Below are 115,343 nucleotides of genomic sequence, written 5' to 3' on the forward strand. Positions count from 1 at the left end.
AAAATTGCCGAGCATTTCAAAGAACGTATGATGGCGGGCTGTTTTACCTACGTTTTCGATATCATTTGTCCGAATGGACTTTTGCGCATTGACAATCCGCGGATTTTCAGGGATCACACGGCCGTCAAAATATTTTTTCAGTGTCGCCACGCCGCTGTTGATCCACAGCAGACTCGGGTCATCATGCGGCACGAGCGGAGCGCTCGGCTCCACACGGTGGTTTTTTTCCTGAAAGAACTCTAAAAACATCTGACGAATTTGAGCACCAGTCAACGTTTTCATCTGTGATTCCTCCTGTTAAGTAATGAATTAAGCATATTATTTTGAGACAACAAAAAAAGCTCCGTTCCCCGGACAGGGACGAAGCTTTTTCGCGGTACCACCCTGATTATGAACCGGACAGACACCTGCCGATTCATCTCTCAAAGGCCTTAACGCGGCAAACGGCAGGGATTAGCTGCTCTCCGGACTAGCTTTCCGTTATCCTTCACCCGAAGCTTCTTCCAGCCAAGGAAGCTTCTCTCTGATGTGCCCTGCACTTAGGTGGACTATAACATACTTGATCCATCATTGATTTAGATTTGTTAAGATATAACGAAATTATAAAAAACTTTAAATGTGTTTGTCAATGCGGAGCTTTTTGTAAACGGACTTTTACCCGCCGCTCTGCCATGAAAGCTGCTTTAAAAACAATAAGAACCGGAACAGCGACAATTAAGCCGACCACGCCCCCTGCTTCCCCGCCTAGCAGCAATGCCCCGATAATAAAAAGCGGATGAAGGTGCACACTCTTGCCGACAATCCACGGCGATAATACATTGCCTTCAATGAATTGCAAAGCAAGCATAATAATAGCCGTGTACAACGCCATTTTTCCGGACATCGTCAATGCGACGAAAACAGCGGGGACCGCACCGATAATCGGACCAAAATAAGGGATCACGTTGGTAATGCCGATAATCAATCCGAGCAGAATCGCATATTTAAGCCCGATAAATGTAAACAGCAAAGCCGCTGCCGTTCCAATAGCTAAACATACAAGCAGCTGCCCCCTTATATAGCCCCCCAATGAGCTATCCAGCTCCCTGACGAATCGAAGCGCTCTTGTCCGCCACTTTCTCGGTGTAAATGTCCACGCTGCTTTTTTTACGCGATGAATGTCTTTAAGCAGGTAAAAAGAGATAAAGGGCACCACGGCCAGCACCAGCAAAAAGTTAACCATTTTCATAAGAATATTCATGAATGCTTCCACAAGACCAGAAAGCCAATGCTCAAAGCCGATAATGCGGTTATGAATTTTTTCCTGTACGCCGTCCGGCCACGTCAGCGTTTCTGCCTCAAGGGCAACAACCTTTTCTTCATACATTTTGGAAAGCTCGGGGGCACTTTGCGACAATTCTCTCAGCTGCTCAATAAATAGGGGAATGCCTCTAACTAAGCCGATGCCCATGATGCCAAAAAACAATATATAAATAAGCAGAATCGCCATCGTTCTCGAAACGCCCTGCTCGGTCATCTTCTCTACGAGCGGGTGCAGCAAATAAGCAATGAAGCCCCCGAGCAAAAAAGGCATCAGGCTTACTGCAATTCCCCGAAGCACTGGACTGAGCACTGGGCTTAATAAATACAGAACGTACACTGCCAGCAACGTGAGAAGAACAGCACACGCTAAATACAGCCATTTTAGTTTCAACTTATTTTCCATCGGATCCGACACCCTTTAATCAAACTGTTTTATATAGTTTGCTGCTAGATGCCGCTGGTTTATTCATTCTGCTGAAAACAATGAAAAAACCGGCAAGAGGGGGTCAGAATAAAGCCATTCCGAACCTCCTTTTGCCGGCTAACTGAGAGTGCAAAGAAATGAGTTCTCCGCAAGCCGATTCTCTTTTGGAAAAACAGCCGTCCCTGCTTTTTAATCAGCCCATTCTTCTTTTTTCTTCTTCAAAAAGATCGTTAAGAGAGCTTAGAGAGCCGTCTTCTTCGACCTGATGAACAGAAATCACATTTTTCTCAATGGAAAGTTCAATGAAGCAGCCCCAGCAATAGTATTGGTTTGTTCCGATCTTCCCCAGCTCTTTACTTTGACAGTTTGGACATGTAATCATGGGCGTCACCTCGCACGCTTTTTGCAAACAGCGTGCCCGGTGCTCCTCATTTTTATACCTATAAGCTTATAAAAAGTCGTAAGGTGTGATCTCTTCCATCCCAATCATCGGATCGATGGCTGTAATTGTTTCTTCAGTCAATGCCACGGAGCGAAACGCCTCCCCTTCTGATGCTTCCTCCGCTAGCGCCTTCATTAACTTTTCTTTTAACGCCGTTTTACGCATAAGGTCATCATTACGTTCAATGCCGATCCGAAAAGCTTCTTCTTCCCCGCACAAAATCAAAAACTGCTTGCTGCGCGTGATAGCTGTGTAAAGCAGATTACGCCGCAGCATCCGGTAGTAGCTCTTTACAACCGGGAGAATGACAATCGGAAACTCGCTTCCCTGTGATTTATGGATGGAGCAGCAGAAGGCATGAGTGATTTGATTTAAGTCCTGTCTTGTATAGGTGACTTCATTTCCTTCGTAAGAGACGATAACCATATCTTGCTTTTCTGTATTTTCTTTTGCAAAAAAGATGGACACTACTTCTCCGATGTCACCGTTAAAAATATTTTGCTCCGGCTGGTTCACAAGCTGAAGCACCTTGTCGCCAATACGGTAGTGAACGCCTCCAAAATCAATTTGCTTACGGGAGCCGTCCGGGTTGGCATTAAGAATCTCCTGCAAAATTTCATTTAGACGATCAATTCCCGCAGGCCCTTTATACATGGGGGCAAGCACTTGGATGTCTTTCGCCGTAAATCCCTTTCTAATTGCACTTTTCACCACTTGCTCCACTGCTTCAGGGATTTGCTGAACATGGCAAGCGATAAAAGAACGATCCTTTTGCTGCTTTGTTAAGTTGGACGGCATCTGGCCGCTTTTGATTTCATGAGCCATTTCAATAATGGAGGACCCTTCCTCCTGCCGGTAAATATCCGTTAGCTTAACAGTCGGAAGCACACCGGATGCAAGCAAGTCCTTCAGCACCTGTCCGGGTCCCACAGATGGAAGCTGATCCTCATCACCGACAAGCACAACCTGCATATCATCCGGCAATGCTTTAAATAACTGGTGAGCGAGCCAGATGTCAACCATTGATACTTCATCCACAATGAGCAGCCGCCCCTGCACCTCCCGGCTGTCTTCGTCTTCATGTGTTTCCTGGCCGCTGAATCCAAGCAAGCGGTGGATAGTGACCGCTGGAAGCCCTGTCGACTCTGCCATTCGTTTGGCCGCCCGTCCGGTTGGCGCTGCCAGCTTCACTGGAAATGGCTCATCTTTTCCATAGGCCTTGGGATCAAGCGAACAGCCATGCAGTTCGGAATAAAGCTCCACAATGCCTTTAATGACCGTTGTCTTTCCTGTGCCCGGTCCCCCTGTCAGAATCATCATTGGTGACATAAGTGCTTTTTGGATCGCCTCTTTTTGAGAAGGGGCATATTGGACGCCGGTTCGCTCTTCTAAATCGCCGAGCGCCAGCAGAAACTCTGATTCAGGAAATTGATCTTCATACTCTGTTTGCTTGAGCAAACGTTCAATGTTGGCGACAAGACCTTTTTCCGAAAAATATAAAGAGGGCAAAAACACCCGGCTCTCTTCCCCGACTACTTTTCCCTCTTTCTCTAAAACGATCAGCTGCTCGGCAATTGCTTCAAAAGACACTTGCTCTTTGCCGCTCTTGTCCAGCAAAGCCTTGACTTCCTGCAACAGCTGTTCCGATTCTAAATAACAATGCCCCTCTTGCATGCATTGTTGCTCAATGGTAAATAAGATACCGGCCTTCACACGATCAGGATGTTCTCCATCAATGCCGATCTGTGCGCCAAGCTCATCGGCTCGTCCAAAGCCAATCCCTTCAATATCTTCAACAAGCTGATAAGGATTTTTTTGAATGATTTCAATAGCCTGCTGCTGATACGCCTGGTAAATCTTCATTGAGAGCTGCGGACCGAATCCGTATTGATTAAGCGCCACCATCACCTGCTCCAGCCCCTGGTGTTCAAGAAGGGTTTCATACAGGCTTTTCGCTTTATCCGCAGAAAGGCGCGGCACCTCATCAAGCACAGACGGATGATCAAGGATTTTGGAGATCGCTCCTTCTCCTAACGTTTCAACCACCATTTCTGCTGTTTTTCTTCCAATCCCTTTAAATAAGTCACTGGATAAGTAAGTAATGATGCCTTGCTTTGTCTGCGGCACTTCTTTTTGGGCATGACGGGCTTGAAACTGGCGCCCGAACTTCGGATGGTCTTTGAAAGCGCCATAAAAAACATACACTTCCTGTTCATGAATTTGCGGAAAGTAACCGGTAACGACTACCTCCTTGTCTTCACAGGCCTCATTTGTTTCCAGCACACGAACACGCAGAACAGAGTAAAAATTCTCTTCATTATGAAAGATCGTAACAAGGTGCCGGCCTTTAACGTACTTTTCCCCATTGGCAAACAAATCCATTGACCCTTGTTCCATCAGCGGCACTCCTTATCGTTCTTCGGCTTTTTCAAGCATTTTCTTTCCATAGCCGGCGAGCATATGATCCGGCTGAATAGCAAGCGCCCGGTCAAACATAGCTGCGGCTTTCTCCGCGTCCTCTAAGTGGCCGGCATAGGCAACACCAAGATTGTAATAAGCATCGGCATGGCTGGCATCAGCTGCCACCACCTGCTCAAGCTGACGAATTGCTTCATCATATGCCGACACCTTTGCCAATGCAAGCCCGAGCTGAAAGCGTGCTTCTGTGTCCGTTTCGTTCAGCTCAACCGCGCGCTGCAAATACGGCAATGCCAATACAGACTGATCAAGCTGGCTAAGCGCCATGCCCAGCATGAAAAACACATCGCTCTCCTCAAGACCCAGCTTGATCGCCTGTTCAAATTCACGGCAGGCTTCTTCCAGCTGCTCTTGCTCATAATAAAAGGTGCCAAGCGCATAATGGGCGGCTCCGGCTGCCGGATCTACCTCGATCGCTTTTTTATAAAAACGCTCAGCCCGTTCCTGCTCACCGACGGTCGACAGTACATGGCCAAAGTTAATATAGGCGGTCGGATCTTCCGGAGCTTCTTCGATCCGTTCTGAAAATAACCTTAAAGCCTCTTCGACTTTTCCTTGCTGCAAATATTCTATACCTTGTAAATTTTTATCCATGAGCCACCTCTATACTTATTTTCATCAAGATTATACCACAGCGGGCGGACACTGCAGAAAATTAACAAAGAAGACATCCTAAAAAGTCTGGTTTTCAGGATGCCTTCTTTTTCTTTATCATTTCGGTAGTATTCATTAAAAAGATTGATTCTCATCTTTGCAGACCACTTACGCCAACAGCTCTCTGTTCATTTAAAGCAGTTGGCTTAACCGTTCGTTACCCAACGTAGGTCAGTCTCTTTTCATCTTTAAACACCTGATCGATCGTTGCTCCGCCGAGACATTCTTCTCCGTCATAAAACACAGCTGCTTGTCCTGGCGTAATCGCTCGAATCGGTTCATGGAAGTCCACTTTCACTTTTCCATCTTCAAGCAAATGAACCGTTACTTTATTGTCTGGCTGACGGTAACGGAATTTAGCCGTGCACTCAAAAGATTGCGGCTTTGGCTTGTTCGATACCCAGCTTGCTTGATCGGCAATTAACGAAGTAGAGTACAACAAATCATTATGGAAGCCTTGATCTACATAAAGAACGTTCTTTTCTAAATCTTTGCCCACAACAAACCATGGCTCGCCTGATCCGCCGATGCCAAGACCATGCCGCTGGCCGATCGTGTAATACATTAAGCCGTCGTGATGGCCCTTTACTTCGCCGTCCATTGTTGTCATCAAACCAGGCTGTGCCGGCAAATAGCCGCTTAAAAACTCTTTAAAGTTGCGTTCGCCAATAAAGCAAATGCCTGTGCTGTCTTTTTTGGCTGCTGTAGCGAGCCCCGCTTCTGCAGCAATCGCCCGCACCTGCTTTTTATCAATGCCGCCGATTGGAAACAGCACTTTTTCCAGTTGTTCTTGCTGAAGCTGGTTCAAAAAGTATGTTTGATCCTTATTTTCATCAAGGCCGCGAAGCATTTTTACTTCTTCGCCGCTATGATCGACCCGCGCATAATGCCCGGTTGCCAAGTAATCAGCTCCAAGACTCATGGCATGCTCCAAAAAGGCTTTAAATTTAATTTCCTTGTTGCACATTACATCCGGGTTCGGTGTGCGCCCGGCTTTATACTCCTCAAGGAAATAGGTAAAGACTTTATCCCAATATTGCTTCTCAAAATTTACTGCGTAATAAGGGATGCCGATTTGATTGCATACACGGATGACATCATTATAATCCTCTGTTGCTGTGCAGACGCCGGATTCATCTGTGTCATCCCAGTTTTTCATAAAAATACCGATGACGTCGTAGCCCTGCTCCTTCAATAAAAGGGCGGCAACCGAAGAGTCCACGCCGCCGGACATGCCGACAACCACACGGGTGTCTTTCGGTGCTTTCTTCATTTTGTCCACTCTCTTTCCCTGCAGGAGCCGGCGTTTATTTATTCGTTAAACGGGCGATAATATTCGCCGTTGCTTCTCCTGCTTGATCTATTTGTTCTTCCGTATTTGTCATGCCAAAACTGAAACGAATGGAGTTGCGCAGACGGTCGGACTCCTTGCCAAACATCGCTACAAGCACATGAGACGGCTCAATTGACCCGGCTGTGCAGGCTGAACCGCTAGATGCGGCAACACCGGCAAGATCCAAATTCACTAACAGCGATTCCACATCTGTTCCAGGGAAGCTTAAGTTTAGCACGTGCGGCAATGATCGTTCAAGCGATCCGTTCACAGAAAAAGCCACTTGCTTTTCTGTGAGCAAGTGCATCAGCCGTTCTTTAAATGACGAATAACGCTTACTCTTCTCAGCCATGGAAGCCATAGCAAGTTCAATCGCTTTTCCAAATCCGGCAATCGCCGGCACATTTTCCGTTCCAGCCCGCCGTTTTCTCTCCTGTTCGCCCCCAAAAAGGCCGGGCGTAAGCAGCAGCCCTTCCCTTGCATACAAAAAGCCAACCCCTTTAGGTCCGTTAATTTTATGGCTCGATACCGACAGCAGATCAATATGATCCGCTTTCACATCAATGGCAACAGCGCCATAGGCCTGGACGGCATCGGTATGAAAGACGGCCGGGTGTCCTTGCAACAGCTCCCCGATTTCCGCAATCGGCTGAATAGTGCCGACTTCATTATTGCCGTACATAATTGTTACCAGAATGGTATCCTCCCGCAAAGCAGCAGCTAAATCGGCTACACGAACCAGTCCTTCTTCGTTCACCGGCAAGTAAGTGACTTCATAGCCTTCTTTTTCAAGATAGGCGCATGTGTGCAGGACGGCGTGGTGCTCTACCGCTGATGTAATAATATGACGGCCGCGGTGCTTCATCGCCTGGGCTGTGCCGACAATCGCCAGATTATCGGCCTCTGTGCCTCCGCTCGTAAAAATAATTTCATTGAAGTCAGCTCCAATGCTGGCAGCTGCAGTAGTTCGCGCTCTGTCTACTGCCTGGCGGGAGGACCGGCCAAACGAGTGAATGCTGGACGGATTGCCAAACGTATCATTCATCTGGGCAGTCACTGTTTCGATCACTTCCGGATGCATAGGAGTTGTTGCCGCATGATCTAAATAAATGCGTTCCATTCTCTCATCTCCCCTTAAATATAAAACATGTAAGCATCGGATTGACCATGCTCGTCTGTATGCTTCGCCAAGTCTTCCAGCGTTGTATTTTCAAGCACGCCTTTAATCGCATCACTAATTCTAATCCACAGCTCGCGCTTTGCCGGCTCTTCATCTTCAATTCCTTCAACGAGGCTGATGGGCCCTTCGAGTACACGGATAATGTCTCCAGCGGTGATCGTCTCCGGTTCTCTTCCCAGCACATATCCGCCGTAAGCTCCGCGGATACTGCGGACAAGCCCGGAATTGCGAAGCGGAGCAATTAATTGTTCGAGATAATGCTCTGATAAATTATGAGCGCCGGCAATAACACGCAGGGAAGTCGGCCCCTCCCCGTGCCTTTTTGCTAATTCAATCATAATTGTTAATCCATATCTTCCTTTAGTTGAAATTCTCATATATTTACCCCCTGGTTATGGTCTTTTTTCCATTCATTTACTTTGTTTATTAGTATATCGGAAAACTGTTGACATTGCGGCAACGAAATACCGACCGCCGTTCCCATTAACAAGCTAAACAGAAACGTGCCTAAATGAACTGGTCCTCCAATGAGCCAGGCAATGACCAGCACAAAAAATTCCATTCCCCGCCGAATACTTGACACTTTCCAGCCGGTTTTTTTCATGACAGCCAGCATAAAGCTATCTCGCGGGCCTGCACCAAGCTGAGCAGAAAGATAAAATGACATGCCGTACGCCATAACAAACACACCTGCGATAAACATGATCAGCTTGCCGCTGAAATGATCCGGCGTAGCAATCGTCGGCAGCCATAAAAAGAAATCAATAAAGATACCCACAAGCAGCATGTTTAAATAGGCTCCAAATTGCGGCCATTCCCGCAAATAAAAAGAGGCCAAACCTAAAATCAAAAAACCGATGAGCACCGACCAAGTACCGACCGTCAGCCCTAATTGTTCATACAACCCTACATGAAGAGCATCCCACGGCGTGGCACCAAGGTCTGCTCGAATCAGCAGCACAATGCCAAGAGACATAAATAAAAGGCCAATCGTAAAAATCGTCAGCCGAATCACAATATTCCCCTGTTTCCTTACCTTCTCTTTTTTCATCCATCTTACCCCTTATCAAGTGGGCCTGTATAGTCAGCCCCCGCTATTATATCACAGAAAACAGATCAAAAAACATGCCCCGCCCTCATTTCCTATGATACAGTGAAGGAAAAGAATTGAAATGAGAAATGAGGAATTAGGCATGAAACCGTTAGCTTTTCGAATGCGGCCACGGACAATTGATGAAATCGTTGGCCAGGAGCATTTGGTCAGACCTGGAAAAATTATCGAGCGCATGGTGGCAGCCAAGCAACTGTCTTCCATGATCCTATACGGTCCTCCCGGTATTGGCAAAACATCGATTGCCAGCGCTATCGCCGGCAGCACAAAATACGCCTTCCGAACACTTAATGCTGTCACCAGCAATAAAAAAGATATGGAAATCGTCGCCGCTGAGGCTAAGATGTCCGGCAAAGTTATCTTGCTTTTAGATGAAGTCCACAGACTGGATAAAGGCAAACAGGATTTTTTGCTGCCATTTTTAGAGAACGGGATGATTACCTTGATCGGAGCCACAACAAGCAATCCTTATCACGCCATCAATCCAGCGATTCGCAGCCGATGCCAGATTTTCGAATTAAAGCCGCTGACTCCCGACGAAATTGCGAAAACACTAGAAAGGGCTCTTCATGATGAAGAACGGGGGCTTGGCCGGTATCCAACAGAAGTAGCAGAAGAGGCTCTTCAGCATTTTTCCCAGGCAAGCGGGGGCGACGTGCGCAGCTCGTTAAACGCTTTGGAACTCGCTGTGCTATCCACTCCCCCAAATGAAGAGAACGTTATTGTTATCAGCCGCACAATCGCCGAAGAATGCCTGCAAAAGAAAAGTTTTTCACACGACAGGGACGGGGATGCCCACTATGATGTAATCAGCGCGTTTCAGAAGTCGATCCGCGGCAGCGATGTCAATGCAGCTCTTCATTACTTGGCGCGGCTGATTGAGGCCGGCGACCTGCCGAGTATAGCAAGAAGGCTGCTTGTTATCGCGTATGAGGATATCGGTCTTGCCAGCCCGCAGGCCGGCCAGCGCACGCTCGCTGCTATTCAGACCGCAGAAAAAATCGGCTTTCCAGAGGCTCGCATTCCGCTGGCAGCGGCTGTAATCGAGCTGTGCCTGTCACCTAAATCAAATACAGCTATCTCCGCCATTGATGCGGCTTTAGCAGACATCCGGGCTGGCAAAAGCGGGGATGTGCCTGCCCACTTAAAAGACACCCATTATCCGGGCGCCAAAGAGCTCGGACGCGGGCTTGAATACAAATATCCACATGATTATGACAGTGGATGGGTGAAACAACAGTACCTTCCAGACAAATTAAAAAATAAACGTTATTACGAGCCAAAACAAACAGGAAAATTTGAACAAGCCTTGGCCGGAATCTACGACAAGATTGAAAGAGGAAAATAACTAGTTCGCGAAATTGAAAAACGATCTGTCGATTCGGGTGCTCTCTCTCCCTGAAACTTGTCATACAGACTCCTTTCCTTCGATAAAATGATAGGAATATAGATAAAAGGAGAGACTGTATGATCAAAACATATGAGGAAACAGCTAAGTTTGAGCATGAATTTTGGCTGCAAATCTTAGGCGATCACTCCCGCTTTATTTACGAAGCACTTGCGCCCAATGAACAGCAGGATGTTGAACGGTCCCGCCGTTTCATCCAAGCCTTTGACCGTCTGCTGGAACAGGCACGAAAAGGAACAACCAATTGGCTAGCGCTTAGCAGACTGGCAAATGAAGAAACTGAAAAGCTGAGAATGTTTAAACTCGACTTGATACGCAGGCACCTTACCGGGAAAGTGTCCATTCAGCTTGGTCCAACCTTTATTAGTCATATGGTGAATGAGCTGGATGAATATAGGCGGCTATTAAAACATTTACAGGCAGAGGAGGTTCCTCCTGTCTATCACGCTCTTCATCATCACCTGCTTTGGCTTTTAGACGCGGCAGGCCATGCCGGCGCCATATCGGATCGCATGGACCGGATTGAAAAAAGACTGAAGCAAAAAAGTGACCGCTTTACAAAGGATTTTGAAGCTTTTTATTTAAAAGCAGTAGAAATGACCGGATTTTTACGGGCCAATCTTTCCACTTTTCCTGCGCTAGAGCGCTTTAATCAAGATACTTCTCTTGAAATGAAGCTGTTTATGAATTTTCTTCAGGAGATTGAGGAATTAGAGCTCAGCAAGGAGGCGCTCGGAACATTTGCTCCGCTCATGGCTGACCATATGATGAGGGAAGAATGCTACTATTTAATAAAGCTCGCTGAATCCACCGGGCTTCAAAAGCCAAGCTGCGATCCGACAAAGCCGAGAATAGATGAATAGCAAACTGTCAGATCGCCCTAATCCTGCAGAACCTGTTGATAGAAACAAAAGCAGCAGGCTCTACCGGTAAACAAAATAAGAAAGCTGCTGAGTTCTTTTCATTCAGCAGCTTTTTTCTTATCGTCTCTATTATCGTTCATATCACTTTTCTAATCATTCAGTGAAAAGAGCCTTATCATGCAGCCTCTCGCCTTTAAGCAGCGACATCCCTTTTGGTAAATGTAAAAAAGGCAAGGAGTTGAAACACGAGATAGTAGATAACAAGAACAGTGATGGAGAATCCAATCGTCATCCCATCAACTAATGTTTGCCCTTCTTCGTATTGCATTAGATTCGTATTTGCGAACAGCAAATATTTCGCCCAATCATATTTCATGGCAATGAGCATTGTGACATTGGAACCGACAAACAGCAGGAATAATGAAATGCCGATCGCAAGGGAGCTGCTCCGGAAAACGGCTGAAATCATAAATGCCATCGTTGCCAGCATAAATACGTCTATTGATTTTAGCAAATACACTTTAGACAAATAAACAATCATGTTCTGTTCTACAACTTTTCCGCCTTCATATACAAGATGAACGGCAGAATGGCTGGAAGAGCCGAACAAGACAGCCCCCATTAAGGCAGATACTGCAAATAAGATAGCAATCATAAACAATCCGAACAGTACGACGGCCGCATACTTAGAAAGAAGAATCTTTGGACGGCTGATCGGACGAATCAACAACATTTTTATAGTGCCCCATGAATATTCTCCGGCAACAATCCCGCCAGCGATGATAATCATAAATAATCCGGCAAAGCTCAGCAGCGAGCTGTTTTCCTCGATAAAGGACAATGTAGATGTTTTAGTATCAATCGGCACATTGTTTGCCAAACGGTATTCGTTCACCTTGATCTGTCCTTCTAAATAAGCTTTGTGGTCTTTCGATATCTCTGTCGCTTCTTTTAATGTGTTTTCATACTGCGCGTTTTCAGCTTGAACGACTTGACGCCAATTTGGCGTGTCTTTCTGTCTGCTTTCATCATACTTCGTAAACCCGGCAAATACACCCGTCATCAGGATAAGCAATCCAATCATGACATAAGTACCCGGCCGTTTAAATATTTTGATCCATTCATTTCTAATTAAACGTCCCATTAGCTCACCGCCTCTTGCTTTTCTGTTATTTCCAGAAACTTTTCTTCGAGTGTTTTAGATAGCTGCTTCACTTCATAAACTCTCATATTCTTGGACACAAGCAAACTGATTATATCCGGAATCTGCTCTTTACCCGCTTCAACAGACAAGCTGCTTCCGGCAATTTTTACACGGATATCAGGAAAAGAGGCAGTCATTAATTTCGCTGCCGTATCCACGTGATCCACCTCTATGGAATACACCTCACGCCCGTCATCTACCCAATCACGCACAGACTGAACATGAATCAGCCGGCCTTTTTGAATGATTCCGATCCGGTCGCACATCATTTCCATTTCCGAGAGCAAATGGCTGGATACAATAACCGCCATCTTTTCTTTTTCCGCTAAATCACGGATGTATTGGCGGATTTCTTTAATACCTGCAGGATCCAGCCCATTTGTCGGCTCATCAAGAATTAATACTTTCGGGCTGTGCAGAAGCGATTGAGCGATTCCCAGCCGTTGGCGCATACCAAGAGAGTAGGTCTTCACCTTATCGTGAATTCGGTCTCCCAAGCCTACAAGCTGAACAACTTCGGCAATTCGTTCTTTTGTTATTCCTTTTTGCATACGGGCATACTGCTGTAAATTTTGATAACCTGTTAAAAATTTATACATTTCCGGATTTTCTACAATCGCTCCGATATTGCTGACGGCTTTCTCAAAGTTTTTTTGGATGCTGTGTCCGCAAATAACAATGTCCCCTTCTGACAGCTTCATCAGTCCGACGATCATCCGGATCGTTGTTGTTTTACCGGCTCCATTGGGTCCAAGAAAACCAAAAACTTCCCCGGCTTGAATCGTGAAACTTAATGAATCAATAATGCGCTTCCCTTTGATGACCTTTGAAACATTTTTCAATTCCACTAATGTTGTCATTCGTTAACCTCCTATTGATAATTCCTTTTCAGCCATTGCAGAACAGATAAGCCCTCTTCTTCGCGAAGCGCTTCTACATGGCAACGGGCGCGGACCATGCCCTCATCTAAAATGACTGCCTCCTCCAAAACAGGCTCAATCTCCGTGATTTCATGGGTAGTAATAATGACCGTCTGTTCACCGAAATCAATGAAAGAAACCAGCCCTTTTACAATCGTGTCCCTTACCATCGGATCAAGACCTAAGAAGGGTTCATCCAACAAGAGCACTGGAGCCTTGCGGGACAAAACCAGCAGGAGTTTCAGCCGTCCTTGCTGCCCTTTAGACATCTTCGCCACTTTTTGATGACGCTCCAGACTCATAAACTGAATTAATTCTTCCGCTTTCTCCAGCGAAAAATCTTTGTGCTGTGCAGCGAAAAACTCGATCATCTGCTGAACGGTCAGCCCTGGGTAAACCATACCTTCACTGGATAGATAAGCAACATCGCGGGCAATAGAACGGTCTGCCGGCTGTCCGTTAACGATCACTTCACCTTTGGACGGAAAGACGAGCCCTGCGGCCATTTTCATCATCGTGGATTTTCCGCTCCCGTTAGGCCCAAGAATGCCATATATCTTCCCTTTTTCAAATTGCAAACTGACATCTTGGAGCGCTTTTCTTTTTCCGTACTCTTTCGTAACGTTTCGCAACTCAATCATTTTCAGACGGCTCCTTTCCCGCTAAAAATTGTTCGACCGCTTCCGTTATTTCTTTGTCCTCCACACCGATGCCCCGCATATTTTGTATAAATGTCTCAATCATCTCCCGCTGAATTTCAATGCGAAGCTGTTTTTTTCTATCTATTTGTTCCGTCATAAACGTTCCCTGACCTCTTCTCGTTTCTACTACGTCCATGCGTTCTAGTTCTCCATATGTTCGCTGTATCGTATTCGGATTGACCCCCGACTGAATGGCCATCTCCCTGACCGATGGCAATTTTTCGCCGGGGGCGATCTTTCCGCGCACAAATTGCTGAATAATGCGGTCAGCAATTTGCCGGTAGATCGGTTTGGATGTTTTAAATTCTTCAGTCATGTTTCATTACACCTCTACTTTTCGATTGAGCAGCCAGGCAGCAGCTAAAAACAAACCGACATGAAAAAGAACAGAGACAATGATCGGCCATATTTGAATAGCGCCGTTTTCAACAGAAAAACTCATTGCGCCTATTCCCCATGCTTGCGTACCAGGTTCGCTAACACGGACCGTCCAGCTGGCAAACCATTTTTCAATAAGCGGAATTTCCAGCATCTTTGCCGCTAGCCATTGAAAGGCGACATAAATGGCAATTACAACGCCCCACCGGATTTTCTTAAGCAGCGGGTACGCATTTAACGAATGATACACCGTCCACAGAAACAGCCCCCAGACAGTGAAATATAAAGCTCCTGCCGTAAGTGCCCCATTTAATAAAAATCCTTCCCTGTATGGCACGCTCCTTCCAGGTATATGAATATACTCCTGCACATTAGCGATATTTAGCGTAATCAGCGCCAATACATCCGTGAGAACTAAGGAAGCGAGAAAAACAGCCAGTGCAACCACAAGTTTGGACAACAGCAGCCGCATTCCCCCTGCCGTACTATGCAGCCAGTACTGTCCTTTCTCCTCCGCTTTCAGCAGCACCATTTCTGTCATCGGCAAAAGAACGAGGTGAAAAAGATAAATCATAAAAATAAATGGAAAGACGAGGGCAAATGCATCATAGTACGTCGCAAACATCAGCCCTGCCCCATAAATCGCCAATACAGCAATCAGCCATAACCAAAAATAATTTTTAATGAGTAAAAAATCTTTCTTTAGCAGTCCTTGAAACATTTTGTCCCCTCCGTGTATCAGTGTTCTATTTAGATAGTACACTAGAACACCATGACAGTCAACACTCATTTCCATTTTTTTCACTAAACCGTTTTTTCCGTCTCACTTTTCTTTCTTCTCCTCTAGCGGAAAAGACAAAAGAAAAAAGCCGCCCTGAACAGGACAGCTTTTTTCTCCTTTATTTTTCATCATTTACGCGGGTAATCTTAATGTCTTTTAATAATTCTCTTACGACATAACTTGCCATAATCAATCCGCAAACAGAAGGAACGAAGGCGTTAGAAGCAGGCGGCATCTTCGCCTTGCGAATCTCTGCTTGGTCATTGCCGACTACTTTGCGAACATCCTCACGAATAACGATCGGGCTTTCATCAGAAAACACAACCGGAATGCCTTTGCGGATTCCTTCTTTTCTCAAGCGGGTCCGAATCACTTTGGCAATCGGATCTGTATGAGTTTTTGAAATATCAGTAATTTGAAAACGGGTCGGATCTAATTTATTGGCCGCTCCCATGCTCGAAATGATTGGAATGTTGCGTTTCAGGCATTCTTTCATCAAATGGATTTTATAAGAAATCGTATCGGAGGCATCGACGACGAAATCCAAGTCATACTTAAAAAATTCTTCATATGTTTCTTCTGTATAAAACATATTCAGCGTGATAACCTCGCACTCCGGATTAATATCGGCAATACGCTCCTTCATTACCTCTGCTTTTGGCTGGCCAACCGTTGACAGTAATGCAGGAAGCTGGCGATTGACGTTCGTAATATCGATGGTGTCTTTATCTACAAGCACCAGGCGCCCCACACCTGAACGAGCGAGTGCTTCTACAGAAAAGGAGCCAACGCCGCCGATACCGAGAATAGCAACGGTGCTGTTTTGTAAAATATCCAGCCCTTCTTGTCCGAAGGCGAGTTCATTGCGTGAAAATTGATGCAGCATGAATAGGATCACTCCATAACATTAATAATATATTCTTATCTTTTCAGATAGGATTAATCTTACTTGAAAACATTCATTCATTCAATGTTTTCCCCTATTTCTGCAACAAAAAAACAGCCCCTGTCAAAAAGAGGCTGTGAGTGGCAATAGATATAAAGGGGAATCCCGATCGTGCCGTTCGATGAATCTATATGTTTTGAACCCGCTCTAGGCAGGTGGGTGCCCTGAAGTAAAATTTGTACGTCCTCCGTTAAAGAGGCGTGTACGCCATTTACATACCCGAGCTCCCGTAACATACATTGTTCGGTCAAAACAGATAGTGAAAATAAACGGACACATCAGGACTTCCCTTCGTTGAAAATAATCATAACACACGTGTATAACGATTTCAACTTTCAATTATCTAAATATTTAAAAATCACTTTTTCGCTGTCGCGCGAATCGCTAAATGCAATTCCTCCAGCTGGCCAGAGCTTACTTCGCTCGGAGCATCCATTAAAAGATCGCTTGCGCTAGCTGTTTTCGGGAAAGCAATCGTATCGCGCAGGTTTGTACGCCCTGCAAGCAGCATAACCATCCGGTCCAGTCCAAGTGCAATCCCGCCATGAGGAGGTGTACCGTATTCAAACGCATCCAGCAAGAAGCTAAATTGCTCTTTCGCTTCTTCCTTCGTAAAACCTAACACCTCAAACATCTTTTCTTGAATATCGCGCTCGAAAATCCGAATAGAACCGCCGCCGAGCTCATATCCATTTAAGACAATATCGTAAGCCTGCGCCCGTACTTTTCCTGGTTCATCGTTCAAAAGCGGCAGATCCTCACGAACCGGCATTGTAAATGGATGATGGGCAGCAAAATAGCGCTTAGCATCCTCATCATATTCAAGAAGCGGCCAATCCGTCACCCAGAGGAAATTAAATTTGTTTTCATCAATCAAGCCAAGGTCTTTTCCGAGCTTTAGACGAAGAGCTCCAAGGGCATCAGCTACAACGGATTTTTTATCCGCTACAAATAGCAATAAGTCGCCTGCAGCGGCTGCTGAGGAAGAGATTAAACCATTTTGTTCTTCCTCAGAGAAGAATTTAGCGATCGGACCTTTTAAGCCATCCTCCTCTACCTTCATCCAAGCAAGCCCTTTGGCTCCGTATATAGCAGCAAACTCTGTCAATGCATCAATATCTTTGCGGGAGTAAATCGTTCCGCCGTTTTTGACGTTGATGAGCTTTACTTGTCCACCGCCGGCAACAGCACCAGCAAATACTTTAAAGCCTGAATCCTTTACTTGTTCAGATACGTCCACTAACTCCATGCCAAAGCGTGTATCTGGTTTGTCAGAGCCAAAACGGCTCATCGCCTCATCGTATGTCATCCGCGGGAACGCCTCAGTGATTTCGATGCCTTTTACCCGTTTCATGACGCGCTTCAGCATTTCTTCGGCCATAGCCATGATATCTTCCTGGCTCATAAAGCTTGCTTCAATGTCGATTTGCGTAAATTCCGGCTGACGGTCTGCACGCAAATCTTCATCACGGAAACAGCGGGCAATTTGATAATAGCGATCAAAGCCGGATACCATGAGCAGCTGCTTGAAAAGCTGAGGCGATTGCGGCAGCGCATAGAATTCGCCTCCATGCACACGGCTCGGGACTAAATAGTCACGGGCTCCTTCTGGCGTGCTTTTGGTTAAAATCGGTGTTTCTACATCAAGAAAGCCTTCTTCATCAAGGTAATCGCGCACTGCTTTTGTCACATCGCTGCGCATTTTAAACGTTTCGTACATCACTGGACGGCGTAAATCCAGGTAGCGGTACTTCAAGCGAATGTCCTCAGATACTTCAGCCGCATCTTCAATCGGAAATGGAGGAGTTTTTGCCTCACTTAAAATAGTGATTTCATTTACTTTGATTTCGATTTTCCCGGTAGCAATACTCTCATTAATTGTGCTTTCGTCACGGGCAATCACTGTTCCTTGAATATCCAGCACATACTCATTTCGGACTTTTTCAGCTATTGCTAATGCCTCTGCAGATGTTTCTGAATCAAATACAATTTGCACGATGCCTGTACGATCGCGAAGGTCGATGAAAATTACTCCGCCTAAATCTCTGCGGCGCTGCACCCATCCTTTTAAAGTGACGCTTTCGCCAATTTGCTGCTCTGAAATTTTTCCACACTCATAAGATCTGCCAAACATTTACTTTTCCTCCATCTTCTTTCTTAATGTCTCAACGAATTGATCAAGCGCTATTTCCTGCTGCTCGCCTGTTTCCATATCTTTTATATTAATTTTATTTTCCTTTAGCTCATCTTCGCCCAAGATCGCAACGAACCGTGCTTGTAAGCGGTCGGCCGCCTTGAACTGAGCCTTCATCTTGCGATTTTGGTAATCGCGCTCCGCTTTTATTCCTGCTGTTCGCAAATCATGAACGAGCTTGACCGTGTAATCTTTCGCCTCTTCTCCGAGAGAAACGACATAGCAATCGAGCCGGTTATCATCTTCCCACGCGATCCCTTCTGCCTCCATCGCGGCAAGAAAGCGTTCCATACTAAAGGCAAAACCGATCCCCGGAACGTCCGGGCCGCCCATTTGGCTGACAAGTCCGTTATAGCGTCCGCCGCCGCACAGTGTCGTAATCGCCCCAAACCCGTCGGCCCGGCTCATAACTTCAAATGCCGTGTGGTTGTAGTAGTCAAGACCGCGGACAAGCGTCGGGTCAATTGTAAAGTCAATGCCAAGTGCAGTTAAATAGCTTTGGACCTTTTCAAAGTATGTACGGGAATACTCATTTAAATAGTCTAAAATAGACGGAGCAGATTTCATTAATTCGTGTTCTCGGTCTTTTTTACAGTCCAAGATGCGCATTGGATTTTTTTCCAGGCGGCTTTGGCAATCCTCGCAAAACTCGCCAATTCGCGGCTGAAAGTGATCGATGAGCGCATTTCTATAAGCGACGCGGCTGTCCTTGTCACCGAGCGAATTTAAGACGAGCTCCACTTTTTGCAGGCCGGCCGTCTTGTAAATATCCATAACGAGCGCCATGACTTCAGCATCAATAGCCGGATCTTCGCTGCCGATCGCTTCAACGCCAAATTGGACAAACTGGCGATACCGTCCTGATTGCGGACGCTCGTAGCGAAACATCGGCCCATTGTAATATAATTTGACCGGCTGGTTCGGATCTCCAAACATTTTATTTTCCACAAACGACCGAACAACAGCTGCTGTTCCTTCCGGGCGCAGTGTCAGACTGCGGTCTCCGCGGTCTGTGAAGGTATACATTTCCTTCTGCACGATATCTGTTGTATCGCCGACTCCACGCTGGAACAATTCCGTGTGTTCAAAGATCGGCGTCCGGATTTCTTTATATTGATAATTGCGGCAAATCTCTGTAGCAATTTTCTCAATGTGCTGCCATTTTTCCACCGTTCCCGGTAAAATGTCCTGCGTGCCGCGCGGAATATTGATACTCATATTTCTTCCTCCTTCAATAGATTTTCAGGTGTTTTTTTCCAAATAAAAAAACCCTTCATCCCTCCAATAAGGGACGAGAGTTTAATTCCCGTGGTACCACCCTGGTTAAAGCGGACTAGCCGCTTTCACTTTTCCATTAACGCCTGGTTGCGTTTTCCTCTACTTGAATGCTTCGTTCAAGGAAAAACCTCCGGAGTGTTCCTTCATTACGGTGCGGACGGGAATAGCTTACAGCCACGGCTCTTCCTCTCTGAACGTGCAATCCTTAACTACTTTTCTCCATCATTGGTCGAATTATTTGGTTGTCAGCAAAAGTCAGGAAGACGGCTCTGCTGTTCGTTATCAATGTTCCTATTATAAAAAACTTTCTTGGTGCATTCAAGCTTCTTTTTCACAACTTTCCGCATATATGCCGCTTTCAGAGACAGATGATTACAAAAAGACAGACCTTTTTCTTAATTTAAGAAAAATAGCGGAAAGAAACGCCAAAACGTGAAAGAGATGCTAAAATAATACGTGAATTTATTTATCTTCTTGAAGGCGGTGAATTATGGATAGGAAAAAAATTAGTTTAATAGCAGCCTTTGTTTTATTGCTTAGTCTTTTACCGGTAGCCATCCCTTCTGCAAATGCGGCCCAGCAGCAGGTGGAGATCGCCGTAAACAAGGCAAATGTCCGCAGTGAACCGAACATGTCGGCAAGCTTAGTTGGACAAGCCAACCGCGGCAAGCGGTATATTGTGTTGAAGGAACGGTATGACTGGTATCAAATCCAGCTTGATAATGGCGTAAAAGGCTGGGTCGCCGGTTATATTGTTAACAAAACAGATGCTTCCTCCGAAAGAAGCCGAGCAGGAAATGAAGAACCAGCACAAAGCGCGGGCACAGGCAAATCAGCCACTATTTTGGCTGACGGCCTAAACGTACGAAATGAACCGTCTTTGTCTGCGGGTGTCATCGGAAAACTTCACATTGGCGACCAAGTTCCTGTAAAAAAAGTAAGAAATGATTGGGTGAATATTCGCTACAAAGGACAAAACGCCTGGGTGAGCCGGCAGTTCGTCCGCCTATCAAGCGAATCAGAGCAGACAACCAGCCACAGCGAAACAGCAGCAGACGGCTTTGCTGTTATTCTATATAATGGAACAAATCTCCGTTCCAGCGCCAGCACATCGGCTTCTGTGGCAGCAAGAGGCTCTCAAGGAGAGCGCTATCCTATTCAAGCCCGGGTTGGAGATTGGTATAAAATCGGCCTTGCAAGCGGCCAGCAAGCGTTTGTAGCAAGTTGGGTAGTATCTGTAAACGGAGAATCCCCTTCTGAAAACTCTTCCTCGGAGCCAGCTGCCGACCGCACACCGGGGCTGCAGGGAAAAACCATTATTTTAGACCCGGGACATGGGGGGATGGATGCTGGCACGACCGGCATGAATGGCACGTTTGAAAAGTTCATTACATTAAAAACTGCTGACCGCTTATACAATAAGCTTCGACAGGCAGGAGCTAATGTAATATTGACCCGTTCCGGCGACCAATATATTTCGCTTCCTTCCCGAGTTGCTACGGCTAAATACCATCATGCCGATGCATTTATCAGCCTTCATTACGATAGCACTTATCACTCGGGAGCAAACGGATTCACTACTTATTATTACCATAACCGTCACAAACAACTCGCAAAAGATGTCAATCGCAACCTTGAACAAAATCTGCCAATCAAGAATCGCGGTGTCCGCCGCGGCGATTACTATGTTTTGCGTGAAAACAGCCGGCCATCCATTTTGCTCGAGCTTGGGTACTTAAGCAATCCGAAAGAAGCCTCGGCGGTTGTGACAAGCCCTTATCAGGAATTGATCACTAACGGCGTTTATAACGGACTAAGCTCTTATTTTAATAATTAAGGCACAGCTACAGGGCCAACCTAAAGGATCATGACACATGACTTTTGGGTTGGCCCTTTTTCTTCTTTTAAAAAACAGGCGGTGCGTCTCCTGGTCACAAACACTCCTCCCACTTCAATGAACAGGGAGGACAAAGTTTAAGGCGGCCCGTTTTAAGCTTAGATGCCGAATGGATCTAGCTAGCGGCCCTGGAGATGTCTATCTTTCTTCCAAATGTTTAAATCAATGAAAAATCAAAAAGGGTTCGGAATAAGACCTTCCGAACCCTTTTGCCGACACACTCAAGCAGATGAAACCATCGTCTGCTTGAGTGTGTCTATCAATTGCTCTCCAGTATAAACGTCACAGGACCGTCATTCACCAAGCAGACATCCATCATAGCACCAAATTCTCCGGTTTCCACATGGACACCTTTCTCCTTGAGCAGCTCGTTAAAGCGGTCATAAACCCGCTCAGCCTGCTCTCCTTTAGCAGCCCCCATAAAATTCGGGCGGCGCCCTTTGCGGCAATCACCGTACAAAGTAAATTGAGAAACAGATAAAATGGCTCCTCCCACATCAAGAAGCGAGCGGTTCATCTTGCCTTCTTCATCTTCAAAAATCCGCAGATGAACAATTTTTTCAGCTAAGTAGGCGGCTTCCTCTTCTCCGTCTTCATGCGTAACACCGACAAGAAGAACAAGGCCGCTATCAATACGGCCTACTACCTTTTCTGCTACAGTAACAGACGCTTCTTTGCTTCTTTGCAAAACAACCTTCATCTCTAAAACACCCTTAATTTAAAATTCTGTGCACAGAATAAATATCTGGAATTTGCTTAATCCGTTCCACCACTTTATGAAGGTGGCTAATATTATGAATATAGATGGCCATGTCAATTTTCGCGACTTTATTGCGGTCAGACCTGCCGGAAACAGTAGAAATATTCGTTTTCGTTTCGCTGACTGCCTGCAGCACTTCATTCAGCAAGCCTTGACGGTCATAGCCTGAAATCTCAATTTCCACGGTATATTCCTTTTGATCAGCTGTTCCGCCTTCCCATTCTACTTCAATTAAACGGTCGGTCGACTCCTCGTCGTTTACGTTCGGACAATCGGCGCGGTGAACAGAAACTCCGCGGCCTTTCGTAATATAACCGACGATATCATCGCCTGGAACCGGGTTGCAGCAGCGGGACAAACGGATGAGCAAATTGTCAATTCCCTTAACAGTAACACCGGAATTTTTTTTCGACTGGGACTGTGGAGAAACAGGCTTCAGGTCTTTTAATGATTCTTCAACGAAAGCTTCCTGATCCCTCATTTTCCGAAGCTTTTCTGTCAGGCGGTTAACGACTTGCAACGCCGTGATCCCATTATAGCCAACAGCAGCATACATATCTTCTTCATTGGCAAAATTGAATTTTTCAGCTACTCGCTTCACATTCTCAAGCGTAATTACTTCCTTCACATCAAAATCCATGTTTTTAATTTCTCTTTCTACTTGTTCCCGGCCTTTAATAACGTTTTCTTCCCGATTTTGCTTTTTGAAAAATTGCTTAATTTTATTTTTAGCCTGAGACGTCTGCGCCATTTTCAGCCAATCCTTGCTCGGCCCATATGAGTGCTTGGACGTTAAGATCTCAACAATATCGCCCGTCTGAAGCTTGTAATCGAGAGTCACCATTTTTCCATTCACTTTTGCCCCGATCGTTTTATTGCCGATCTCCGAATGGATACGGTAGGCGAAGTCAAGCGGCACTGAGCCTTTTGGGAGTTCAATTACGTCTCCTTTTGGCGTAAAGATAAATACCATATCGGAGAAAAAGTCGATCTTTAATGACTCCATAAACTCTTCTGCATCAGCGGAATCATTCTGGTATTCCATAATCTCACGGAACCAGGTCATCTTTTTATCGAATGAAGCTTGCTCATCAACCGTTTTGCCTTCCTTGTAAGCCCAATGGGCAGCCACCCCATATTCAGCGATATGATGCATATCCTTTGTCCGGATTTGCACTTCAAGCGGGTCTCCTTTTGGACCGATGACTGTCGTGTGAAGCGACTGATACATATTCGTTTTCGGCATGGCGATATAATCTTTAAATCGGCCAGGCATCGGCTTCCAGCAAGTATGAATGACTCCCAGCACCGCATAACAGTCCTTAATGCTGTCCACAATGACGCGAACGGCAAGCAAGTCGTAAATTTCGTTGAATTGCTTATGCTGCAGAGCCATTTTGCGATAAATGCTGTAAATATGCTTCGGCCGTCCGGATAACTCGGCCTTAATAGCAATTTCATTGAGGCGCATTTTCACATCTGTAATGACTTCCTCTAAATATTGCTCGCGTTCCGCCCGTTTTCTCTTCATTAAATTGACAATTCGATAATATTGCTGTGGATTTAAATAACGCAGAGCAATATCTTCCAGTTCCCATTTAATCTTTGAAATTCCCAGACGGTGAGCAAGAGGGGCAAAAATCTCCAATGTTTCATTGGCAATGCGCCGCTGTTTTTCGTGCGGCAAATGCTTTAACGTCCGCATATTGTGCAGGCGGTCTGCCAGTTTGATTAAGATGACGCGAATATCCTGTGCCATTGCGACAAACATTTTTCGGTGATTTTCTGCCTGCTGTTCTTCTTTGGATTTATATTTAATTTTTCCGAGCTTTGTTACGCCATCTACAAGCATGGCTACTTCTTCTCCAAAAGCTTCTTTCATATCTGCGAGTGTTATGTCCGTATCTTCGACAACATCATGCAAAAAACCGGCTGCTACAGTGGCCGGATCCATTTCTAAATCTGCCAGTATTCCCGCCACTTGAATGGGATGAATAATGTAAGGCTCCCCTGACTTCCGATACTGGTCCTTATGCGCTTCTTGAGCGTATTGATAAGCCTTTTCTACGAGCTTGACGTGTTCTGCGTTTAAATATTCACTCACCTTCTCAATCACTTCGTCGGCAGTCAACACCCGATCTTTTGCCATATATTTACTCACCTTTGCCATCTATTAAATATTTTTGTTCACTCTTCAAAAAAAATTCTAATAGTTCTTATTATCGAAAAAAAGTCGGCAGATGTAAAGGCATCTTGTTCATTTTCTAAAGAAAATGCAAAAAGAATGTCGAAAATATTCACTTTATTTTCAGACTTTTGCTAAAATGCCCCTCTTTTCGCAAAACAAGTATAAAAAACAGACACTGCTGGCAGTGCCTGTTTTCGGTTTTATTCATAAGGTATTAGAGTTAGTACATCGTAGCCATCTAGTTTGCTGCGACCGTTCAAGTAGGAAAGCTCTACTAAGAAGGCAATGCCTGCTACAATGCCGCCAAGCTGCTCTACAAGCTTGATTGTCGCTTCGATCGTGCCTCCTGTCGCCAATAAATCGTCCGTAATCAGCACACGCTGGCCCGGCTTCACGGCGTCTTTATGAATAGTCAGCAAGTCTTCGCCGTACTCTTTTCCATAAGCGACTTTTACTGTTTCACGCGGGAGTTTGCCGTCTTTGCGCACAGGAGCAAATCCAACCCCAAGCGCATAAGCCACCGGACAGCCGACAATAAAGCCGCGAGCTTCAGGACCGACGATTAAATCAATTTCTTTTTCTTTAGCGAATTCTACGATTTGATCTGTCGCATAACGAAAGGCGTCGCCATTATCCATTAATGGAGTAATATCTTTAAATTTAATGCCCGGCTTCGGCCAGTCCGGTACAATTTTAATATACGGTTTTAAATCCATGATTTAACTTCCTCCTCATTCTTAACAGGGGCATTCACGTGCTTATCCAGCCAGAGCTTTAATTCCTGGCATGAGGAATAGAGCAGCTGATTCTCCAGTTCAAATTGCATTTTCTTATTTTGATACGTTTGGGATTCATTCAGGTCCCGTTTAGGGGCTTGTGTGTTTAAGTGAATGATTCCCTCACTTATTGTAACAAAGTCAAGTTCAAAAAACACTTTTGACATAAAATCAATGGTTTCCCGCGACCATCCTCGATACTTGGCCAACTGATCCCCGTTTTTGATTAAGTCTAAGCTTTTGCGTTTCAATAAAAAAGCATAGAACCATTTAAAATGGTCTCTTGTCGGCATGGTGCTGAAAAAGTGGCTTTCCTTTTGATAAAAATGGGCATAGATACGTGCCGGACAGCCCTGTTGCAATACATCCTCGATGACCTCCACCTCCTGCGGCAGATCGACAAGTACAATATTCTTGTCATCAATGGATAGCTGCGAAGCTTCTTCACGGCTGCGAATCCACACCGTTTCTGCCTGAAGCTTCTCCAAGTTCAAGTCAGAAGCTGTTTCTTCTCTAAAGGTAATGAACAAGCGGTCCTTTGGAACCTGGCTGATCCACTTTTCAAACTGCCGATGTCCTCTGACGTCAAACAACTGCCATTGGTCGACCCGCAAATCTCTTAGAAACAGCTGCGGCTTGCGAATATTGTTCCATTCATTGATAGACAGCTCTCCAATGGCGGACACTTTTGAAAAAGGCGCCACATGATCCGCGTAATCCCCAAGTCCAAAGCCAATCGTATCAAGTGATCCGCTGCTTCCTTCCAGCTGAAGCTTTAAATGGGTCTTATCCGAACCAATTTTGCGAATCGTTGAGAAATCTGCTTTCTCGATAAGCACCTGCGGCTTCGGATTGCCCATTCCATAAGGCGCCAGCATGTTTAATTCCTCAATAACCGCCAGGCTCACCTCTTCCAGCGGCACAACGGCATCCAGCTCAGTCACAGGAATTAGATCTTCCGCAGATAACTGTTCATCAGCAAGTAAACAAAGCCTCTCTCTTAATTCATCCACGTCAGACAGCGCCAACGTCATGCCTGCCGCCATTGGGTGTCCGCCAAAATGGGGGAGCAGCTCCCGGCATGTGGAAAGATTCTTAAATAGATCAAAGCCGGCAATGCTCCTTGCAGACCCTTTTGCCTTATTCGCTTCCTTGTCAAAGCTAAGCACAATAGCCGGACGGTAAAACGTTTCTACTAATTTCGATGCAACAATACCAATCACGCCGGCGTTCCAGTTTTCTTTTCCAATTACAATAACCGGATATTTCTCAGGCGGGTAATGAGACTGCACCATCTCCATTGCCTCCTTGGCAATCTCGGAAACAATGGTTTGCCGTTCTTTGTTCATCATGTCAATTTCCTGAGCCAGCTCTTTTGCTTCTGTCCGGTCTTTTGTAAGCAGCAAATCAACAGCCGGATCAGCATCAGCGAGACGGCCTACTGCATTAATGCGGGGAGCGATCATAAATCCTACTGTTTCCTCATCAACCGACTCCGGCTTTGTAGACGTTAACTGCAACAACGCCTCGATGCCTGGCCGCGCCGCCTGCCGGAGCTTGTTTATCCCTGCCTTCGCAATGGTTCGATTTTCCCCTTTTAAAGGCACAAGATCTGCAATCGTTCCGACGGCTGCTAAATCCAGCAGGTGTTCCGGCAGATAGCCATACAAAGCGTGAGCAACCTTAAAAGCCACCCCTACACCGGCTAAGTAAGGAAACGGATAGTTCCCTTCCGGAAGTTTAGGATGGATAATAGCCAATGCCTGCGGCAGCTCCGGTCCTGGTTCATGGTGATCCGTGATGATCAAGTCCATGCCAAGCTCAGCAGCCACAGAGGCTTCCTTCACTGCAGCAATTCCTGTGTCTACCGTAACGATTAGCTGATATCCCTGTTCTTTGGCCAAGCGGAAAGCCGCTTCATTCGGACCGTACCCTTCTGTAAAACGATTTGGAATGTAAAAGTCTACCTTTGCTCCTAAATCGGTTAAGGCGGTCATCATTACAGATGTGCTGCTGACTCCATCCGCATCGTAATCCCCGAAAATTAAAATAGGCTCTTCATCGGCAATTGCCTGATGAATCCGGTCAACTGCCGCTTTCATGCCGTCCAGCAAAAACGGATCATGAAATTCATTTCCTTTATCAAATAAAAAACTCCGCGCTGCATCCGTTTCAGTTATGCCGCGATTGATCAACAAAGAAGCTAACAGCGGGCTAATTCCCAATCTGTCTGTTAGTTGATCGCGCATTTTCTCGTCTGTCTCCCGGACAATCCAGCGGGTTCGTGATTTTAACATACCTTCACCCCTCAGCCTTACTATTATACAAGAGTGAAAATCGTGATTCAACGCAAGCGTTCATTTTCCTCGCCGACCAACAACAGAGTGTGGCTTTTTTGACTGATTTGCTTTTTTAAAAAAAGGATGCCTTCACGCCGAAAAACGGCTTTGGAGACATCCTTTCAAATTCTTATCATTTTTGTCTATTTATTGTCCATCAGGGGCTATTCGCTTTACTTGATCTGCAGGGGTGTTTCCCCTTCTTTCTGCCTTTAAATCGTGCAGCTCTTCCTTAAGCTTTTCGATTTGATGAATGAGGACATTGTTTTGCCGCTTTAAGCCAAGCGTGCGAAATAAGCTCAGCAATCCGGAAATCAAACCTCCCATTAATACTGAAACAATGATGACAAGAATAAGCGGCCATTCTGATTGGCCAAACACATAGTTTACCTTCACCGGGTCCACATTGATCACGGCAAATACAGCAACAACCAGGGCAAAAAGAATAACGAGCAGCAAAGCGGATTGTGTTTTCATCTCTCCCCCTCCTTTTCTGTTATTTCTTTCCTTCCGTACTTGGCCGGTCTGGGTTAATATGAATAAACGCATCTTGGACATCAGGAAGCGAGAGCAGCTTGTTCTTTACCTTCTTTCCGATACTGTGTCCCTCTTCTACTGTTATCAAAGGATCTACCGCTATTTTCAAATCTACTACCACATAATGGCCGTGCTCCCTCGCATAAAGGGAATTAATTTGTCTGACATCCGGAACAGATAAGACGGCTTCCCTTAACTCCTTCGTATGCTCATCATGAAGAACATGGTCCATCGTGCTGTGAATAGATTCTCTCCCAACTTTCCAGGCAATCTTCAGAACAAGCAGTGAAACAAGAAGGCCAGCCACAGGATCTCCATAGACAAGCCACTCTATCCCAAGCTTTCCGCCCAGCAGCGCCGCCCCAATTCCAATCAGTGCCGCTACGGAAGAATAGACATCTGAACGATGCTCATATGCATTAGCGATTAATGCATCGCTCTTTAACCTTTTTCCCAATCTATACTTATATTGAAACATTCCTTCTTTAATCACGATAGATAAAAGGACTGCATACACCGCAATCGCTTTCGGCGGTTCAATCGTTTGAAAAAAAGCTTTAATGGAAGAAATTCCGATTTCTATCCCGACAATAACGAGCAAAATTGCTACAATAATAGCCGCGATCGACTCTGCTTTGCCGTGTCCATACGGGTGATCCTCATCCGGCGGACGCTTGGCAGCCCGTAAACCAATCCACACAGCAAGCGAACCGGCTATATCAGAAGCAGAATGGGCTGCGTCCGCAATCAGCGCCCGGCTGTTGCCAATATAGCCGCATATTCCTTTAAATACCGTTAAAAAAATATTCCCGACAATCCCGATGATAGCTGCAAACTCTGCTTTTTTAAATCTTTCCTCTGTCTCCATCTAACGGCCTCCTCCATTTTCTCTGTTATCTATTATGAACAATCTGCAGGAAATTCATGAAAAGTCCTTTGATCAAAAAGAAGTGTTGGCCCATACGTCTCTAAAATAAAAACTGTGAAGAAAATGGTTTGATTTTTCGCGGCTGATTGGAAGGAAGGAGGAGGCTCCTGCGGGAACAGCACGAACGGAAGCTAATAAAGCACGTTTTAGAGAAGAAAAGGGACCGGCCCAAAAAGTCATGTTTTATGACCTTTTGGGACAGTCCCTGAAAGTTCAATGGAAAGCAGCAAGAATAGACGAGATGCTTCCGCTTTTTGGATTACACTTGCGGTTCGTCGCTCCATTGCTTTTTCTCTTTGTAGGTGATAATTGTTCCTTTTTTCTTCAGCTCTTTTTTCTTCCATACGAGCCATAATTGGGCCGCAATAAAGAGGGAAGAATACGTGCCTGAAACCAAGCCGACAAGCAGAGCAATAGAGAAATTGCGGATTGATTCACTGCCGAATAGGAGCAGAGCAATCACTGCGATAACAACCGTTAGAACGGTGTTAACCGAGCGCGTTAACGTTTGGCGCAAGCTCCCGTTCACAATGTCCTCCAGCTCTTTTTCTGTCTTGATTTTGCGCTTTTTCGCCATATTTTCACGCATACGGTCAAACGTAACGATCGTGTCATTAATAGAATAACCGATGATCGTCAGTACAGCCGCAATAAAAGTGATATCGACTTCAAGACGCGTCAAGCTGAAAAAGGCGACAATTAAGAAAGCATCATGAAGCAAGGAAATAATGGCTCCAAGCGCCATATAAATCTCGAAACGAATCGTTACGTATAAAACGATCCCGATAGAAGCAATAATCAGAGCGTACATGGCGTTTTTGGCCAGTTCTTTTCCGATCACCGGTGAAACGGTATTGATATTCGGCTCACTGCCGTATGTTTTAGCGAAGTGCTCTTTGACCTCAGCTATCTTATCTTGAGAAAACGATTCTTTAAAACGGGCCACGCCGATTTCTTTTTTCTCGCCCGAAAGAACGATATCATCAGTAGAAAGCCCGACTTCTTTTAATTCATCTTTGATGACGGCTTCCGTCAGCGGCTCTTTAGCCATGATTTCCAAGCGCGTTCCGCTTGAGAAATCAATTCCTAAATTTAACCTGAATATGCCCAGCACGATCATGCCGGCAATAATGATAACGGCCGAAAAAGCAAAGAACTTGCGGTGATGCTTCACAAAGTCAAAGCGGTCAAAGCGCGTTGGCAAGTCCAGCGTATCATAATTTTCGCTAATATCTTTAATGTCTTGGCGGCGGACTCCAAACCAGCCTGGCTTATCCTTAAGCCAATTACTGTTAACAAACAGTCCGAGCAACAGACGCGATCCCCAAATAGCGGTAATAAAACTGATGAGGATACTGATCATTAGTGTGGTTGCAAAGCCTCTGACCGAGCTTGTCCCGAAATAAAACAGAACAGCGCCGGCTAAAATGGTTGTCAAGTTCGCATCGAGGATCGTCAAGAAAGAGTTCTTATTCCCTTCTTTAAAAGCAGCCCTGATTGAACGGCCGACTTTAATTTCCTCCCGGATCCTCTCATACGTAATGATGTTGGCGTCCACTGCCATGCCGACCCCGAGAATTAACGCGGCGATGCCCGGCAGCGTCAAGACCACATTCATTAAGTCAAACACTAGCAAAATTAAATAAATGTAAACCGACAGAGTGACTGTCGCAATAAGCCCCGGAAGCCGGTAGTATAGCAGCATGAACAAAAAGATGATCGAAATTCCGATGACTCCCGCAAAAATCATCTGATCAAGCGCCTTTTCACCGAATTGTGCACCGACAGAGGTAGAGTACACTTCCTTTAATTTGACCGGAAGCGCGCCGGCTTTTAACAAGGAAGCAAGGTTTTGCGCTTCCTCCACTGTGAAGTTTCCTTCGATTGTCACCTCATTAGTGTTGAACACTTCTCTGACATTCGGAGCGGATAGAAACTTCGGATCTTTTTGCTGTATTTCTTTTTGGAAAGAATCTTTCCCTTCTTCAAAATCCAGCCAGATCACGAGCTGATTGTTTGGCGCCATATTGAGTACATGCTCAGTGACTTCCTTGAATTTCTTGCTGCTTTTCAGCTTCAATGCAACATTCGGCGCCCCTTCTTGGGTGAAAGACTGCTCTGCCCCTCCTGGTGCAAGATCACTTCCATCCATCATGAGCTTATCATTCGCATCACGGAAAGATAAATTCGCTTGCGTTGAAAGCATCTTTCGCGCTTCATTCTGGTCTTCTACACCAGCCAGCTGGACACGAATGCGATTCCCTTCTTCAATCTGAATGCTCGGTTCGCTGACACCGAGAGCATTCACCCGTTTGTCGAGTGCTTTTGCCGTGTCGGCGACAACTTGTTCTGTAATCTTCTGTCCTTCCTTCGCCGGCTTTACTTCATATAAAACTTCAAAGCCGCCTTGAAGGTCGAGCCCGAGTTTTATATTGTTGACAATATCCTTCGTCGTAAGCCCGATTGCGCTTGCGAGCAGCAGCACAATAAGAAAAAAGGCTACGATCCGGCTGCGTTTTACCATTGTACAACTTCCCCCTTAATCCAAATCATCCGCAAACAATGAATACAATGATTTCCAAAATGATGAAAAAAATTCTGGTAAAAGGATACCAGAATTCCTTAACAAAACTATTATGAAGTAGAAAATAATTGCTGTCAATTTTACTTGCCTTTTTTCGTTCCAAGCAACTCCTTCAGCTCTTCCTCGTTCACTTCCTCAAACCAGTTCGTCGATCGGTACGCTTCAATGGTTGCATAATTCATGTACTCTCCCGGCATCATCGACAAAATATCGGCAACCAGTTCATGTACATGTATATCTTCTTCCGGCTTGCGCCATTTTTTTGCCGTTAAATATTTCCACAAAGAAGGAATATCAATGGTTCCGTAATTCAACAGCCGAAACTCCTCAACCTTGCTTTTTAATGCCGGAAGCAAATCTTGAAAATACTTATTGTATGGATGTATTTCCCCCATTTTCCCTTCCCCCTTTTATTTGGATCGCCGAGGCTTTCTCATGATTCTCCCTTTTTCCATTCACTTCTGCACGTGAATAAACTAGAAAGAATAGACATTAGGCTGCTGATGCAACAAAGCGTTTTATATCTAGAAGAATAAATGAACTTGTCATGCTTGCCCGACTAGATAGCATATATATCATTGTAAAGCAATTCATCTATTTTGAGAAGGCAGGGAGACAGATGTCAAAGTTTTTAAAAGGGACACTCGTTTTAATGGCAGCTACACTTATCGTAAAAATACTCGGCTTTGTCAACCGCATTGTAATCGCCCGGCTGATCGGCGAGGAAGGTGTCGGCTTGTACATGATGGTGTTCCCGTCATTCATCCTAGTTGTCACTCTCACACAGATGGGGCTCCCTGTGGCTATATCAAGAAGTGTTGCCGCTGCTGAAGCACGGGGCGACATTGCCAAAATGAAACGAATTTTAGCCGTATCGCTTTCTATTACTCTCTCATTGTCCTTGCTATTTACACCGGCGCTGCTGCTGATGGCTCCTTACCTGTCAAAAACGCTGTTTACCGATCCGCGCACCTATTATCCGCTAATTGCGATTACACCGGCCATTCCGGTTATTGCTGTTTCATCCGTACTGCGCGGTTATTTTCAAGGCCGGCAGAACATGAAACCGGCGGCCTATTCCCAGGTGCTAGAGCAGGTCGTGCGCATTGGCTTAATCGCCTTATTTACCAAGCAAATGCTGCCGCACGGCATTGAGTACGCAGCAGCTGGAGCTATGGCAGCCGCTACTTGCGGGGAACTCATCTCTTTGCTTTATTTGCTGCTGATGTTCCGGTTTAATAAAACGTTTCTGCTTCGCCGCCGCTTTTTCCGGGCGATCCGCACCGGGAAAGAAACAGCTAAAGAACTATTCGAAGTCGCACTTCCGACAACCGGCAGCCGGCTGATCGGTTCGCTCGGATGGTTCTTTGAGCCCATCGTTGTCACCCAAAGCCTGGCTATTGCCGGGGTGACGGCCGTGGTCGCCACCAAGCAGTACGGGGTGCTAACCGGTTATGCCCTTCCGGTGATGTTTTTGCCGTCATTTGTCACATTAGCTTTATCAACCTCTCTTGTTCCGGCTGTCAGTGAGGCTTATGCCAAAAAGCAGTACCGGCTCCTTGAACATCGTGTTCAGGAGGCCTTGCGTTTTTGCCTTGTAACAGGCGGGCTTTCGGTTCTGCTTTTATTTCTGTATGCCGAACCGCTTATGCAATTTATGTATCACTCAACGAATGGCGCTCGTTTTATCGTGCTGATGGCTCCTTTTTTCTTATTTTATTACTATCAAGGACCGCTGCAAGCTGTTTTACAAGCTTTAAACTTAGCAAATGCCGCCATGATTAACAGCTTGATCGGGGTATCTGTAAAGCTTGCCGTCATCTTTATCTTCGCTTCGCAGCCGCAATTTGGCATTTACGGGGCTGCACTCGGCATGGCCGCCAGTATTTTGCTTGTTACTCTTTTGCATTTAGCAACCGTCTTTAAAAAAATTACCCTGACATTAAATGTTCACCAGTATGCTAAATTTTCCTTTGTCATGATAGCTTCTTTTTTTATCAGCCGCTTTCTGAACGGCTTATTTTTAGACAAGGCCGGCTCCTTTACTTATCTTGCTGCCGGCGCAGCTGCATCCGCCCTTTGCTATTTCCTCTTGTCTCTTCTGCTCGGCCTTATTACTAAAAAAGACTTATCGCGGATGCCGCTAATTAAAAGGTTTATTAAGTAAACAGATTCCTTGGATGTTGCCTTGCGCAGAGAACAAACCGCCTGTTCATCGCTCTTTTTCATCAATAAACAGGCGGCCATCATGAAAACTGCAAAACGAGATATCTTTTATGTTTTTATAGCCTCTTTTCTTTAATTCGCGTCTCAGCCATTGTTCCGTTTTGCCGATCATTTGCAAATGCTCAAGGTGAAGATCACCGTCAAGCACAATAGGCAAAGTAAAGGAACCGGCCTTTCCTGTCTTTTCTTTTGGAAGGACGGACAAAGATCCGGATGTTTCTAATATGGCAAATTCGATATCATCAATGTGCCGAATATCCTTTTCGCGCAATTGGAGAAGAAGGTCGTGATAATTATATCGATGCCTTTTCATCGCTTTTTCATCAATTTTCCCATGCTTGATAATAATTTCAGGCTTTCCGTCGATAAACTCACGGAATCTCACGCTTTTGAGGGAGATATAGGCCAGGCTGATTTGGATAATCACGAGAATAAAAATCGGCACAAGCGTATGCATCAACGGATCATTCGGCTGCTCGATCGCAATAACCGCCATTTCGCCAATCATTAAAAACACAACCAGGTCCAAAATACTGAGTTCACCTATTTCCCTGCGGCCCATCAGCCGGAATACAAATAAAATAACGATATATAAAAATATCGCCCGAAAAATGATTGTCCAATAAACCATGGAACTCTCCTTTAGATGAAGTAATGTCATCTTTAGTGTGAGCCTGCGGGAAGAAAACATGAAATCCAAACAATGGAAAGTAAGGAGGACTTTAACGTGAAGACTTTCAGCTATGGAATTATGTATGGAACCATCGTCATTTTTGTCTTTGCTGGTGTGTGCAGCCTTGTCTTTTCTCTTATTTTGCGGTTCAGTTCATTAAATGAAGCAGCCTTGCAGCTCTCCATTACGATCGCTTCATTCCTTGCTCTTTTTATTGGAGGTGTTATTTCCGGGAAACTTTCCGGACAAAAAGGCTGGCTCTCTGGCGGAGCAGCAGGACTTTTGTACAGCCTCATTATGATTCTGTACCAGTATCTTGGCCATAACTCCATGTTCAGCTGGGAGCAGTCTATTTATCACCTCTGCTTTATCCTCACAGCCATGATGGGAGGTGTGCTTGGCGTAAATGTCTCTTCGGGAAAATAAAAAAAAGCAAATCAGCCTTTAGGTTGATTTGCTTTTTTATTTCTTTATTGTGGAACGGCTGCTTTTTCAGATACTTCGCGAATAGCTGAACGGTCATATGTAAGACGGCTGCCATCTCCGCATTTGATCACAACAGTGCCTTCCTCGATTGCATCGATAAATCCGTGCAAACCGCCAATCGTGACAATCTTATCTCCCTTTTGCAAACTGCTTTGCATTTCTGCTACTGCCTTTTGACGCTTTTGCTGCGGGCGGATAAGCAAAAAGTAGAACAAAACAAACATCAACACGAGCATGATAATTGACTGCATAATTTCACCCCTTTCTAAGAAGGATGTTTAGAAGTTCTTCGCGTCAGGACGATTAAAGCCGTAAGCTTCGAAAAACTCTTCTCTAAAATCACCCAAGCGGTCTTCTTTAATCGCTTCTCTTACTTGTTCCATTAATTTTATCAGAAAATATAAGTTATGGTAAGTTGTAAGCCTTATGCCAAACGTTTCATTGCAGCGAATGAGGTGGCGGATATAGGCACGTGAATAATTGCGGCATGTATAACAATCGCAATTTTCATCAAGCGGACCGTAATCCCGCGCATATTTGGCATTTTTCACAACAAGCCGGCCTTCACTTGTCATCAATGTTCCGTTTCTGGCAATTCTTGTCGGCAGTACACAGTCAAACATATCAACCCCGCGAATGGCCCCATCAATTAAAGAATCTGGCGAACCGACTCCCATCAGATAGCGCGGCTTATGCGACGGCAACAGCGGCGTTGTAAATTCAAGGACACGGTTCATCACATCCTTCGGCTCACCTACTGACAAGCCGCCGATGGCATATCCCGGAAAGTCGAGCGAGACTAAATCATTAGCACTTTGGCGGCGCAGCTCTTCATATTCTCCACCCTGCACAATGCCAAACAGCCCTTGATCCTCTGGACGCGCGTGTGCATTCAAACATCTTTCCGCCCATCGAGAAGTTCTTTCGACTGAACGCTTCATATAATCATATTCTGCCGGATACGGCGGACATTCGTCAAATGCCATCATAATATCAGAACCAAGTGCATTCTGAATCTCCATTGCTTTCTCAGGAGACAAAAACAGCTTGTCTCCATTTAAATGGTTGCGAAAATGAACGCCTTCTTCTTCAATCTTGCGGAAATCACTTAAAGAAAACACCTGAAAGCCGCCAGAATCCGTTAAAATAGACCGGTCCCAGTTCATAAATTTATGAAGACCGCCCGCTTCTTTAACGATTTCGTGTCCGGGGCGCAGCCAAAGATGATATGTATTGCTTAAAATAATGTTGGCGCCCATTTCCTTTAGTTCTTCCGGTGACATCGTCTTGACAGTCGCCAATGTTCCTACCGGCATGAAGACAGGCGTTTCAAAGCTTCCGTGCGGTGTATGAACACGGCCGAGACGGGCTCCCGTCTGCTTGCATGTTTTAATTAACTCGTATTTAATTGCTGGCAAATCAATGCCACTCCTTTCTAATATAAAGACGGACACGGCTATAAGCTGCCGCTGATATCCGCTTCTTCACGCCATGAAAGCCAGAAGCTGCAATCATTGAAGCTCCTTGGCTTTCACTCGTGAATGATTATTTAATGAGCATAGCATCCCCGAAGCTGAAAAAGCGATATTTTTCGTCCACCGCTTCATGATACGCCTTCATTACATGCTCTTTGCCGGCAAGGGCGCTGACGAGCATGATTAATGTAGACTTCGGCAAATGAAAGTTGGTAATCATGCCGTCAATGGCTTGAAACGGAAAGCCCGGATAAATAAAAATGTCGGTCCAGCCGCTTGCCGCCTCAATGCGGCCGTCATGATCCCGTGCGACTGTTTCGAGCGTCCGTGTCGATGTCGTACCGACACTGATAATGCGGCCGCCGGCTTCCTTGACTTGCTGAATGAGGCGGGCAGTTCCTTCCGATACATGGTAGAACTCCGCATGCATTTCATGTTCTTCAATCGTATCGACAGACACCGGACGGAATGTGCCTAACCCTACATGCAGCGTTAAAAAGGCCGTATGCACGCCCATTCCTCTAATTTCCTCGAGCAGCTCTTCAGTGAAATGCAGTCCGGCTGTAGGAGCAGCAGCTGATCCCCGTTCCTTAGCAAAAACGGTCTGATAACGGTCCTTTTCCTCCAGCTGCTCTTTAATATACGGCGGCAGAGGCATTTCGCCAAGCTCGTCAAGCACCTCATAAAAAATGCCTTCGTACGAAAACTCGAGCACCCGGCCTCCATGTTCCTTTTCCTCTACACATACAGCCTGGAGCCGGCCATCTCCAAATGTAACCTGGCTGCCGGCTTTTATCCGCTTTGCCGGCTTGACGAGTGTTTCCCAGCGGTCGCCCTCTTCCTGCCTGAGCAGCAGCACTTCTATTTTCGCGCCGGTATCTTCCTTTGTTCCATACAGGCGGGCAGGCAGCACCTTCGTGTCATTTAATACAAGGCAGTCCCCCGGCTGCAAAAACGAAGTAATATTTTTAAATACGTCGTGTGTAATTGCGCCTGTTTTCTTATCAAGCACCATCAGCCGGCTCTCTGTCCGCTCAGCAAGCGGCGTTTGTGCAATTAGTTCTTCAGGCAGATTAAAATCAAATTCCTCTACTTTCACTTTCTTCATCCCTATCTTTTTATTTCCATTTTCCAATAACATAAAAAATGAATGACAGCACAACACTGACAATAATAGACGTCATAATAGGAAAATAAAATGTTGTGTTTCCTTTTTTAAATAGCAGATCACCGGGCAAGCGCCCGATTTTAACGAACTGCATAACAAGGCCGAATACAAATAGGATGACTCCTAGCAGCATCAAGGTCTTACCGATTCCGCTCATTTACCGGAACCTCTATCTGAAAATGATGATACACGAGCTCACTGACGATTCGTCCGCGCGGCGTCCGCTGCAAAAAGCCGATTTGCAGCAAATACGGCTCATACACGTCCTCAATCGTGCCGGCTTCCTCACCGATGCTGGCAGCAATCGTTTCCACACCGACCGGGCCTCCGCGAAAGCGTTCGATAATCGCTTTGAGAAGCTTATGGTCAATATGGTCAAGCCCTCTTCGGTCAACCTGCAGCAGTTCAAGTGCTTCTGCTGCCAATTCGTACGTAATCATTCCATTGCCTCTTACTTGCGCATAGTCACGCACCCGCTTTAAGAGGCGGTTGGCGATTCGCGGTGTACCTCTTGACCGGCGGGCAATTTCTGCGGCACCGGCCGGATCGATGTCCGTATGAAAAATGTCAGCCGTTCTTAGCACCACTTCGCGCAGCTGCTCCTCACTGTAATATTCCAAGCGGCTCAACACACCGAAACGATCACGAAGCGGCGCAGAAAGCGAGCCAGCCCTCGTTGTCGCTCCAATTAACGTAAACGGCGGCAAGTCTAGGCGGACAGAGCGTGCGCTTGGCCCCTTGCCAATCACGATATCCAGACAAAAGTCTTCCATTGCCGGATACAGCACTTCTTCTATCGCGCGAGGCAGCCGGTGAATTTCATCAATAAACAGTACATCTCCCGGTTCAAGTGACGTTAAAACAGCAGCCAAATCCCCAGGTCTCTCAATCGCCGGACCTGCTGTTGTCCGCATTTGCACGCCCATTTCATTGGCGATAACAGCTGCAAGCGTTGTTTTGCCGAGTCCGGGCGGCCCGTATAATAACACATGATCAAGAGTTTCCTGACGCTGCCGGGCAGCCTCGATAAAGATGGCCAAATTGCTTTTCACTTGTTCTTGGCCAATATATTGTTTCAGCGTTTGAGGACGCAGTGACTGTTCCTCGTACAACTCCCCCACTTCAGCCGCTCCGGAAACGATGCGTTCTTCCATCGCACGATCACTCCCTCATTCATTTATCCATTCAGCAACAGCTGCAAGCCTTTTCGGATATATTGATCGGTCGTTAACTGCTCTGCTTGAAGCTTCTTGCTGATCCTTTTAATTTCCTTGGCTGAATATCCAAGAGCCTCCAAAGCAAGGAGCGCCTCTTCCAGCTCGGCACAAGCGGCCGGCTTTTGCCCCATGCCGTCCGGATGAAACAAGTTCGGGAAAAACTCCGGCACAACATCTGCCAATTTCCCCTTTAAGTCAAGGATCATTTGCCGGGCTGTTTTCTTGCCGACCCCGGGAAATTTTGTCAAAAATTTCTCGTCTTCCTGTTCAATGGCCGATACGACCTGCTGAGGTTCGCCGCTTGCGAGCACAGCCAGCGCCCCTTTGGGTCCGATGCCTGATACTGAAATTAACTTTTCAAACAACCGTTTCTCTTCTATAGAAATAAATCCATACAGCGCCAGTACGTCCTCCCGCACATGTTGGTAGACATAGACGGTAACTGTCTGTTGTTCGTATTTTGCAAAGACAAACGGATTAGGTGTTAATATTTGAAAACCGATGCCGCCATTTTCAATAACAATATATTCCGGTCCTACGAACGCTACGCTGCCTTTAATATACTCGTACAAATTAATTCGCTCCCCTACACTGCGCATTACTCCTCATTGTATCATAACATGATTTGTCCGTGAAAAAAACAAAAAGAAACATCTGTTCCTATGCCTGCAGTGCCTCATTAGCCGCTTGCTTTCCTTTGTGAAACTAACTGGATAAATGTGCTGCGGCATTTCTCCTCTGTTTTTTCCTACTATTTTCTCCAAAAAGAGAAAAAAGCAAACAAAAAGACTGTCACCAGGGACAGTCTCAGCCTATAGACAAACGTAATGACAAGGGAAGTTTATCCTCAATCTTTTTACTTTTCTTGCAGATAGGGGCTATTGATTTCCATTCCAGGCGCTTCACTTTCCACAGGAGTCTTCGCGCCTTCCATTTCAATCAACAGAGGTTATAAAAAGAGGCCAGCTGTACAACTTACTTTTGCTGCCATGAACCTTAAGGAAATGGTCTGAATAATGAACTTGGAGAGGTCGGTTATTCTCTCAGATAGCCCGGCATTCACCTAAAAAACAGAAAGGGGGAGTGGAATGAGATCATTCCACTCCCCCTTTGATCGACAAATCAAAACTGTCACTACGGATAGTCTTACGCTATAAATTTGGATGGTCGGTTTCCATTGCAGCATGCTTTATCAGCGGTCCATTAATTAGGAGAAACCATTCCTCCTGCACCTGCAGAGCTGATGTCATCCTCCGCTTGTGTGTTCTTTACCTTTTGATAAGGGCTCTCCGGCTCTGTGTTTTTATTTTTATCGACCGAAACCACTTCAATTCCCTCTTTACTTAATATTTTTTGCAGCCGTTCCGCAAAATCACCGTCCATCTTGCTTTCATCATACTGAAGCTCTGCATTTACTATTTTCATGTTATTCTCCTCGCTTTCCTTAGTGTATAGTTCTTCTTTTCCCGGCTCCTCCTGAGTTAAACGCCAGTCTGACCCACGGTTAGAGCCGCAGTTGCAATTTCCTGAAAAGCCGTGTATAGTGTAAGTATCAGCTGCGTTGTGCGTAACCTTAATAAAGTTTTAACCTTTAAGCTGAAATAGGGAGTTTTAAATTGAAGCTGAAATGTCACGCCTCATTGCTATGAGGACGACAGGAAAGTTTCTGCAAACACCCACTTTATGGAGTGGTGGTTTTAAAACTTCATTAAATGTACGGCAACTGCGGCCTTTTCTTACATAATTCAAGCCGGTTTCCTTTTGGAAACCGGCTTTCTTGTTTATTCTTGGTGTTATTTTGTTTCCCTGTGCAGCGTATGCTTTTTTAAACGAGGGCAGTATTTTTTTAATTCTAAACGCTCTGGATTGTTCCGTTTGTTTTTGGTTGTTATATAATTTCTATCTCCTGTTTCTGTACAAGCTAACGTAATGGTTACTCTCACTTTTCATTCTCCTTTGATTTTATTTTTATTGAACGGCGGCAAAGGGCGGCAGCGGATCTTTGAGCCTGGACCATTCTTCTTGCTGCTCATCCTCTGTTAATAAACAGGCATCCAAGGATTGTTCGATCTCCTCTTTGCTCATGCCGATGCCGATAAATACAAGCTCTGTCAGCCGATCGCCATACTCCTCATGCCATCTCTCCAGCAGTTCAGGCTCTTCGCTGAGTATTTGCTGTTGTTCCTCAGCAGGATAAGCTGCAACCCACTCACCTGCCCCTTGAAGTACAATAGAGGGACCTGCCTGTGATAAGATGCAGGCTATGTTGTTGCGGGAAGCAAGCCAAATAAATCCCTTCGCTCTGACTACGTCTTCGGGCCAGTTCTCAAGCCAGTCCATGAAGCGCTCCGGATGAAACGGAAGCTGCCTCCGGTATACGAAAGACGACAGATTATATTCCTCTGTTTCCGGAATGTGTTCATTATTCAATTCCTTGATCCACCCCGCGCTTTGGCTTGCTTCTTCGAAATCAAACAGCTTCGTATCCAGCACTTGATCAAGCGAAATCTCGCCATGGGCTGTTGAAATGATATCTGCCTGAGGATTTAGCTTTTTCAGAACCGCTTGGAGTTCCAAAGCTTCTTCCCTTTTCACAAGATCTGTCTTGTTCAATATGATTACATTGGCAAACTCAATTTGGTCAATTAACAAGTCCACCACTTCTCTCGTATCCATTTCATCTGCAGCCTCTTTTCGGTCAAGCAAACTTTCGCCTGAAGAAAAGTCAGCCCAAAAACGGTTGGCATCGACTACCGTAACCATCGTATCCAGCCGGCAAAAAGCCGACAAATCAATTCCTAAGGATTCATCCACGTATGTAAATGTCTGAGCGACCGGCACGGGCTCGCTAATTCCTGTTGATTCAATCACGATATAGTCTATATCTCCTGCCTTGGCCAGCTTTTCTACTTCTTTAATTAAATCCTCGCGAAGTGTGCAGCAAATACATCCATTTTGCATTTCTACAAGTTTTTCCTCTGTCCGCGCAAATCCCCCTTGTTTAATGAGCGCAGCATCAATATTAACTTCGCTCATATCATTCACAATGACCGCTACTCTTTTTCCTTCTCTGTTTTTTAAAATATGATTCAGCAACGTTGTTTTGCCAGCGCCTAAATAACCGCTTAACACAGTTACAGGAATTTTGCTCTTCATTCCAACCTCTCCTTGCCTTTTATAAATCGTTATGATTACGATTTATATGATGTGTTTCTCTCTTGTATACCGCTCACTGCTTATGTCCGTCTTTCTTAAACAGCGTCTTAAATCAAAATCATTACGATTTAAAATCTATAATAAAACGTAATCATTACTATTTGCAAGTGTTTTTTCAAAAATTACAATAAAATGATCCTGCAGAAGCGGTTCATTTTTAAAAGAACCTGCTTCTGCATAAAAGTTATCTTTCCTTCCGGATCTGAAAATTACTTTGCAAAAGCTGCCAATTTTGCGGGAAAGGATAGCCGAGCACCCAGTAGCTGATCCCGCGAAGACCATATTCCTTAACAACGTCAAACTTCGCCTGAGCGCTGCGGGCATCTTCAAACCATACTTCATGCATGCGTCCTTGTTCATCAACGTACTGGAAAAACGGGGACTGGGTAGCAGAATCATACTGGATAGCCGCTCCATACTTAATCGCCCGGCGGATGGCCTCTTGCATATCAAATGTCTGAGCCTCCTGTCCTTGCCGATGCGGAAGCAGCCAATCTCTCGCATAAAGCTGGAAGCCAAAAAATAATTTATTTCGTGGAATAACAGAAACAGCATAGTCCAGCACCCGCCTAATTTGATTAAGCGGGGAAATAGCTTGCGGCGGCCCAAAACGGTAGCCCCATTCGTAAGTCATCAGGATGACAAAATCAACAATCCGCCCGTGTGCCTCATAATCATGGGCTTCATATAATAACCCTTTCTGATCGCCGCTCACTTTAGGAGCTACAGCGGTCGAAACAAAGAAGCCTGCTGCGTGCATTCGCTCTACCGCCCGCTGCAAAAATTGATTATACCGTTCGCGGTCAGCCGGAAATACATTTTCAAAATCAATATTTATTCCTCTGTATCCTTTTCTTCTCATGATGTCGATCGCATTGGTTAACAATTTGTCCTGCAGTTCCCTGCTTCCTAGAATCGTACTGGCAAGCCGTGACCCAGGGTTGCTGGCAGTAAAATTTGTAATGGCCATCATTGGCACCACCTGCTCAGCACGGGCTGCCTCCATTGTCGCTGTGTCATTGATCGATTCCAGTCCGCCGTCTGCTCTCATAATGTAAGCAAAAGGCGAAACGTATGTGAGATACGCTCCTGTTTCACGAACTTGACGGGCTCCTTCTTCTCCCATTTCTATTGTATAAGCATTCACATCAATAACCGGCCGCTCAAACGGGATTAATAATACGAGCCCCGGATAAATATCACCTGCACCTTGAACGTTATTGATCCTCATTAGTTCTCTTAGATTTGTGCTGTACCGCTGAGCAATCTGTGCCAGAGTTTCTCCTTCTTCAACTACATGCCGCCTTGCTGGAATGTACAAAACCATTCCCGGGGTGATGCGTTCAGGATTGCTGATCCCATTGATCCGGGCAAGCTCCCTGACCGTTACCCCATACTGTTGGGCAATTTTCCGAAGTGTTTCTCCTTCCCGCACAGTATGCCGCCGGGCTAGAAGGGGAATCAGCAAAGCCTGGCCAATCACAAGGCGGTCACGGTCAGGAAGCTCATTGACCCTCTCAATCCGGGCAGCCTCCACCCCATACTTACGGGCTAATTGATTGAGCGTCTCTCCTTTTCGAATCACATGTATAATCATAGATGTCTCCTCCAAATGATCGTCATATGACTATACATATGCAGCCCAGGACGATAGAAAACCTCTTATTGCAATATTCACTAAAAAATAACGGAGTTTAAAAACGAAACAGCCCCTTGCCGTTACTGCGCAAGGGAGACTATTCCGAGAGGTCTTCCATTCTCTCAAAGCGCCTGAAATCAAAAAAGGTTCGGAATAATCCCATTCCTAAACCCTGTGATCGATAAACGAAAACAGGAGCCCGGAGGCCCCTGTTTATTGGTCTGTACTAAAGCGGGCATTTTTTAAATCAATTGGTCCGCCATCACGCAAGTCATTGTCAAGGACACGAATATAGTTAAAGGTGCCGATATCATCAGCCACTTGAACTGGGGCGCCTTTGGCATAGCGCTCTATTGTCTGTTTCACTTGGCTCTTTACTGCCTTTGCATCCCTATTTTTCGCCACCTGCAGTGCAACGGTGATTTCTTTATCGCCAATAAATGTTTGAGCATCAAGAACACCATCTACCTCTTCTGCTTTGCTCGTCAGCTTTTCGGCCAATTTGCCATTATAATTCGTGTAATACGAATTTTTCTTTTGGACATTCTGTACGCTCTTATGGCCATGGTAATTGGCATCACTGTTATAAGGCTGCTCATTATCACGCTCAAAGAAGCTCCTGTCTTCTTTCGCCAGCGGTTTAGATGGGTTTTGCGGATGACCGTGGCCGTCACCAGCTTGTAAATAACGATCTTTTTCTTCCCTTATCGTTCTTTGCTCTTTCCCGACGGAATGGTCATACCATTCTGTCAGAGGGCCGTCATGGCGGTCATTGGCATCCTTATGACCAGCATTTGAAAAGTATCCCTGCGGTTCATAGCGATTATTTCCGCCGTAGCCGCTTTCGCTTTCAATTCCACACGCGGCAAGTCCAGCCGATACAGACAATACAACGAAAGCTTTCAATGTTTTCTGCATGCCCTCACCCCTGAACTGTTAGTCGGGCAGATAATGCCCTTCTTAGTTTGCAGAGGCAGAGAATTCTTATCCATAACGGCGCTCCCATTCTTCCTTCCATTTTCTGAAAAAATGCAGCCGTTGCATAAATGGCTGTACCGTCAGCTCATATGCATGCTTGTAAGCAGCAGGCTTCTCTTTTAAAGGGGCATACAGCCATCGCCGGCATTCCCGAAAAACATCGGCAGGAAACAGCGTGTAAAGCAACCAGTTTCTCTGTTGAGCATGTCGGGATACAGCCTGATGCTCCAGCACCTTTTCCAATTTCCAGCCAACAAGCGGCAGCACGCGGTGCGTCCATTGCACATAATCAAATAAACCGGGAGCCCGCGCAGCCAAGTCAAAATCAATCAAGTAAAGCACATCCTCAGACGAACGAAAAAAGTTATGCGCAGCTACATCCCCATGAATTAAAGCGGCTGTTTCTCTATCCTGTTCCCCATTAGAAAGACGGTCTAAGCACCACTTTCCCATTTCGGCATAGTTATCTAACACGGCTGAGGGAAAGCAGCGGGCCAGCTCGGCAAACTCGCTTTGAAAGGCAGCCAGCCGTTTGCTCCATTTCCCTGTTTGATCAAACTTTGGAAAACCTGCAGCGATGCCTTCGGGCAGCTTCTCTGTTTGCCGATGGAAAAGAGACAATAACTGCAATGCTTCTTCTCTTTCCCCACTAGTTCGAAAAGAAAATGGCTTTTTAGCTGGCTGGATATACGGCATAATGGCAAAAAACTGGTTTTCAAATTTAATTGGCCCGACAGAATGGAAAGGAATGACTTGCCTAAATCCATTGTCCAGTAAAAAACGGGATAACTGTATTTGCTTTTTCAGCTGGGCAAGAGAAGCATACCTTTTGAAAAACCATTTATTCCTGTTGGTAACAATTAGCCATTTTCCTTTTTTCAATGAAAAAACCGTTTGGATAGTTTCCTCCAAGCAGCCGGATAATAGAAAAAGGAGACGAGGTGTTAATCCGTCTCCCTGCTGAAAATTACTCTTCATTCTCTTCGTCGGTGCGCTGGCAGCCGCAATCTGACTTCCCTGGCATGGTCTGAGAAGGAAATTGATTAGGCATCGCCATGCCGCCGGCCGGGTACATCATTGATGAAGGATGATAACCTTGCATATAAGGCTGATGCATGACTGGCATCGGGTAAGCAGCAGGCGGCTGATACGCCCCCATTACTTGAGGATAGGCGCCATACTCCGCTGATTCCATTCCATATTCCATTGACGGCATATAACCGGCAGCTGGCATTACCGGTGTCATTGGTACGCAACAACTCGGCTGCGGATAATACGGCATCGGACACGGCGCCATACTTGGATACATAGCCGGAGCGTACATCGCCGGTGTATGTGCGATTGGCGCATTCATCATTGGCATATTCGGCATATTTGGCATCGGTTCATTCGGCATTGGCATGTTCGGCATATTTGGCATCGGCTCATTTGGCATTGGCATGTTCGGCATATTTGGCATCGGCTCATTTGGCATTGGCATGTTCGGCATATTTGCTATTGGGGCATTTGGCATTGGCATGTTTGGCATATTTGGCATATTTGGCATAATATTTGGCATGCCTCCATGCATTCCTTGAACATGGTCAGACGATGGGTAGTGCATCATTGGATAATGAGATGAAACTTCTTCTGATGAAGACTCCATCATTCCTTCAACCATCTCATAGGATGGCGGCATGGAAGGTGCCGCATGAATCGGCATCGGCATACACCAATGAGGATGAAATCCTGGGTATGCATGGTAGCCATGCATGGCTGGAGCCATTTGAGATTGATTCACATATGCATTCATCGGATATTCCTTGCCTCCTTGTGCTGGTGGCGCCATCTCTATCTTCGGCATAGGTGGCGGTGCGATTGGTATATTCTCGCTTTCGATCGCTTCTTCTTTTTTATCAAGCCCCGGAAAAATATTATCGGGCTTTACAGGCGGAGACGGAGGAGGAGACGGTGCCGGCGGCTGAACCGTCTGCTGCATCTGTTCCATATTCATCTGAAAAATTTGATTGATCTCCACTTCAGGTATCACGGGCGGAAGCGGAGGCTTTGGCTGTTCTTTCATTGGAGGGACCGGTTTCGGCTGCTCCTTTACGGGCTTCGGCGGAGGAGCAGGAGGTGCTTCTTGCACTGGCTTCGGCATTTCTTTTGGCGGTTTTGGCATCTCTTTCGGCGCGTTCGGCATCTCCTTCGGCGGCTTTGGCATCTCTTTCTTTGGGGTGACCGCTGGTGTCGGTACTTTAATCTTCATGCCCGGCATAATTAAGTCCGGATTGGACAATTGCGCATTTAGCTTTTTTAGCTCATCAAAATTCACTCCGTATTTTTTAGCAATCGTCCAGAGTGTATCTCCTTTCTGCACAATATGGATTCTCATTTTCTCCCTCCTCAGACATTCGTCGTAGTATATGTGAGCGATGCGAATTTGTGAACGAACCTACACCAAATTGTATGCTTCCATAAAAGAAGTTATGAGAAAAGAATAGTTCTAGGGGTGAAACTAGCTAGTAGCCATTCAAGAAAAAAGCTTCCAGCAGAAATCTGATGATGGCCTAAATGATGGAGTCCAAGAGATCAGTCTCTCTTAAATAGCTTGAAAGCCGCGAACAATCAAAAAAGGTTCGGAATGAGAGCATTCCGAACCTCCTTTATCGACAAACTACTGCCTGCTGCAGGCAGATGACTCGAATTATCTATTTAACATGCGCTCTAATGCCAGTACAGCTTCGCGGGCCGTTTGCTCCTCTACTTTAATGACATTCCCTTCTTTGTCTTCAACAATTGTTTCCAGTGACCAAAGCAAGTGGGGAAGATCAATTCGGTTCATTGTCAAGCATGGACACATGTTCGGGTTTAATGAAATAATGTGTTTATCAGGATGCTGCTGAATCAAGCGGTTGACAAGATTCATTTCTGTTCCAATGGCCCAGGCGCTTCCTGTCTCCGCCGCTTCGATTTGTTCAATAATATACTTTGTTGAACCATTGTCATCGGCTAAGGCCACTACCTCGCGTTTGCATTCCGGATGCACGATAATCCGCATCGATGGATCAGCAGCCCGAATGTGTTCAACGTTTTGGATTGTAAAGTTTTCATGAACAGAACAATGGCCTTTCCACAAAATCACTTTTACTTGGCTTAATTCGCCGTCATATTCTAATTCGTTGCTAATTGGATTCCATACAGCCATTTCATCTAGTCCAATTCCTAAATCAAAGGCGGTATTGCGGCCCAGATGCTGATCCGGCAAGAATAAAATCCTTTCTTTTTGCTCAAAGGCCCATTGAACCATCGCATGAGCGTTAGAGGAAGTAACGGTTGCTCCGCTGTTGCGGCCAACAAAAGCTTTAATAGCTGCAGTGGAATTGACATATGTCAAAGGCAGCATCGTATCGCCGAATAAGGCCTGCAGCTCTTTCCAAGCCCTTTCTGTTTGATAAATATCAGCCATATCCGCCATCGAACAGCCAGCCCGCATATCAGGAAGAATCACGGTCTGTTCCGGAGTCGTTAAAATATCAGCTGTTTCTGCCATAAAATGGACTCCGCAAAAAACAATATGCCTGGCTTTCTTATTCTTTGCAGAGATTTGTGCCAGTTGCAAAGAATCGCCGACAGCATCAGCAAATTGAATAACTTCATCACGCTGATAGTGGTGGCCCGGAATAAACAGTGCCTCTCCAAGCTGCTGTTTAATCTCCCTTACTCTTTCTTCCATTTCTTCCTTCTTCATTTGACGATATTTTTCCGGTAAATCAAAAGACGGCTGTTTAAGCATTTCCAAGATAGACATGATCCGCTTCCTCCTTGACAGAATCCGTGATGACTTTTGCGCTAATATCCAATGCACGAATAGAGTGGGTCAGAGCACCAAGTGAAATCCAATCAACACCGCTTTCCGCAAACGGCCGAATTCCATCAAGAGGAATGCCGCCAGAAGCCTCTGTTGCAATGCCTTCAGGGACAAGCGGCAGCCATTCCTGAATTTCTTGAGGTGTCCGATTATCGAACATAATAATATCGGCCCCGGCTTCCACCGCCTCGGCCAGCTGTTGCTTCGTTTCTATTTCCACTTCGATTTTCACTGTATGCCCAACAGTCGCCCGGGCTTTCTCTACTGCTTGCTTAATCCCTCCGGCAAATGCAATATGATTATCCTTCAGCATCACTGCATCGTAAAGTCCGCGCCGGTGATTATAGCCTCCGCCTGCTTTCACTGCATATTTCTCAAGCATCCGCAGTCCGGGCGTTGTTTTGCGTGTATCGCAAATTTTAGCGCGGGTACCAGCGGTTTGTTTAACGGCGGCGGCTGTCGCCGTTGCGATACCGGACATTCGTTGAATCAAATTAAGAACGACGCGTTCTGCCTTTAATAGTCCTTGCATGGTCCCGGCTGCTTCTGCCAGCACCGTGCCGGGAACAATCATTTCCCCATCATTCACCGCTATATTTACGACAGCAGAGGGATCAATCAAGGTAAAGCCGCGCTGCAAAATTTGCTCGCCGCAAAAAATCCCCGCTTCTTTTGCCACTAAAGTAAATGATCCCCTGTCTCCGCGCGAAAAAAGCGCCTCTCCGCTCAAGTCCCCATCTCCAATGTCCTCTATAAAAAACTGTTTAAGCATGGATTCTAATTGGATTTCGTTCATGCTGTCCACCTCTTATATTTATTCGGTCCTTCGTCTGTATGACTCTCTTGCCCCGCCAATGCATTTCTTCAGCCATAAAATCTGTACGGATATGTGCACCTCGGCTCTCCGTGCGAAGCAAAGCAGCCCGGCTGATTAAATAACTGTTCATGCTCATATAAATCTTCTCAATTGTCTCTTGCTCCAGATCATCCAATCCGCTCTCTATCCATTCTCGAACCCCTAAAGCTTCTAAATAACGAACATGGCTTTGCAAGTTTTCCGGTGTGCGGATAATGCCCGCTGCCTTCATCGTTCGGTTCCGCAGCTCCTCCTTCGAGAATCCGGCAGCTGACTCAGCCGGCAGCTGGCTGTCATAATAGAAAACGCGCGCCGGCAGCTGACTTGCCGGCAGCCGGCGGTTAATAAAAGCAGCTAGCCGACGGCCGTATACAATCCCTTCAAGCAATGAATTACTCGCCAAACGGTTGGCCCCATGGACACCGCTGTGAGCGGCTTCCCCGACCGCATATAATCCAGGAATCGTTGTGCATCCATTCGAATCAACGGATATTCCGCCCATTAAAAAGTGGCTTCCAGGCGCCACAGGAAGGAGGCCATCGCTAATAGATACACCATTCCTTTTACATAACGCGGTAATCGTCGGGAATTGCTTTTCAAAATGCTCAATGCCGCGTATATCAAGAAAAACATCTTTCCCTTTTGTCCGTGCCTTATAAATTTCATAAGCTGTAATATGACGCGGAGCCAAGTCTTTGAGCGGATGAACGCCCTCCATCAGCAAAGAACCAGACCCGTCAATCAGCTTGGCGCCGGCCCCTCTGACTGCCTCGGAAACTAAGCCTTGGGCAGCTCCGTTCGCAAAAAGCAAGGTAGGATGGAATTGGACAAATTCCATATCTGCAATTTCTGCGCCGGCACGAAAAGCTATGGCTACCCCGTCCCCCGTCATCGTCGGCTGATTGGAAGTAGCCGGGTAAACCGCGCCGGCCCCTCCAGTCGCTATTACTACGTGGGGCGACCAGCAGTAACTAATCACTCCCTCTTTACTTTTTGTTTTTATCCCCATGCAAAGGGAGCGGTCTTCAGACAGCAAACAGTCATAAGCCATTTCGCCCTCGATCATCTCTACATTTTCCGGCAATGTCGCCAGCAAATGCTCGACTGTGTGCCGCCCCGTAGCATCTCCGCCGGAATGAATAATTCTCTTGGCGCTATGCGCCCCTTCCAGACCAAGTGACGGCTGTCCATCTGCGTCCCTGTCAATGTGGAGACCGCCAGCAATCAGTTCCTTGACCGCAGCGGCCCCCTCATCGGCTAATCGCTCGACTTCTTCTATAAAATGATGGTGTCTTCCTGCATTTAATGTATCCTCTACATGCGAATGGATGCTGTCGCCTTTATCAATTACTGCCGCAATCCCGCCTTGCGCAATATAAGAATTGCTTTGTCTGATTTTTGTTTTTGTGAGAATAATCACATGACTAGTTGAATGAAGATGATGGGCCAGTTGCAAAGCAGCTAATCCGCTGCCGACGATAATGACATCCGCTTGTCTATTCATTATTTTCCCCTCTTGTTTTAACAGGTGTCTTGACACATATATTTACACAAATTTAAACTAAAGACAAGGCTTTTTTTAAATCCTTACTTACAGGAGGAGCGTCCCGTGATTTATTTTGATTATGCAGCCACTGCACCTATGAGTGAAGAAGCGCTGAATGTTTATATAAAAACAAACCAAAAGTTTTTCGGAAACAGTTCAAGTCTTCATGATGAAGGCAGCCGGGCCCGCTTTTTGCTGGAGCGATGCCGGGAGAGCCTAGCCAAACTGATCGGCGGAAAAAAAGAAGGAGTTTACTTTACTTCAGGAGGAACAGAAAGCAACCTATTAGCTATCGTTTCCCTGGCAAAAGCAGCGAGAAAAAAAGGAAACCATATTATTACCTCGCTGGCAGAGCATTCCTCTGTCCACTCGGCAACAGCTTACTTGGAGAAAGCAGGATTCGCTGTCACCAAACTACCGCTCAGCTCACGCGGCATAGTTGAGCCGGAGAAGCTGGCTGCAGCCATACGGCCAGATACCATTCTCGTTTCCTTGCAATACATTAATCAGGAAATTGGAGCGATCAACCCAATAGAAGAAATAGGGAAGCTATTAGCAGAAAAGGAAATCTTATTTCACTCAGATTGCGTTCAGGCATTTGGGAAATTGGATATTTGTCCGCTTCTAAAGTGGGTGGATAGCCTCTCGCTCTCCTCCCATAAAGTATTCGGCCCAAAAGGAGCAGGAGCTGTGTATATGGATCCTTCTGTGCAATGGTCCCCGGTTTTTCCGGGTCTCACGCACGAAAGCGGCTTTCGGGGGGGAACAGTGTCTGTTCCGGCTATCGCTGCCTTTACAGCAGCCGCGGAAGAAGCCTGCCGGACATTTAGCCAGCAAACGGAATGGGCGTTCCGCCGTTTGCTAAAAGAAAAACTCTCCGGCTCTTCTTTCTGCTGGATTGAGGCGGAAGAAGCCAGACAGCTCCCTTCTATCATCGGGCTCACGCTTCCAGGCATGGAGGGACAGCTCGTCTTATTGAAATTAAATGAGCAAGGCTGCGCTATTTCAACAGGCAGCGCATGTGACGCCCGATCAGAAAACGGAACAAAAGCGATTCTGGCAATGGGCTATCCAATGGAGACGGCCCGTCAGTTTTTCCGCATTTCCTTCAGCAGCCGGACAACTATGGAAGAAATAGAAACATTGGGAGATCTTCTTCTTGGCTTAACCTCCGCAACGCTCCGTTAGAACTGCTTATCCGCTTATGGTAAAATAGAAGCAGCGGAATTTAAACATGGAGGGATAACTATGACTCCCGGGAAAAAGATTTTAGGAGAAGAAAGGCGAACATTGATCTTAGAATGGCTGCAGACGAGCAAGGAGCCGTTAACAGGCAGCGAGCTGGCCAGCCGCTCAAATGTCAGCCGGCAAGTCATCGTCAATGACATTACTTTATTGAAAGCGCGCAATGAGCCCATTATCGCTACCAGTCAAGGGTATTGCTATTTTGCGCCTTCCTTGCCGGAACAATGGTTTGAGCGATCTGTTGCCTGCAACCATAAGCCGGAGGAAACAGAGGAAGAGCTGAATCTGCTCGTTGATCTGGGATTGCTCGTCAAAGACGTAAAAATTGAGCATCCGGTATATGGAGACTTAACCGCTTCGATCATGGTTTCTAACCGAAAAGAAGTGGCTCAGTTTGTCAAACGCATTCATGAAACGAATGCCACATACTTATCACAATTAACGAACGGCGTACATTTGCATACAATCGCCGCCAAAAATAAACAAACGCTAGATGAAGCAGAAGCTGCCTTGCAAGAGGCGGGCTTTTTACTGGTGGAATAAACACGGTTCATTTGGCAAGGATGCCTTGGCATTCACCGGAAAACAGACCAATCCGCCAAAACAGAAAAACTGACAGGAGTGCGTCACTCCTGTCAGCCGCCGATAAAATAGAGCGGGCCTTTGCCCGCAAATTTTAAGCTGTCCTTGCAGGGCAGCTTTTTGGCATTAAGCAGCCTGTTCCCTGCTCACGCTCCATGCTTGTTCTATTTGTCCGCTTCTCGTTCGTCTGGCTGAATAGAGTAGGCGCGGTAGCTTCCCAGCACATGGACTTTACAGCCGAGCGCTTCCATTTCCGCAAAAGCCCCCGGCAACAGCACTTCATCCATACGCTGTTCAATGTCGAGAATAAAGAAATAATTGCCAAGACCGGTTTTCAATGGACGTGACTCAATTTTGCTTAAATTGATGTTGCGCCAAGAAAAAGCGGATAACACTTGGTGCAGCGCTCCCGGTCTATCAGATGGAAGCGTGATGACCACTGTGGTTTTATCCCGGGGCCGGTCCAGCGGAAGCGACAGTTCCGTTTCCTGTCTGGCCAGCACGATAAAACGGGTATGATTAAAGTCATAATCATGAATATTGACTTTAGCAATGGCTAAATCATACTCCTGAGCTGACAACTCATTAGCGATTGCTGCCAATCGCTGTTCCGGATGTTCTTTTACATATTTGGCAGCAGCGGCGGTTGAAGCCGCCTGCTCGTGTGGAATATCCGGAAAATAACTATGTAGAAATTTATGGCATTGAGCAATTGCATGCGGATGGGAAAGAACTTTCTCTGTTTTCTGCCAATCATAGGCATACTCTTTATGGACGAGAAGGTGCTGTTGAATCGGTTCAGTCACTTCCGCAACAATTTTTAAATCCGCCTCATGAAACAAATAATCAATCGTTAAATTCACTGTTCCCTCAAGTGTGTTCTCAATGGGAACAACAGCAAAATCCATGTCCCCGTTAATGACCGCATCCATGCAAGCCGGGATAGTCACATAGGGAATATGCTCTTCCTCTGGAAAAGCGTGGCGCACTGCTAAATTCGTGAAAGTAGCAGCAGGGCCTAAAAAAGCAATCTTTCGCAATCAAATCTACTCTCCTTACTAGAAAATTGGCAATATTTAAACTGAAAAAGCTGGCTCTTATCCGCCTGAGCCCAGCACTTCTACTGTATCTACAAACTCCAGCCTTTCCAGCTCTGCCAGCATCTCATCCAGTTCAATCGTCATGTTGCTGACATTCAACGATAAAGTGACATTCGCCCTTCCTTGAAGAGGAATTGTCTGGTGAATGGTTAAAATATTCCCTTCATATTTTGCGACGAGTCCAAGCAATTCGGACAAGGTGCCAGACCGGTCTTCAAGATGAAAGAATAACGTAATAATTCGTTCCGTTACGACCTTGTGGAAGGGAAAAACCGTATCGCGGTATTTATAGAAAGCACTGCGGCTTAAATCGACCTTTTTCACCGCTTCCCATACAGAATCTGCCCGATGCCGATCAATTAACTCCTTGGCCTCAAGTGTTTTCTTCATTGCCTCTGGCAATACATCCTCACGCACCAAATAAAATTTACGTTCAAAATCCTTTTTAGCCACGTTTCTCCCTCACTTAAAAGCGGAAGCGGCTTTTAACCAGAACATCAAGCGGACGGCTCAAATAGCAACTTGGGCTTCTGAATCCGCTACTGCTTATGCCTAAGGATTAGCCGCTGCAGCTAGATAAACTTAAGAACGGAAGCGATCCGTTCGTTCCGGCAGACAGAAACAGAATGGCTGCAAGCGAATAATCGCACACAGCCGAAACCGCTTCTATTTGCTGAAACCATTGGCCGCTTTCCTACTCCACAAATTCAAACTCATAATCGAGCAGGCGAACAATGTCACCATCTTCTGCACCGCGTTCACGCAGCGCATCGTCTACGCCCATGGAACGCAGCTGGCGGGCAAAGCGGCGAACAGAGTCCTCCCGTGAGAAATCTGTCATTTTGAACAGCTTTTCCACTTTCTCCCCGCTGACAACGAACGTGCCGGATGGGTCTCTCGTAATAATAAACTCTGCCGGCTGATCCTCATGTTTGTACATGACGCTATGGATGCCCTTTTCTTCTTCCAAGTCAGAAAGCGGGAATTCCGGTGTTTCATCCACCTTATCCGCTACTGCATAAAGCAGCTCCTTAAGCCCTTCACGGGTAATCGCTGAAATAGGGAAGATAGGTATGTCTTCACCGATTTTTTCTTTAAACTCTGCCAGGTTTTCTTCTGAATCAGGAAGATCCATCTTGTTAGCGACGATAATCTGCGGCCGCTCTGTCAATCGCAGGTTATATTCTTTTAGCTCTGTATTAATGGTGGTGTAATCCTCATATGGGTCGCGCCCTTCCATGCCGGACATATCGATGACATGTACGATCACCCGGGTGCGCTCAATATGACGCAAGAATTGATGGCCAAGTCCCACCCCTTCATGTGCTCCTTCAATCAGTCCGGGCAGATCGGCCATAACAAAGCTGCGGCCGTCATCTGTTTCAACAACACCGAGATTAGGCACAATCGTTGTAAAGTGATAAGCTGCAATTTTAGGACGGGCAGCCGACACAACGGAAAGCAAGGTGGATTTGCCGACACTCGGAAACCCTACAAGCCCTACATCCGCCAGCAGCTTCAATTCCATGACGATATAGCGCTCTTGTCCTGGCTCTCCATTCTCTGATATTTCCGGAGCCGGGTTGGCCGGTGTCGCAAAACGCGTATTGCCGCGTCCTCCCCTTCCGCCTCGTGCAATCACAGCCCGCTGGCCATGCTCCGTTAAATCAGCGATCACTTCTTTTGTGTCGTCGTCCATGACTACCGTGCCAGGAGGAACTTTCACAATCATATCCGCAGCATTTTTGCCGTGCTGCCCTTTGCTCATTCCATGCTCGCCGCGCGAAGCTTTGAAATGGCGCTGATAACGAAAGTCCATCAGCGTTCGTAATCCTTCATCCACTTCAAACACTACATCCGCTCCATGACCGCCATCACCGCCGGCTGGTCCGCCCTTTGGCACATATTTTTCACGGCGAAAAGCAACCATTCCGTTTCCGCCGTCGCCGCCTTTTGCGTATACTTTTACCTGATCTACAAACATAAAATCCTCCTATTGATGAAGCTATGCGTTGGATAAAACGATCTATACGACCGCTTCAAAGAGCATTTCTTCCGCTGAATGCGCATGTATTTTGCACTGCCTCACATCAGGCATGCTCAGTATTTCTGTTAATTCTTTAATCAGAAGCTCTGCATTCGTTATTATTCCACTGAATTCAAAAAAGAAACGGATTCCTTCCTCTGCCTCTCCAATAGAGAGATATAAATGGTTGTCTGCATACGCTTCGATATACTCTTCGATTAAACGAAAAATGGAAGACATCCAGCCTGCCAGCCGGCGGTCTTCTGTCTCCGCCTTTATGTTCGTATCCAGCACCTCATATTCGAGTTGAAAGAGATGCGCCTCCCAATTAAAGGTAATCAGCACTTTTGCAAGCTCCGGCAATGACAGATTGCATAAATGGGCTTCCTGTTTTGCCTGCATCGCCGTTTGTTCAATGACTCGCTCAGCTTCTTCTGTTTTTCCGAGCGCAATGTATCCCTTGATGAGCTGGAGATGGTTCATCCAGTCATGACGGGAGTGCTGAAGGGCTCGAATGATCGTCCAGTTGTTGCTTTTACTATCCACTGCACAGGTCCCCCCTTGTGCTAAACATAGTCGAAGAAAAGAAGGACCTTCGCCTTCTCATTCACTTGTTTTATTTTTACTACCTATCCGTCATCTTCCTGCCTGTCGTGGCTTTCCACCTAGTATACCAGAAATTGAGGAAGGAGAGATAGCAAACAACGTAAAAGCTGCCTCAAAATAACCATAAAGAAAGCTCTAACCGGTTGGTTAGAGCTTTCCACTTCCATGTTATCCAGCTTGTATTACTGAGCTGCAGGGTATACGCTCACTTTTTTCTTGTCACGGCCAAAGCGTTCGAAACGAACAACGCCGTCAACTTTTGCGAATAGAGTGTCGTCTCCACCACGGCCAACGTTTTCACCAGGGTAGATTTTTGTTCCACGCTGACGGTAAAGAATAGATCCGCCTGTTACGAACTGGCCATCTGCACGCTTCGCGCCAAGACGCTTAGCTTCAGAGTCACGTCCGTTCTTTGTAGAACCAACCCCTTTTTTCGATGCGAAAAATTGAAGGTCTAATCTTAACATGAGTTTCACCTCCTGTTAGTGAAAAGTAATTTTTATATGTTTGCTATACTCACGTTCAATCGTTTGCAGGGAAACAAGCATTCCTTCGAGCAAGAGCTGAACCTTGTCCGCTTCAGCTGAAGGAAGGTTCTCTGGCACAATGCAGCGGAGGAATCCGCCTTCTTCTCCTTGCTCAATGCCTAATTTGGCATCGGTCAATGAAAGAATCGCATTTAATGCCCCAAAAGAGACAGATGTCGCTCCCGCACAAACGAGATCTTTTCCATGTTCAGCAAATTCAGCATGTCCTTCCATCGTGAAAGAAGAGATTCTTCCAGAAGGATTTCTGTTTACATTTACCCGAATCATTGGATCATCGCCTTACGCGTTGATTTTTTCAATTACAACTTTAGTGTATGGCTGACGATGGCCTTGTTTTCTGCGGTAGTTTTTCTTTGCTTTGAATTTGAAAACAGTAATCTTCTTTTGACGGCCTTGTTTTTCAACTTTAGCTGTAACTGTAGCGCCTTCAACAATTGGGCTTCCTACTTTTACATTATCGCCGCCAACGAATAATACTTGATCAAATGTTACAGAATCACCTTCTGCAGCATCTAATTTTTCGATGTAGATCGCTTGACCTTCTTCTACTTTTACTTGTTTACCGCCAGTTTCAATAATTGCGTACATTTCCTGCACCTCCTTGGTTACTCAGACTCGCCATTCGCAGGTGGTTTGCAAGAGCAAACACTTCCAACCTGTTATGAGCGGTTGTAGCACAGGTGCTACAAACAATAACATTAGAATCTTATCATTTCCCTGCTTTTATGTCAACTTTTTTCGAGGAGATTTCCTTTCGGCGATAACTCTGCAAAACTGCCTGTCCGGAGAATCCTTCCAACAGGCGCCGCTGCCTCAATAACCTGGTAAATAATCTTTTTATGGAGAAGATCTTCAAGCCTCTCATGATACTCATTATGTTTGCCGGCGAACACTGCCTGCACCTCAGAGGTCACTTCCACAAGTACAGCTTCCACTTCATGCCGGGCCAATTCCAACAGTTTTCTTTCCAGTTGAAAGGCTGCGCTTTCACTGCTGATCACCCGTCCGGTGCCCCGGCATACTCGGCACGGCTCGGTTACTGTCTCGATGAGGGAGGGCTTCGTTTTTTTGCGGGTCATTTGCATCAGCCCGAGAGAGGTAAAGCCGCGCACCGACACTTGCTTCGAATCCTTTTTCGTCTCTTTGACCAGTTCTCTCTCAACCTCTCGGCGGTCTGCTTCATTCGCCATATCGATAAAGTCGATCAGAATCATGCCGCTAATATCACGCAAACGCAATTGCCGGGCACTCTCTGCAGCTGCTTCTCTATTCGTTACGAGCACGGTCTGCCTCTGGCTGCTTTTTCCGGTAAACTTTCCTGTATTAACATCAATGACCGTCATCGCTTCTGTTCGGTCAATAACAATAAAGCCGCCGCTTGGCAGCCAGACCGTACGTTTTAAAGCCATCTCTGCTGACTCGCGCAACCCAAAGGCAGAAAATATCTCCTCATCCGCTGAATGAAAGGTAGTTGTCCATTGACCTTTCTTAAAACGGACATCTTCTTTTATGCTCACTAGAAAGTCAAGCTCGTCACCAATCAACTCGCCTTGCCCGAGCTCATTCATCCTTGCAAAAAGCTCCTCTTGCAATTGCTGCCGCTCAAGCAGCAAAACAGGCGCCTGCGCTTTTTCCGCCGCTTTTACCAGCTTTTCATGCCGGGCCCGAAGCTGCCTCCATTCGGCAAATAAGTCTTCCTTTGGCAGGAAGAATGCAGCTGTGCGGACAATCAGTCCTTCCTCTTCCCTTTTGTGCTCTTCAATCCACTCGCTCCATTCCCGGCGCTGCTGTTCATTTTCCGCCTTTTTTGATAAGGCGACATAACGGCCTGCGGGCAAATAAACAAGTAAGTCCCCGGGCCATTCAATCACGGCAGTCAACCGTGGTGCTTTCATTTCTGATCCATCCTTCATCACTTGGACGATGATCTTCTGCCCTTGATGAACCAAGTCTCCGATCGATTTATTTTGATGATCCGGAAAGTCGTTGCGATGCAAAAAGGCATTCTGTTCCAAGCCGATATTGACAAAGCAAGCATTCATCCCTTTTTCCACCTTTGAAACAATCCCGTAATAAATAAAACCAACATGGGAACGGTGGGCCGGCTGAAAAATATGAACTTGATCGGCCGTTCCATTTTTCATGACAGCCAGCCGCTTTTCCCTTCCCTTCGTACTGACAATCAGCGCATTCATATAAAACCCGCTTTCCTCTTTTTGTTCCACTTTACTGCCGCGGAGCACATCCGTCAATCGACAGGCAGCAAGTCTTTTAGGCGGGAATCTGTTTTCTTTTCCGAAAAGTACGCATACAGTAACTCATTTTCATCAAGCCTTCCTTGTTTTTCCCCTCCCTCTGTCACATAAACGATGTGCTTGGCATTGCGCTGGAACCGTTCAAGCACATTCATAACAGGCTCTTCTGAGGGGGCAGTCAGCGGCTTTAGAAAACCTGCCGCCCCTTTATTGCCATAGTGCCGTTCTAAAAGAAAACGCATAAAGGCATAACGCTTTTCTTTCCAAGCTCTCCAAAGGGTCCATCCTAAATAGAAAAATAATGACCAGGCCTGCAGATGAAAAGGAAAAAAGAAAAAGACCGTCATTTGCAGGCAAAACAATAAGCATGCCGAACAAAGAATAACGAGCCGGAAGGCAGATAAAAAGGGTCTGGCTGCCGAAAAGAGCAACATGAGCAGCTTGCCTCCATCCAGCGGATACACCGGCAGCAAATTAAAAAGCAAGATCGCCATGTTAATGTCCCAAAACGACTCATATAGGCCAGAAGACAAAAACCCACCCTCATGCGCCAGCCAGGCAGCTGCAAATAACCAAAGGTGCTGCAGCGGGCCAGCCAATACAACGAGCAGTTCCTCCCTTAATGGACGATTCCCGTGCTCGTCCACCTCCGCAACACCGCCAAACGGAAGAAGCACTACTTTTTTCACCCGCCAGCCTAGGGCATGTGCCACTAACACATGGCCTGATTCATGAACAACAATAACAGTAAAGGCAAGCAGCAAAGGTAAAAAGGTTCCTGTCAGTAGACAGACGCCAATGACTCCCCAGAGAAGCGGATGAATATGGACGTTTTTCATCCATTTATTCAAATGGAACCACCTCATTTGGATCAATAAACACATTGTCACGCTTAATAGCCAAGTAAAATTGCCCGCCGCTTGTATTTTTCCCTATTTCGGCCTTGGCCAGTGTGCTTCCGGCCTTTACCCGTTCATATTGCTGCACAGACAAGGCGGATAGATGTCCATACCACGACTCGCTATTATCAGCATGCTGCAGGATAACCGTTTTTCCTAACCCCTCCTTTTCCCCAGTGAAAATAACAGTTCCTTCTTTAATGGCCTTTACTTCTTCAGTTGGGCCTGTTTCCACAAGAATCCCTTGGCCATTTGTTTGGAAATCCTCTACAATGCGCCCGGCAGCCGGCAAGGCGATTTCAGGAGACGCGCCCGGGCTTTGTTCTTTCTCTGTCCACCCGTCTGCCGTAAAAGGCAGCGGTTCGCCAAATGCCTTTTCATACCATTGGGCTGCCCTCGAGAAAGGAAATTCTTTTTCCATCGTCTTCTCCATCCAGTGCCTCCCATCCTCTAGCATCGGAGAGGGATGCCGAAACAAAATAGCAGTAGCTAACACTAACGCCCCAGCTGCAAGCCATTTAAATAAAAAACGTTCCCAGCTGAATAGCGGATGCAGCTCTTCCTTCTCGTCTGCCAGCGGAAACAGATCTTTTTCTTCTTTCACACAGCTTTCCTCCTCTTCTACACAGGTTTGTACACTATATGAGTGACAAGACCGATTAAGAAGAAAGAATTCACGCCAAAAAGCCGTTTACCGGCTTACTAAGCGGATAAACGGCTTTTCTCTAAATAAACAAATTTATTTTGAACGGACACCAAAAAACTTCTTGAAGCGAGTGAAGAACCCTTCTTTGATATCATCAAGCTGCTGCAAAGGCACAGATTCACCAAGAATTCTTCTGGCAATATTGCGGTAAGCGATCGAGGCCCGGTTATTTGGGTTGTGAGCAACCGGTTCTCCATTATGAGAAGACTTAATTACCTCATCATCATCCGCCACAATGCCGAGCAGTTCAATAGACAAGTGTGCGGCCACTTCATCCACATCAAGCATATCTCCCTGCTGCATCATATGATTGCGTATCCGGTTAATAATCAGCTTTGGGGACTCCATGCCTTCTTCCTTCTCCAGCAGTCCGATGACCCGGTCTGCATCACGGACAGACGACTTTTCAGGAGTGGTGACAACAATGGCCTTATTAGCGCCGGCTACAGCATTCTTGTATCCTTGTTCAATCCCGGCTGGACAATCTATTAAAATATAATCGAATTCCTGCTTTAATTCTTCCATCAACTTTTTCAGCTGCTCCGGCTGAACAGCGGATTTGTCTGTTGTTTGAGCTGCTGGCAGCAAGTAAAGCAAGTCGTTAAAACGCTTATCTTTCACAAGTGCCTGATGGGTTTTGCAGCGTCCTTCAATCACGTCGACCAAATCGTAAATAATCCGGTTTTCCAGCCCCATCACAACATCTAAGTTTCTAAGACCAATATCTGTATCCACTAAACAAACTTTTTTCTCTTGCAATGCAAGTGCGGTGCCTAAGTTAGCGGTAGTGGTTGTTTTGCCGACTCCGCCTTTTCCAGATGTAATAACTATAGCCTCACCCACTGTGCTTTCCCCCTTTAAACGTAGAAATTCCCGGTCTCAGATGCTTAAGCACCTGTAAGCGGTCAACCACAATCTGGTTAGAATCATCTATGTACGCACACTCCGTCTCGCAACAGTCCTCTTCTTCATAACGGTCGGGTGCACGGTTAAAGTAATGGCTGATTCTAAGTTGAGATGGCATCATCCGGCTAGCCGCAATGACAGCCGCCTCGTCTCCATAACAGCCGGCATGGGCCATTCCTTTTAAAGCCCCCATAATAAAAATGTTTCTCCCGGCTCTTACTGTTCCTCCAGGATTCACATCGCCGATCAGCAGTAGATCTCCGGGAACCTCAAGTATCTGCCCTGAGCGGATTCGTCCTGTATAAGAAACAATCTCGCTTTCTTCTTTCCAGCGGATCGCCTCTTCCATTGTCATTACATTGGATTTGACAGACTCGACAGCGAGATGCTCGCGTTGATTAATGATTTTTTTTATTTCCTCGGTTTCTTCATCTAACAAATAGCGATTTCCTGCCTGAACAGTAACTGTAAGAACAGATCCGTGCTCCTGGCCATTGACGGCGTCCATTTTCTCTTTCAGCTCCTGCAGCAATTCATCATACGCACATTTATCGTTTAAATGCAGCGTCAGCCCATCCTTTGTTCCTTTAATGACAACGTTTTGTTTTGTCTTCATAGCACGAAATTCACCTCTGTTGTCCAATTAATTCGACAAGCCCTCTTCGATTCCTCTTTTTCCGTCCTTGGGGAGTTAATCATTGTAAATGCGCTGAAGCTTTTCAAAGGCGCTTTTCAACGGGAATGCAAAAAGAAGATAAAAGATCAGATTTAAGAGCAGTGTCGGTCCTAAACGAAGGGATACAAACTGCGCTAAATCTATTTCTGTACGCTCAATCAGCACATTTAATTGAAACATGATCAATTCCAGCAAAGCAACCCCGAACAAAAAAATAAAACTAAGAATGAACAGGTTGTTCTGCAATACCTTGACCAGCTTCGATACGACATACACGACAAAAGGCAAAAAGAACATATAAGCGCCCAGCACGCCTGTGTAGAAAATATCGAAGAGAAAGCCGAACAAAAAGCCGTATTTAATTGCCGTATTGCGGTCAAAGAAAACAGCCATAAACAACAAACCGATGGTGAAAAATCGTGGAATAATCATATATTTCCCATCAAACGCTGCTTCCGGAAAAATGGTTACAAACAGGTTATCGCTGTAAAAAAGAGCGATCATCAGGAGAGGAAGGTAAAGCCGTTTCACAAGTTCCCCTCCTCAATAAGAACCTGCTTGCGCTCTTCCTTTTCCGCGCGAACAGTCGTCATGCTGCGCTTTGCGACCATTACATGTTCAAGATCATTAAAGGAAGCGGCTGGTTCAATAAGGGCTGTTTGTGTTAAACCAAACTCATCCGGAACCATTTTCTTAATCTTGCCGATAATTAAGCCTTTAGGGAACACACCGCCTTTTCCAGACGTTGTCACAAGCATTCCTTTTTTCACTTTGGAATCGTAGGGAATTTTCGTCATCAGCAGCGTTTTCTTTTCCTTGTCGTAACCCTCGATCACTCCGTACACACTGTTTTTCCCCTGAATAACCGCTGACACGCGATTTCTTGAATCATGCGCACTTAGCAGTTGAACAGTGGACGTAAACTTTGATGTACTCTTTACTTTCCCGATCAATCCCTCCGCTGTAATAACAGCCATGTCAGGCTCAATACCAGTCGCCTCTCCCTGATCAATGGTGATCACATCAAACCAGCGATCCGGATTGCGGGCAATCACCGTTGCTTGCACCGGCTCGTAATCTGCTAAACTCTTCTTTTTGTCCAGCACTTTCCGCAGCTCCTGGTTATCTTTTTGCAAGCGGGCAACATCACTTTCCAGCTGGGCTGTCTTTTCGATTCTAGCCTTTAGCTCTTTGTTTTCTTCGTATGTATTCCGCAAATCTTTCACTTCATCAAAAAAACCTGCAAAGCCATTGGCAGGTTTAGATACTACCGCTTGCCCTAAACCGACAATATCTTTAACAAATTGCTCCGGCCAGGATAAGTTCTCCCTGTCGCGAAGAGAAAAACCAATTAAAGCGACAAGAACAATAATGCTCCCAAGTAGAACGATCAGACGCTTATTTGTAAAAAATTGTGGCATATACTCCACCTCTGTTTGTTTGCATTAAGTTAAAATCCGGCACTACCAGTTGCTGCCGAATCTATAAAAAGGAAAAGCGCCAGCCAGCGGCGGCAAGCATAAAACAGGCTGCTTGCAACGGCAGCTGAAGCGAAAATACAAAGCTGCTAAGCTGTCTCGGAGAAAGGAGCGCCATGCAAGACGGGCCGCATGGCGTGTTTCGCATAGCGCTCACCTAATAGATAAGGCGTCTCCAAAAGAGCAGCTGAACTTCAACTTCACAACGGCGCTTATTCAGCGGCGTCCAAAATTCACCTTTATTTTCGAACCGCACGCTGTTGAATAAACCTGTGTCTTACTTATTTTTATTTTTGAATAAATCGATATGATCTAGAGCCATACCGGTTCCGACCGCCACACAATCCAGCGGATTTTCCGCAATGATGACCGGCATATTTGTTTCTTTGCTGATCACTTTGTCCAGATTGCGCAGAAGGGCGCCGCCGCCTGTAAGAACAATACCGCGATCCATAATATCGGCAGCCAATTCCGGCGGCGTTTGCTCCAGTGTACTTTTCACTGTATCAACAATAGCAGTGACTGTATCTTTCAGGGCTTCAGCAATTTCCTCTCCGGTAATTTCAATTGTTTTTGGCAGTCCTGTCAATAAATCCCGGCCGCGAATTTCCATGCTTGGCAGCTGTTCAAAGTCACCAGCTGAGCCGATTTCCATTTTGATCGTTTCAGACGTTCTGTCCCCAATTAGTAAATTATATTGCTTGCGGATATAAGCCACGATGGCATCATCCATTTCATCTCCTGCTATGCGGAGGGACTGGCTTGTCACGATACCGCCCAGTGAAATAATGGCTACTTCAGTCGTTCCGCCGCCGATGTCGACTACCATGCTGCCCGTAGGTTCCCAAACAGGCAGGTTGGCACCAATGGCCGCAGCAAATGGTTCTTCAATTGTGTAAGCATCACGAGCGCCTGCCTGGCGAGTTGCATCAATCACTGCACGCTCCTCCACAGCTGTGATGCCGGATGGTACACACACCATTACATATGGCTTGCTTGTCAGCAAGCCTTTTCCATTTTTGGTTGCTTGTTTTAAATAATATTTAATCATTGTAGCTGTTGTTTCATAATCAGCAATTACCCCGTCTTTCATGGGACGAGTAGCTACTACGTTCCCCGGAGTACGTCCAATCATTTTTTTAGCATCATTTCCGACGGCGACAATTTGCTTCGTGTCCGTTTGCAAAGCAACCACAGACGGCTCACGAACAACAACACCTTTTCCTTTTGCATAAACGAGCGTATTAGCTGTTCCTAAGTCTATTCCAAGATCTCGGCTTCCAATTCCAAACATACAAGTATCTCCCTTTCTCGATCCATTACTTTTATCATGATTGATTTGACATTATTCTTTTATTTTTCGACAAAAACAACTAGGAAAAATCATAACTTATATTATAACCGAAGGAAAAAAAAAATCCTAGCGTTATAAATAGCCTTTTTCTTTCAAACTGACGAATTTCTTTTCACCTATAATTAAATGATCAAGCAATTCGATGCCAAGAATTTTTCCGCATTCCGCCAAACGCTTGGTCACATCAATATCCTCCCTGCTCGGCCTCGGGTCGTAGGGTAGAAACCATGCGCCTTGCTTCGTCTCCAAAAGCAGGTTTCACAGTTTCCCCCTCAGAACCGTACGTACACCTTTCAGCGTATACGGCTCGCCAGTTGACTAATCGGAATTTACTGCTCATGGTGGTCATGATGGCACTTATAGCATAAGACAATCGTTTTTTGTTTCTTTCTAGCCTCTTCCTGTCCAAGTACATGAAGTGTTTTTTCGTCTTTAAGTCCTTTAATTTACAGACAGGATGAACTTCCATCTGACCTTCTGTTGTCCCGCACACTTCGCATTGGTTTGCTAATAAACGTTGTTCACACTCCATCCCGCCCGAATATTTCCTTGCATTCATCAATATCAGGAGAGTCTGCTTTGATTGCACCTTTATGCTTTGGCAGGTCTTTCAGTTTTAAGAACGAGTGCAGTTTTTCATTTCCTTGTTGATCTCTTCTTACAAGACATGCTCCTCCTTGCTTGTTGGTTCGCATACTATTAGCGACCTTCCTAGAGGTGCTTTTTCTTTTATTCGCAATCGTCTTTATAAAACTACTTTCCGCTAAATAAAACAGCTTGTCTAAATGATGGTAATTATCAGCTAGCTTGTAGTAGTTGGCGATTCCTCGCAGTTCAGTGTTATAAGTGTGCAGGATTTCTAGCTCCGAATTGTTAAGCAGCTTTGCCCTATGCATAATTTTAAAGTTGTCTACATTACCATATCCGTTTTCACTTGCAAATACCCTGATTTTCTTTTCAGGAATTTCTAACTTTATCGCACCTGAGAGAGTTCGCTTTTTCAATAGGTGTTTTTGTTTTTTGTAAGAATCCTTTTTAACCTTCCTCTCATTCCACAGGTGGAATTCATATCCAAGAAAGGGGATGGAATTCTCTAGATGAGTGACAATTATTTTCTGGCCACCGAGCTCCAGACGGAGTTCCTTTTCAAGAAAATATCTGCTTGTTTCCTTCATCTTTACAGCATTTTGTTTAGAACCCGCCATTCCTATCACAAAATCATCAGCATAGCGGACATATTTCATCCTTTGATAATTTTTATCCATTGGGTGAACTTTAACTTGCTTAGCTTTAAGTTCCTGAATAGTAAGGACTAGTTCCTCCCTGCCTTGCCAATGACTATGCCTATTTCTTCCATCCAGCCTTTTAATCTTCTGTGATAATGTGCCGATCGTTGATCGAATCTTGAGGTCCTCCTCATGGCTCGCTCTAACCTTTCCTTTATCAAACTCCTTCATTTGTTTTTCCATAAACAGGTCAAACTCATGAAGATAAATATTGGCTAAGATAGGAGAAATGATGCCTCCTTGTGGTGTACCACTGCAGGTTTTATAATATGTCCAACCTTCCATTACACCACTGGCTAGGGCATTATGAATTAATAGCAGGAAACGGCGGTCATTGATTTTCTTGGAGATCAGTTTTAGCAGGACAGTGTGGTCAATATGGTCAAAGAAGCCTTTCGTGCTGCCTTTAATACACCACGTTAAGCCTTTCCATGTGTTTCTGATTTGAGAAAGTGCTGTATGACAGCTTCTCCCCTCCCTAAACCCATGGGAGTTTGTGGAGAATATAGGTTCATAAACGTTTTCCAATACCATTCCCATCACTTCCTGCACTAGCTTATCGTTGAAATTAGGAGTCCCTAATGGCCGCTTCTTTCCGTTTGACTTAGTAGGATAGACGTTTCTTACCGATGCAAAGCGGAATGTTCCGGCCTTTAATCGCTCTATGATGTCATCTATTCTTTGTAAACTGAAACCATCTATCGTTTCATTAGCTGTTCTCTTTGTGAGGTTTTCTGGGTTCGGGTATAATTTCGCATATGCTGTTATCCACAACTTTTTGTTATACATAAGACGGTAACAATCCGTAATGGTGTTTCCTTTTTGAGAAGCATTCCTTATAACGTCTAACTGTCGAAATGGATTGGTTGCCATATTCATGACTCCTTTCTAGTTAACGTTAACATCAACCTGTCTCCCTTCCCCCTGCTAAACTCATTACAAGCAAACGTTGGGTACTATGAAGACTCCGTTACCCTATGCAATTTCCATAGACCTTTGTCTAATAGCCTTTTATCACTTGCACTTAGGTAATCCCTGAATGATGACATAATTTTAGATGCGTGATGGTTAGGTATCCCTTTCGACGGTTTCCTCTAGCGGAGGATTGAAGGACAAGCCTTACTATGGACAGGAATCACAGGAATTCCACCGGACGCTCTGAAGATACGTCCCCATTTTGTCCTCATTGCCTGTTAGCTATCGTAGACAATGGCGCACCCATCGCTCATTCGTCTAGGATTCAAGCAGTTTAGCCTTTACCGTACATCACTTGGTCTGAAGAACTGACTCGACGTTAGATAGCTTTGTCGTCTTTTCTCCTTTTCACATCATGCTCTGTTCCCTCTGTAGGTTTCCCCTCAAGGTAAGATGCTGACCATAGAACATTATAAGGAGTTCTAGATTTCTAATAGAAACCGCTAAAATTACGCACCTTGCAGGCGCACTCCAGACGGGTGATTGTGGACACAAATGACCGAAGCAGCCGATCGGCGAAAAGCCTCTTTGAAGTAGGGTAAGGACCCGGCGCCTTGCTTAGTTGCCTAAGCAGGTTTCCAAGAGCTCCCCTCCAAACCGTACGTACTCCTCTCAGAGTATACGGCTTTCCCTTTATCCATCTAACTTCCCATGGCAATCATCATTTATCCCCATCTTTTCTTGCCTTTCAAGCTCTTGAATGTATGGATGTGATGCTTTTCCAATGGTACGTTTTTGCACCGCGCCACGCACATTTTTCAGCTTAACGGCGTTCAATGGGATGTAATCTGTCACTGTAAATGATCGTATTTTCAATTGTATCGCCTGAATGTTTCTTTATTTCCGAGTTTGTTCCATTCGTTGTTCCGTAAAATAGACAATTTTAGGGCCGTTCTTTGTTTGATAACGCACACCAAATGTTCCGTTTATCTTAAATTTTGCAATAATTTTACTGACGGTACTTTTATACTTACTGGCATACGTTTTTATCATGCTGTATTTCATTATTTGACGAAAAGCCTGCAGCGCATGCACATTGCTTGCTAAGCGATAATAGTGATACAAGCCTTCAATTTCAGCATTATACGTTTGGAGAATTTCAAGGTCATCCTTATGCACTAGATACGAACGATGAACTGGTTTCCATTCATTGTTGCTGCCTATTTTCAATGCACCTAAATCGATGAGTTTTTTGATATATTTTTCGTGAGGCACGAATAGCTTCGTTTGATACTTGAACTTTCGTTTCTTCGTGTCATCAGGCATCTTCATTCGATGCCAATCTCTTGCTGCCCGAATGTCATATCCTAGGAATCTAGTTTTTTTCCGATGATGAGCGATCGACGTTTTTTCAGCACTTAGTTCTAATTTTAGTTCTATCGCAAGAAAGTCTGTTAAATCTTTCTTGATTTGCTCGGCTTCTTTTTTACTCCCAATCACACCAATAATAAAACCATCAGCGTATCTTACATACTTCATCCGACGGTCATTCGGGTTGAAAAGGTCTTTACTGTCATGGCTTTGCAACTCTTTATATAAAACCTTCAATTCTCGGAGCCTTAAAGCCTTTTCTTCCTCAGTTAATTGCTCCCCATCACGTTTATTTTTACTTTGGCAATGATTAATCTTTGATGCCAGGCTATGATAGACAAGCTGGTGTCCGCCTTTTTCACCTTTATTAAAAGATCCCGCATATTTTTCTGCATATCTATCTAATTCATGCAGATAAATATTCGATAATAACGGACTAATGATGCCGCCCTGAGGGGTGCCACTGTATGTTTTATGAAAAGTCCAATCCTCTACATAACCTGCTCTTAGGAATTTCCAAATTAAATTAATTAATTTTTCATCCCTTATGCGTTTCCGTAAAAGTCCAACTAAAACATGATGGTTCATGCGATTAAAGAAACCTTTTATCTCCCCTTCAATCAACCATCTCATACCCGTGAAAGTGCTGCGTATTTCCTTTAGGGCTGTGTGGCAGCTGCGATTGGGTCGAAAAGCATGCGAATGATTTGAGAATTGCGGTTCATACATGCTTTCTAAAATTCGCCGAATAACTTCTTGCACTAATTTATCCTCAAAAGCTGGAATCTCCAAAGGTCGCGATTGGCCGTTTCTCTTTGAGATATAGATTTTGCGTGCTGGTTGTGGCTGAAATGTCTGTTCTCTTAATCTTTCAATCAAACGCTCGATTCGTTTCAAACTCATTCCATCGATTGTGTTGTTGTTAACGCTCTTTGTATGACTGCCTTTATTAGAGTAGAGTGTGGCATAGGCTTCTAAATAAAACTCGGGATTATAGAGGTTTCGATACAGTCTTTCAAATACATACGATTCATTTTGTGCTTTGGAAGCTAGAGTGCTTAATACTACTTTTGGATTTCTCATAGAGCCTCTCGCTCCTTCCCAATTTGGTATTAAACCCGATAAACTACTCTCCTTCGCCATGTAATAGGCTTTCCCCATCTCAGACTACTACGAGAGTTCCGTTGCCATATCAGATATTCAGCATCATCTTTCTTGCCTTTCGGCTTGAAATTTATCACCCTATCAGGCATTATGCATAGCTGGATGGACAGCCTTCTGACTTAGGCAATCCCCATTTAGACATTTAGAAACCTAGCATTCATAGTTTCGGATGTGACTTTCGCTCGTTTCTTCTATATAGAAGATGGACAAAGTAGTATCACGTCATCTTTCTCGAAATTTTTAAGAAACACGCATACTTCATACAGCGTAAATGGTTACCTCCCGCTGAAGGCCCTCGTAGTCCTCCTTGAGCTATCATTCAAGCAATGCAGCTTTCATCCTTGTCTATGAATTTCATCTCGCCATTCAGTCGTGCCTTGGTAACTAGACAACTTATGGCTTTTCCAACAGGCTACACTCCCCGTTTGGTTTCCCATTCGGATAAGTTGGCTGATGACAGGGTGAAGATTGTGATATTTCCCTGCTGCTTTGCCAGAGCAGATTTTCTAAATGACCTTATGGGCGCACGACTTCGCGAGGATGGACAATGGAAGTATTTAAGCTGCCGATAAACAAGGTCTGCTTGTGTAGAACTTGGTTTTTAGTATTTAAATACAGGCACACAAAATGCTCCTGTGTCAGGAATCTCATTTCTTCCATGACATAGTTGGCGCCATCTTCGGGTGAACGGATCACATAGCGGTCTTCAAACTTTAATTGGCTGATGCGCCTGCCAAGCTCAAGTGCAGATATAATTTGTACAGCTTTCGCTTCACCAATACCTTTAATGGAAGTAATTTCTTGAAGAGAGGCATCTTTCAATAAGCGGAGGCCTTCAAATGTTTGCAGGAGGCGATTAGCCAGCTGCAGAACCGAACTGTCTTTTGTGCCGGTTCGTAAAATAATAGCGAGGAGTTCGTGATTGGACAAGCTGGCTGCTCCATGTGCGACTAACCGTTCCCGCGGACGTTCCTCTGAAGGAACATCACGGATCATCAATGTTTCTTTCGACATGCTTTCTCCTTTCACAACCTCTCAGGAAGGAAAAAAGAAGGCGTTACCTTGCCAGCCGAGCCGTTTCAGTTGCCGATAAAGGGATGCGAGCGGCAGACCAACGACAGTAAAATAGTCGCCATCGATTTTTTTGACAAAAATGGCGCCTGCTCCTTGAATGCCATAGGCTCCAGCTTTATCAAACGGCTCGCCTGTATCCAAGTAGCTATTGATTTCTTCTTCCGCAAGCTCCCAAAAGGTTACATATGTTTTTTCGTAGAATGCACATTCATCTGCTCCATACCTTATGGATACACCTGTGCACACTGCATGTGTCCGGCCAGACAGACGCTGAAGCATTTCTTTTGCTTCCTGACGGCTCTTCGGTTTGCCTAATATTTCTCCGTCAAGAAGAACGATTGTATCTGCTCCAATAACGAAATCGTCCTGTTCATCAGCCGCGACGGCAGCGGCTTTCACGGAAGCCAAATGCATAACTGCTTGTTCCGGGGACATTCCAAAAGGGATGGTTTCATCAGCGTGGCTTACTTTGACTGTAAACGCCAAACCGATTTGTTCGAGGAGTTCTTTTCGTCTGGGGGAACCTGAAGCTAAAATTAATCTTGTCAAATCCAATCACCTATCTTTCGAGAATAAGGAAGATACATCGCTATCATATCAAAACTGCCATCGTACGACAAACTTTTCCATTCTCCTGTAAAATTAAATGAATATTGCTGTTAAAACAACGAATACAAATAAAATCCCATGCATTTTTCACATAACAGCCTCCTTTCCAAACTAAAAAGGATGCCGAAGCACCCTTATTGACTATAAGCAGATAAAAAAGCCAGAAGCTTCTCTTGCGCAGCTTTGGCGGCTTGCGGCTGATCGCTTTTGGCTTCGGTTAACGCTTCCGTCAGCAGTTTTTTTAGTTGAACAGCTGTACGGTCATTAGACTGCACGTCCATAGCTGTTAATGCTTTTTCCGCTTTTTGAAGTTCCGCCTGATCCCCCTTCCGGCCAGCCGCTTGTTTTCCGCTCTCTTCTGCCACTGCGGGAAATAAAGCAGCAATCTCACTCGCTGCCTCTCCTAAAGGCTGAGAAGGTGAAACGGTCACCTGTTTTGCATATGTGTCTGCCCCAGATGCCTTGTATAGCTCTCCGATCAATTTCGCCGTTTCAACGGTGGAAGCAGCCGCTAGCAGAACGATGTATTGACCATTTTGCTGCACTGCTTCCGCTGGCAGGCCCAATTCGTTTATTTGCCGCTTGACTGCTTCTGCTGCCTCTTTCGTCGAAAAAACGCCTCCTTGAACAACTGCTGGTTCTATAGAAGAAAGGGAGGCCCCTTTGCCTTTCGGGGCAGCAGGAGCAGCGGCCATATTTTCTTTCTCCTTCACCTTTTCCTGCTTCTCTTCTTGCAAAATCGCATGCCGCGCGGGTTCTTCCTTTTGTGTTACTACTTTGACTAGTGCATAGCCAAGCAGCACGCCGACGCACACAGCACTGATCACAATAATTAAAAGCTTTCCGGTTGCCTGTTTAGCGGCCGGCTGCTGCACGGAAGCATATTGCTGAATTGCCTCTTCTTTTTGCTCAGTCTTCTCGGGGAACAGCCATTGAAATTCCTCTTCTTCCTTCTTTGGCTCAATAGCGGCAGCACTCTCTTTTTTCCCATTGTCCCACTCCTGCCCAGCCAATTCCTTCTTCTGTTTGCTGCCAATTGTTACAAAGATGCTTGATTGTTTTTTCGGGTTCTCCTTGTCCATCATTTGTGATCATCCTTCCGCCTGCATTGAAGTTGTCCTCATGCTAACATAGCAGGTAAAAAAAAGAACAAGACTTTTGTCGTCCTGTCCTGGAAAAATTTCGGCAATGTTTTCAATTCATTCTTTTCTTAAGAAAAAAAGCGCAAATACCATGCGAGAAATGCCTCGCCATAAAAAAATGCGACCAGCGCAGCAAGCGCGATAAAGGGACCAAAAGGCATGGGTTCGCCCCTTTTAATGACCCCGCCTATCATCAAGACCACCCCTCCTAGAGCACCGAATATACACGACAGACAAAAAATAACTAAGGTCTTCTCCACTCCGGCAAGAAAGCCAATAACAGCAAGCAGCTTGATATCGCCTCCTCCCATTCCCCCTTTTGAAACTGCTGCAATGAGGAAAAAAACAATAAACCCGGCTGCTCCTCCAACAATGGAATCCCACCATGGATCAAGCGGATAGATAATCCGTCCAATGAGAAATAACGAGAAAAAGAAGAGCAGCACTTTATCCGGAATAATCATATAAGCAAGATCGGAAACCACAATAATCATTAGCATAGAAATCAACGCCAAAGCCAGAACAAAATCAGCTGTCAGCCCAAAACAAAAATAGGCATGCAAAAACAACAGAGCGGTAATCCATTCCATAAACGGGTAAATCCGCGAGATAGCTGACTGACAAGCACGGCACTTCCCCGCTTGCAGCACATAAGATAACACAGGAACTAGTTCTGTCATGCCCAACTCATGGCTGCATGCTGGACAAGTGCTGCGCGGCTGCATAATCGATTGCCCTTTCGGCACGCGCAAACCAATGACATTAAAAAACGAACCAAACACCAAGCCATAAAAGAAAATAAAAAGCGGGATCAATTCTTTCCTGCACCTGCTTTCACTTTTTTACCAAGCCTTCACTATTAACCGTGGAAGCCTCTTTCCTTCAGATAAATTTGTTGCTTGTGCGTTGCAGATTAAGGACTGGAGCGGCAGAAAAAAGTTAGTTAAGGAAGAAGCGGAATAGAAGGATAAACCTAAGCCGATCAGGAGAAGCGTAAATCGTGGATATTAATTTTCTCGGGAGGAAAAGGGGACTGACCTCAAGCATGACTATTGTACCACAACACATTGATTGTTGGTAGAATGTTCGGACTCTTTTTAATTGTATGTATGCTAACAGCGGAAAGCTGCCTGCATAGACAGCTTTCCAAAGAGCATCCTATGTTTCTTTTACAAATTTTTTCACTTCAGAAATGAAATAAAGGGAGCCTGTGACAACCAGCACTTCCTCTTGCGAAGCAGAATGTTTAAATTCAGAGATGGCTTCCCGCCAGTTCTCTTGCCAGCCATGTGCCGTTAAGAAAGGCTGAAATTCTTGCTTGCCGGCCGCGCGCGGAAAATCAAACGTTGTGAACATAATTCGCTGAGCTGCTTGCTCTAGCGCGGCAATCATTTCATCTAGCTGTTTGTCTTTCATTCCAGCAAACAGAGCGGTTAGTTTGTTGTCAGGAAAACGCTCTGCAAGCGAGCGGACAAGCGCCTTCATTCCCTCTGGGTTGTGGGCACCGTCGAGGAGAATAATAGGCTTTTCTGATATATATTCCATTCTTCCCGGCCAGTTTGCTGACCGCAATCCGGTGCGGATAGGCTCTTCCTCTACTAAAAAAGCATAAAAAGCGCGCAAGTATAAAACAGCCATCGTAGCGACTGCTGCATTTTCTGACTGGTGAAGGCCGTTTAAGCTGGTTTGCAATTGATCCATTTGGGCAAATACCGACTGAAAATCAAACACTTCCCCTTGAGGCAATGATTCTTGCCAATCAGCTTTAAATTGCTCTCCCAGCTGATAAACAGCCGATTTCATCTCTTTTGCACGCTTGTGAATAACCGCTAGCGCTTCCTCCTGCTGAACCCCTGTAATGACAGGAACGCCATTTTTGATAATTCCTGCTTTCTCAAAAGCAATATCCTCCAGCTTATCGCCTAGGAATTGCGTATGGTCCATACCGATTGTTGTTATAACAGAGAGCAGGGGATGAATAATATTTGTAGAATCAAGCCGTCCGCCCAGCCCTACTTCAAAGAGAACAATATCGACCGGGTGGATATAAGCAAAATAATAAATCGCCATCGCCGTAATCACTTCAAATTCACTCGGTCCGCCCAAATCTGTTTTTTCGAGCTCTTCTGCCAGCGGCTTAATACTAGCTGTCAGGTCAATAATCTCTTGATCACTAACAGGTATACCATTTATGCTGATTCGTTCGTTGAATTGTTCAATGTACGGCGAGGTGAACGTGCCGACCTCATATCCTCCTTCCTGCAGCATCGAGCGGATCATGGCGACCGTCGAGCCTTTGCCATTTGTCCCTCCGATATGAACCGCCCGCAGGCGCCGTTCGGGATGGTCCATCTTTTCCATCAGCCACTCCATCCGTTTTAGCCCTGGTTTAATGCCTAACTGCAGACGGCTGTGAATCCAATCGATCGCTTCTTCATATGTATTCATTTTTCTTCTCCCTTCATTATGATTTAAATATAACAGACACGCTGTGCCGGTTCTCAAAATCCGCTTTTAAAAAGACGAATCTGCCTCGGCAGATCCGTCTCTATTTCTTCCTTATCCTTGCATTTCCTTCATGCGAGCTTCGACTGCAGCACGTTTTTCAAGATAATCTTGTTCTTTTGCGCGCTCTTCGTCGACGACTTTTTGAGGAGCTTTGCTGACGAACCGCTCATTGCCGAGTTTCTTTTGAACACGTTCAACTTCGCTGTTCCATTTGTCCCATTCTTTTTTCAGACGGGCCATTTCCTCTTCCATATTAATTAATCCTTCAAGCGGCAGGAATAATTCTGCCCCTGTAACAACAGCTGTCATCGCCTTATCAGGAGCTGCTGCATCTGTTGATAAAACCAATTCGTCCGGATTGCAGAAACGCTCAATATAAGCCCGGTTAGTTTCAAGTGTAGCGAGCACAGCATCATCCTTCGCTTTAATGATTAGTTTAATTTTCTTGCTAAGCGGAGTATTGACTTCTGCGCGAATATTGCGTACAGAACGGATGATATCTACAAGCAGCTTCATTTCATCAGCCGCCTGCTGATCAGAAAGTTCCTCATTCACTTCCGGCCATTTAGCTGCAACGATGGTTTCCCCGTCATGCGGCAGGTTCTGCCATATTTCCTCGGTAATAAACGGCATGAACGGATGCAATAACCGCATCGTTTGATCTAATACATAAGCAAGAATAGAACGCGTCGTTTTCTTCGCTGCTTCGTCTTCTCCGTAAAGCGGCAGCTTAGCCATTTCAATATACCAGTCACAGAAATCGTCCCAAATGAAATTATAAAGGACGCGGCCCACTTCACCAAATTCGTAACGGTCAGCAAGCTTTGTCACGCTGGCAATCGTGTCATTCAATCGCGTTAAAATCCACTTATCGGCAACTGATTTTTCGCCGCTCAAGTCAATTTCCTCGTATTTCAGGCCATCCATGTTCATTAAGGCAAAGCGGGAAGCGTTCCAGATCTTGTTAGCAAAATTCCAGATGGATTCCACTTTTTCTACAGAGAAGCGCAGATCCTGGCCCGGCGAGCTGCCTGTTGATAGGAAATAGCGCAAAGAGTCCGCCCCATATTGGTCGATCACTTCCATCGGATCGACGCCGTTTCCTAACGATTTACTCATTTTCCGTCCTTCTGAATCGCGGACAAGCCCATGAATCAACACATCTTCAAATGGACGCTCTCCTGTAAACTCTAAGCCTTGGAAGATCATCCGGGATACCCAGAAGAAGATAATATCATAGCCGGTAACGAGCGCAGCCGTTGGATAATAGCGTTTAAAGTCTTTCGCTTCCTCATCCGGCCAGCCCATTGTGGAGAACGGCCACAAGGCCGAGCTGAACCATGTATCAAGCACATCGGTATCTTGTTCCCAATTTTCAGCGTCTGCTGGCGCTTCCTCGCCGACATAGACTTCTCCTGTTTCTTTGTGGTACCAAGCCGGAATGCGATGTCCCCACCAAAGCTGGCGAGAGATGCACCAGTCACGGATGTTTTCCATCCAATGAAGATACGTTTTCTCAAAACGGTCTGGCACGAAATTTACTTTCTCTTCCTTCGATTGCAGCTCAATCGCCTGATCGGCAAGCGGCTGCATTTTCACAAACCATTGCGTCGACAAGTATGGCTCGACAACCGCTCCGCTGCGCTCAGAGTGGCCGACAGAGTGCATATGATCTTCAATCTTGAATAGCACGCCTGCTTCCTGCAAGTCCTTTACAATTTGTTTGCGGCAATCGAAGCGGTCCATGCCATTATATTTACCGGCCTTTTCATTCATTGTGCCGTCTTCATTCATAACAAGAATGCGTTCTAAATCGTGGCGGTTGCCAATCTCAAAATCGTTCGGATCATGAGCTGGCGTGATTTTCACTGCTCCTGAACCAAATTCCATATCGACATAATCGTCACCCACAATTGGAATTTCGCGGCCGACGATTGGCAAAATCACCTTTTTGCCAATCAAGTTCTTATACCGCTCATCTTCGGGGTGAACAGCTACAGCTGTATCGCCTAGCATCGTCTCTGGACGGGTTGTGGCAATTTCAATATGTCCGCTTCCGTCTGCCAGCGGATACTTCATGTGATAGAAGGCGCCTTGTACGTCTTTGTAAATTACCTCGATGTCAGACAAAGCCGTTTTTGTCGCCGGGTCCCAGTTAATAATGTATTCCCCGCGATAAATTAAGCCTTTTTTGTATAGTGAAACAAAAACTTCACGAACCGCTTTTGATAAGCCTTCGTCTAATGTAAAGCGCTCGCGGCTGTAATCAAGGCCGAGACCAAGCTTCGCCCACTGCTGGCGGATAAATTCTGCATATTCCTCTTTCCATTTCCATGATTCTGCTAGAAACTTTTCGCGCCCAAGGTCGTAACGTGTTTTTCCTTCTTCACGAAGCTTTTGTTCGACCTTCGCCTGTGTAGCAATACCGGCATGATCCATCCCCGGCAGCCAAAGCACATCATAGCCCTGCATTCGCTTCATGCGTGTTAAAATGTCCTGTAATGTCGTATCCCAAGCATGGCCTAAATGAAGCTTTCCAGTCACGTTTGGCGGCGGGATAACAATTGTATAAGGGGTTTTTGTTTGGTCATCCTTTGCTTGGAAGTATTCACCCTTGACCCACCAGTCATAGCGTCCTTGTTCAATTGCTTTCGGATCATATTTTGTCGGCATTGACAATTCATTGTTTTCCATTGAATTTCCTCCTTCTTTCCAGAAAAAATGCGCAAGCACCTCAGCCAGCGACCCGCAATGTGATGTTTGTAAACAACAAAAAAACCCCTTACGTCAAAAGGACGAAGGAGTTATTCGCGGTACCACCTTTTTTCACGGACAGCTGCAGCCAAGGCAGATCTATCCGGCTCTCAATCCATTAACGGCTGGCAACCGGCTTCTACTACTAAACAGTTCGCAGAAGCAGCTCACGGGGGACTTTCCAAAGAGCTCTTGCGGAAAACCTTTCAGCCAGGAGTTTTCCTCTCTGCAGGCAAGCCTCATCTCTGTACTCTTCCCGATCTTCGCTTTTCATTATCATTCATAATATTAGCTGAAAACAGGCAAAGGCGTCAATCTTTACCGAATTATTTTTTTATGAAACCTTTTGACTGCAAAAACTCCAGCATGTATGCACGCCGCGGCTCAGATAAAAAGGCAGCCATGCCGCCTGTCCATGCGGCATCCTTCTTATTCGTTGTACGGGCAGCATAATAATTGTGCATCTGTTTGTCGTATTCCGCCAGCAGTTGATCGTATTTTGCTTCATTATAAGTATCTTCATGCAAAACGGCCTCCAGCGGCAAACGGGGTTTGACTTCATTCGATTCAGCCGGCACGCCGACAGTCAAACCGAATAGCGGAATAACATAATCCGGCAATTCCAGCAATTCGCTAATCGCCTGCGGGTTGTTGCGTACCCCGCCGATATAACAAATGCCATATCCTTTTGATTCGGCGGCGACCACAAAGTTCTGGGCAAATAAAGCCGTATCAATGACCGCAACGAGCAGGTTCTCTGCCGTGCTTCCTTCAAAGCTTTTGCCGTGAAGAGTCACCGCTTTTTCCAGCCGCTTTAAATCCGCGCAAAAAACGAGCGGCAAGGCTGCCGATTCAAATTGCTGCTTATTCTTTGAAAGCTCGCCAAGCTTTTGCCGCTTTTCTTCATCTTTCACGCGTACAACAGAATAAGCTTGTACGAAGTGAGAGCTCGCCGCGTGCTGGGCAGCCTCCAGCAATTGATGAAACCTATCATCAGAAATAGGTTCATTTGTGTACTTGCGCACAGAGGCATGGGACATTAATACGTCAATCATATGATCCTTCCTTTCTTATTTTGCCATAGCAACATATATGTAAATGTTCGCTGTGTTCTTCTTTTAAACGTAAATCACCTTGCTCCGCCTGTCAACGTTCCTGACTTCAACTTACCGAATCACCTTCTCCTGTTCTCTGGCATACAATAAAAAAGAATCTTCATGGCAGGCGATGAATCCATGCCCATGAACCACAGGCAGGTGTAACATAATGCGAAGAAGATATAATCCTTACTCTTTACCCCCGTGGCTGCGGACAGTGCGGGCCGTCTGCTGTCAGCTGGCCGTTCCCTTTTGTATTTTCCAGGGAATACGGACGATCTTTTTTCCAACGACATTTGATGTCATCTTGCTTTCGATTTTAGTGCTTCTTGCCGTGGCCCTTTATTTGGAATGGTTTTAAAAGACGTCTTATAGCAGGCGTCTTTTTTATTTAGACGGCGCTTGGCAGTACATGAGAAAACAGTTGAATACAATAATGGCCCGACCGGCTAATCAGCAGCCTCCAACATGAAAAGATAGCTGTTTCTTGGAATCGCCAACGGTAAATAAGGGAACTCTATCACCAAGACCGCTACAGCCGGAAGAGGACGATCAGCGGCTTGGGATTCTTTTTTTACCATCACAGTGACGCTAAGCATTCTCTATTCAGGTTCTTTCGTCTTTACCATCACTGATTTACTTTTGCGGAGGTCTGCTTCATGCGCTATTCAATTATGAAAAAAGCTTTGATCGGAAAACCCCTGAAAACGAGTGAACTCGGGGAACAAAAACTAAGCAAGCTAAAGGCGCTTGCGATTTTATCATCAGATGCTCTTTCTTCCGTCGCTTACGGACCGGAACAAATTTTAATTGTTTTGTCTGCGATTGGCCTGATTGCCTTTTGGTACTCCCTCCCCATTGGCATCGGCGTGTTAGTCCTCCTGACTGCCTTGATTCTTTCATATCGGCAGATCATCCATGCTTATCCTCATGGCGGAGGAGCTTATATCGTCTCCAGAAGCAATCTTGGAGAAAATGCCGGGCTCATTGCTGGAGGCTCCTTGTTAGTAGACTACATTTTAACTGTTGCTGTCAGTGTATCGGCCGGAACCGATGCTTTAACATCTGCTTTTCCGGAACTGCACGGCCACAATGTCATCATCGCGTCTTTATTAGTTGTTTTCATCACCGTTTTAAATTTAAGAGGAGTCACAGAATCCGCTTCTATTCTTGCTTACCCGGTGTATTTGTTCGTCTTGGCCTTGCTTATTCTATCAGCAGCAGGCGTATGGCAGATTATCAGCGGGCAAGTGCCGGCTGACTTGCACTCGCCGATCGGAACGGCCGTGCCGGGCATCAGTTTGTTTTTATTGCTCCGGGCTTTTTCATCCGGCTGTTCCGCCCTTACCGGCGTTGAGGCTGTGTCCAATGCAGTGCCTAATTTTAAAGAACCAGCCGCCAAAAACGCGGCTAATACTTTAGTAATGATGGGCGTGCTTTTAGCCATGCTTTTCTCGGGCATCATGTTTTTAGCCTATTGGCTGGGAATTACCCCAAAAGCTGAAGAAACCGTGGTCTCGCAAATTGCCTCTCAGGTATTTGGGAGAAATATTATGTATTACTTCGTCCAAGGAACGACAGCGCTCATTTTAGTGCTGGCTGCCAACACCGGTTTTTCCGCATTTCCCCTGCTTGCTGTTAATTTAGCAACGGATAAATACATTCCGCGCATGTTTCTGATGCGGGGGGACCGGCTCGGCTATTCAAACGGCATCGTCACCCTTGGAATCATGTCTATTTTGCTTATCATTGCCTTTGGCGGCGAAACAGAACAGCTTATTCCATTATATGCAGTCGGTGTCTTCATCCCTTTCACCCTGTCACAATCGGGAATGATTGTCCGCTGGCTGAGAGAAAGGCCTCCAGGGTGGACACGTAAATTAATCATTAATTTGATCGGCGCATTAATTAGTTTGACAGTGGTCATTATCTTCTTCTCCACTAAATTCTCTCAAGTGTGGCCGGTTCTTATTTTTTTGCCGATTATTATTTGGATGTTTCATCGAGTTAAAAAGCATTACGAGGCAACCGGAGAACAATTGAGGATGAAAGCCGGCGAGGAAGCTTTACGGTTCAAAGGAAACGTCGTCATTGTTCCAGTTGCGGGAATAACAAAAGTCGTTGAACAGTCGTTACACTATGCCGAACTAATCGGCGACACAGTGATTGCTGTTCATGTTGCCTTCGACCGTGAAAGCGAGAAGCGAATGGAGGAAAGGTGGGAAAAGTGGAAGCCCAACATCCGGCTTGTCACTCTTCACTCCCAATACAGAAGTTTAATGAGGCCTCTTGCACGATTCATTGACCTAGCTGTAGAGAAAGCAAATGAAAAGGAGCATACACTCACCGTGCTCATTCCCCAATTTATTACGAAAAAAAGATGGCAGGATATCCTTCATAATCAATCGGGGCTGCGCTTAAGGGTTTATCTTCTTTACCAGAAGAACGTGATTGTTACGACAGTTCCTTATCGGTTTAAGAAATGAGCCGCTGCATCATCTTTCAACCAGGCGGAACGGAGCGAACAGGGGAGCCTGTTCATTTCGTTCTGCCTGTTCCTTGCTCCAGGTGGACAAGCAGATACACAGGCTAAAAGCCTGGAGGAAAAATTAACCATTGCCAGATTGATAGGAATTGTCTATAATTTTAGTGTCAATTAAATATTCCCATTTACCGATGGGATAGAGGCTGCAGTTTATATGAGTAAAGCGGACGAGAAGCAATGACATCTGTGACTCCGCTCGAAAGGATACACTGCCGAAGTATGGACCGGTCATTGTCTGTTCATGCTGGGGATGTTTCCGAACAGGGGCATCACTGTCGCGTTATTTAACGTGGAGGGCTATCTTCGGAAGGATTAAACGGACTCGTTCACAGCCGTCGATCTTCTTCGACGGCTGTTTTTATTTGCCCTTAACTTGACTCAATCTTACATCACGAAAAGGAGTGCAGATTATTGAGTAATACAGAAACATCCAACCCGACTCAACTGAAAAGGACTTTGAAAGCGCGCCATTTAACGATGATTTCGCTTGGAGGATCAATCGGGACAGGCATATTTTTAGCGAGCGGCGGAGCGATTCACACTGCCGGTCCTGGAGGGGCGCTGCTCGCTTATGCCGCAATTGGGTTAATGGTTTATTTCTTAATGACGAGCTTGGCAGAAATGGCGGCTTATATGCCGGTAGCCGGTTCTTTTAAAGTCTATGCTTCAAAATTTGTAGATCCAGCTCTCGGCTTTGCCATTGGCTGGAATTATTGGTACAACTGGGCCATTACAATTGCGGCAGAGCTTGCTGCTGTTGTACTGATTATGAAGTTTTGGTTCCCTGACAGCCCTTCCGTGATTTGGAGCGGCCTTGCCCTTCTCATTATGTTCGGCTTAAATTACCTGTCTGTAAAAGGATTTGGAGAAGCAGAGTTTTGGTTTTCACTCATTAAAGTTGTTACAGTCATTATCTTTATTATCACAGGAATAATGATGATTTTCGGCATTATGGGAGGAGAAGCGATCGGCTTTAAAAACTTTACCCTGCAAGATGCTCCTTTCAATGGCGGATTCCTAGCTATTTTAGGTGTGTTCATGGCCGCCGGCTTTTCTTTTCAAGGTACGGAGCTCCTCGGAGTAGCCGCCGGAGAAAGCGAAGATCCGGAGAAAACTATCCCTAAAGCCATCAATACTGTGTTCTGGCGGATTTTACTCTTTTATATTCTGGCGATTCTTGTTATCGGATTGATTCTTCCCTATACAGATGAACGTCTGTTAAGTGATTCGGTGTCTGTCAGTCCATTTACACTTGTTTTTGAGCGGGCCGGCTTCGCATTTGCTGCTTCTGTTATGAATGCGATTATTCTTACCGCTGTTCTGTCCGCAGGAAACTCAGGTATGTATGCCTCTACCCGTATGCTGTGGGATTTAGCCCGCGACGGACAAGCTCCTAAGTTTTTGGCGCGTCTCGATAAGAGAGGGGTTCCGGTCAATGCGCTTATTTTTACTGCATTAGTCGGCTCCTTGGCATTCTTGACCACCTTTTTTGGAGACGGGGTTGTCTATGTCTGGCTGTTAAATGCTTCAGGAATGGCTGGATTTGTCACATGGCTGGGGATCGCTATTAGCCACTACCGTTTCCGCAGAGCCTTTATTGCTCAAGGCGGGGACATTCATACGCTTCCTTATCGTGCGAAGTGGTTTCCAATTGGGCCATTGCTAGCCTTGATTCTATGTACGTTCATTATCTTAGGACAAAATTTCCCGGCATTCATCGGTGGCAACATTGATTGGAACGGGGTGCTCGTTTCTTACATCGGCCTTCCTTTATTCCTTGCCTTTTGGCTCGTTTATAAAATCAAACACAAGACTAAGGTCATTCCTTTGGAAGAATGCGATCTTAGCAAAGAATAATGATCGGCACTTAAAGCATGGCAGCTGAAGAAAATCGTTTTCTTCAGCTGCTTATTTGTTTATTGGCATCGTCTGCATAAAGGCCAGCAGCCGGCAAGACCATTCAATACATATCTTCTCCATTTTCCTTCAGCTCTGTTACAAAATATTCAATATTCTTCAGCTGCCAATAATTTTGCTGAAGCCTGCGCGTATAGTGATATTCATTTTGCTTCCGCTGGCCTGAAAAGTAAGCCGCAGCCGTTTCATACGTTGCTCCTGGATAAGCGATATAACTCTGAAACAAGAGCCTCTCCCCCTTTTTCAACGGAAAAAAACTAGTGTAACGGTTGAACAAATCTTTCGCTAAAGCTGATCTTTCGGGATAGCCATCGAGCGTGTGTACAAAATACGGGATTAAATCATGAATGGGCGTTGCTCTCCGGGATTGCTCTAAATTAATAAAATACCCGCCTCCTTGATCCATAAGAAAGTGCCCTGGATCGAGCTTTCCGTGAATTTGGACGGTTCTCTCCTTCTCCTCTTCTTCCGTCGCCTCCTTCCAAGCTTTTAATTTTTCTTTGGCATAGAAGAAGGCCTGGCGGATATCCGTATAGTAAAGGCAGAATAACAATTGAAATGGCGACATATACACCTCTTTTTCCGAAAGCTCAAGAAATTGCTCTAAATGCTCTTCTTGTCTTTCCCACAAGTTCTTCGTCCGTTCATACTGCTCAATTCTGGCTTGCTTTGATACAGGCACGTCTGCGGACGAAACAAGATGCAGTCTGGCCGTCTCCCGCACCATTTTTTGTTCCATCTCTGTCACCTTTTGTCCGCCGCTTTCAATCCAGGGCATCAAGTAATAAATATATGAACCATCTAAAACCCCGTAGCGTCCATCCAAAGTAGGGTAAACCGGAACAAATCGGTGATATCCCGCCTGGTAAAGTTTTTGTATATGAAATAAGAAGTCCATCCCTTGGGCAGAAGGAATTCTTTTTAAAGCAAACGTCCCTTTATCCGTCAAACCTTTTTGCACATGGCCGATTGTCTCTATATGCACGGGGGTTAATCCATAGCTTTTCCAAATAGTTGAATAGGGCTGTTCCACTTTCTTCACCCGCTTTATAAAAAAATAAGGCTGTCCCAACTTTAATCGGGAACAGCCGGATCATCAACGAGTCTTCGGTATATAGAGCGCTTGACCTTCCTCAATGCTTTGGCTGGTCTCTAATTTATTTTCCCGGACTAAGTCAGCCACTGGCAATTCATATCGTTCAGCAATTTTCTGCAAGGTGTCCTCTCTTTGAACAAGACACACTTTCCATGTTACAGCCTCTTCGGACTCTTTCCTTGCGAAAAAGTCGGCTAGAGACATCGTTTCCGTTTTCTTTAGGCCAAATGGCTTCTTCTTTTTCTTCTCTTCCGGTTCTTTAGGCGGCGATTCATTCATGTGTGAGGATTCAGAGGAGGAAGACTCCATCGACTCAGACACATTCGGTGATTCATGAACAGGAGCCGGTTTCAGCTCAGACGATTCCATCAAGTGCTTGTTTTCTTCATTTGCTGCTGGATGATTCTTCATATTTACCGGTGCATTAGGAGGAGGCTCCTGTTGTTTTTCTTTTCTTTGCTCTTCTAACTGAATAAACGGATTTTCCTCTTCTTCCAGCACCCCCGGCTGCCTTTTCACTTCTACAGAAAAATCAGCCTCTCGTTCTTTTCCTTCCAGACCTTCTGCCGGCTGGACATCAAGCTTTAAAATCGAAAACTCCGGTTCTTCTTCTTTGTCCTTTTTCCTTATGCCTTCCGCTTGCTCTTCCTCTGCGGCTGGCCATTCTTCAACTTCTTCATTCACTGGCGTTCTTTCCACTTCTGCCTCTTCCTCCATCACCCCGGAGATAGATAAATCCACTGTTAATTTTAAGTTTGCTTTTTCAGGAAACTCATAATCAAACGAATCAATGTAAATTTCGACATCTTCCATTTTAGCGATTCGTGATTTCGGGATGGTTATATCAATTGGAAAGTGGTGAAAAAACTCACACTCATTATCGCCCCTCTCTAATACTTGCTGGACATATTTATAGGTATACGTATCCGCTTGTTCTGATTGATGTTGTCCCGAAGGTGAATATTCCCCAGAAAGTTCTAAGAAGCCATGCATTCGGATAAACTCATCTGCTTCCTCAGTTTGAATTTGAGGATCAAGAGAAATAGAATATAACTCTCCCACTTCCTGGCCATTAGTAAATCGTACGGTTTCTTCTAATGAAAATCGCAAATACGACAGATCTTGAGATGTCACTTTACTTCCTCCTTTCTAATCACTCGGCTTATACGATACAAGCAGGATAAATAAAGGCATGAAGCTGCCATTCATTTTCTTTCACAATTAATATGTATGACACTATTCATGAAAATATGAAAGATTGACTGATCAATTTAAAAGAGACGAAACACCTGTTGACTATGTACCGGTGAGGTTTAGCTGAATGACAAAAGGCGATTGGAAGGATCTTAGTCTGCCCCCTTTTTGATTTTCTTTGAATTGAACTGCTTTTCGAGAGCACACTCCTCCTCTGCAGGACAAAAAAGACGACAGGCAAACTCGAATTCTATCGAGTTTGCCTGTCGTCTGAAATCCGCCGGCTATGTGCCGGCGGGCTGGTCTCTCGCTTTTATTTCTTTAAGCGGCTGAACGCCTTTTCGGCAGCCGCAATCGTACGTTCGATATCCTCGTCTGTATGTGCGCTGGATAAGAACAATCCTTCAAACTGAGACGGCGGCAAAAAGACACCTTCATTAGCCATCTCCCGATAATAATCGGCAAACAGTTCAAGATCAGCTGTTTTGGCTTTTTCATAGTTAGTGACTCGTTCATTAGTGAAGAACAAACCAATCATCGAACCCGCTCGGTTAAATGTAACTGGGATGCCGTGCTTATGCGCCGCTTCGCTTAATCCTTCCTCTAGGCGATCCGCCTTGCGTCCAAACTCCTCATACATGTCCGGTGTCAATTGACGGAGCGTTTCCAATCCAGCCGCCATGGCCATTGGATTTCCGGAAAGTGTACCTGCTTGGTAAATCGGACCGCTTGGGGCAATTTGGTTCATAATGTCCGCTCGGCCGCCATAAGCGCCAACTGGCAGCCCGCCGCCAATTACCTTGCCAAGACAAGTAAGATCCGGCGTAATGCCAAAGAATCCTTGAGCGCAGTTATAGCCGACACGGAAGCCTGTCATGACCTCATCAAAAATAAGGAGGGCACCGTACTCGCTTGTTACTTCACGCAATCCTTCTAGGAAACCTGGCAGAGGCGGCACGACTCCCATATTGCCGGCAACAGGCTCGACAATCACACAAGCAATGTCATCGCCAAATTGCTCAAAAGCGTACTTTACGCCCTCAAGGTCATTATAAGGAACGGTAATTGTATTTTTCGCTACGCTCTCTGGCACACCTGGGCTATCAGGCAATCCAAGCGTGGCTACACCAGATCCTGCCTTGATCAGGAGCGAGTCTCCGTGGCCATGATAACAGCCTTCAAACTTCACTATTTTACTGCGCCCGGTAAATCCGCGTGCCAAGCGAAGAGCACTCATCGTTGCCTCTGTGCCGGATGATACCATCCGAACGACTTCAATAGACGGAACCCGTTCGATCACAAGCTTCGCTAATTCATTTTCAATCAAAGTGGAAGCACCAAAGCTTGTCCCGGTCTCTGCTGTCTTTTTTAAAGCTTCAACAACTTGATCATTCGCATGTCCTAAAATAAGCGGTCCCCATGACAAGACATAGTCGATGTATTCATTACCGTCAATGTCCCAAATTTTAGAGCCTTTTCCCCGCTCCATAAAGATAGGGTCCATGTTGACAGATTTAAAGGCACGAACCGGGCTGTTGACGCCCCCTGGCATTAACTGTACGGCTTCTTGAAAAGCCTGCTTTGATTTTTCGTAAGAACGCATAAAAAGACCTCCTTATTTTTCACTCAGCCAGCGGGCTGCATCTTTAGCAAAATACGTAATAATTAAGTCCGCTCCTGCCCGTTTCATGCTGATCAGCTTTTCCATAACAATGGCCTTTTCGTCGATCCAGCCATTTTGGGCTGCTGCTTTCACCATGGAATATTCGCCGCTTACGTTATAAGCCACAATCGGCAATGTAAATTCATTTCTCATATCACGGACAATATCTAAATAAGAAAGTGCTGGTTTCACAATAAGGAAATCTGCTCCTTCTTCCACATCAGACTCCGCCTCACGGAAGGCTTCCAGCCGGTTCGCAGGGTCCATCTGATACGTTTTGCGATCACCGAACTGCGGAGTGGATTCTGCTGCGTCACGGAAAGGCCCGTAAAAGCTGGAAGAATACTTCACTGCATAGGACATGATCGGCACATCTGTAAAGCCGGCTTCATCCAATCCGTGGCGGATCGCAGTAACAAATCCGTCCATCATGTTAGATGGAGCGATAATATCAGCGCCTGCTTCTGCTTGGCTCACCGCTGTTTGAACCAGCAAGTTCAATGATGGATCATTCAGCACCTTGCTGCCTTCTACAACCCCACAATGGCCGTGGTCGGTATACTCGCACAAACAGGTATCAGCAACAACGATCATTTCCGGATAATGGTCTTTAATAAAGCGGGTCGCTTGCTGCACAATGCCGTGATTATGATAAGCGCCCGTTCCTTCAGCATCTTTATCAGCCGGCACGCCAAATAAAATGACCGACTTTAAACCAAGTGAGACAATTTCATCCATTTCTGCTTTTAAGCGGTCCATTGATAAGTGAAAGACACCTGGCATAGAAGGCACTTCATTTTTAATATTTTCCCCTTCTACAATAAACAACGGATAAATAAAGTCTTCCTTGTGAAGATAAGTTTCCCGCACAAGCGCGCGCATATTAGCAGATTGACGCAGGCGGCGATGACGTTTAAATTGCAGTTCCATTAGTCTTCTTCCTTTCTGAAATAGCGGGCAATCGCCTCTGCCAGCGATTCGCTCGTATAAACCTCCGGGCAAATCTGGGTATGAAGGCCAAAACGGTCCGCTTCTTTTTTCGTTACAGGACCAATACAGGCTACAACAGAGTCCTGTAATGTATGAATATTCGCTTCTTCTGCCGCTTTCATGAAGTGACGGACAGCTGAAGGGCTCGTAAAGGTAAGGACGTCTGTCTGATTGGATGTCAATAAATCCATTACGTGCCGTTTTTCCTCTTCAGGAAAATAGGTTTCGTATACTATCCATTCATCCGCCATCATTCCTTTTGCTCTCAAAGCATCAGCAATCGCTGTTCTGGCAAGATTCCCCTTAGGAATTAATACCTTCTCCGCCTTGAAATGACCGCGGCTGATTTCCTCCGCAAACTGATCAGCAGAGAACTTTTCCGGAATATACTCCGCATGAAATCCATAGCTTTGCAGCACCTCTGCCGTTTTCGTGCCGATGGCTGCAAAGCGGCTTTTTATGACAGTGTTGTAGTCGATCCCTTTTTCCTTCAACTGCTGAAAAAAGAAATCGACACCGTTTTTACTCGTTACAATAATCCAGTCGTATGTAGGCAATTGCTGCAGCCTTTTCGTTTCCTGCCCGTCAGAAAAGGAACGAAACGCAAGCATGGGAACGAAATGGACCATTCCTCCAGCTGCTTCTATTTTATCAATAAATGAGGCTGCTTGTCCTCTTGGACGGGTCACTACTATATGCTTGCCTGAAAGCGGCTGGCTGGACGTCATTGTCCATCCAGCTCCGCTTTCACCGTCTCAATTAATTCTTTTGCGCCGCGCTCTGAAAGCAATGCTGCTGCTTTCACACCTACAGCTTTCGGCTCTGTGCCTCTTACAGTTTCTTTATAAATCGTTTTTCCATCCGGTGAAGCAACGAGAGCAGTCAGTACCGTTTCTTCTCCGTCCGCTGCAGCGAATCCGGCGATAGGCACTTGGCAGCCGCCTTCCATTTGATGAAGAAAAGCCCGCTCTGCCGTTACCGTTTTCACCGTTTCCTCGTTGGAAAAAGCAGCAAGCAATTCAAGCAGCTCTTCATCGTCCTCCCGGCATTCAATAGCAAGCGCTCCCTGGCCTACTGCCGGCAAACAAAGCTCCGGCTCCAAAAACTCTGTGACAACGTCAGAAGCCCAGCCCATGCGTGATAATCCGGCAGCAGCCAAAATAATTGCATCGTATTCTTCAGTCTCCAGTTTTGCAAGCCGCGTATCAATGTTGCCGCGAATCCATTTAATCTCCAGATCCGGGCGAACAGCTAAAATTTGGGCGCTGCGGCGCAGACTGCTTGTGCCGACAACTGATCCGGCTGGCATATCCTTGAGTTTTACATGGTTTTTAGAAATAAACGCATCACGATGATCTTCCCGCACAGGGATACAGCCGATCGTTAACCCTTCTGGCAGCTCAGCAGGCATGTCTTTCATGCTGTGGACAGCCATATCGATTTCTTTATCATACATTGCCTGTTCAATTTCTTTCACAAACAAGCCTTTTCCGCCTACTTTAGACAGCGTAACATCCAAAATGCGGTCGCCTTTTGTGACAATCTCCTTGACTTCAAAATCATACTCTGGCTTGAGCTTTTTCAATTGGCTGATCACCCAGTTGGTTTGTGTTAAAGCCAATTTGCTTCGGCGGGAGCCGACAATAATTTTTCGCATAATATCCTCCTGCTTTGCTTTTAAGTGTACCAAAAGTGAAACGATGAAAATCGGCTCACCAAGAAAAAGTTAATTAAAATAATTAAAAAGGCAGCAGCATTTAACAATGCCAATGATTTGCCATAAAGCCCCTTGCGAACTTTCAAGTAAAGATAAATGCCGTAAATAATCAACAGAATAAAAGATGTGATAATTTTAGCGTCATACCAGCTGACATCCGGAAGTTTAATAAACTTCCAGATCACCCCAAGAATTAAGCTTAGCAACAGCATCGGCACGCCGACTGCATTTGATACATACGAGAATTTCGTCAGTTGCTCCAGATCACCAAGGCGCCATAGACGCTGGCTCCATTTCTTCATTTTCAGCAGCCGATACTGCAGCAAATAGAGTGCTGAAAAAATAAAAGAAAGAGAGAATGCTGCATACGACAAAATCGCCATCGTAATATGAATGAGCAGCAGTTCAGAAACAAGCCGTTCCGCCATCGCCTGCGATTCCATTTGTACGGGCGCAAAGGTGTGTATCGCCATAATCGCAAAGCCGATGATGTTGGTGAAGAAAACTGTAAAATCCATTCGCAGCAGCCGGTTAATGACCAATGACAGTGTAATTAAAATCCAAGCATAAAAATAAAGCCCTTCAAAAAGGGTGAGAACCGGAAACCGGCCGGTCTTGAACACATATAAAAACAAAAAAATTGTTTGAAGAACCCAAACAATCGATAAAGTCCAGAAGGCGACTTGATTCGCCTTCCGGTTCTGATTTAAAAAGTCGATAAAATACAGCATAACGCTGAGCGCATATAAAATTACCATCAATTCGTGGAGCCTGGCCATTCCTTGTTCAAACATCAAGTAACCCCGCTTACACTTGGAATAATGGCTTTGTCTGAACTTGCTGGATCGGACGTTCTGCTGTTTTCAGCTGCTTCTCTGCTTTCACTTCTTCTTCAATATTAAAAATTTGTGTAAACAAAGCCAGCTTTTCAGCCGAGCGTTTATCGCCAGCGAGTTCTTTCGCCTGTAAAATCGGATCCTTCAACAGCTGATTGATAATACTTTTTGTATGCTTATTCAATACTTTTCGTTCACGGTCCGTTAAGTTAGGCATTTTCCGCTCAATGCTGACCATCGTTTCCGCTTGAATAGCAAGTGCTTTTTGACGCAGAGCAGAAATCACCGGAACCACGCCAAGCATGTTGATCCACTCGTTAAAAGCGACAATCTCTGCTTCAATCATCAGTTCAATTTTTTCTGCAGCTTTCTGACGTTCGGCCAAATTCGCTTCTACAATGCCTTCTAAGTCGTCAATGTCATACAGAAACACACTTTCCAAATCGGAAATCGCTGGATCGAGATCGCGCGGCACAGCAATATCAACCATAAACAACGGTTTTCCTTTGCGCATTTTTTCAACGACTGCCATTCTTTCTTTTGTGATGACGTAATCGTTTGAACCTGTAGAGCTGATTAAAATGTCCGCTTCTACGAGAGCGCATTGCAGTTCAGCCAATGTTTTGGCATGGCCGTCAAATTTCTCGGCAAGCACCTCCGCTTTTTCAAACGTCCGGTTGACGACTGTCACCTTTGTTGCCCCGCTGCTATGAAGGTTCTGGATCGCCAGTTCCCCCATTTTTCCTGCACCGACAACGAGAACGTGCTTGCCGGCAAGATTCCCGAAAATCTTCTTGGCGAGCTCCACAGCGGCATAGCTGACAGACACTGCATTGGCTCCAATTTCTGTTTCCGCATGCGCTTTCTTAGCCAATGTGACAGCTTGCTTAAATAAATGGTTAAACACGGTGCCTGTAGCCCCGAGTTCCTGGCTTCTTAAAAAGCTTGAACGTACTTGTCCCAAAATTTGTGTTTCGCCCAGCACCATCGAATTTAAACCGCTTGTCACCTTTAATAAGTGCTCAACGGCCGCTTCCTGTTCATGAATAAATAGAAAAGGGGTGAACTCTTCCTTTTCCATTCCAAACCATTCAGCTAAAAAGTTTTTAATATAATAACGCCCTGTATGGAGCTGATCGACGACCGCATAAATTTCTGTCCGGTTGCAAGTGGAAAGAATCACATTTTCCAAAATGCTTTTTTGCTTACGGAGCTCTGACATGGCTTTTTCCAAGTCCGTGTCCTGAAAAGATAATCGTTCACGTATCTCCACTGGGGCTGTTTTGTAGTTTAGTCCCACCACAATAATATGCACGTTCTCAGCACCCCCATAAAAAATCTGTTACATTCATTATAACACGGAACAAATTTTCCTTATTCACAAATTGTGAACATATGCTAACATTAAAAACGATAAACCTGTTTAAACCCACTAGTTAGCGTATCAAAATAGGAACTAAGATTCAAGTTAGGAATATAGAAAGCGGGGAAACTATTTTATGAGGCAGCAGCGAATTTTTCCGGGAATTATTTTAATCGGATTTGGTTTATATTTCTTCTTGCAGCAAGCTGCTATCGTCTGGTTTCAGCCCTTCCTAAGCTGGCCAACGCTTTTCATTGTTATCGGCTTTGCCTTTTTGGCAGATGCCTACAGCGGCCGGGAAGGCAACAGTATCTTGCCCGGTGTTATTCTCACTGGATTCGGCATTCACTTTCATGTAGTCAACCATTTCGGCTTTTGGTCCAACGATACCGGGGTCTTTATTCTCATCATTGCATTAGGCTTCCTGCTTCAGTATCAAAAAACGAGAAACGGCCTGTTTCAAGGGTTGCTGTTTCTTATTCTTGCCATGATTACGCTGTTTTATGACAAAGTAATCGAATGGCTCGGCCTGCTTGAAAACCGGGCTCTTTCCCTTTGGCAGTTTTGGCCTGTCATTTTAATTGCCTTTGGCGGGTATTTGCTGTTTGTCAAAAAGAAATAAAGTGAGCGATTGTTATGATAAAGAAATTGAGCCGACAATTTAAATATATGCTGTTAAAATTTTTTAGAATTCGCAGCAGCGCCCATAGCATTTCTATCGGCTTTGCTTTGGGGGCTTCCATTAACTTTGTTCCCTCTTTCGGGATGGGGTTATTAATCTCTATTGCTTTTGCGAAGCTCTTTAGGGGAAATACGGTCGCTGCCTTTTTAGGCGGAGTGTCTTTAATGGGCATTTTCCCTTTTCTTTTTTACTTAAACTTGGTCACAGGACAGTTTGTGTATCCTTATGAACTTGGCGAAATGATTGAAAGTGCCGTGGAGGAGGCTGCTTCCTGGCAGGCAACTGCTGCGGCAGGGTTCTCAGTCGGGCGCACATTCATCATCGGCATGCTAATCAACATGATCTTGTTTATCGGGTCTTTTTACCTTGCTGTTTACGTCATTTTCAAACGTTATCAGAAGCAGATTTTACATCTTCTATATGTCAAATGGGTAAAGCAGTGATAAATAAAAAAACGGCCTCTTTCTCGCTAGAGCAGATCTAACGAGAAAGAGGCCGTTTTTGATGAATGGACATATAGGAACGTCTAGCATACTTCTAAGTTACTATACTTGCAGCCAACCGACATGGGACCGATGCCGCACCGGTCCCCGTCCTATAATTGGATCACCAGCTTTTTAATCAGCTGGCCAGCCATCCTCCTCTATTTCATTCTTTTGCGAATAACTCCCCAGGCTTCGTCTTTTCCTTGCCCTGTTTCGGAAGAGAAAACAACAATGTCATCTGCCGGGTTGAATTCAAGTTTTTCTTTCACTACTTTTAAGTGCTTCTGCCATTTGCCTTTCGGTATCTTATCCGCTTTAGTGGCAACGACAATGACCGGAATGTTGTAATGCTTTAAAAAGTGGTACATCATAACATCATCTTCCGTAGGAGGGTGTCTTAGGTCAACGATCAGCACACACGCTCGCAGCTGTTCTCTGGTCGTTAAATACGTTTCGATCATTTTGCCCCAAGATTCACGTTCTTTTTTGGACACTTTCGCAAAGCCATAACCGGGTACATCCACAAAATAAAGGGCTTCTTCAATTTTATAAAAATTAAGCGTCTGCGTCTTGCCCGGCTTGGAAGAGATGCGAGCCATGCTTTTGCGATGGATCATTTTATTAATAAAAGATGATTTTCCAACATTGGAGCGGCCGGCCAGCGCAAATTCCGGAAGAGAATCTTCCGGATATTGCGCCGGTTTGACCGCGCTAATAACGAGTTCTACTTGATTAACCTTCATAATTATCACCTGTCAGCGCTACTTTTAATACATCATCCATATGAGAAGCAAGAATAAATGTTAAATCGTTGCGCACGCTTTCTGGAACATCTTCAATATCTTTTTCATTATCCTCTGGTAAAATAATCGTTTTGAGCCCTGCTCGATGGGCGCCGAGTGATTTTTCCTTCACGCCGCCGATTGGCAGCACACGGCCGCGAAGAGTGATCTCTCCCGTCATCCCGACTTCCCGGCGAATCGGACGGGCTGTCAGTGCTGACACCAAAGCAGTAGCCATGGTAATGCCGGCAGATGGCCCGTCTTTCGGCACAGCGCCTTCCGGTACATGAATATGGATATCATATTTTTCGTGGAAATCTGATTCAATATCTAATTCTGCCGTCTTAGACCGGACATAACTGAAAGCAGCCTGAGCAGATTCTTTCATCACATCTCCAAGCTTCCCTGTTAAAATCAGCTTGCCTTTCCCCGGCGACAGCGACACTTCGATTTGCAGTGTGTCTCCGCCTGAAGCTGTATACGCAAGACCGTTCGCCACTCCGACCTGATCCACTGTTTCCGCTTGTCCATAGCGGAAAATGCGCTTGCCTAAAAACTCTTGCAGGTTCTTGCTTGTGATCACTACGCGCTTCTTCTCTGCAGAAACGATCATTTTGGCCGTCTTCCGGCAAACAGCTGCCAGTTGTCGTTCAAGACTGCGCACGCCAGCTTCCCGTGTATAATAACGGACAATATCCTGAATGGCATCGTCTCTTACTTGAAGCTGCGATTTTGTCAGCCCATGCTCCTTCACTTGCTTCGGCAGCAAATGAGATTTAGCAATATGAATCTTCTCCAGCTCTGTATAGCCGGCAATTGTAATAATTTCCATACGATCGCGCAGAGGACCTGGAATGGTGGCTAAATCATTAGCTGTTGCAATAAACATTACCTTCGACAAGTCGTATGTTTCTTCAATATAATGATCGCTGAAATTAAAATTTTGCTCCGGGTCGAGCACTTCCAGCATAGCTGAAGATGGATCTCCCCTGAAATCACTGGACATTTTGTCAATCTCGTCAAGCAAAAAGACGGGGTTCACCGTTCCTGCTTTTTTCATCCCTTGAATAATCCGTCCCGGCATTGCGCCGACATAGGTGCGCCGGTGTCCGCGAATCTCTGATTCATCACGCACGCCGCCGAGAGAAATCCGAACGAAATTCCTGCCAAGCGATTCAGCGATAGAACGTGCCAGCGATGTTTTCCCAACCCCTGGAGGTCCGGCAAGACATAAAATCGGACCTTTCAGTGATTCAGTCAGCTGCTGGACTGCTAAATATTCAAGCACACGCTCTTTTACTTTTTCCAATCCGTAATGGTCGCGATTCAAGATCGCCTCTGCTTTTTTAATGTTCAAGTCATCTTTGGTCGCGTTCGTCCATGGAAGCGTGACAAGCCATTCAAGATAATTGCGGATGACTGCGCTTTCTGCGGCGCTGGAAGGAATTTTTTCAAAGCGATTTAATTCTTTCAATGCCGTCTTTTTCACTTGTTCAGGCATGCCCGCTTCTTCAATTCGCTTGAGAAGCTCCTCAACCTCACCGGTCTTTCCTTCCTTTTCGCCCAGCTCCTGCTGAATGGCCTTCATTTGTTCGCGCAAAAAGTATTCTTTCTGTGTGCGCTCCATCGATGTTTTTACACGCTGGCCGATTTTCTTTTCCAAATTTAATACTTGCTTTTCATTGTTTAATAAATCAATGATGCGGTTCAGACGATCTTTAATATCAAAGGTTTCTAAAATCTCCTGCTTATCTTTCATTTTAATCGGCAGGTGAGAAGCAATGATATCAGCCAGCCTTCCCGGCTCATCAATATCTGCTACCGTGGAATAAGTTTCAGATGAAACCTTCTTGGACAGCTTGATATACTGTTCAAAATACTCTAAAAGCGTGCGCATCAGCGCTTCTGCTTCTAAATCTTTGACCGTATCGTCCTCCTGCACTTCCACTGTCGCTAAATAAAAGGTTTCCTTATCATCAAGCTGCTTCAGCACGGCCCGGTTCAGTCCCTCGACGAGCACGCGGATCGTTCCATTTGGCAGCTTCAGCATTTGCTTTACTTTCGTTAACGTTCCTGTTTCAAATAAATCCTCCTGCAAAGGATCGTCTATATTTGAATCTTTTTGCGTTGATAAAAAAATTAAATGGTTGTCCAGCATTGCTTGCTCCAATGCCTCAATTGAACGGTCGCGTCCGACGTCCAAATGCAGCACCATGGTAGGATACACTAACAATCCCCGCAGTGGCAGGAGGGGCACAGTGTGAACAGTTTGATTACTCATAAACATAACCTCCATCACTTCAAACATTAGGCGAACTCTCCGCCTGTTCTCTCTTTTTCGCTTTCTGCCGCAAAATAGGTGTTTTGTACAATCTTATCTTATTTAAATAGGAGTGTCCATTTTTGAACAGGCTATCGTTTCCCTGTCTTTGTACCTATTCCTCTTAGCGGCGGAAAACAAACAACGGGGCTGCCTCAAAAGTGAAAAATCGCCACTCTTTAAGGCAGCCTTCCTTTGGCTATATGGATTTTTTTTCTTGCGGCACTATGCTTCCCGGCTGAACGAGACCTTGAAGCTCCGCCTGCTTATCAAAAAAGTGGTCAAAGGCTTCTTTCAAATGAGAAACCGGGATTAATTCTATTCCTTCTACTTTCTCTAAAAGGAGTGTCTTATTTTCTGTCGGAAAAAGAATTTTTTTGGCCCCTGCTTCCTTTGCTGCGAGAGCTTTCTGCAAAACGCCTCCTACCGGCTTTATATGGCCGTGCAAGCTGATCTCTCCTGTAATAGCCACGGTTCGGTCAGCCGGATGACCATAGATGGCTGAATAAATGGCCAACGCGATCGCTGCCCCGGCAGAAGGCCCGTCTACTGGCATGCCGCCGGGAAAGTTAACGAAAATATCGAATTGCCCTACCGGCACACCCATTGACTTCAGCACTGTCACAGCATTTTCTACTGAACCTTTTGCCATGCTCTTGCGTTTCATTGACTTTGCCGGCTGATTAAATGTTTCCTCTTCCACAATCCCTGTGACAGTGACCATTCCCTTCTCTTTTGCGGGAAGCACAGCGGCTTCGATCCCAAGAAGCGCTCCGCTGTTCGGTCCAGTAACAGCCAGCCCATTCACCAGTCCGACTCTCGATTTTTCAGGAATTTGCGGCTCCCACTTCGGAGCCAGCCGGCTTGATTGGATGACCCATTCTATTTCCTCATTTAATATTTCCTGGCGCTGTTCCATCATCGCTGTGCCAGCCGCCATTTGCACAAGGTTCACAGCTTCGCGGCCGTTGCGGGTGTGCTTGGCAATCAAGGTTAGTGCTGTGTCGGACAAAGTCATTCCCGCCTTTTTAGCTGCTTTTCCGGCAATGTCTCTTAGATGATGATGATCCAATTCATTAAAATACACTTCTTGACAGCGGGAGCGGATAGCGGCCGGAATTTCCTCTGGCTGCCTCGTTGTAGCGCCAATCAGCCGGAAATCTGCCGGCAACCCTTTTTGGAAGATATCATGAATGTGTTTCGGTATATCCTCGTTTTCTTCGCTATAATACACACTCTCAAGGATTACTTTGCGATCTTCCAGCACTTTCAGCAGCTTATTCATTTGGATAGAATGCAGTTCCCCAATTTCATCAATAAATAAAATCCCGCCATGGGCGTTGCTGACTGCCCCTTTTTTCGGCTGGGGGATGCCAGCTTGCCCCATCGCGCCAGCACCTTGGTAAATGGGATCATGCACCGAGCCAATAAGCGGGTCAGCAATTCCTCTTTCATCAAAGCGGGCCGTCGTGGCATCCAGTTCTACAAATACAGCAGAGGAAGAAAAAGGAGAGCGCTTGTTTTTCTTCGCCTCTTCAAGCACAAGACGGGCTGCTGCTGTTTTTCCTACTCCCGGAGGTCCATAGATAATCACATGCTGCGGATGCGTGCCGCAAAGAGCGGCTCTTAAGGCCTTGATTCCTTCTTCTTGGCCTACAATGTCCGAAAAGCTTTGCGGACGGATCTTTTCGGCAAGCGGCTGCGTCAGCGAAATTTCCCTCATCTTCCGCATCGCTTCCATTTCTTTTTTCGATTCCTTATCAATTGTTATTCTGCTCGTATGCTGCTTCTTCAGCATCGTCAAAAAATAAAAACTGATAATCAAGCCAAATACCAGCTGTCCCGCGATTGCAATTGCTGTCCAATTCATATCGTATCCTCCCATACCAGCAAAGTGAAACGTGTATCGACGGCTAAACGTTCGAAAAGGCCAAAGTCGGCATTTTTTATGCAGCCAACAGCCTTTTTGGTTCACCATCCGTTGTCTTATTTGCCAGTATCGCCTCATTTTGATACTCATAAACAGCCATTCGCTTGGAAGTTCTGGCGATGACGGAAAAACAGGACAGCCGCATGATTTTAAGCTGTCCTGTTTTTGCATTTCTTATATTTTTCGTCTTTCGCAGGCATGAATGCTGACGCCGGCTGTCTTCTTGCTTACGCCGATGTTTTCGTCAGATCAATTTTTTGGCCGTTTTCTCCAAGCAGCTTTGGCGCTGCGTTGTTAAGAACGGTTTCTTTCGTTATCACACACGTTTTAATATCTTCGCGCGAAGGAAGATCATACATCACATCGAGCATAATACTTTCAATAATGGAACGGAGTCCGCGTGCACCTGTTTTCCGTTCGATCGCTTTTTTCGCGATCTCGCGCAGAGCCTCTTCTTCAAACTCAAGATTGACTTCATCCAGTTCCATCATTTTTTGATATTGTTTAACGAGCGCGTTCTTCGGCTTCGTTAAAATTTGGATGAGCGCTTCTTCATCCAGTTGCTCAAGGCTGGCGATGACTGGCAAGCGCCCGATAAATTCCGGAATGAGTCCAAATTTAAGCAGGTCTTCCGGCACTAGTTTGGATAATAACGAACCGGTTTCCACGTCTTCCTGCTTCGTCTCCATGCCAAAACCAATAACTTTTTGGCCAAGACGGCGTTTGATAATTTGTTCTACTCCATCAAAAGCTCCGCCGCAAATGAAGAGAATGTTTGTCGTATCAATTTGAATAAATTCCTGATGAGGGTGCTTACGGCCGCCTTGCGGAGGAACACTTGCTACTGTTCCTTCTAGAATTTTCAAGAGAGCCTGCTGTACGCCTTCACCAGATACATCGCGTGTAATAGATGGATTTTCTGATTTACGCGCTACCTTATCAATTTCATCAATGTAAATAATGCCTTTTTCGGCTTTTTCCACATCGTAATCAGCAGCTTGAATCAATTTAAGAAGAATGTTTTCTACGTCTTCTCCCACGTACCCTGCTTCTGTTAAAGAAGTAGCATCGGCAATAGCAAATGGCACATCGAGAATACGGGCAAGCGTCTGGGCAAGAAGCGTTTTTCCGCTTCCTGTCGGGCCAATTAAACAAATGTTACTCTTCGCTAATTCCACATCATCCACTTTGCTGTTGGAATTGATGCGCTTGTAATGGTTATAAACCGCAACAGCAAGCGACTTTTTAGCGCGCTCCTGGCCAATTACATAATCATCTAGAATATCGCGGATTTCCATTGGCTTCGGTACGTCTTTAAATTCTACCTCTTCCTCTGTGCCAAGCTCTTCCTCAACTATTTCCGTGCAAAGTTCGATGCACTCATCACATATATATACACCGGGCCCCGCTACAAGTTTGCGTACTTGATCCTGTGTTTTCCCACAGAAGGAACATTTAAGCTGCCCTTTTTCATCATTAAACTTGAACAATGACTTTCACCCCTTATGAATATTTAATCGCTTGTCCAGCTGCCAGCGTTGGCGGTCCTTAGCTAAACACCCTTCCCCTTTCGAGCTTAAAAGCGGCTCGCTCTGATGAAGAATAGTTGCCGATTGCCGCTGGACGAGCGCCGTTGGCTTTTCGTAAAAAAAGTATGTATTGCATTTTACCACATTTTGCTCGGTTCAAAAAACAAAAGGTCTTTTGTATATATAATGTGCTGTCAGTCTGACTATTACTAAAACATTTTTATATGCCCTCTTCGTCAAGGAGCAAATATTCAGGCTATAAGCAGCCTATGCCTCATTTCTATACAGCCTTTGGATATGTATGATGAATAAACAAGTAGGTAGAAAACAAGGCACGAGCAGTTCGCGCCTTGTCTATCTTATCTACTATTATGCACTAGTTTTGCTGTTTTCCACAAGAAATTCAACCGCTTTGCGGATTTTCAAGTCAGCTTGCATGCCGTCTAAGTTGCTGCCTAATGCTTTTTTAATATCTTCTACTGACAGGTTAAATTGCTCTGCCATTTTGTTTAATTCTTGTTCTGTATCTTCTTCAGTTGCTTCTAAGCCTTCTGCTTCTGCAATTGCTTCAAGCGTTAAGCTTGTGCGTACGCGAGTTTCCGCATTTTCTTTCATTTGCCCGCGAAGGTCTGCTTCGCTTTGGCCAGAGAATTGATAATATAGATCCAGGTTCATTCCCTGCATAGAAAGGTTTTGCGTAAATTCTTGAAGCATGCGGTCAATTTCATTCTCAACCATAACTTCCGGTACATCGATCTCCGCATTAGCTGCTGCCTTTTCTACAAGCGTGTCACGAAGTGTTTGTTCTGCAGCTGTTTTCTTTTGCTCTTCCAGACGAGTGCGGATTTGCGCTTTTAATTCATCAAGTGTTTCCGCTTCTTCATCTGTTTCTTTCGCAAAGTCATCATTCAGTTCAGGAAGCTCCTGAGCTTTGATTTCATGAAGCTTCACTTTGAATACAGCTGGTTTGCCTGCAAGTTCTTCTGCATGATACTCTTCAGGGAAAGAAACTTCTACGTCTTTCTCTTCGCCAGTTGCCATGCCGATCAATTGCTCTTCAAATCCAGGGATGAATGTGCCAGAGCCGATGACTAAAGAATAGTTTTCAGCTGTACCGCCTTCGAACACCTCTCCATTAACGGAGCCTTCAAAGTCAAGAACCACTGTGTCGCCGTCTTCTACTTTGCCGTCTTCCTTCACAACAAGCTCAGCATGACGCTTTTGCAGTGAAGTAAGCTCTTCTTGTACATCTTCATCTGTTACTTCTGTGCTTAATTTTTCCGCTTCAAGCCCTTTATACTCGCCAAGCTTTACTTCAGGCTTAACTGTTACAGTCGCTTTAAAAATAAGCTCTTTGCCTTTTTCCATTTGCTCAATATCGATTTCCGGACGGTCTACAGGATCAATTCCTGTTTCCTCAACCGCTTTTCCATATGCTTCTGGAAGAATAACATCCAGTGCGTCTTGATAAAGAGATTCTACACCGAAGCGCTTTTCAAATAAAGCACGCGGCATTTTTCCTTTGCGGAAACCAGGCACGTTAATGTTTTTTACTACTTTTTTAAATGCAGCATCTAAGCCATTGCTGACTGTTTCTGCATCTACTTCTACTGTTAGAACTCCTTGGTTCCCTTCTTGTTTTTCCCATTTAGCAGACATAAAGTTCCCTCCAAAAATCTATAAATTGATCATCATGAACAGTATAAGTTGTTCGGCCGCCCTATGTATATTTTTCTTACACAAAAAGGACACATTATGACCTTTACATTATAACATACGTTTTTTCTCTTTCAACCAAAAGCCTACATGATCGGCGAAGAAATTTCATCTAATTCCTTCATAAAATGAAGGCTCTTTTCAACATTCTTATCCAGCTCTTCTTCTGCTTGAAGGGCAGCTCCTTCATAATATACCCGCAGCTGGAGACGAACGGCTTGCGCCCATCCTGCAGCCGAAATTTGCTCAGGTTCAAAAGGATACAGAAGGAAAAAATGGCGCTTGACCATTTCTTTTGCCTGCTCAAGCTGGACAGGATCCTTATCGGCCAGGTCTTCTTCCAAAAAGTGAATCACTGTCCGAAAGTAGTTTTGTTCAAACGCATCTGCTAACTGGACAGGAATGACCGTCCTGCTGAAAGAAAACTTTTTTACTGTTACCTCTTTATCGATCCCGTGCTCCTTTAAGACATTTAAGGCAAGCGTTTGCAAAAAAGGATGAGCCGTTTCTTGTGCAAGCATTGCCGTCAGTTCATCATAATAGGGACGGATATTCACTTGGGCAAGTTCCATTAATTTTAATGTTTGCTCACGCAAAGTTTCTTTGCCGGTAAACAGCTGTTTCCCCTGCGGTTCCGGGGACTCTATCATCTTCTGGCTCAGTTCTAACAGCCGCCCGAAATAGTCGCGCTTTTCTTCCGGCAGCTGCTTCTCCTCCATCAGGGCCGATAATGTAGAGAAGATCGCTTCATACTCTTTTTGCTGCATTAAAATAAGCACGTAAATATCAAGGACGTCATAGTACTCTCCAAGGCCCTTATGCAGCATATCGCTGCACAATGCCAACGCCCTTTCATACTGGCCGCTTTCATACAAAGCCAGCAAAAGAGCCGTCTTTACATCTTCCTCCTCGGCAAGGGGATACTCCAGCGCCTCCGATAAGAAAGAAGCCGCCATATCGTACTCCTTCTTTTCAAGCGCCGCTCTGCCTTTTTGAATAAGCGCTTGGCCAGTTCCCGGAAAAATAAATATATTTCCTTTTCTATCCCACTTTTTCTTCTTCATAATAAGTCACCTGATTGTCTCTGTTCGGATGAAAACAACGGCTGTTTTCATTCCTTTTTCTGTATTTCTGTAAGTGTAGCATGTCTGTTTCAAAAAAAAAAGCAAAGAAAAAGCGAGAGGCAGATTCTTTCCCGCAATTGAAAAGCAGATAGAAACCTGCAGATGGATGTCAAAAAAACCTTCCAGGCGATTGCCTGAAAGGTTAGTTGAATTATGTATGGCGTCCCAGGAGAGATTCGAACTCCCGACCGACGGCTTAGAAGGCCGTTGCTCTATCCAGCTGAGCTACTGGGACATATTGCTTATCTACTCGCAAAAAGCAGTTATGTAAGACATTTACTATAATAACAACTTACTTAAATATTGTCAATGCATTTTTGAGATTTTTTTCTTTTACTGTATAAAAAGAACGGCTCTTTTTACTTTAGCAGAAGAGCAGCCTGAAAAACAACTAGCCAGCGTTTTTCAGGCTATCCTCCTTTAGGACACCGAATCGAATGAAAACGTACAGCTTAACTCCGTTAATTCACGGTGCTCGTCATCGAAAAAACGAATCGCAGCTTGCTGCTTATTTGCTTCTACGATTGCATATGTTTTGTCCCGCCGTCCAATTGGCATCGCGATGCTTCCGGGATTTAAGAAAATGGTTTCACCTATTTTTTCTGCGCCGACCATATGGGTATGGCCAAAAAAGACGAAATCAGCCTCATACTCCTGTGCTTTATACGTCAACTTCATCAGCGACGTCTTTACATTGTAGCGATGTCCGTGAGTAATAAATATCCTTCTGCCGCCGACACCTTCCACGACATCGTAAGGAAACTCCTCTTCTACATCACAGTTCCCTCTCACAATGAAATACTCTTGGATTGCCGGATCATCGGCCCGCAATTCCGAGTCCCCGCAGTGAATCAACGCATCCATATCTCCCTCATAACGCTCCCGCAATTCAGTCAAAATATCGCCCCAGCCGTGATTATCGCTCACTACCAACACCTTCATCCTGCCTCACCGCCAATCAATTCCGATAACATGCAGCCCAACTTTCTCATCGCCTTCCCCCGGTGACTGATGCTGTGCTTCTCTTCCGGTTTCAGCTCGGCCATTGTTTTGTTGAACTCTTCTGCAAAGAAGATCGGATCATAGCCAAAGCCGTTTGTTCCTTGCTTCGCTAACGTAATTTTGCCCTCGCATACGCCCGTAACTGTGACTGTTTTCTCACCGGGGCGGGCAACAGCCAGTACACAATGAAAGCGGGCGGTCCGCTTGTCTGCCGGCACTCCCTTAAGCTCAGCAAGCACTTTTTCAATATTGGCTTCATCACTTTTTTCAGCACCTGCATACCGAGCTGAGTAGACGCCTGGCCGGCCGTCAAGCGCATCAATGCTTAACCCTGAATCGTCAGCAATGACAAGCTTTCCGGTCTTCTCCGCTATCGTTTCTGCTTTTAATATCGCATTTTCTTCAAATGTCTTGCCTGTTTCCTCTACATCCGGCAACAGCGGATAATCAAGGAGCGTCTTCACTTCGATTCCGTAATCAGCAAACAAGCTCGAAAACTCTTTGGCTTTCCCTTTGTTTTTTGTTGCGATAATAACCGTCTTCATTCCGCCTCTCCTTCTGGCTTTCTGCCGATTCTTCCAGCGATTTCGCCAAGGGCTGCCGATTGAACAGCGAACAAGCTGGTGATTCCAGTTTGCGCGAGCTCAAGAAGCTGCTGCAGCTCAGCAATGGAAAAGGTAGCTTCCTCTCCTGTTCCTTGCAGTTCTACAAATTCATTGCTGCCAGTCATAACAACATTCATATCGACTTCAGCCTGGCTATCCTCCATGTAGTTTAAGTCTAACACAGGCCCATGCTCCGGGACGATTCCCACGCTTGTCGCTGCCAGAAAGTCAGTAACCGGGAAGGTTGCCCATTCTTTTTCTTCATACAGCTTATTCAATGCAATGGCAAGAGCAACAAACGCTCCGCTGATTGAAGCTGTGCGCGTGCCGCCATCTGCCTGGATAACATCGCAATCAATCCAGACTGTCCGCTCACCGATCACTTCCAAGTCCACAACAGCTCTTAAGGCACGGCCGATTAAACGTTGAATCTCCATCGTTCTCCCGGATACTTTTCCTTTGGAGGACTCGCGAATATTTCTTTGACCTGTTGCTCTTGGCAGCATGGAATATTCTGCTGAAATCCACCCTTTTCCGCTCCCTCTCATAAACGGAGGCACCCGATCCTCAATACTGGCTGTACAAATCACTTTTGTATCGCCAACTTGAATCAGCACCGAACCTTCCGGATGTTTCAAATAATCGGTTTCAATATGTACACTTCTAAGCTCATCGGCTTGTCTTCCATCAAATCTCATGATAATTCCCTCCGTGGTTTCATTTGCTTAGCATCTTCTTATAGTAGCATTTTTTCTTTCAGACATAAAAAAGAAATCATTCATCTAAGCCTCCTGCCAGCAGACGGTTAGATAGATGATTATAAGGGAATTTACTTACATATACGCTCTGTCGAATATAACGGGGTTGTTCATAAATCAACCGGATTTACCACGTCCGGACGCGTCACCGAACTGCTTAACGGTTTGCCTTGTTCTGTCGTGATATTAGAGTTGCCCCCCACCTGAATAGCAAGGCTCTCTACTTCTGTTCCTTCAGTAAGCGACAAAGCCAGCGATTTCAAGATATGCTCGGACACCATTTTATTTTCAAAGCTTCCAAGGATCGCCTCATTAAAATTAAGCGTGACTCGTCCTTCTTTCATAACCGGCTTTTCCAGCAGCTCCGCCTCCGGCAAAAACTCTGTCACAAGACCCGAACCGGCACGAGGCCCTTTGGCCAGTTCTTTAACAATTGCAGTAATTTGATCTTGCTCCTCGTTGCTTACACGCTTGGTAACCGGAACATAATAATATCCTTCTCCCTCTTGAGCCATATAATAAACAGTTACCGCCCTTGTGTCAGCAAGATCAACGACACCGGAGGCATCCACGTTAATCCCTGCTTGCCGCGTCGTTCCGTCCTCAGCCAGCGCCATCTTGCCAACGGGCATTTCCGAAAGCGTTTGTCCGTTCACTTGCATCTTTACCCGTTTCACAGAGTCAAATTGAGTGAGCGTCCAAGTAAGTGCCTGAACAATCCTGCCTTCATCTGCCTTCTCGTATTCTTTAAATTCAGGCGAAAAATCGACGGTTGCCGTTCCTTTTTTAATATCCACACTTTTAACTTGGGTACCAGCTGGCAATACAGCACGGAAACCATTTGGAATGAGATTAGATACGGGTCCCTCAGCTACCAGATATTCGACGGCCTGCTTGGCCAGGCTTTTGGTATTTGGAAGCGGCATTGTTTGAGAAACAACATAACCGTTTTTATCAATTAAATACAGTTCCGTCATAACCATATCTTTATTTTGCGCTGTTTTTTGTCCTTCTTCTCCGGATAGATTGTCCGTATAAACGACGGATTGCGGAGGATCAATTTTTTCTTTTTTCTCCTCAGGCCATAATCCGCAGCCTGCTGTATAAACAGAAGAAATTAAGATCACTGCCGCTGCTGCCGTTTTCTTCTTTCGCATAACTACCCCTCCTAAAACTGTTTGTACTAAATATACGGGTGTTTCGGAAAGTTAGAACCAGCTTGGACAAATCTTCTTATCTTGCAGCTCTACTTGCCAATAACCGCGCTTTCTTTGCATGGCAGCAGGAGCTTGCTTTACATCTCTCCTTGAGAAGTAAGCAACGCAAAAAAACCGCTTAGTTGCCTAAGCGGATCGCTTCAATGTGTAACTCTTTTTCGTTTAGCCAATCAGAAGCAATTTCGTAAAACAACTCCTGTGAACCAGTCATATAAAAAACATGCGGCAGACGGGCCGTTTCTTTCGCCAATAGCTTTTTATAATCAAGAATAGCGCTGACTTCGCGGGCAGTCTCTTCTCCTGAACTAATAATCTGCACCTGCTCTCCAAGAACTTTAGCTATAATAGGCTCCAGCAGCGGATAGTGCGTACACCCTAAAATGACCGTATCTACTTTTGTACCCTTCAGCGGAGTGAGCGTTTCTTTCACAATTTTTTCCGCCATTGAGCCTTTATATTCTCCACTCTCGACAAGCGGAACAAATTTAGGGCATGCCAAAGAAGTAACAACGGCTTTTTTATTAATAGAGGTAAGCGCCTTTTCATAGGCTCCGCTTCGAACCGTACCAATCGTGCCAAGCACGCCAATTTGATCATTTTTTGTCTGCTTAATTGCCGCTCTCGCTCCTGGATGAATCACTCCGAGCACCGGGATGGGTAACGCTGCTTGAATTTCTTCCAGTACAACGGCGGTAGCTGTATTGCACGCGATAACGAGCATCTTAATCTCTTTCTCTATTAAAAAACGGGTCATCTCCCATGTAAATGCTTTTACTTCCTCGGCCGGTCTTGGGCCATATGGGCACCGGGCAGTGTCTCCCGTATAGTAAATCGTTTCGTTCGGGAGCTGGCGCATAATCTCTTTAGCTACCGTCAGCCCCCCGACGCCCGAATCAATTACACCGATCGGTCTATTCACTTTTCTCGCCTCATTTTACTTTCATTTCCTGATGCATTTTCTCCAGGTTGCTTTTTAAAGATAATATTTCCGTTTCACTGAAATTTTGTAAAATCTGCTCGACGTACAGCTGGCGCTTCTTTATCACTTCTTCAATCATGCTCGCTCCTTCTTTCAGCAAATGAATGCGCACAATCCGGCGATCATTCGTATCTCTTACCCGCTCAACAAGCTGATTTCGTTCCATTCTGTCAATTAGGTCTGTTGTTGTGCTGAAAGCTAGAAACATTTTTGTCGATAGCTCGCCAATGGTCATATCTCCTTCTTCAAATAGCCACTGCAAGGCAATAAACTGGGGTGGAGTAATTTTATAATCGCTCAATATCTCCCGGCCTTTTTGTTTAATAATGCCGTTTATGTACCGTAATTCTTTTTCGATATCCGCCACCACGTCGAGCGATTCTCCAAAATCTGCTGCCATGTTTTGCACTCCTTACTTCATCGTTCCTTTTTCATAAAACATCCGTTATTAATTCATCACCTGTTTATTTTCACCTTTTTCCTTATAAAATGCAAGGCAAAGCGCATCTAAGGACTTGAAGACACAATAAAACAGATGGCGATCTCTCGGCCGCCATCTGTTCTGTCAGAGCTTTAGTTCACCCATTCTGAGCAACTCCACAATTGCTTGCGCCCGCCCTTTCACACCGAGCTTTTGGATGGAATTGGAGATATGGTTGCGGACCGTCTTTTCACTGATAAATAGTTCCTCCGCAATTTCTCTCGTTGTTCGATCCTGCACGAGTAATTCAAACACTTCTTTTTCTCTCTTTGTTAATAGCGGTTTACGATCAAAGCGATGCTCCCTCACTTGACATGTACCCTCCTCGCTTCCGCCAGCTTCTCAACACTTAATCAACGGAACGGCCGTTACGCTATCATATGTGAGGGAGTAAGGAATTGACAGCAAAGTTGTAAAATTCCTTGTCATTTTTATTTTGGAGTCAAACTTTTGATGAACCGAGCAACTTCTCTCTTGCCGCCTCTGTAAACGGCACCGACTTTCCTGTTATCGCGGAAACTTGGACAAGTGTTCCTCTGCCGACAAAGCAAACGCTTCCATCTTGCTTTGTTCCTTTATAATGTATGTCGCAAGAGGAGCGGGCAAAGCTGTCTACTTTTACGCCAATTGACAGTATGTCCCCAAAGAAAACTTGTTCGAGGAAGTCACATTGCAAATCAGCGACAACCGGTATCACTTCACTCGCCTCGCTTAACCATTCCTGCTGCAAGCCTCTCGCGCCTAAAAACTCAATCCGGGCTTCTTCAAAATAAACAAATGGAACTGTATTATTTAAATGCCCAAACATATCGGTCTCTGAAAAACGGACCTTTATTGAATGAAAAAAGTCGAATTCTTTCTCCCACAGCTTAAAATCGTGAATATACGAAAGCTTTTTCATCACTCGCTCCCCCTTTATCCTATAAAAAAACAGCCTCCAGCTAAAGCAGCTGAAGGCTGGAAACAATTAATCTACTTGATGGTCGCTTCCGAAGAAGTTACGGAATGATTGAACCGTAGCTGCGCGATTCATCGCTGCAATAGATGTCGTTAAAGGAATTCCTTTCGGACATGCTTGCACACAGTTTTGAGAGTTTCCGCAATCTTGCAGACCGCCGTCACCCATCAACGCATTTAGTCGTTCGTCTCTATTCATTGAACCTGTCGGATGAGCATTAAATAAGCGAACTAGAGAAATGAACGCAGGTCCAATAAAGTCTGATTTGCTGTTTACATTTGGACACGCTTCAAGACAAACACCGCAAGTCATACATTTAGATAACTCATAAGCCCATTGGCGTTTTCTTTCCGGCATGCGCGGACCAGGTCCTAGTTCGTACGTACCGTCAATTGGAATCCACGCTTTAATGCGCTTCATTGAATCAAACATGCGCTCCCGGTCAATCTGCAAATCACGGACAACCGGGAATGTGCTCATTGGTGCCAAGCGAATCGGCTGCTCCAATTTGTCAACCAGAGCAGTACAAGCCTGGCGCGGCTTGCCATTGATAACCATCGAACAAGCACCGCACACTTCTTCAAGACAGTTCATATCCCAAGAAATTGGTGTTGTTTTTTCACCTTTCGCATTCACTGGGTTACGCTGGATTTCCATGAGCGCTGAAATAACGTTCATATTCGGACGATATGGGAGAACGAATTCTTCTTCATACGGAGCCGAATCCATTGTGTCTTGACGAGTAATCATAAAGCGAACTGTTTTATTCTCACTCATCTTTATTTCTCCTCCTTCTTCTTCGTATAATCACGCTTACGCGGAGGGATCAAGGAAACATCTACATCTTCATAATGGAAGCCAGGAGCTTGGTTCTCCCCTTTAAACGTTGCCATTGTTGTTTTCAGGAAGTCCTCATCATTACGATCTGGGAATTCCGGTTTATAGTGAGCTCCACGGCTCTCATTACGGTTCAGAGCGCCGATTGTAATTACACGGGCAAGATGAAGCATGTTTTTCAACTGGCGCGTAAAGGCAGCTCCTTGGTTGCTCCATTTGGCTGTATCGTTGATGTTAATGTTGTTATAACGCTCCAATAATTCAACGATTTTATTGTCTGTTTCTTTTAACTTCTCGTTGTAGCGAACAACTGTTACGTTGGCTGTCATCCACTCGCCAAGCTCTTTATGAATCAAGTAGGCATTTTCCTTGCCATCCAACGATATAATATTGTTCCATTTTGCTTCTTCTTGTTTCACATGTTTATCAAAAACAGAGGAAGAAATCGCATCCGCTGATTTTTCTAATCCGTGAATGTATTTTACCGCATTCGGGCCGGCAACCATTCCTCCGTAAATAGCAGATAGAAGAGAGTTAGCTCCTAAGCGGTTCGCGCCATGCTGTGAATAATCACACTCACCAGCGGCAAACAATCCAGGAATGTTTGTTTGCTGTTCATAATCTACCCATAGTCCACCCATTGAATAGTGAACAGCAGGGAAGATTTTCATTGGTACTTTGCGAGGGTCTTCACCCATGAATTTCTCATAAATTTCGATGATGCCGCCAAGTTTAACATCCAGCTCATGCGGATCTTTATGAGAAAGATCAAGGTATACCATGTTCTCGCCATTAATGCCGAGCTTCTGATTTACGCACACATCAAAAATCTCACGTGTAGCGATATCACGTGGTACAAGGTTTCCGTATGCCGGATATTTTTCTTCAAGGAAGTACCAAGGCTTCCCATCTTTATACGTCCAAACACGTCCGCCTTCTCCACGCGCTGATTCACTCATCAGACGAAGCTTATCGTCTCCAGGAATCGCTGTCGGGTGAATTTGAATAAATTCTCCGTTTGCATAATTAACACCTTGCTGATAAACGATAGAAGCAGCTGAACCAGTGTTAATGATCGAGTTTGTCGATTTACCGAAAATGATACCAGGGCCTCCGCTTGCCATGATTACGGCATCTCCAGGGAAAGACTGGATATGCATATCGCGCAAGTTTTGTGCTACAATCCCGCGGCAAACATTTTCGTCATCAAGAACAGCACCGAGGAATTCCCAGCCCTCATACTTAGTAACGAGTCCTGCTACCTCAAAGCGGCGAACTTGCTCGTCCAACGCATATAACAGCTGCTGGCCTGTTGTTGCTCCGGCAAACGCTGTCCGGTGATGCTGTGTACCGCCAAAACGACGGAAATCAAGCAAACCTTCTGGAGTACGGTTAAACATAACCCCCATCCGGTCCATCAAATTAATGATGCCAGGTGCTGCTTCTGTCATCGCTTTAACTGGCGGCTGGTTCGCTAGGAAGTCCCCGCCGTACACTGTGTCATCAAAGTGAATATAAGGTGAATCTCCTTCACCTTTCGTGTTAACCGCACCATTAATGCCGCCTTGCGCGCACACAGAGTGGGAGCGTTTAACCGGAACTAGAGAAAACAAGTCAACTTGTGTTCCTGCTTCTGCCGCTTTAATTGTAGCCATTAACCCGGCTAATCCGCCGCCGACTACAATAATTTTTCCATTACTCATTGAGACTCACTCCTTTTTCTCCCAAATCCAAACTGAACTGATTTCAACTACTTACTTATACGAACGCAAGAATTGCGCGAATTCCTACAACAGAAAGCGCAACGAAAACAACCATTGTGATGTACGTCATAATGCGTTGTGAGCGAGGAGAAATTGTAATTCCCCAGCTTACACTGAAAGACCATAGACCATTAGCAAAGTGGAAGACAGTGGAAACGATACCTACTATGTAAAAACCAACCATTAACGGATTAGAAAGTATATCCGCCATCATATGGAAGTCTACTTCGGCACCAAGCGCCGCTTGGATTCTCGTTTCCCATACATGCCATGCAACAAACACAAGCGTGATCACACCGGACACGCGTTGCAGGAAGAACATTACGTTACGGAAATGACCGAATCTGCCAACGTTGTTTTTTGCTGTAAAAGCAATATACAATCCGTAAATAGCATGGAATAACAATGGTAGAAAGATAACAAAAGTTTCCAATAAATAACGGAATGGCAATCCTTCCATCACGCCAGCGGCTCTGTTAAATGCCTCCTCGCCTTTTGTTGCAAAGTGGTTTACGACTAAGTGTTGTGTTAAAAACAACCCTACAGGTATGACACCAAGCAATGAGTGCAGCCTGCGATAAAAAAATTCTCGGTTGTCAGCCATGTTTTACCCCCCTTAATCTTGAAGCATCCGACAAATTATCGTTTCTTTCGGCAAAGCTTCATACTTATAACTATTTTGTGACAAGACCATTTTACTCCCATCCCTATAAAGCGTCAAGGATGCGGCGGCTCTTTTTCAGCCGCTGGTCCTGTGAAAATGCGGCTTTCATTTCTGATTTATTTCACTTTTATTATATCACAATATCTTTTGAATAAATTCCTTTTTTCTCTTCCAACTGTTGTATATAATGGATATCAGAAAGTGGGGATGAAATTGACAAAGCAACTTGACCAACAAGAAATACAAGGCCTCTCTGTGCCTATTTTTGGTTATGAATTAATCAGGGACTCCCTGTTAACAGACGTTCTCGGAAAAGAAGCCGAATCGATTCTCTACTGGGCAGGCAAGTCGCTGGCCAGAAAATTTCCTTGCCAAAGCTTTGAGGAGCTTGTTTCTTTTTTTGAAGAAGCCGGCTGGGGAACGCTCACTCTTTCGAAAGAGGCCAAACGGGAAAAGACTTTTGAAATAAGCGGTCCTTTTATCGAAAGAAGATTCTCTGTTCAATCCGAGCCTTTCTTCTCTCTTGAGAGCGGGTTCTTAGCTGAACAAATTTCCTCCCATGAACAGACGGAAGCCGAATCTATAGTAGATATTCAAAAACGGGCAAAAAAAGTGATGCTGACTGTAAAGTGGGAATAAAACTCAAGAAGAGCTAAAAGAGGCTGTCCTTTACCGCATGAGTTCCCTTCATTCGGACAGCCTCTTTTTTATTTCTCCTGCAGCCTCTCCAAAATTTCGGCAGCTGTATTCTCTGGAATACCGATTGCTTTTAATTCCTCTTTTGTCGCTTCTCTTATTTTCTTGACAGAACCAAAATGCTTTAACAGCTGCTTTTTACGCTTTGGCCCTACCCCGGCAATATTATCTAAAATTGATTGAAAGGTCCCCTTCCCTCGCAACTGGCGGTGAAAAGTAATGGCGAAGCGATGAACCTCATCCTGAATGCGCTGCAGCAAATAAAACTCCTGACTATTATGCAAAAGCGGCACCACAGCAAGAGGGGTCCCATACAAAAGCTGCGACGTCCGATGCTTTTCATCTTTGGCAAGACCGGCGATAGGGATATCCAAATCTAATTCATTGAGCAAGACATCTTTGGCCGTCTCCACCTGTCCCTTCCCGCCGTCGATGATAATCAAATCCGGAAGCGGCAGCCCTTCTTTTAGAGCGCGGCTATAGCGGCGGCGAATCACTTCCCGCATGGAGCCATAATCATCCGGGCCTTGTACGGACTTAATTTTAAATTTGCGGTATTCTTTTTTAGCCGGCTTTCCATCAATGAATACGACCATTGCTGACACCGGGTCTGTTCCTTGGATATTAGAATTATCGAAGGCTTCAATCCTGAGCGGCGCATGGATATTCATTGCCCGGCCAAGCTGTTCAACCGCTTTAATGGTTCTTTGTTCATCACGCTCGATCAAAGCAAACTTTTCTGCCAAAGCGGCTTGGGCATTGCTGACGGCTAAATTTACAAGCTCCTTTTTTTTGCCTTTTTGCGGCTTGAGCATTTTCACTTCAATGAGCTGTTCAGCCAGAACTTCATCCACTTTCCCCGGCAATAAAATTTCTTTTGGCTTAAAATGGTTGGGCTGATCGTAAAATTGGCCTAAATAGGTTAAAAATTCTTCTTCCGGCTCATCATAGATTGGAAACAAAGACACATCACGCTCAATCAATTTCCCTTGGCGAATGAAAAACACCTGCACACACATCCAGCCCTTATCCACCGCGTAGCCGAATACGTCCCGGTCAGTGAAATCGGTGGTATTGATTTTTTGTTTTTCCATCGTTGCCTCTATATGAGCAATTTGATCACGATACTCTTTTGCCCGTTCGAACTCTAGCTTTTCCGCCGCTTCAAGCATCTTTGCCGTCAATTGTTCTTTTACTTGGTGATGCCCCCCGTTGAGGAACCGGGCAATTTCATGCGTCATTTCCTTATATTGCTCCTCTGTGACTTCATTTACACAAGGTGCCAAGCATTGACCCATATGGTAATAAAGGCACGCTCGATCCGGCAAGTTTATACACTTTCTAAGCGGATACAAACGGTCAAGCAGCTTTTTCGTCTCGTTAGCGGCATAGGCGTTCGGGTACGGGCCAAAATATTTGGCTTTATCTTTTTTTACTTTCCTCGTAATGATCAGCCGCGGATGCCTGTCTGCTGTCAGCTTAATAAACGGATAGCTCTTGTCGTCCTTCAGCATGATGTTGTACTTTGGATCATGCTTTTTAATTAAATTTAATTCCAGAATGAGCGCTTCGAGATCAGATGAGGTAATGATATATTCAAAATCCTCAATTTCTCCGACGAGCCGTTGTGTCTTTGCATCATGCGAACCGGAAAAGTAGGAGCGAACCCGGTTCTTCAATACTTTTGCCTTGCCAACGTAAATGACTGTTCCCTGCCGGTCTTTCATCAAATAGCAGCCCGGCTGATCCGGAAGCAGGGCCAGCTTATGTTTAATCGTTGAATTCATTTTTCCACCTCCTTGACGGACTCAGCCTGCAAAACCATTGCTTTCTGACAAAAAACCGCCTTCTGCCTGAGACAGAAGACGGTTTTTTTGTCATTCAATTAAGCATGTTTGTTTACTAATTCAGCTAATGCTTCTTTCGGTTGGAAACCGATTACTTTATCAACAGGCTGGCCGTCTTTAAACAAGATAAGCGTCGGGATGCTCATTACGCCATATTTTCCAGCTGTTTCTTGGTTTTCATCTACATCAATTTTAACAATCTTTACTTTGTCTGCTAACTCTGCATCAAGTTCTTCCAGTACAGGAGCAATCATCTTACAAGGACCGCACCACGGTGCCCAGAAGTCTGCCAGCACAAGACCGCTAGCTGTTTCATCGTTAAAGTTTTGATCAGTCGCTTTTACAATCGCCATAAAAAAACCTCCTAAAGTTACATATACTATGGTCAGTATAGCATCGATCAGAATCGG

Annotated in this window: 107 protein-coding genes, 1 tRNA gene, 2 other RNA genes, 3 pseudogenes, 1 riboswitch and 3 other annotated features (1 of these 117 cut by a window edge); of the genes and pseudogenes, 14 read left to right on the plus strand and 99 right to left on the minus strand. The window is 45.3% G+C overall.

The features are described 5' to 3' along the window. The 9 genes from alaS to B1A98_RS05465 all read right to left on the minus strand — a co-directional run. Nucleotides 1-282, minus strand: partial view of an alanine--tRNA ligase gene (gene alaS, locus B1A98_RS05420; RefSeq protein WP_063385505.1) — the 5' end (the start) only. The gene continues 2,352 nt to the left of window position 1, outside the view; only the first 282 of its 2,634 coding nucleotides appear in the window; its start codon is at nt 280-282; the stop codon falls past the left edge of the window. Between the two features lie 343 nt (nt 283-625). Continuing rightward, nucleotides 626-1,705 (minus strand): AI-2E family transporter, encoded by a 1,080-nt coding sequence (locus tag B1A98_RS05425; RefSeq protein ID WP_063385504.1) that lies wholly within the window; start codon nt 1,703-1,705, stop codon nt 626-628. A gap of 214 nt (nt 1,706-1,919) precedes the next feature. Beyond that, nucleotides 1,920-2,108 carry a hypothetical protein gene (locus B1A98_RS05430; protein WP_041097411.1) on the minus strand — a complete coding sequence of 63 codons (189 nt, stop codon included), beginning with the start codon at nt 2,106-2,108 and terminating at the stop codon, nt 1,920-1,922. 66 nt (nt 2,109-2,174) lie between these two features. Continuing rightward, on the minus strand, nt 2,175-4,565 hold the full coding sequence (recD2, locus tag B1A98_RS05435; RefSeq protein WP_170808528.1) for an SF1B family DNA helicase RecD2: 2,391 nt from the start codon (nt 4,563-4,565) through the stop codon (nt 2,175-2,177). Between the two features lie 12 nt (nt 4,566-4,577). Continuing rightward, nucleotides 4,578-5,240 (minus strand): tetratricopeptide repeat protein, encoded by a 663-nt coding sequence (locus B1A98_RS05440; protein ID WP_041097413.1) that lies wholly within the window; start codon nt 5,238-5,240, stop codon nt 4,578-4,580. A gap of 217 nt (nt 5,241-5,457) precedes the next feature. Continuing rightward, on the minus strand, nt 5,458-6,573 hold the full coding sequence (gene mnmA, locus B1A98_RS05450) for a tRNA 2-thiouridine(34) synthase MnmA (RefSeq protein WP_063385502.1): 1,116 nt from the start codon (nt 6,571-6,573) through the stop codon (nt 5,458-5,460). A 34-nt stretch (nt 6,574-6,607) separates the two neighbouring features. Next, entirely contained in the window at nt 6,608-7,753 is a 1,146-nt protein-coding gene (locus B1A98_RS05455) for a cysteine desulfurase family protein (protein WP_063385501.1), read from the minus strand. Nucleotides 7,754-7,767: 14 nt separating this feature from the next. Then, nucleotides 7,768-8,190 (minus strand): cysteine metabolism transcriptional regulator CymR, encoded by a 423-nt coding sequence (gene cymR, locus B1A98_RS05460; protein ID WP_063385500.1) that lies wholly within the window; start codon nt 8,188-8,190, stop codon nt 7,768-7,770. Beyond that, nucleotides 8,187-8,864: a YczE/YyaS/YitT family protein gene (locus tag B1A98_RS05465; RefSeq protein ID WP_063385499.1), complete on the minus strand. Its 678-nt coding sequence runs from the start codon at nt 8,862-8,864 to the stop codon at nt 8,187-8,189. Before B1A98_RS05465 ends, cymR begins: the two co-directional genes overlap by 4 nt. A 142-nt stretch (nt 8,865-9,006) precedes the next feature. Here B1A98_RS05465 and B1A98_RS05470 point away from each other — a divergent pair, with 142 nt between their 5' ends. Further along, the gene (locus B1A98_RS05470) at nt 9,007-10,272 is read left to right on the plus strand and encodes a replication-associated recombination protein A (protein WP_063385844.1); all 1,266 of its coding nucleotides are present in this window, start codon (nt 9,007-9,009) and stop codon (nt 10,270-10,272) included. A 119-nt stretch (nt 10,273-10,391) separates the two neighbouring features. Beyond that, nucleotides 10,392-11,195 carry a DUF2935 domain-containing protein gene (locus B1A98_RS05475; protein ID WP_063385498.1) on the plus strand — a complete coding sequence of 268 codons (804 nt, stop codon included), beginning with the start codon at nt 10,392-10,394 and terminating at the stop codon, nt 11,193-11,195. 193 nt (nt 11,196-11,388) lie between these two features. Here B1A98_RS05475 and B1A98_RS05480 read toward each other — a convergent pair whose 3' ends face one another. The 9 genes from B1A98_RS05480 to hisS all read right to left on the minus strand — a co-directional run bounded on the left by B1A98_RS05480 (nt 11,389) and on the right by hisS (nt 19,537). Beyond that, nucleotides 11,389-12,339 carry an ABC transporter permease gene (locus B1A98_RS05480; protein WP_063385497.1) on the minus strand — a complete coding sequence of 317 codons (951 nt, stop codon included), beginning with the start codon at nt 12,337-12,339 and terminating at the stop codon, nt 11,389-11,391. Continuing rightward, on the minus strand, nt 12,339-13,259 hold the full coding sequence (locus tag B1A98_RS05485) for an ABC transporter ATP-binding protein (RefSeq protein ID WP_041113966.1): 921 nt from the start codon (nt 13,257-13,259) through the stop codon (nt 12,339-12,341). The genes B1A98_RS05480 and B1A98_RS05485 overlap by 1 nt, the downstream gene beginning before the upstream one ends. 11 nt (nt 13,260-13,270) lie before the next feature. Continuing rightward, nucleotides 13,271-13,960 carry an ABC transporter ATP-binding protein gene (locus B1A98_RS05490; RefSeq protein ID WP_063385496.1) on the minus strand — a complete coding sequence of 230 codons (690 nt, stop codon included), beginning with the start codon at nt 13,958-13,960 and terminating at the stop codon, nt 13,271-13,273. Beyond that, nucleotides 13,953-14,336, minus strand: a complete 384-nt coding sequence (locus B1A98_RS05495; RefSeq protein WP_063385495.1) for a GntR family transcriptional regulator — start codon at nt 14,334-14,336, stop codon at nt 13,953-13,955. Before B1A98_RS05495 ends, B1A98_RS05490 begins: the two co-directional genes overlap by 8 nt. A 6-nt stretch (nt 14,337-14,342) precedes the next feature. Then, entirely contained in the window at nt 14,343-15,119 is a 777-nt protein-coding gene (locus tag B1A98_RS05500; protein ID WP_063385494.1) for a hypothetical protein, read from the minus strand. Nucleotides 15,120-15,297: 178 nt separating this feature from the next. Next, complete coding sequence (locus tag B1A98_RS05505; RefSeq protein ID WP_063385493.1) at nt 15,298-16,065, minus strand: tRNA threonylcarbamoyladenosine dehydratase; 768 nt, start codon at nt 16,063-16,065, stop codon at nt 15,298-15,300. A gap of 158 nt (nt 16,066-16,223) precedes the next feature. Next, nucleotides 16,224-16,413, minus strand: a non-coding RNA gene (ssrS, locus tag B1A98_RS05510) — 6S RNA. A gap of 70 nt (nt 16,414-16,483) precedes the next feature. Continuing rightward, nucleotides 16,484-18,259 (minus strand): aspartate--tRNA ligase, encoded by a 1,776-nt coding sequence (gene aspS, locus B1A98_RS05515; protein WP_063385492.1) that lies wholly within the window; start codon nt 18,257-18,259, stop codon nt 16,484-16,486. Continuing rightward, complete coding sequence (hisS, locus tag B1A98_RS05520) at nt 18,260-19,537, minus strand: histidine--tRNA ligase (protein WP_063385491.1); 1,278 nt, start codon at nt 19,535-19,537, stop codon at nt 18,260-18,262. Nucleotides 19,538-19,603: 66 nt separating this feature from the next. Beyond that, nucleotides 19,604-19,832: a binding site (T-box leader), on the minus strand. A 255-nt stretch (nt 19,833-20,087) separates the two neighbouring features. Between hisS and B1A98_RS05530 the strand changes: the two genes are divergently transcribed. Beyond that, complete coding sequence (locus B1A98_RS05530) at nt 20,088-21,434, plus strand: N-acetylmuramoyl-L-alanine amidase family protein (RefSeq protein ID WP_063385489.1); 1,347 nt, start codon at nt 20,088-20,090, stop codon at nt 21,432-21,434. 319 nt (nt 21,435-21,753) lie between these two features. Here the strand turns inward: B1A98_RS05530 and dtd are convergent, their stop codons facing one another. The 8 genes from dtd to B1A98_RS05570 all read right to left on the minus strand — a co-directional run bounded on the left by dtd (nt 21,754) and on the right by B1A98_RS05570 (nt 32,001). After that, on the minus strand, nt 21,754-22,194 hold the full coding sequence (gene dtd, locus B1A98_RS05535; protein ID WP_063385488.1) for a D-aminoacyl-tRNA deacylase: 441 nt from the start codon (nt 22,192-22,194) through the stop codon (nt 21,754-21,756). A 13-nt stretch (nt 22,195-22,207) separates the two neighbouring features. Continuing rightward, nucleotides 22,208-24,403: a RelA/SpoT family protein gene (locus B1A98_RS05540; protein ID WP_063385487.1), complete on the minus strand. Its 2,196-nt coding sequence runs from the start codon at nt 24,401-24,403 to the stop codon at nt 22,208-22,210. Between the two features lie 239 nt (nt 24,404-24,642). After that, nucleotides 24,643-25,158 carry an adenine phosphoribosyltransferase gene (locus tag B1A98_RS05545; protein ID WP_041097448.1) on the minus strand — a complete coding sequence of 172 codons (516 nt, stop codon included), beginning with the start codon at nt 25,156-25,158 and terminating at the stop codon, nt 24,643-24,645. After that, a complete protein-coding gene (gene recJ / locus B1A98_RS05550; RefSeq protein WP_063385486.1) occupies nt 25,149-27,515 on the minus strand; it encodes a single-stranded-DNA-specific exonuclease RecJ in 2,367 nt (788 codons plus the stop codon). Before recJ ends, B1A98_RS05545 begins: the two co-directional genes overlap by 10 nt. A 189-nt stretch (nt 27,516-27,704) precedes the next feature. Then, complete coding sequence (locus B1A98_RS05555; protein ID WP_063385485.1) at nt 27,705-28,034, minus strand: LapA family protein; 330 nt, start codon at nt 28,032-28,034, stop codon at nt 27,705-27,707. A 19-nt stretch (nt 28,035-28,053) separates the two neighbouring features. Continuing rightward, nucleotides 28,054-28,962, minus strand: coding sequence for a cation diffusion facilitator family transporter (locus tag B1A98_RS05560; protein WP_063385484.1), 909 nt, complete (start codon nt 28,960-28,962; stop codon nt 28,054-28,056). Nucleotides 28,963-29,281: 319 nt separating this feature from the next. After that, entirely contained in the window at nt 29,282-31,546 is a 2,265-nt protein-coding gene (gene secDF, locus B1A98_RS05565; RefSeq protein WP_063385483.1) for a protein translocase subunit SecDF, read from the minus strand. Between the two features lie 140 nt (nt 31,547-31,686). Beyond that, entirely contained in the window at nt 31,687-32,001 is a 315-nt protein-coding gene (locus tag B1A98_RS05570; RefSeq protein ID WP_041097460.1) for a post-transcriptional regulator, read from the minus strand. 224 nt (nt 32,002-32,225) lie between these two features. On the opposite strand from B1A98_RS05570, the gene spoVB reads away from it, so the two are divergent. Beyond that, nucleotides 32,226-33,773 (plus strand): stage V sporulation protein B, encoded by a 1,548-nt coding sequence (gene spoVB, locus B1A98_RS05575; protein ID WP_063385482.1) that lies wholly within the window; start codon nt 32,226-32,228, stop codon nt 33,771-33,773. Between the two features lie 45 nt (nt 33,774-33,818). On the opposite strand, the gene B1A98_RS05580 is transcribed toward spoVB, so the two are convergent. Next, the gene (locus B1A98_RS05580; protein WP_063385481.1) at nt 33,819-34,463 is read right to left on the minus strand and encodes a DUF421 domain-containing protein; all 645 of its coding nucleotides are present in this window, start codon (nt 34,461-34,463) and stop codon (nt 33,819-33,821) included. A 96-nt stretch (nt 34,464-34,559) separates the two neighbouring features. On the opposite strand from B1A98_RS05580, the gene B1A98_RS05585 reads away from it, so the two are divergent. Further along, nucleotides 34,560-34,931 (plus strand): TIGR04086 family membrane protein, encoded by a 372-nt coding sequence (locus B1A98_RS05585; RefSeq protein WP_223661877.1) that lies wholly within the window; start codon nt 34,560-34,562, stop codon nt 34,929-34,931. Between the two features lie 44 nt (nt 34,932-34,975). On the opposite strand, the gene yajC is transcribed toward B1A98_RS05585, so the two are convergent. From yajC to B1A98_RS20185, 7 genes are all read right to left on the minus strand, one after another. Continuing rightward, nucleotides 34,976-35,242 (minus strand): preprotein translocase subunit YajC, encoded by a 267-nt coding sequence (gene yajC, locus B1A98_RS05590; protein WP_041097468.1) that lies wholly within the window; start codon nt 35,240-35,242, stop codon nt 34,976-34,978. A 27-nt stretch (nt 35,243-35,269) separates the two neighbouring features. Continuing rightward, on the minus strand, nt 35,270-36,409 hold the full coding sequence (gene tgt, locus B1A98_RS05595; protein WP_063385479.1) for a tRNA guanosine(34) transglycosylase Tgt: 1,140 nt from the start codon (nt 36,407-36,409) through the stop codon (nt 35,270-35,272). A 127-nt stretch (nt 36,410-36,536) separates the two neighbouring features. Next, complete coding sequence (gene queA, locus B1A98_RS05600) at nt 36,537-37,565, minus strand: tRNA preQ1(34) S-adenosylmethionine ribosyltransferase-isomerase QueA (protein WP_041098227.1); 1,029 nt, start codon at nt 37,563-37,565, stop codon at nt 36,537-36,539. Nucleotides 37,566-37,584: 19 nt separating this feature from the next. Next, nucleotides 37,585-37,791 (minus strand): DUF2905 domain-containing protein, encoded by a 207-nt coding sequence (locus B1A98_RS05605; RefSeq protein ID WP_082028136.1) that lies wholly within the window; start codon nt 37,789-37,791, stop codon nt 37,585-37,587. Continuing rightward, nucleotides 37,775-38,788 (minus strand): Holliday junction branch migration DNA helicase RuvB, encoded by a 1,014-nt coding sequence (gene ruvB, locus B1A98_RS05610; protein ID WP_063385478.1) that lies wholly within the window; start codon nt 38,786-38,788, stop codon nt 37,775-37,777. Before ruvB ends, B1A98_RS05605 begins: the two co-directional genes overlap by 17 nt. Nucleotides 38,789-38,811: 23 nt before the next feature. Continuing rightward, on the minus strand, nt 38,812-39,423 hold the full coding sequence (gene ruvA / locus B1A98_RS05615; protein WP_041097474.1) for a Holliday junction branch migration protein RuvA: 612 nt from the start codon (nt 39,421-39,423) through the stop codon (nt 38,812-38,814). A gap of 631 nt (nt 39,424-40,054) precedes the next feature. Then, nucleotides 40,055-40,276: a hypothetical protein gene (locus B1A98_RS20185; RefSeq protein WP_063385477.1), complete on the minus strand. Its 222-nt coding sequence runs from the start codon at nt 40,274-40,276 to the stop codon at nt 40,055-40,057. Between the two features lie 125 nt (nt 40,277-40,401). Here B1A98_RS20185 and ssrS (B1A98_RS05620) point away from each other — a divergent pair. Beyond that, a non-coding RNA gene (ssrS, locus tag B1A98_RS05620) (6S RNA) lies at nt 40,402-40,587 on the plus strand. Between the two features lie 57 nt (nt 40,588-40,644). Here ssrS (B1A98_RS05620) and rpmG read toward each other — a convergent pair. The 9 genes from rpmG to nadB form a co-directional block, all read right to left on the minus strand. Beyond that, nucleotides 40,645-40,794, minus strand: a complete 150-nt coding sequence (gene rpmG, locus B1A98_RS05625; protein ID WP_041097478.1) for a 50S ribosomal protein L33 — start codon at nt 40,792-40,794, stop codon at nt 40,645-40,647. Between the two features lie 25 nt (nt 40,795-40,819). After that, complete coding sequence (locus B1A98_RS05630; protein ID WP_063385476.1) at nt 40,820-42,007, minus strand: GTP-binding protein; 1,188 nt, start codon at nt 42,005-42,007, stop codon at nt 40,820-40,822. 244 nt (nt 42,008-42,251) lie between these two features. Further along, nucleotides 42,252-43,664 carry a LysM peptidoglycan-binding domain-containing protein gene (locus B1A98_RS05635; protein WP_063385475.1) on the minus strand — a complete coding sequence of 471 codons (1,413 nt, stop codon included), beginning with the start codon at nt 43,662-43,664 and terminating at the stop codon, nt 42,252-42,254. Between the two features lie 255 nt (nt 43,665-43,919). Beyond that, complete coding sequence (locus B1A98_RS05640; RefSeq protein ID WP_063385474.1) at nt 43,920-44,624, minus strand: YhcN/YlaJ family sporulation lipoprotein; 705 nt, start codon at nt 44,622-44,624, stop codon at nt 43,920-43,922. A 66-nt stretch (nt 44,625-44,690) separates the two neighbouring features. Further along, nucleotides 44,691-45,662, minus strand: a complete 972-nt coding sequence (locus B1A98_RS05645; RefSeq protein ID WP_063385473.1) for an aminoglycoside phosphotransferase family protein — start codon at nt 45,660-45,662, stop codon at nt 44,691-44,693. After that, on the minus strand, nt 45,652-47,058 hold the full coding sequence (safA, locus tag B1A98_RS20190) for a SafA/ExsA family spore coat assembly protein (protein ID WP_063385472.1): 1,407 nt from the start codon (nt 47,056-47,058) through the stop codon (nt 45,652-45,654). Before safA ends, B1A98_RS05645 begins: the two co-directional genes overlap by 11 nt. A 312-nt stretch (nt 47,059-47,370) precedes the next feature. After that, nucleotides 47,371-48,474 carry a quinolinate synthase NadA gene (gene nadA / locus B1A98_RS05655; protein ID WP_063385471.1) on the minus strand — a complete coding sequence of 368 codons (1,104 nt, stop codon included), beginning with the start codon at nt 48,472-48,474 and terminating at the stop codon, nt 47,371-47,373. Beyond that, a complete protein-coding gene (gene nadC, locus B1A98_RS05660; RefSeq protein WP_063385470.1) occupies nt 48,452-49,330 on the minus strand; it encodes a carboxylating nicotinate-nucleotide diphosphorylase in 879 nt (292 codons plus the stop codon). The genes nadA and nadC overlap by 23 nt, the downstream gene beginning before the upstream one ends. Continuing rightward, the gene (nadB, locus tag B1A98_RS05665) at nt 49,299-50,894 is read right to left on the minus strand and encodes an L-aspartate oxidase (RefSeq protein ID WP_063385469.1); all 1,596 of its coding nucleotides are present in this window, start codon (nt 50,892-50,894) and stop codon (nt 49,299-49,301) included. The genes nadC and nadB overlap by 32 nt, the downstream gene beginning before the upstream one ends. A 105-nt stretch (nt 50,895-50,999) precedes the next feature. Here nadB and B1A98_RS05670 point away from each other — a divergent pair, with 105 nt between their 5' ends. Then, entirely contained in the window at nt 51,000-52,124 is a 1,125-nt protein-coding gene (locus tag B1A98_RS05670; RefSeq protein ID WP_063385468.1) for an IscS subfamily cysteine desulfurase, read from the plus strand. A 60-nt stretch (nt 52,125-52,184) separates the two neighbouring features. Next, nucleotides 52,185-52,724: a transcription repressor NadR gene (locus B1A98_RS05675; protein WP_041097496.1), complete on the plus strand. Its 540-nt coding sequence runs from the start codon at nt 52,185-52,187 to the stop codon at nt 52,722-52,724. 203 nt (nt 52,725-52,927) lie between these two features. Here the strand turns inward: B1A98_RS05675 and pheA are convergent, their stop codons facing one another. From pheA to nfsA, 28 genes and pseudogenes are all read right to left on the minus strand, one after another. Beyond that, the gene (pheA, locus tag B1A98_RS05680) at nt 52,928-53,803 is read right to left on the minus strand and encodes a prephenate dehydratase (protein WP_063385467.1); all 876 of its coding nucleotides are present in this window, start codon (nt 53,801-53,803) and stop codon (nt 52,928-52,930) included. Nucleotides 53,804-53,860: 57 nt separating this feature from the next. Continuing rightward, nucleotides 53,861-54,316 (minus strand): ACT domain-containing protein, encoded by a 456-nt coding sequence (locus tag B1A98_RS05685; protein WP_041097501.1) that lies wholly within the window; start codon nt 54,314-54,316, stop codon nt 53,861-53,863. A gap of 241 nt (nt 54,317-54,557) precedes the next feature. Beyond that, nucleotides 54,558-55,847, minus strand: coding sequence for a GTPase ObgE (gene obgE, locus B1A98_RS05690; protein ID WP_063385466.1), 1,290 nt, complete (start codon nt 55,845-55,847; stop codon nt 54,558-54,560). 42 nt (nt 55,848-55,889) lie between these two features. Further along, nucleotides 55,890-56,435 carry a Spo0B C-terminal domain-containing protein gene (locus B1A98_RS05695; protein ID WP_041097505.1) on the minus strand — a complete coding sequence of 182 codons (546 nt, stop codon included), beginning with the start codon at nt 56,433-56,435 and terminating at the stop codon, nt 55,890-55,892. Nucleotides 56,436-56,677: 242 nt separating this feature from the next. Further along, nucleotides 56,678-56,962, minus strand: coding sequence for a 50S ribosomal protein L27 (gene rpmA / locus B1A98_RS05700; RefSeq protein WP_041097507.1), 285 nt, complete (start codon nt 56,960-56,962; stop codon nt 56,678-56,680). A 15-nt stretch (nt 56,963-56,977) separates the two neighbouring features. Beyond that, on the minus strand, nt 56,978-57,310 hold the full coding sequence (locus B1A98_RS05705; RefSeq protein WP_041097509.1) for a ribosomal-processing cysteine protease Prp: 333 nt from the start codon (nt 57,308-57,310) through the stop codon (nt 56,978-56,980). A gap of 12 nt (nt 57,311-57,322) precedes the next feature. Beyond that, on the minus strand, nt 57,323-57,631 hold the full coding sequence (gene rplU, locus B1A98_RS05710) for a 50S ribosomal protein L21 (RefSeq protein WP_063385465.1): 309 nt from the start codon (nt 57,629-57,631) through the stop codon (nt 57,323-57,325). 13 nt (nt 57,632-57,644) lie between these two features. Then, nucleotides 57,645-57,724, minus strand: a sequence feature (ribosomal protein L21 leader region). A gap of 47 nt (nt 57,725-57,771) precedes the next feature. Next, a complete protein-coding gene (locus B1A98_RS05715) occupies nt 57,772-59,238 on the minus strand; it encodes an Rne/Rng family ribonuclease (RefSeq protein WP_063385842.1) in 1,467 nt (488 codons plus the stop codon). Between the two features lie 53 nt (nt 59,239-59,291). Further along, nucleotides 59,292-60,149 (minus strand): M50 family metallopeptidase, encoded by an 858-nt coding sequence (locus B1A98_RS05720; protein WP_063385464.1) that lies wholly within the window; start codon nt 60,147-60,149, stop codon nt 59,292-59,294. Further along, the gene (locus B1A98_RS05725) at nt 60,142-60,801 is read right to left on the minus strand and encodes a M23 family metallopeptidase (protein ID WP_063385463.1); all 660 of its coding nucleotides are present in this window, start codon (nt 60,799-60,801) and stop codon (nt 60,142-60,144) included. Before B1A98_RS05725 ends, B1A98_RS05720 begins: the two co-directional genes overlap by 8 nt. A 135-nt stretch (nt 60,802-60,936) precedes the next feature. Next, a complete protein-coding gene (gene minD / locus B1A98_RS05730; protein WP_063385462.1) occupies nt 60,937-61,746 on the minus strand; it encodes a septum site-determining protein MinD in 810 nt (269 codons plus the stop codon). Next, nucleotides 61,739-62,425, minus strand: a complete 687-nt coding sequence (minC, locus tag B1A98_RS05735) for a septum site-determining protein MinC (protein ID WP_063385461.1) — start codon at nt 62,423-62,425, stop codon at nt 61,739-61,741. The genes minD and minC overlap by 8 nt, the downstream gene beginning before the upstream one ends. A 75-nt stretch (nt 62,426-62,500) precedes the next feature. Further along, nucleotides 62,501-63,016, minus strand: a complete 516-nt coding sequence (mreD, locus tag B1A98_RS05740) for a rod shape-determining protein MreD (RefSeq protein WP_063385460.1) — start codon at nt 63,014-63,016, stop codon at nt 62,501-62,503. Continuing rightward, a complete protein-coding gene (mreC, locus tag B1A98_RS05745; RefSeq protein ID WP_063385459.1) occupies nt 63,013-63,906 on the minus strand; it encodes a rod shape-determining protein MreC in 894 nt (297 codons plus the stop codon). Before mreC ends, mreD begins: the two co-directional genes overlap by 4 nt. A gap of 334 nt (nt 63,907-64,240) precedes the next feature. After that, nucleotides 64,241-65,257, minus strand: coding sequence for a rod shape-determining protein (locus B1A98_RS05750; protein ID WP_041097524.1), 1,017 nt, complete (start codon nt 65,255-65,257; stop codon nt 64,241-64,243). Between the two features lie 132 nt (nt 65,258-65,389). After that, a pseudogene (locus B1A98_RS05755) lies at nt 65,390-65,530 on the minus strand (JAB domain-containing protein); the annotation flags it as partial. After that, nucleotides 65,502-65,876 (minus strand): HNH endonuclease, encoded by a 375-nt coding sequence (locus B1A98_RS20960; RefSeq protein WP_327808968.1) that lies wholly within the window; start codon nt 65,874-65,876, stop codon nt 65,502-65,504. The pseudogene B1A98_RS05755 and the gene B1A98_RS20960, both read right to left, overlap by 29 nt. After that, complete coding sequence (locus tag B1A98_RS05760) at nt 65,839-67,476, minus strand: reverse transcriptase/maturase family protein (protein WP_240492498.1); 1,638 nt, start codon at nt 67,474-67,476, stop codon at nt 65,839-65,841. Before B1A98_RS05760 ends, B1A98_RS20960 begins: the two co-directional genes overlap by 38 nt. 551 nt (nt 67,477-68,027) lie before the next feature. After that, nucleotides 68,028-68,105, minus strand: a pseudogene (locus B1A98_RS20725) (JAB domain-containing protein); the annotation flags it as partial. 106 nt (nt 68,106-68,211) lie between these two features. Next, nucleotides 68,212-68,394 carry a hypothetical protein gene (locus B1A98_RS20990; RefSeq protein ID WP_087903735.1) on the minus strand — a complete coding sequence of 61 codons (183 nt, stop codon included), beginning with the start codon at nt 68,392-68,394 and terminating at the stop codon, nt 68,212-68,214. Between the two features lie 21 nt (nt 68,395-68,415). Then, on the minus strand, nt 68,416-69,972 hold the full coding sequence (locus B1A98_RS05775; RefSeq protein WP_063385458.1) for a reverse transcriptase/maturase family protein: 1,557 nt from the start codon (nt 69,970-69,972) through the stop codon (nt 68,416-68,418). A gap of 603 nt (nt 69,973-70,575) precedes the next feature. Further along, nucleotides 70,576-71,067, minus strand: a pseudogene (locus B1A98_RS05780) (JAB domain-containing protein); the annotation flags it as partial. A 21-nt stretch (nt 71,068-71,088) separates the two neighbouring features. Continuing rightward, complete coding sequence (locus B1A98_RS05785) at nt 71,089-71,676, minus strand: Maf family protein (RefSeq protein ID WP_063385456.1); 588 nt, start codon at nt 71,674-71,676, stop codon at nt 71,089-71,091. A 194-nt stretch (nt 71,677-71,870) separates the two neighbouring features. Further along, on the minus strand, nt 71,871-72,821 hold the full coding sequence (locus B1A98_RS05790; protein ID WP_063385455.1) for a hypothetical protein: 951 nt from the start codon (nt 72,819-72,821) through the stop codon (nt 71,871-71,873). Nucleotides 72,822-72,946: 125 nt separating this feature from the next. Further along, nucleotides 72,947-73,693 carry a prepilin peptidase gene (locus B1A98_RS05795; RefSeq protein WP_063385454.1) on the minus strand — a complete coding sequence of 249 codons (747 nt, stop codon included), beginning with the start codon at nt 73,691-73,693 and terminating at the stop codon, nt 72,947-72,949. A gap of 343 nt (nt 73,694-74,036) precedes the next feature. Continuing rightward, complete coding sequence (locus B1A98_RS05800) at nt 74,037-75,326, minus strand: bifunctional folylpolyglutamate synthase/dihydrofolate synthase (protein ID WP_063385453.1); 1,290 nt, start codon at nt 75,324-75,326, stop codon at nt 74,037-74,039. 111 nt (nt 75,327-75,437) lie between these two features. Next, nucleotides 75,438-78,080, minus strand: coding sequence for a valine--tRNA ligase (locus tag B1A98_RS05805; protein WP_063385452.1), 2,643 nt, complete (start codon nt 78,078-78,080; stop codon nt 75,438-75,440). A 94-nt stretch (nt 78,081-78,174) separates the two neighbouring features. Continuing rightward, nucleotides 78,175-78,413: a binding site (T-box leader), on the minus strand. 53 nt (nt 78,414-78,466) lie between these two features. Beyond that, nucleotides 78,467-79,195 carry an oxygen-insensitive NADPH nitroreductase gene (gene nfsA, locus B1A98_RS05810; RefSeq protein ID WP_063385451.1) on the minus strand — a complete coding sequence of 243 codons (729 nt, stop codon included), beginning with the start codon at nt 79,193-79,195 and terminating at the stop codon, nt 78,467-78,469. A 211-nt stretch (nt 79,196-79,406) separates the two neighbouring features. On the opposite strand from nfsA, the gene B1A98_RS05815 reads away from it, so the two are divergent. From B1A98_RS05815 to B1A98_RS05825, 3 genes are all read left to right on the plus strand, one after another. Beyond that, the gene (locus B1A98_RS05815; protein ID WP_082028139.1) at nt 79,407-79,598 is read left to right on the plus strand and encodes a hypothetical protein; all 192 of its coding nucleotides are present in this window, start codon (nt 79,407-79,409) and stop codon (nt 79,596-79,598) included. A 298-nt stretch (nt 79,599-79,896) separates the two neighbouring features. Further along, nucleotides 79,897-81,723, plus strand: coding sequence for an APC family permease (locus B1A98_RS05820; RefSeq protein WP_063385450.1), 1,827 nt, complete (start codon nt 79,897-79,899; stop codon nt 81,721-81,723). A gap of 188 nt (nt 81,724-81,911) precedes the next feature. Beyond that, nucleotides 81,912-82,090: riboswitch (Lysine riboswitch) on the plus strand. A 103-nt stretch (nt 82,091-82,193) separates the two neighbouring features. Further along, on the plus strand, nt 82,194-83,639 hold the full coding sequence (locus tag B1A98_RS05825) for an amino acid permease (protein WP_223661894.1): 1,446 nt from the start codon (nt 82,194-82,196) through the stop codon (nt 83,637-83,639). 103 nt (nt 83,640-83,742) lie between these two features. Here the strand turns inward: B1A98_RS05825 and ysxE are convergent, their stop codons facing one another. The 8 genes from ysxE to hemA form a co-directional block, all read right to left on the minus strand. Further along, complete coding sequence (gene ysxE, locus B1A98_RS05830; protein ID WP_041097542.1) at nt 83,743-84,732, minus strand: spore coat protein YsxE; 990 nt, start codon at nt 84,730-84,732, stop codon at nt 83,743-83,745. A gap of 63 nt (nt 84,733-84,795) precedes the next feature. Then, a complete protein-coding gene (gene spoVID, locus B1A98_RS05835; protein ID WP_063385448.1) occupies nt 84,796-85,929 on the minus strand; it encodes a stage VI sporulation protein D in 1,134 nt (377 codons plus the stop codon). Between the two features lie 373 nt (nt 85,930-86,302). Then, nucleotides 86,303-87,592, minus strand: coding sequence for a glutamate-1-semialdehyde 2,1-aminomutase (hemL, locus tag B1A98_RS05840; RefSeq protein ID WP_063385447.1), 1,290 nt, complete (start codon nt 87,590-87,592; stop codon nt 86,303-86,305). A 12-nt stretch (nt 87,593-87,604) separates the two neighbouring features. After that, nucleotides 87,605-88,582 carry a porphobilinogen synthase gene (hemB, locus tag B1A98_RS05845; protein WP_063385446.1) on the minus strand — a complete coding sequence of 326 codons (978 nt, stop codon included), beginning with the start codon at nt 88,580-88,582 and terminating at the stop codon, nt 87,605-87,607. Then, nucleotides 88,582-89,370, minus strand: a complete 789-nt coding sequence (locus B1A98_RS05850; protein ID WP_063385445.1) for a uroporphyrinogen-III synthase — start codon at nt 89,368-89,370, stop codon at nt 88,582-88,584. The genes hemB and B1A98_RS05850 overlap by 1 nt, the downstream gene beginning before the upstream one ends. Then, complete coding sequence (gene hemC, locus B1A98_RS05855; protein WP_063385444.1) at nt 89,367-90,299, minus strand: hydroxymethylbilane synthase; 933 nt, start codon at nt 90,297-90,299, stop codon at nt 89,367-89,369. Before hemC ends, B1A98_RS05850 begins: the two co-directional genes overlap by 4 nt. A gap of 20 nt (nt 90,300-90,319) precedes the next feature. Continuing rightward, on the minus strand, nt 90,320-91,153 hold the full coding sequence (locus B1A98_RS05860; RefSeq protein WP_041097554.1) for a cytochrome C assembly family protein: 834 nt from the start codon (nt 91,151-91,153) through the stop codon (nt 90,320-90,322). Between the two features lie 13 nt (nt 91,154-91,166). Beyond that, the gene (gene hemA, locus B1A98_RS05865; protein WP_063385443.1) at nt 91,167-92,510 is read right to left on the minus strand and encodes a glutamyl-tRNA reductase; all 1,344 of its coding nucleotides are present in this window, start codon (nt 92,508-92,510) and stop codon (nt 91,167-91,169) included. Nucleotides 92,511-92,694: 184 nt separating this feature from the next. Here hemA and B1A98_RS05870 point away from each other — a divergent pair, with 184 nt between their 5' ends. Continuing rightward, complete coding sequence (locus B1A98_RS05870; protein WP_041097558.1) at nt 92,695-93,180, plus strand: LiaI-LiaF-like domain-containing protein; 486 nt, start codon at nt 92,695-92,697, stop codon at nt 93,178-93,180. A gap of 14 nt (nt 93,181-93,194) precedes the next feature. Continuing rightward, complete coding sequence (locus B1A98_RS05875; RefSeq protein ID WP_041097560.1) at nt 93,195-93,683, plus strand: DUF2062 domain-containing protein; 489 nt, start codon at nt 93,195-93,197, stop codon at nt 93,681-93,683. Nucleotides 93,684-93,883: 200 nt separating this feature from the next. Here the strand turns inward: B1A98_RS05875 and yihA are convergent, their stop codons facing one another. The 18 genes from yihA to B1A98_RS05965 all read right to left on the minus strand — a co-directional run bounded on the left by yihA (nt 93,884) and on the right by B1A98_RS05965 (nt 112,330). Then, complete coding sequence (yihA, locus tag B1A98_RS05880) at nt 93,884-94,468, minus strand: ribosome biogenesis GTP-binding protein YihA/YsxC (RefSeq protein ID WP_063385442.1); 585 nt, start codon at nt 94,466-94,468, stop codon at nt 93,884-93,886. Continuing rightward, a complete protein-coding gene (lon, locus tag B1A98_RS05885) occupies nt 94,458-96,788 on the minus strand; it encodes an endopeptidase La (protein WP_063385840.1) in 2,331 nt (776 codons plus the stop codon). Before lon ends, yihA begins: the two co-directional genes overlap by 11 nt. 238 nt (nt 96,789-97,026) lie before the next feature. Next, nucleotides 97,027-98,697, minus strand: a complete 1,671-nt coding sequence (gene lonB, locus B1A98_RS05890) for an ATP-dependent protease LonB (RefSeq protein ID WP_063385441.1) — start codon at nt 98,695-98,697, stop codon at nt 97,027-97,029. Nucleotides 98,698-98,984: 287 nt separating this feature from the next. Further along, entirely contained in the window at nt 98,985-100,247 is a 1,263-nt protein-coding gene (gene clpX / locus B1A98_RS05895) for an ATP-dependent protease ATP-binding subunit ClpX (protein WP_041097566.1), read from the minus strand. A 408-nt stretch (nt 100,248-100,655) separates the two neighbouring features. Continuing rightward, nucleotides 100,656-101,945 carry a trigger factor gene (gene tig, locus B1A98_RS05900; RefSeq protein WP_041097569.1) on the minus strand — a complete coding sequence of 430 codons (1,290 nt, stop codon included), beginning with the start codon at nt 101,943-101,945 and terminating at the stop codon, nt 100,656-100,658. A gap of 143 nt (nt 101,946-102,088) precedes the next feature. Beyond that, on the minus strand, nt 102,089-103,066 hold the full coding sequence (locus B1A98_RS05905) for a tetratricopeptide repeat protein (protein WP_063385440.1): 978 nt from the start codon (nt 103,064-103,066) through the stop codon (nt 102,089-102,091). Between the two features lie 218 nt (nt 103,067-103,284). Next, nucleotides 103,285-103,361: transfer RNA gene (locus B1A98_RS05910), tRNA-Arg, on the minus strand. 185 nt (nt 103,362-103,546) lie between these two features. Then, complete coding sequence (locus tag B1A98_RS05915; protein WP_063385439.1) at nt 103,547-104,068, minus strand: metallophosphoesterase; 522 nt, start codon at nt 104,066-104,068, stop codon at nt 103,547-103,549. Continuing rightward, nucleotides 104,065-104,673, minus strand: a complete 609-nt coding sequence (locus B1A98_RS05920) for an XTP/dITP diphosphatase (RefSeq protein ID WP_063385438.1) — start codon at nt 104,671-104,673, stop codon at nt 104,065-104,067. Before B1A98_RS05920 ends, B1A98_RS05915 begins: the two co-directional genes overlap by 4 nt. Continuing rightward, nucleotides 104,670-105,431 carry a ribonuclease PH gene (gene rph, locus B1A98_RS05925; protein WP_063385437.1) on the minus strand — a complete coding sequence of 254 codons (762 nt, stop codon included), beginning with the start codon at nt 105,429-105,431 and terminating at the stop codon, nt 104,670-104,672. Before rph ends, B1A98_RS05920 begins: the two co-directional genes overlap by 4 nt. Nucleotides 105,432-105,601: 170 nt before the next feature. Beyond that, a complete protein-coding gene (locus tag B1A98_RS05930) occupies nt 105,602-106,648 on the minus strand; it encodes a GerMN domain-containing protein (protein ID WP_063385436.1) in 1,047 nt (348 codons plus the stop codon). 178 nt (nt 106,649-106,826) lie between these two features. After that, nucleotides 106,827-107,627 carry a glutamate racemase gene (gene racE, locus B1A98_RS05935; RefSeq protein ID WP_063385435.1) on the minus strand — a complete coding sequence of 267 codons (801 nt, stop codon included), beginning with the start codon at nt 107,625-107,627 and terminating at the stop codon, nt 106,827-106,829. A 10-nt stretch (nt 107,628-107,637) separates the two neighbouring features. After that, complete coding sequence (locus B1A98_RS05940; protein WP_063385434.1) at nt 107,638-108,087, minus strand: MarR family winged helix-turn-helix transcriptional regulator; 450 nt, start codon at nt 108,085-108,087, stop codon at nt 107,638-107,640. A gap of 165 nt (nt 108,088-108,252) precedes the next feature. Then, nucleotides 108,253-108,477: a helix-turn-helix domain-containing protein gene (locus tag B1A98_RS05945; protein WP_041097586.1), complete on the minus strand. Its 225-nt coding sequence runs from the start codon at nt 108,475-108,477 to the stop codon at nt 108,253-108,255. Between the two features lie 133 nt (nt 108,478-108,610). Beyond that, nucleotides 108,611-109,069, minus strand: coding sequence for an acyl-CoA thioesterase (locus B1A98_RS05950; protein WP_063385433.1), 459 nt, complete (start codon nt 109,067-109,069; stop codon nt 108,611-108,613). Between the two features lie 66 nt (nt 109,070-109,135). Further along, nucleotides 109,136-109,903 carry a succinate dehydrogenase iron-sulfur subunit gene (sdhB, locus tag B1A98_RS05955; RefSeq protein ID WP_041097590.1) on the minus strand — a complete coding sequence of 256 codons (768 nt, stop codon included), beginning with the start codon at nt 109,901-109,903 and terminating at the stop codon, nt 109,136-109,138. Nucleotides 109,904-109,905: 2 nt separating this feature from the next. Next, nucleotides 109,906-111,666, minus strand: coding sequence for a succinate dehydrogenase flavoprotein subunit (gene sdhA / locus B1A98_RS05960; protein WP_041097592.1), 1,761 nt, complete (start codon nt 111,664-111,666; stop codon nt 109,906-109,908). A 55-nt stretch (nt 111,667-111,721) separates the two neighbouring features. Further along, nucleotides 111,722-112,330 carry a succinate dehydrogenase cytochrome b558 subunit gene (locus B1A98_RS05965; RefSeq protein ID WP_041097594.1) on the minus strand — a complete coding sequence of 203 codons (609 nt, stop codon included), beginning with the start codon at nt 112,328-112,330 and terminating at the stop codon, nt 111,722-111,724. A 267-nt stretch (nt 112,331-112,597) separates the two neighbouring features. On the opposite strand from B1A98_RS05965, the gene B1A98_RS05970 reads away from it, so the two are divergent. After that, complete coding sequence (locus tag B1A98_RS05970; protein WP_063385839.1) at nt 112,598-113,029, plus strand: YslB family protein; 432 nt, start codon at nt 112,598-112,600, stop codon at nt 113,027-113,029. Between the two features lie 68 nt (nt 113,030-113,097). On the opposite strand, the gene uvrC is transcribed toward B1A98_RS05970, so the two are convergent. Both uvrC and trxA read right to left on the minus strand, forming a co-directional pair. Then, on the minus strand, nt 113,098-114,873 hold the full coding sequence (gene uvrC / locus B1A98_RS05975; protein WP_063385432.1) for an excinuclease ABC subunit UvrC: 1,776 nt from the start codon (nt 114,871-114,873) through the stop codon (nt 113,098-113,100). Nucleotides 114,874-114,971: 98 nt separating this feature from the next. Next, a complete protein-coding gene (gene trxA / locus B1A98_RS05980; RefSeq protein ID WP_041097600.1) occupies nt 114,972-115,286 on the minus strand; it encodes a thioredoxin in 315 nt (104 codons plus the stop codon). Between the last annotated feature and the right edge of the window lie 57 nt (nt 115,287-115,343).

Origin of the sequence: Pseudobacillus badius, from assembly GCF_002189605.1 — a bacterium.
GTDB classification, from domain to species: domain Bacteria; phylum Bacillota; class Bacilli; order Bacillales; family Domibacillaceae; genus Pseudobacillus; species Pseudobacillus badius.

What these genes read in the sequence shown, in the direction of transcription:
- B1A98_RS05485 (WP_041113966.1), bottom strand. Translation starts at nt 13,259, where the DNA reads ATGACAACATTAGTGGAATTGAAAAATGTTTCAAAGGTCATCAAAGGG.
- recJ (WP_063385486.1), bottom strand. Translation starts at nt 27,515, where the DNA reads ATGTTAAAATCACGAACCCGCTGGATTGTCCGGGAGACAGACGAGAAA.
- obgE (WP_063385466.1), bottom strand. Translation starts at nt 55,847, where the DNA reads ATGTTTGTAGATCAGGTAAAAGTATACGCAAAAGGCGGCGACGGCGGA.
- cymR (WP_063385500.1), bottom strand. Translation starts at nt 8,190, where the DNA reads ATGAGAATTTCAACTAAAGGAAGATATGGATTAACAATTATGATTGAA.
- B1A98_RS05760 (WP_240492498.1), bottom strand. Translation starts at nt 67,476, where the DNA reads ATGGCAACCAATCCATTTCGACAGTTAGACGTTATAAGGAATGCTTCT.
- B1A98_RS05800 (WP_063385453.1), bottom strand. Translation starts at nt 75,326, where the DNA reads ATGAATACATATGAAGAAGCGATCGATTGGATTCACAGCCGTCTGCAG.
- sdhA (WP_041097592.1), bottom strand. Translation starts at nt 111,666, where the DNA reads ATGAGTAATGGAAAAATTATTGTAGTCGGCGGCGGATTAGCCGGGTTA.
- B1A98_RS05805 (WP_063385452.1), bottom strand. Translation starts at nt 78,080, where the DNA reads ATGGAAAACAATGAATTGTCAATGCCGACAAAATATGATCCGAAAGCA.
- dtd (WP_063385488.1), bottom strand. Translation starts at nt 22,194, where the DNA reads ATGAAGGTTGTTTTGCAAAGAAGCAAAGAAGCGTCTGTTACTGTAGCA.
- B1A98_RS05530 (WP_063385489.1), top strand. Translation starts at nt 20,088, where the DNA reads ATGGATAGGAAAAAAATTAGTTTAATAGCAGCCTTTGTTTTATTGCTT.
- B1A98_RS05475 (WP_063385498.1), top strand. Translation starts at nt 10,392, where the DNA reads ATGATCAAAACATATGAGGAAACAGCTAAGTTTGAGCATGAATTTTGG.
- B1A98_RS05915 (WP_063385439.1), bottom strand. Translation starts at nt 104,068, where the DNA reads ATGAAGGTGTTGGTAGTGAGCGATAATCACGGCTGGGGCGATATTTTG.
- rpmA (WP_041097507.1), bottom strand. Translation starts at nt 56,962, where the DNA reads ATGTTAAGATTAGACCTTCAATTTTTCGCATCGAAAAAAGGGGTTGGT.
- rplU (WP_063385465.1), bottom strand. Translation starts at nt 57,631, where the DNA reads ATGTACGCAATTATTGAAACTGGCGGTAAACAAGTAAAAGTAGAAGAA.
- B1A98_RS05970 (WP_063385839.1), top strand. Translation starts at nt 112,598, where the DNA reads ATGAAATTGACAAAGCAACTTGACCAACAAGAAATACAAGGCCTCTCT.
- rph (WP_063385437.1), bottom strand. Translation starts at nt 105,431, where the DNA reads ATGAGATTTGATGGAAGACAAGCCGATGAGCTTAGAAGTGTACATATT.
- secDF (WP_063385483.1), bottom strand. Translation starts at nt 31,546, where the DNA reads ATGGTAAAACGCAGCCGGATCGTAGCCTTTTTTCTTATTGTGCTGCTG.
- mnmA (WP_063385502.1), bottom strand. Translation starts at nt 6,573, where the DNA reads ATGAAGAAAGCACCGAAAGACACCCGTGTGGTTGTCGGCATGTCCGGC.
- B1A98_RS05560 (WP_063385484.1), bottom strand. Translation starts at nt 28,962, where the DNA reads ATGGAGACAGAGGAAAGATTTAAAAAAGCAGAGTTTGCAGCTATCATC.
- nadB (WP_063385469.1), bottom strand. Translation starts at nt 50,894, where the DNA reads ATGAATAGACAAGCGGATGTCATTATCGTCGGCAGCGGATTAGCTGCT.
- B1A98_RS20960 (WP_327808968.1), bottom strand. Translation starts at nt 65,876, where the DNA reads ATGAATGCAAGGAAATATTCGGGCGGGATGGAGTGTGAACAACGTTTA.
- B1A98_RS05675 (WP_041097496.1), top strand. Translation starts at nt 52,185, where the DNA reads ATGACTCCCGGGAAAAAGATTTTAGGAGAAGAAAGGCGAACATTGATC.
- lon (WP_063385840.1), bottom strand. Translation starts at nt 96,788, where the DNA reads ATGAGTAATCAAACTGTTCACACTGTGCCCCTCCTGCCACTGCGGGGA.
- B1A98_RS05815 (WP_082028139.1), top strand. Translation starts at nt 79,407, where the DNA reads ATGCGAAGAAGATATAATCCTTACTCTTTACCCCCGTGGCTGCGGACA.
- minC (WP_063385461.1), bottom strand. Translation starts at nt 62,425, where the DNA reads ATGAAGACAAAACAAAACGTTGTCATTAAAGGAACAAAGGATGGGCTG.
- B1A98_RS05430 (WP_041097411.1), bottom strand. Translation starts at nt 2,108, where the DNA reads ATGATTACATGTCCAAACTGTCAAAGTAAAGAGCTGGGGAAGATCGGA.
- aspS (WP_063385492.1), bottom strand. Translation starts at nt 18,259, where the DNA reads ATGTTTGGCAGATCTTATGAGTGTGGAAAAATTTCAGAGCAGCAAATT.
- mreC (WP_063385459.1), bottom strand. Translation starts at nt 63,906, where the DNA reads ATGCCACAATTTTTTACAAATAAGCGTCTGATCGTTCTACTTGGGAGC.
- B1A98_RS05775 (WP_063385458.1), bottom strand. Translation starts at nt 69,972, where the DNA reads ATGAGAAATCCAAAAGTAGTATTAAGCACTCTAGCTTCCAAAGCACAA.
- B1A98_RS05425 (WP_063385504.1), bottom strand. Translation starts at nt 1,705, where the DNA reads ATGGAAAATAAGTTGAAACTAAAATGGCTGTATTTAGCGTGTGCTGTT.
- B1A98_RS05750 (WP_041097524.1), bottom strand. Translation starts at nt 65,257, where the DNA reads ATGTTTGGAATTGGAAGCCGAGATCTTGGAATAGACTTAGGAACAGCT.
- B1A98_RS05905 (WP_063385440.1), bottom strand. Translation starts at nt 103,066, where the DNA reads ATGAAGAAGAAAAAGTGGGATAGAAAAGGAAATATATTTATTTTTCCG.
- B1A98_RS05645 (WP_063385473.1), bottom strand. Translation starts at nt 45,662, where the DNA reads ATGAAGAGTAATTTTCAGCAGGGAGACGGATTAACACCTCGTCTCCTT.
- tig (WP_041097569.1), bottom strand. Translation starts at nt 101,945, where the DNA reads ATGTCTGCTAAATGGGAAAAACAAGAAGGGAACCAAGGAGTTCTAACA.
- B1A98_RS05490 (WP_063385496.1), bottom strand. Translation starts at nt 13,960, where the DNA reads ATGATTGAGTTGCGAAACGTTACGAAAGAGTACGGAAAAAGAAAAGCG.
- hemC (WP_063385444.1), bottom strand. Translation starts at nt 90,299, where the DNA reads ATGCGAAAAATTATTGTCGGCTCCCGCCGAAGCAAATTGGCTTTAACA.
- B1A98_RS05540 (WP_063385487.1), bottom strand. Translation starts at nt 24,403, where the DNA reads ATGGCAAAAGATCGGGTGTTGACTGCCGACGAAGTGATTGAGAAGGTG.
- B1A98_RS05705 (WP_041097509.1), bottom strand. Translation starts at nt 57,310, where the DNA reads ATGATTCGGGTAAATGTAAACAGAAATCCTTCTGGAAGAATCTCTTCT.
- B1A98_RS05630 (WP_063385476.1), bottom strand. Translation starts at nt 42,007, where the DNA reads ATGAAGAGCAAAATTCCTGTAACTGTGTTAAGCGGTTATTTAGGCGCT.
- B1A98_RS05580 (WP_063385481.1), bottom strand. Translation starts at nt 34,463, where the DNA reads ATGGTTTATTGGACAATCATTTTTCGGGCGATATTTTTATATATCGTT.
- B1A98_RS05480 (WP_063385497.1), bottom strand. Translation starts at nt 12,339, where the DNA reads ATGGGACGTTTAATTAGAAATGAATGGATCAAAATATTTAAACGGCCG.
- sdhB (WP_041097590.1), bottom strand. Translation starts at nt 109,903, where the DNA reads ATGAGTGAGAATAAAACAGTTCGCTTTATGATTACTCGTCAAGACACA.
- ruvB (WP_063385478.1), bottom strand. Translation starts at nt 38,788, where the DNA reads ATGGAAGAACGCATCGTTTCCGGAGCGGCTGAAGTGGGGGAGTTGTAC.
- B1A98_RS05790 (WP_063385455.1), bottom strand. Translation starts at nt 72,821, where the DNA reads ATGATGGACAAGGAGAACCCGAAAAAACAATCAAGCATCTTTGTAACA.
- hisS (WP_063385491.1), bottom strand. Translation starts at nt 19,537, where the DNA reads ATGAGTATCAATATTCCGCGCGGCACGCAGGACATTTTACCGGGAACG.
- B1A98_RS05870 (WP_041097558.1), top strand. Translation starts at nt 92,695, where the DNA reads ATGAGGCAGCAGCGAATTTTTCCGGGAATTATTTTAATCGGATTTGGT.
- B1A98_RS05850 (WP_063385445.1), bottom strand. Translation starts at nt 89,370, where the DNA reads ATGACGTCCAGCCAGCCGCTTTCAGGCAAGCATATAGTAGTGACCCGT.
- hemL (WP_063385447.1), bottom strand. Translation starts at nt 87,592, where the DNA reads ATGCGTTCTTACGAAAAATCAAAGCAGGCTTTTCAAGAAGCCGTACAG.
- B1A98_RS05940 (WP_063385434.1), bottom strand. Translation starts at nt 108,087, where the DNA reads ATGGCAGCAGATTTTGGAGAATCGCTCGACGTGGTGGCGGATATCGAA.
- B1A98_RS05455 (WP_063385501.1), bottom strand. Translation starts at nt 7,753, where the DNA reads ATGGAACGCATTTATTTAGATCATGCGGCAACAACTCCTATGCATCCG.
- B1A98_RS05820 (WP_063385450.1), top strand. Translation starts at nt 79,897, where the DNA reads ATGCGCTATTCAATTATGAAAAAAGCTTTGATCGGAAAACCCCTGAAA.
- B1A98_RS05465 (WP_063385499.1), bottom strand. Translation starts at nt 8,864, where the DNA reads ATGAAAAAAGAGAAGGTAAGGAAACAGGGGAATATTGTGATTCGGCTG.
- B1A98_RS20185 (WP_063385477.1), bottom strand. Translation starts at nt 40,276, where the DNA reads ATGAAAATAGTAAATGCAGAGCTTCAGTATGATGAAAGCAAGATGGAC.
- nfsA (WP_063385451.1), bottom strand. Translation starts at nt 79,195, where the DNA reads ATGATTGACGTATTAATGTCCCATGCCTCTGTGCGCAAGTACACAAAT.
- B1A98_RS05605 (WP_082028136.1), bottom strand. Translation starts at nt 37,791, where the DNA reads ATGAGCGGAATCGGTAAGACCTTGATGCTGCTAGGAGTCATCCTATTT.
- safA (WP_063385472.1), bottom strand. Translation starts at nt 47,058, where the DNA reads ATGAGAATCCATATTGTGCAGAAAGGAGATACACTCTGGACGATTGCT.
- B1A98_RS05505 (WP_063385493.1), bottom strand. Translation starts at nt 16,065, where the DNA reads ATGCTGCATCAATTTTCACGCAATGAACTCGCCTTCGGACAAGAAGGG.
- B1A98_RS05715 (WP_063385842.1), bottom strand. Translation starts at nt 59,238, where the DNA reads ATGAATGCGCTGATTGTCAGTACGAAGGGAAGGGAAAAGCGGCTGGCT.
- B1A98_RS05570 (WP_041097460.1), bottom strand. Translation starts at nt 32,001, where the DNA reads ATGGGGGAAATACATCCATACAATAAGTATTTTCAAGATTTGCTTCCG.
- hemB (WP_063385446.1), bottom strand. Translation starts at nt 88,582, where the DNA reads ATGGAACTGCAATTTAAACGTCATCGCCGCCTGCGTCAATCTGCTAAT.
- B1A98_RS05495 (WP_063385495.1), bottom strand. Translation starts at nt 14,336, where the DNA reads ATGACTGAAGAATTTAAAACATCCAAACCGATCTACCGGCAAATTGCT.
- B1A98_RS05930 (WP_063385436.1), bottom strand. Translation starts at nt 106,648, where the DNA reads ATGCGAAAGAAGAAAACGGCAGCAGCGGCAGTGATCTTAATTTCTTCT.
- B1A98_RS05545 (WP_041097448.1), bottom strand. Translation starts at nt 25,158, where the DNA reads ATGGATTTAAAACCGTATATTAAAATTGTACCGGACTGGCCGAAGCCG.
- lonB (WP_063385441.1), bottom strand. Translation starts at nt 98,697, where the DNA reads ATGAATTGGACAGCAATTGCAATCGCGGGACAGCTGGTATTTGGCTTG.
- B1A98_RS05440 (WP_041097413.1), bottom strand. Translation starts at nt 5,240, where the DNA reads ATGGATAAAAATTTACAAGGTATAGAATATTTGCAGCAAGGAAAAGTC.
- B1A98_RS05950 (WP_063385433.1), bottom strand. Translation starts at nt 109,069, where the DNA reads ATGAAAAAGCTTTCGTATATTCACGATTTTAAGCTGTGGGAGAAAGAA.
- recD2 (WP_170808528.1), bottom strand. Translation starts at nt 4,565, where the DNA reads ATGGAACAAGGGTCAATGGATTTGTTTGCCAATGGGGAAAAGTACGTT.
- yajC (WP_041097468.1), bottom strand. Translation starts at nt 35,242, where the DNA reads ATGCAGTCAATTATCATGCTCGTGTTGATGTTTGTTTTGTTCTACTTT.
- nadC (WP_063385470.1), bottom strand. Translation starts at nt 49,330, where the DNA reads ATGAACGAAATCCAATTAGAATCCATGCTTAAACAGTTTTTTATAGAG.
- uvrC (WP_063385432.1), bottom strand. Translation starts at nt 114,873, where the DNA reads ATGAATTCAACGATTAAACATAAGCTGGCCCTGCTTCCGGATCAGCCG.
- trxA (WP_041097600.1), bottom strand. Translation starts at nt 115,286, where the DNA reads ATGGCGATTGTAAAAGCGACTGATCAAAACTTTAACGATGAAACAGCT.
- yihA (WP_063385442.1), bottom strand. Translation starts at nt 94,468, where the DNA reads ATGAAGGTTAATCAAGTAGAACTCGTTATTAGCGCGGTCAAACCGGCG.
- B1A98_RS05555 (WP_063385485.1), bottom strand. Translation starts at nt 28,034, where the DNA reads ATGAAAACACAATCCGCTTTGCTGCTCGTTATTCTTTTTGCCCTGGTT.
- B1A98_RS05860 (WP_041097554.1), bottom strand. Translation starts at nt 91,153, where the DNA reads ATGTTTGAACAAGGAATGGCCAGGCTCCACGAATTGATGGTAATTTTA.
- B1A98_RS05500 (WP_063385494.1), bottom strand. Translation starts at nt 15,119, where the DNA reads ATGTTTCAAGGACTGCTAAAGAAAGATTTTTTACTCATTAAAAATTAT.
- spoVB (WP_063385482.1), top strand. Translation starts at nt 32,226, where the DNA reads ATGTCAAAGTTTTTAAAAGGGACACTCGTTTTAATGGCAGCTACACTT.
- B1A98_RS05635 (WP_063385475.1), bottom strand. Translation starts at nt 43,664, where the DNA reads ATGATTATACATGTGATTCGAAAAGGAGAGACGCTCAATCAATTAGCC.
- B1A98_RS05965 (WP_041097594.1), bottom strand. Translation starts at nt 112,330, where the DNA reads ATGGCTGACAACCGAGAATTTTTTTATCGCAGGCTGCACTCATTGCTT.
- B1A98_RS05920 (WP_063385438.1), bottom strand. Translation starts at nt 104,673, where the DNA reads ATGAAGACGGTTATTATCGCAACAAAAAACAAAGGGAAAGCCAAAGAG.
- B1A98_RS05640 (WP_063385474.1), bottom strand. Translation starts at nt 44,624, where the DNA reads ATGCAGAAAACATTGAAAGCTTTCGTTGTATTGTCTGTATCGGCTGGA.
- B1A98_RS05875 (WP_041097560.1), top strand. Translation starts at nt 93,195, where the DNA reads ATGATAAAGAAATTGAGCCGACAATTTAAATATATGCTGTTAAAATTT.
- nadA (WP_063385471.1), bottom strand. Translation starts at nt 48,474, where the DNA reads ATGTCTATCTTGGAAATGCTTAAACAGCCGTCTTTTGATTTACCGGAA.
- B1A98_RS05470 (WP_063385844.1), top strand. Translation starts at nt 9,007, where the DNA reads ATGAAACCGTTAGCTTTTCGAATGCGGCCACGGACAATTGATGAAATC.